Consider the following 93,115-nt stretch of genomic DNA (forward strand, 5'->3'; position numbering starts at 1 on the left):
GCTCCCCCACGGGCTTGGTGTCCCCAGGTGGCTGCGGCCTCGCATCCGCCACCGCACCAACAATGATAGCAGATGCGGCGGGATTTAACTTACAAGGTGCCCCGAAGGGGCGGAGGGGGCGTCTGGCGCTAGCTTACGCCAGCACCACGCCCTCATCGCGCATCTTTTGCTTCATCGCTTCCAGCGAGCCGCCGAGGTCGATGGCGCGGCAGGCGTCCATCAGGACGGTGGCCTTGAAGCCGAGGCGCATGGCGTCGATGGCGGAGTAGGCGACGCAGAAGTCGGTGGCGAGGCCGACCAGCGTCACATCCGAAATGCCGCGCTCGCGCAGATAGCCGGCAAGGCCGGTCGGCGTTTCGTGGTCGTTTTCAAAGAAGGTCGAATAGGAATCGATCGCGCTACGGAAGCCCTTGCGGATAACAAGCTCGGCCTTGGTCCATTCGAGGTCCGCATGGAATTCTGCGCCCTTGGTACCTTGCACGCAGTGGTCGGGCCAAAGCGTCTGTGGACCGTAAGGCATCTCGATGGTGCTGAAAGGATCGGCGCCCGGATGCGACGAGGCAAAGCTGGAGTGGCCAGTCGGGTGCCAGTCCTGCGTCAGGACCGCATGGTCGAACTCGCCGATCAGGCGATTAACCAGCGGCACGATCTCGTCGCCGCCATTTACGGCGAGCGCGCCGCCGGGGCAAAAATCGTTCTGCAGGTCGACGACGATCAGGGCGTTGGCGCTCATCAAGAATCTCCTTCACAGCTTCTGCCGGGACGCTCGACCCAAACGCAGCGCAGTGCAAGTTGCCGCAGGGTAATATCGTTTGCATACGAATGAGTTTCGGCGCATCATTTTGCCGGGAGCATATCAGATGCGCTACGCGAAACCGAAGTCAGTGGACGAGGCAATCGCGCTTCTCGGCGACGGGAGCTGGCGGCTTATTGCCGGTGGCACCGACTTTTATCCCGCTCAAGGCAACCGACCGATCCATGATGACGTGCTCGACCTCAACGGATTGCGCGACTTGCGCTTCATTATCGAGGATGACGAGTATTTTGTCTTTGGCGCGCGTGCGACCTGGAGCGATATCGCCAAGGCCGCGCATCTGCCACCAGCCTTCGACATGCTGCGCCTTGCCGCGCGCGAGGTCGGCTCGGTGCAGATCCAGAATGTCGGCACGATTGCCGGCAACCTCTGCAACGCGTCGCCCGCTGCCGACGGCGTGCCGCCGCTTCTGGCGCTGGATGCCGAGGTAGAACTGCGGTCGATCGAGGGCACGCGGTATCTGCCGCTATCCGATTTCGTTCTTGGCAATCGCCAGATCGCGCGGCGGTCAGATGAGCTGGTCACAGCCGTCCAAGTGCCAAAGCGCGCGGCCGAAGGCGTTAGCCATTTCGTCAAACTTGGCGCGCGGCGCTATCTCGTCATCTCGATTGCGATGGTGGCGGCGAGGCTGGTGCTGGATGAGAACCGTCGTATCGCGGATGCCGCGATTTCCGTTGGTTCGTGCTCGGCGGTCGCGGTGCGTTTGAGCGAACTGGAAGCTCAACTGCGAGGCGCTTCGGCAAGCCAGGTCGAGGCGGTCATCGCAGCGTCCAGCCTCGCTGAAATATCGCCGATCGATGATGTGCGTGCGACGGCAGATTATCGGCGTGAGGCCGCGCGAGAGATCGTCGTGCGGGCAGTCAGAGCCTGCCTTACCTACACAGAAGGGCAGAAAGCGGCATGAGCGAGATGCGCCTTTCCCTCGACGTGAATGGAAAGGCGCACACGCTTGATGTTGCACCGTTGGCGCGGCTTTCTGCGGTTTTACGCGACGAGTTGAAACTGATCGGAACCAAGGTTGGCTGCGACGCGGGCGATTGCGGTGCGTGTACCGTACTTGTCGATGGCGAGACGGTGTGCGCGTGCCTGACGCCCGCCGCGGGTGTTGATGGAGCCAAGGTGCGCACGGTCGAGGGCATCGCCAATGGCAGCCTCTCGGCGCTGCAGCAATCGTTCCTGCGCCACGGCGCGGCCCAATGCGGCATTTGCACGCCGGCCTTTCTGGTCGCGGGCGCTGCGCTTCTCGAAAAGAACCCGACGCCTAGCGAAGAGGAAGTGCTGGATGCGTTGGGCGGTATCCTTTGCCGCTGCACCGGCTATCGCAAGATCATCGCGGCGGTGATGGACGCGGTCAACTTGACGCCGTGGCCGACGAACGACTGGGGCGTCGGCGCGTCGATCCCAAGGCTGGATGGCGAGCCGAAGGTGCGCGGGACGGAACTGTTTGGTGCAGATGAGCGGCCGGACGATGCGCTGTCGGTCATCGCGATCCGCTCGCCCTACTGGCACGCGCGGTTTGCGTTCGGCGATCTTGATGCGTTCGTGGCGCAGCATCCCGGCATAGTTGCCGTCTATACGCGCAGGGACATCGAGGGCCGCAACGCCTTTGGCGTCATCCCGGCCTTTGCCGATCAGCCGGCACTGGCCGAAGATGTGGTGCGGTTTCGCGGTGAGGCGGTGGCGGTGATTGCCGGCGAGCGCGAGGCGGTGGAAGAACTCGACCTTTCGACCTTCCCGATCAGCTGGGAAGAGCTTCCGCACGCGCTGACGCCGGACGTCGCGAAGAACGGTTTTGTGCGTCTGCATGAGGGCCGTGAAAACAATATTTTGCTGCAAGGCGTCGTTGAGCGCGGCGATATCGAGACGGCGCTGAACGAGGCGGCAGTGATCGTCACGGGTGCGCTCGAAACCTCCTATGTCGAGCACGCCTATATCGAGCCTGAGGCGGGTTATGCCTTCATGGATGGCGATGTGCTGGTCATCAAGGCGTGCACGCAATCGCCGGTGATGGACCGGGACGACACTGCGATGGTGCTCGGCTTGCCGCGTGAAAAAGTCCGCGTGATTCCGACCGCGACCGGTGGCGGCTTTGGCTCGAAGCTTGATCTATCTGTACAGCCGCTGATCGGGCTGGTGGCGCTGAAGACCGGGCGACCCGCAGCGATGGTCTATTCGCGGCAGGAATCGATGGCCTCGACCACAAAGCGCCATCCGGCTTCCATGGTGGCGACGATCGGGGCCGACCGCGATGGGCGCATTCAGGCGATGGCGTTTGAGGGCGAGTTCAATACCGGCGCTTATGCCAGCTGGGGACCGACGGTTGCCGTGCGCGTGCCGGTGCATGCATCGGGTCCGTATTTTACGCCGAACTATCGTGCCGTCGGGCGCGGTGTGCATACGAATGGGCCGATCTCTGGGGCATTTCGCGGCTTTGGCGTGCCGCAAGCCGCGCTGATGCAAGAGACGCTCTACGACGAACTCGCCGAGCAGCTTCGCCTTGACCCGCTGGACCTGCGCCTCACAAACGCGCTGCGCGATGGGCAGTCGACGGTGAGTGGGCACGTGATCGAGAGCGGCGTTGGCATTGTCGCTTGCCTCGAAGCGCTGAAGCCGCACTGGCAGCGCGCGCGCAAAGACGCGCAAGCGTTTAATGCAACGCATGAGCATGTGAAGCGCGGTGTCGGTGTTGCTTCGTGCTGGTACGGTTGTGGCAATACTGGCATTCCGAACCCGTCGACGATGAAGATGGGCGTGACGCGCGATGGGCGCATCGTGCTGCATCAGGGCGCGGTCGATATCGGGCAGGGTTCGAACACGGTGATCGCGCAGATTGCGGCTGAGGCGCTGGGCCTGCCGCTTGACGCCTTCGACTTCGTCTATGGCGACACGGCGCTGACACCGGACGCGGGCAAAACGTCGGGCTCGCGGCAGACATACATTTCCGGCAAGGCGGCAGAACTTTCCGGCAAAGCGTTGCGCGATGCGATCTTGCGCTTTGCCAATGTGTCGGGCGCAGCGACGCTGTCGCTTGACGGTGGTGCGTTGCAAGTGCGTGAGGGAGATGCCAGCCGCACGATTGCTCTCGGCGATCTTCCCGCTGATGAGGATGGTTTCGTCTTTGCATCATGTGAAAGCTATGATCCGCCGACCGTACCTCTCGACGCCAAGGGGCAGGGCAAGCCTTACGCCGTTTATGGCTGGGGCGCGCAGATTGCTGAGCTTGAGGTTGATCTGAAGCTTGGCACAGTGAAGCTGATCAAGATCACGGCGGCGCATGATGTTGGCCGCGCGATCAACCCGCTTCTGGCGGAAGGGCAGGTTGAGGGCGGCATCGCGCAAGGCATCGGGCTCGCGCTGATGGAAGAATATGTTCCGGGCCGTACCGAAAACCTCCACGACTACCTCATTCCAACCATTGGCGACGTGCCGCCGATCGAAACCATTTTGATTGAGGTGCCGGATCCGGAAGGTCCTTATGGCGCGAAGGGACTTGGCGAACATGTGCTGATCCCGACCGCACCAGCCATCTTGAACGCGATACGCCATGCGTGCGGTGCGCGGGTGACGAAGGTGCCAGCAATGCCGGAGCGCGTGCTTGCAGCCATTCGTGCTGCGGGGGCGGTGAAATGAGTGATCTGGCGCTGGCGTGGCGATTACTTCCACCCCTAACTCCTGCCCACAGGGAGGAGGGGGATTTGAGTGTGTACTCGCGTCTGCGGGCAGCAGTTCAACACTTTGCGCTGGCGCTTGAGGATAGAGCGAAGAGAGTGGGGACGAGGTTGGCGCGACAAGTAGCCTCGACCCTTTCCCCTCCCCACGAGGGGGAGAGGGATATTGAGAGGTACCACACCGAGAGACGGAATATCGAACGGCGCATGCCTCACCGTTTCCCCTCCCCCTTGAGGGGAGGGGTGAGGGGTGGGGGTATTTCAGCCGCTGCGGTTCTAAGTGTTGGGGTCTGCAATCGCCTCGGGTGTTGCCATGGATGAACTCACCCAAACCCAACCCGCCACCTCCCCAGCTGAAAAGCTGCGCTGCGATGCGTGTCCGGTGATGTGTTACATCGCCGAAGGTCGGACCGGGGCATGCGATCGGTATGGCAATTTTGGCAATAGGATCGTGCGTTGTGATCCGGTGGCGATCCTCGAACATCGTGCGGAAACCGGCGGAGAGGCGGTTGCGGTTTCGGACAACTGGGATGGCAATCCGGTCAATTGCGAAAGGCGGTTTGTCAGCGGGATTGGCGCTGGCACGACCTATCCCGACTTCAAGCCCGCCCCGTTCATCGTCAGCCAGGAGGTCGAGGGCGTTGATCTGGTGACGGTCGTGACCGAGGCGATCTTTTCCTATTGCGGCGTCAAGGTGAAGATCGACACGGATCGCCATATCGGCGCAGAAACGGCGATCGTGCGGGCGCAAGGCGAGCCGATCGGGCATGTAACGACGGCCGAATATGGCTCGCAGATGCTGTCGATCGGCGGCGTGCGGCATCTTACCGGCGGATCAAAGTCCGAAGGGCGCGTGACCTGCGAAGCGATGCTGGCGCTGTGCAATCGCCAGCCGGTAGAACTCACCATCGATGACGGCTCGACGATTATCGTGCAGGCCGGACAGCCGCCGATCATCGATGGGCGCACCGAGCATCGCATGCGTGTTGGCTGCGGTTCGGCGACGATCGGCATGTTCGCGACACAGTGGAAGGGGCTCGTCGACGAAGTGGTCGTGGTCGATGACCACATTACCGGCGTGGTGTCAGAACATCAGGCCGGCAAGGTGATCGGCTGGCAAGATACCGGCATCAAGATCGTCGGGCGACGCTCGACGCCGGGCCGGTACTTCAGGGTGTCGGAGCCGGGTCTCGGCTGGGGCGGCACGATGCTGAACGATCCGCTCGAGATTTTGGGGGACTGGAACGCAAAGAAGGGCGCGCGGCCGGGCCTGTCGCTGATGATGGTGTCGACGACCGGCGAGCAGTTTGCCTATTTCGAACTCGACGATGATCTGAAGCCCGTCGAAAAACCATTTCCGGAACGGCTACGCAAATCCGTTGATCTGATTGAGGACAATTGTGAGCCGGCTTTGTGCACCGTGCTTTTCATGGGCGGGGCGGGGGGCTCACTGCGTGCAGGCGTGACGGAAAATCCGGTCAACCTGACGCGCTCGGTGCAACGCTTGCAGACCTATGTCACGTGCGGTGGCGCGCCCGTCTATGTCTGGCCGGGCGGCGGCATCACGCTGATGGTGGACGTGACGCGACTGCCCGACAATTCATTTGGCTATGTGCCGACACCGGCGCTGGTCGCGCCTCTCGAATTCACCATGCGCCGCGATCACTATGAGGCGCTGGGCGGCTATGCGGGCGAGATCCGCAGCGTGGACGATGTGCTGGATCGGGGCGGTGAATATTTCAATCCGCGCGCGACGCCGCAGGCACCGAGCGGCAATCCGTGGCCGCCGCTGGCGCAATTGCGGCGCGAGCGGCCGTCATGATCGGCCCGCAAGCGGCGATGTTGGCCGATGGCAAACGGCTGCATCTCAATCATGGTCCGATCGATCTGATCATCGAAGCCTTTGGCGATTATGCCGAGGTCGAGGCCGCCTATTCGCAGGCGAAGGTCCGTTTTGCGACGATCTTGACCGAGCTCGTTGAAGAACTTGCCGCGTTGCGCGCGCCTTCGACGACCATCGCGAGGCCGTTTCGAGGGCGGACGGCACAGCGCATGGAGGCTGCGGTTAGCCGCCTTGCCAGCGGAAAATTCATCACGCCGATGGCGGCGGTGGCGGGCAGTGTGGCGGATGAAATGATGGCTGCGATGCTGCGCGGGCGACGTCTGCGCCGAGCCTATGTCAACAATGGCGGTGATAACGCGCTCTTCCTCGCGCCGGGCGAGGAGATGAAGGCGGCGATTGCCGGTACCGGGCATAGTTTTGCTGATCGCGTGACGATCCGTTTTGATGATCCGGTGCGCGGGATCGCCACCAGCGGCTGGCGCGGGCGCAGCCACTCGCTCGGCATTGCCGATGCAGTGACGGTGCTGGCCGAGGATGCGGCATTAGCTGATGCGGCCGCAACGTTGATTGCCAACGCCGTGGATCTGCCGGAGCATCCGGCGATCGAGCGCACCCCGGCGAACGTGCTTGCGCCTGACAGCGATCTTGGCGCGCGGTTGGTGACGACGGGGGTGGGCGCGCTTGATGATCGCGAGATTGCGCAGGCGCTGGAGCGCGGATTGCTGGTCGCAGAAGAGTTTGTGGCGCGGGGGCTGATTGTCTCGGCAGCGCTGTTCCTGAAAGGTCAAAGCCGCCTTGCCGGCGCGCTGGCCAATGAGACGCGGAGGAGTTTGGTTCATGCCTGAATTCAAGGTGCGCAAGATCGCGGTGGTGACCGAGGAGATCATGCATGATGGCGGGCCGGTGGCTGAGACACCACGCCGGCGCGGCGCAGCAATGGCGCTGGTGTCGAACCCGTTTGCTGGCACCTACGCCGAGGAATTGCAATCGGCGATGGATGATCTGACGGCTCTCGGGCTGGCACTCACCGACAAGCTAATCGGGGCGCTGGGCGGCGATATTTCTACCATCGACGGCTACGGCAAGGGCGCGATTGTCGGCACGGCGGGTGAGATCGAGCATGGCGCGCTGTGGCATGTGCCGGGCGGCTATGCGATGCGCGAGCGGCTGGGCGCGACCAAGGCGATCGTGCCATCGGCGATGAAGGTCGGCGCGTTTGGCGCCAGCCTCGACGTGCCACTCGGCCATGCCAACGCTGCCTATGTGCGCAGCCACTTTGATGCGATCACGGTGACCGCGCCGGACGGGCCGCGGCCGGATGAAATCCTGTTCGTGCTCGCCATGTCCTGCGGTGGGCGCGTTCATTCGCGCATGGGCGGGCTTGAAGTCTGGCAGATCAAGGGCGAGGACGGGCTGCGGTGAGCAGCCCGAAGAACTACGTTCTCGACGAGCAGATAGGCTTTGTGCTGCGCAAGGCGAACCAGCGCCACATCGCGATCTTTGCCAAGCATATCGGCGAACTCACCCCGCCGCAATTTGCGGCGCTCGCCAAGCTTGATGAGGTCGGCGAGACCTCACAGAACCAGCTTGGCACCTTGGTTGCGATGGATGGCGCGACGATCAAGGGCGTGATCGACCGGTTATGCAGCCGGGGGCTCGTCGCGCTCGGCAAGCATGAGGATGATCGCCGCCGGTTGATGGTGAGCCTCACCGACACGGGGCGTGAAGCGGTGACGCGGCTCAAGCGCATGGCGGCCGACATTTCAGCAGAAACGGTCGCGCCGCTGACGCCGGACGAAACTGCAACTTTGATGCGGCTCTTGTCGAGGATCAGTTGATCCGGCTGCGACAGGAAGCCGTTGCGGCGGTGTCTATCGTGCCATCGCGGATCACGACGCCGAACAGCTCTTCGGCCTGCGCTTCCGAATAATAGCCGAGGCGCACATCGTTCAGCACCTTTTCGGGCGAACGCTCGTTCGGATTGCCATAGCCGCCACCGCCGGGTGTTCCGACGCGAACGCGATCGCCGGCCTTCAGCGGAATATCCTGTTCCTTCGATAGATGCGGCGGGACATGTTCTTCGCCGTCGCGGAAGACGGTGACGGTATTGACCCCGCCATCCTTACCGCCGAGCGCGCCTTGCGGGCCGAAACGGCCGTGATCCATGACGAAGGAGGCGCGTGCGTCGCCGCGCAGAAGTTCGATCTCGTAGTCGAGCCCCATGCCGCCGCGCTGTTTGCCGGCACCGCCAGAGCCTTCTCGCAGGCGATAGTGGTTGTAGAGGATCGGGTAGCCTTGCTCCATGATTTCGACCGGCGGCGATTTCGAGATGCCGATGGTCGAGCAGCCATTGGAGAGGCCATCATGGTCGGCATTGCCGCCATAGCCGCCGCCCGACAATTGGTAGAGCACGAAGGCGCGGTTGCGCTCGGGGTCAAAACCTCCAAGGCCGAAATTGCCGCTGGAGCCGGCGGGCGCTGCCGTCACCTGATCAGGCAGGGCTTTGACCATGGCCGAGAAGACAGCTTCGGCGATGCGTTGCGAGACTTCCGCCGCGCAGCCCGAGACGGGGCGCGGATACGCGGCGTCGAGGAAGGTGCCTTCCGGTTTGCGGATCACCAGTGGTTCGAACGCGCCGGCGCTGATCGGTACATCGGGGAAGATGTGGCGCATCGCGAGGTAGACCGACGAATGCGTCGTCGCCAGCACCGAGTTCATCGGCCCTGCACAAGGCGGGCTTGAGCCGGCAAAGTCGAAGGTCAGCGTATCGCCGGCCTTGTCGATGGCGAGACGGATTTCGAGTGGCTCATTCACCACGCCGTCGGAATCGACATAGGCGATGCCGTGATAGGTGCCATCCGGGATCGCCGCGATGCGGGCGCGCATGCGGGTGGCGGCGCGGCGACGAAGTTCCGCGATGGCGTCGATAACGGTCTCGTCGCCGTAGCGGTCAAGGATCGCGAACAGACGCTCCTGGCCGACATGGAGCGCCGCCGCTTGAGCCTTAATATCGCCGATGCGCTGCTCGGCAATGCGGATGTTCGACGTGATGATGGCGTAGATCTCGGGGTCGAGCGCGCCCTTCTTGAAGAGTTTCACCGGGGGAAGGCGAAGGCCCTCTTGCTCGACGGCGGTGGCTGAAGCCGAAAAGCCGCCGGGCACTGCGCCGCCGATGTCCGGCCAATGGCCGGTATTCGACAGCCAGCAAAAGATCTTGTCATCGCGAAAGACCGGCATGGCAAAACGCACATCCATCAGATGGGTGCCGCCAAGATAGGGGTCGTTGACGATGTAGATATCGCCCTCTTGTGGCGCGAGAACCCGGCCTCGCGCGATCATCTCGATGATCGTGCGAGTGGAATACTGCATGACCCCGACAAAGACCGGCAACCCACCGACGCCCTGCGCAATCAGCGAGCCGTCTTCTGCGGAATAGATCCCATCCGAGCGATCATTGGCCTCGGCGATGATTGGCGAAAATGCCGAGCGCGAAAAGGCCAGATCCATTTCATCGCAAACCTGCTGGAGGCCTGCTTCGATGACGGACAGCGTGACGGCGTCGATGGGGGTCATGGCCGGGCACCATGCGGTTTTCTACGATGGGCGTGGTGTGAGGCGGAGACGGTGCTACCCCCACCCCTTACCCCTCCCCACAACGGGGAGGGGGATTCTGGAAGGGTTACGCCTAGGGCTAGTGGGATCGTGAGGCGCATGGTTTCATGTTTCCCCTCCCTCTTGTGGGGAGGGGTAAGGGGTGGGGGTGCCTTGGCACCAGCATTTCCAGCCACCGCTCTCATCCGCCTACCTCAATGATCAAATTGCCATCTCTGTCGGTGGTGACGTGATCGTTGGGTTCGACGACCGTCGTGGCGTCGAATTGTTCGATGATGGCGGGGCCGGGGAAGGTGGCGTCTAAGGGGAGTTTTTCGCGGGCGTAGACGGGCGTGTCGATCCAGGCACCGTCGAACCAGACCGGACGGCGCTCGATGAGTGCGGCGTCGAGCGTTGCTTGCCGGCCAGACGGGTCGATCAGCGTGGAGAGATCAATGTCGGGGCGCTCGCCGATGACGGATGTGTTGAGGTTGACGAGGTTGGCGCGGATTTCGGGAAGCTCGACGCGGAAGCGGGCGAAATAGGCTTGTTCGAACAGTGCCTGCAATTCGGCCCGGCGGATTTCTCGGCTCGGCAACGGCACGTTGATGAGGTGCGTCTGGCCGACGAACTGCATGTCGGCAGAGTGGATGAAACGCAGCGCCTTGGGACGGATTGCTTCTTTGGCGATCAGTTTTTCGCCCTCCGCTGCTTGCGCCGCGAGAAGGTCGGTGAGTGCGGCTTCGTCGACGTCAGCGACGGGTCGGTTCACGGTGCGCACAAAATCGTGGCGAAGGTCGGCGACGACGCAGCCGAGCGCATTGGTAATGCCGGGGCGGGCAGGCACGATCACTTTTGGGATCGAAAGCTCACGCGCGATGGCGCAGGCGTGGAGCGGGCCGGCACCGCCGAAGGCGAAGAGTGCGAAATCACGCGGGTCACGACCCTTGGCGACCGAGACCATACGGACCGCGCCAGCCATTTTCAGGTTGCCGAGTTTGAGGACTGCGCCGGCTGCGGCAACGCCATCAAGGCCGATGCCATTGCCGATCTTGTCGGCGAAGATTTGCTCGACGGTCTCGAGCGCGACGGGATTGTCGACGGCGAGCAGCTTTTTGCGGTTGAGGCGGCCAAGGACGAGATTGGCGTCGGAAAGGGTTGGCTCAGTGCCGCCGCGGCCATAGCAGATGGGGCCGGGGGTTGCGCCGGCGCTTTCGGGGCCAACCTTGATGAGGCCGGCTTCGTCGAGCCGGGCAATCGAGCCACCGCCAGCGCCGACAGTGTGCACGTCGACCATCGGCACGTGGATCGGCATCGCATATTCGATCTCGATTTCGTTCGAGACCGATGGCTGGCCGTCGCGGATGAGGGCAACGTCGGTGGAAGTGCCGCCCATGTCATAGGTGACGATGTTGGCAAAGCTGGCGCGGCGCGCGGTGTAGGCGGCGGCCATGACGCCGGACGCGGGGCCTGACATGACGGTTTTTGCGGCCTCATCGGCGACGAACCGTGCGGAAATCATGCCGCCATTGCCGTTCATGACGAGGAAGTCGCGGGCATAGCCACGCGCCGACAATTCACCGGCAAGGCGCGCGACGTAGCGCTTGAGGATTGGCTGGACCGAGGCGTTGACAGCGGCGGTGACTCCGCGTTCGAACTCGCGTGCTTCGGACAAAAGTGAATGGCCGGTCGTCACATGCTCGTTAGGCCAGATGGCGCGCACGATCTCGGCGGCGCGCTGTTCGTGAGCCGGATTGGCATAGGCGTGGAGGAAGTGGATGACGACGGATACGCACCCCTTGGCGAGGAGATCGCGCGCGGCTTCAGCGACGGCTTCCTCGTCGAGCGAGATGCGGACCTTGCCGCTTGCCTCCATGCGTTCGGGCACTTCAAGGCGCAGATCGCGCGGGATGACCGGCACGAAGATCCCGGTCATGCCGTAGGCTTGCGGGCGGGTGCGCCGGCCAAGCTCGATCACATCGCGAAAGCCGGCGGTGGTGATCATGCCCGTGCGGGCAAGCCTGCGTTCAAGAACCGCATTGGTCGTCGTGGTGGTTCCGTGGACGATAAGATCTATATCAGCTAAGGAAACGCGGGTTTCGTCCAGTGCTGCGATGACCCCGAAGGCCTGATTTTCGACGGTGGTGGGAACCTTGGCCAAGCGGATCTGGCCGTTGCCGCTGCTATCGATAAGGAGAAGATCAGTGAAAGTTCCGCCGACGTCGATCCCGGTCACAACCCCTCCGGATGACATTGCGGCATTTTCATTCATGCGGGCAACCGGGAACGTTGCATCTACCCTCGACGCCTAATTTGGAATGCCAGTTTAGACCCTGATCTTGACGCAATAATCATTTGTATACTAATAATTGTCGCTGGCAAGCATCAAGCAGAAGCGGTTGGCCTCGCGCCGCGCAGCCAGATAATCAGAAGACAGGACCGACGGAATGAATACAGCTGCGCGCCAGGAAATCGGCAACGCACGTCCCGTGGAATTTCCGATTCCAGCGAACGTACACGCGGAAAAAGTTGTTTCCGTGCGCCACTATACAGACAGGTTGTTTTCTTTCCGTATCACGCGGCCTCAATCATTTCGGTTCCGCTCGGGCGAGTTTGTCATGATCGGTCTGCCGAACGCTGAAAAGCCGGTGTTCCGCGCCTATTCCGTTGCCAGCCCGGCCTGGGATGATGAGCTGGAATTCTATTCGATCAAGGTTCCAGATGGCCCGCTGACGCAGCACCTGCAGAAAATCCAGCCCGGCGACACGGTGCTGATGCGGCCAAAGCCGACCGGGACCTTGGTGCTTGACGCGCTGACGCCGGGCAAGCGCCTGTGGATGATCTCGACCGGCACCGGACTTGCGCCGTTCGCCAGCCTGATGCGCGATCCTGAGACCTATGAGAAGTTCGAGGATGTCATCCTCACGCATACGTGCCGGGATGTCGGCGAGCTGACCTATGGCGAGGAGCTGTCGAAGGCGCTGGTGGAAGATCCGCTGATCGGCGAACTGGTTGACGGACGGTTCCGTCATTACGCCACGACGACCCGCGAGACCTCAGCGAAGATGGGGCGCATCACCGACCTCATCGAGAGCGGCAAATTGTTCGAAGATCTTGGCGTGCCTGCCTTCGATCCGGCGGTTGATCGGGTGATGATCTGCGGCTCGATGGACATGATCCGCGATGTGAAGGCGCTGGTGGAAAGTTTCGATCTCACCGAAGGTGCGAACAACAAGCCGGCTGAATTTGTCGTCGAGCGCGCTTTCGTCGGCTAGCGGATTTCTCACGCCACGGCCTGATAATCTTCGTCAAGCACCACGCGATCGCGTCCGTCGTCTTTGGCGCGATAGAGTGAGGCGTCGGCGCGGTGGAGGACTTCATCGAAGCTGGCGCTGTCATTCGCGGCGAACGCAATGCCGGCGCTGACAGTCGCGGAAAGCCTTCCTGACGGGGTTTGCATAGCGCTTAGCGCACATAGCATTCGGATGCGATCCGCAACGGCAGTCGCCACTTTGGGCGACGCGTGATGGAGCACGAGAACGAATTCTTCGCCTCCGGTTCGTGCTGCGATGTCGCCCTCGCGTATGTTCTCCCGCATGATCGATCCAAAGCAGCGTAGAACCTCGTCACCAGCGGCATGACCGAAGCGGTCGTTGATGCTCTTGAAATGGTCGAGGTCGAAAACAATCACCGCGCTGCCCGCCCTTAGCGGCCGCGTCTCCATCATGGAGAACAAGGCGCGCCGGTTCAGAAGTCCCGTGAGCGGGTCGGTGCGGGCTTCCTCCCGGTGTCGGCGTGCGGCGCGCAGATTGTTGAGGCTCAGCGACAGGGCGCCTATGCCGGTGATGCCTGCGATGCAGGCGATCGCGTTGATCTGCTCGGCCCAGTTGGCTGGGGGAGCGTGAAGCACAAGCTGTCGCTGCTGAATAAGTACGACGCCGCAAGCGAAGAATGACAAGGCCGACAGGACGTAGATCGCGGACATCGCGGTGATGGCTGATGGCGCTTCCGCACGCGCCTTCCAGTAGTGAAGGCCTGTCGCCACGAGGAGCGCGGCAGCCATGAAGTTGTAGATGGCGATGCCCAGGCCGTCATATCCTGCGAGGGTCGGCACGACGACCGGGGGGATTGTGGCAAGTAAGATTACAAGGGTCTGTCGTGACGTGCGGTGCCCGGTGAATTTTCTTGCTGCACAATATATGACCATAAAGCCGGCAAGCTCGGTGCCGAAGGCGAGTGCAACCAGTCGCATATTATCGGTGGGCATTAGGTGATAGCCGAGCACACCAACGGCCAAAAGTAACATGCCGAGCGTCCAGCCGACCAGAAAGATGTCTGCCCGGCTGGAAAACCATGCGCTCAGGATCGTCAGGGCCAGCGCAGCAGCGCAAATGCCTGCGGCGATGAATAGAGATGCCTGATCCATGATGAGTGCGTCCCCCGCGCCTGATCGCCCGCAGGGTGACGCAAGGTCATATAACGCACAGTTAAACTCGGCGCTCGAAATATTCCTTATTGGCGGTTTTCCTGGATCAGCTCCAGCATTGCGGCCATCGCCGTTCGATAACCCTTCGGACCAAGACCAGCGATGACCGCCGTTGCCACCCTGGACATCAGCGAGTTGTGATAGATGGCTTCCCGCCGATGAATGTTGGAGATGTGCAGCTCGATGATCGGTCGAGGAAACATCTTCAGCGCGTCCATGATCGGAACCGACGTGAAGGTCAGACCCGCAGGATTGATGATGATGCCCGCAGCATCTGCATCGATCGCCTCGTGGATCCAGTCGATGAGTTCGTATTCGCGGTTCGACTGATGAAACTCGACCGGCGTTTTACCTGCTGCCTCGCGGCACATCGCTTCGACCTCGGCAAGCGTCGTATAGCCGTAGATTTCAGGCTCACGCTTGCCAAGGCGATTGAGGTTCGGTCCGTTGAGAACGTAAATCGGTTTGGTCATAGATAGTCTCTAGGTTCAGGCACCGTAGCCAGCCATACGCGGCAGCCACAGGACGATCTCGGGGAAGAAGGTAATCAACCCAAGGCAGACAAACATCCAGAACAGGAATGGCATGCAGTCGCGGATGATATCCTTGACCGGTGCGCCGGATATGTTCGTCATGATGAAAAGGAGAAGGCCATAGGGTGGCGTCACCAGTCCCAGCATGATGTTCACCACAACGACGACGCCGAAATGCACAAGGTCAATACCCAGCGCCTGAGCCGTCGGGACAAAGACTGGCACGATGATCAAAAGGATAGCCGTCCCCTCCAGCACGCAACCGAGCAGGAGCAGCACGACGTTGACCATGATCAGGAATTGTATCGGTGTCAGCTCCCAGTCTATCAGGAGCATTCGAAGCGTGTTGGGGATGTTCTCGATCGTAACGACATAGTTGAAGACCAGCGACCCCGCGATCAGCATGCCGATCGAGGCGCTTGTTTTCGTCGAAATCAGGAGCGCGTTGTAAGCTTCCTTCGCTGAAAGGCTACGGTAAAGCCCGACAGAGATTACCAGGGCGTAGAACGCGGCAAGGGCTGCTGCCTCGGTCGGTGTCGTAACGCCCGTATAGATGCAGCCCAGCAGGATGACGGGCATCATCAGCGCCGGGAACGCGCGCCAGGTGATCCGTGGGATTTCACGAAGCGGTACGGCTTCCTCGACTGGGAAGTTGTTGCGTCGTGCAGTCCAGGCAACCTGCCCCATCTGCAGCACCGACATCAGAAGCCCCGGCATAACACCTGCCAGGAAGAGATAGCCAATCGAGGCATCGGAGACGAGCGCGTAAAGAACAAGCGGGATCGAGGGCGGAATGATCGGGCCAACGACCGCTGTGACGGCGGTGAGCGCTGCGGCATAGCTCGGCGTGTAGCGTCCTTCGCGCGTCATCATGTTCTGCATCATGCGCCCGCTGCCGGCCGCATCGGCAATCGCGGATCCTGACATGCCGGCAAAGATGATCGATTGGACGATATTGACCTGTGCAAGGCCGCCACGGAAGCGGCCGACAAGTACGTTACAGAAGCGAAGCAGGCGCTCGGTCATCGAGCCGCTGTTCATGATCTCCGCCGCAAGAATGAAGAGCGGTACAGCGAGGATCACGTAGTTGGAATACATGCCGTTCAGGAACTGCTCGGCCACGGTGCCCATGTCGAGCCCGGCCATGAACAGATAGAGGATAGAGCCGCACAGCATGGCAAGACCGATCGGCAGACCGAGCAGAGCGAGTGCCGTGATAACGACAAGCGAGATGGAGAAGGGGCTGGCCAGGTTCATACGCCGGAGCTCGCCTTTGTAGGGTCATACGCCTCGGGAGCCTGCCCGCGAACCGCAAGCCATGCGATCCATATGTAGCGGACGATCATCGCGACAGCGAAGACGATGTAGATCGAATAGAGGTAATCGAAACGGATTTTCATGTAGGCGGACTTTTCCACCTTCATGAATGTCACGTAGTCGATGACCGCGGGCAAAGACACGCCGAAGAGAACGATTAGCGCGGCGGCGGTGATGAAACCCATCACTCTGCGGGCGCGATCAGTGGCGGGTCCGTAGATCAGGTCGAACCTGATCTCCTCGCTTTCGCGTACCACGAAAGCGCTACCAAACAGGACGAGCCAGATCCAGAGAACAACGCTCAGCTCATGCGTCCAGCCGATTGGCAGGTTGAGCAGATAGCGAAATGCGATCTGGAGCATGAAAGCAACGAACATGGCAGCGAGCATCGCGCAGGCGATATTTTCTGCTCGACTTCGTAGCCATTCGAAAATGTGACGTGCAGAGGAACTGCGCATCGTAACCTCCTGTCAGATTGCCGCCGCTGCAACCAGCGACGGCACAGATCTGAATTTCTGGAAGGAGTGCGTCAGAGCGCGTTGATCTTGTCGATCAGACCTTCAGGCCAGCTCTTTGCGAGATCCGACTCCAGATACATCTTCTGGGCGTGCGCCCGGAAAGCGTCGAGATCAGGCGTGTAGATGTCGAGGCCCTTCTCCTTGAAGGAGGCGGCGAGCTCTTCTTCCTGCTTCAGATGCTGTTCGGTGCTCCAGGCAATCGCCTCATTAGCCGCCGTCTGCACCTTTTCCTGCTGTTCAGGCGTTAGCTTGTTCCAGGTGTCCGCAGAGATCGTCAGAAGGTCGAAGCCGATGAGGTGCGAGGTCATCACGATCTGAGACATGACTTCGTAGAACTTCATGTTCTGGACATTCGGCAGCGGATTGTCCTGGCCGTCAATCGCGCCGGTCTGAAGGCCGGTATAGACCTCAGCATAGGCCATCGGCGTCGGGTTTGCGCCAAGCGCCTGACCGAGGAACTGCCAGGAATCGCCGCCCGGCATGCGCAGCTTGATGCCCGCCATGTCAGCTGGCGTGTTGATCTTCTTGTCAGACTTCAGGCCAACCTGACGGGTGCCAAAGAAGGTCGGGCCTAGAACGCGGACGCCGAGCTTGTCTTCGGCCATCTTCTTCATTTCTTCGCCCAGTTCGCTGTCGAAGAACGTCTGCAGGTGCGCGGCGTCACGGAAGAGGTAAGCGGAAGTCAGGATTGACCATTCCGGGACCTGATTTGAAATGTCCTGCGGGGCGATGTTGCCCATTTCAAGATTGCCGCGCTGGAGCGCAACGAGTTCGGTGCCCTGCTTGAACAGCATGCCACCGTAAAAACCTTCGAACTCGAACTCGTCACCGATGCCGTCGGCAAACTTCTTCATCATCTCGGCGCGAATGTCCTGTTCGGAGAACACAGCCGAGAAGCGGATCTTGGTCTTGTCTTGTGCGAGCGCTGGCGTCAGCGCGGATGCAGCCAGAAGCATTGCGCCGGCAGCAGCAAGCGCAGTCCTTCGCGTGATCGAAGCAAGCATTGGGTTCCTCCCGTTCAAGAATACCGCCCTTGGCTCCACCCCGGCGGTTGCCGTATTCATGACATTCGACAAAATCAATTTCAATAGGCATGATTATTTTCGTATGAGATTTTTGATTTTATCATTTCTGTGCGGAAGCTGTCGGGCGCTTCCGGTGCCTCTTGTGCGTTTCGTGGGCCGTGTGCAAACGTCGCCCTATCAATCTGGAGGAAGGCGTGGCAGCAGACGTGTCGCCTGAGACGGCAAGCGACAACACCTATAAGCGGATAAGGTCCGACATCATTTTCGGGCGGTTGGAGCCCGGAAAGAAGTTGCGGCTTGAGAAGCTTCGCGCCCAATACATCACAAGTGTCAGCACTCTGCGGGAGGTGCTTTTCCGTCTTGTGTCCGAAGGGCTTGTCACGGCCGAGGGGCAACGCGGATTTGGCGTCGTCGATATTTCGGTGGCGAACCTGCGCGAGGTCGCCGCGATGCGGAACCTTCTTGAAGGGCACGCGCTGCGCCAGTCATTCGCGAGTGGCGATATCGAGTGGGAAGGGCGGGTTGTCGCCGCGTATCACAAGCTGTGTCGCCTCGAGGAAATGATGCTGAATGGTGAGCAGGAGCGCACCATGCAGTGGAAGAACTATGATCGCGAATTCCACGGTGCGCTGATTTCCGCCTGCGGTTCGCGCGCGCTGTTAGAGACCCACTCGGTCATCTTTGACCAGTTCCTGCGCTATCAGATTCTGGCTGTGGTGTTCCGCGGCAAACAGGCAGCTCAAGAGCACAAGGATCTGTTGCAGTGCGCTTTGGAAAGGGATGCCGACCGCGCGCTCGAAATTCTCGATCGCCATATTTCGGCTTGCATCGAATATACCGTTTCGCTTGGCACGCTGCCTGAGCGGTAAAACACGGATCACAAGGCAGCGGGTGCTGGAACAATGAGTGCCGAACCAGTTGAGACCATAGGCGAGAGCGCATACCGCCGCATTCGCGCGGACATCATATTCGGGCGGATCGCGCCGAAGCAGAAGCTGAAGCTGGATTGGCTCAAGGACAGCTATGGCGCGAGCGTCAGCACCCTGCGCGAGATACTCAGCCGGCTGACTTCCGAGGGCCTTGTCTCTGCTGAGGGCCAACGCGGTTTCGAGGCTTCTGCCGTGTCTGTCGACAATCTGCGTGAAGTGGCAGCACTGCGGCTCCTCCTCGAGGGTTTTGCGCTCGAACAGTCATTTGCGGGCGGCGATGTTGAATGGGAAGCGCGCATTGTGGCAGCCCATCACAAGCTGGCGGCCCTGGAAGCGCGCATGCGTGACGGCGATCTGAGCCAGACCGAGATGTGGAAGCGGTACGACTGGGAATTCCATCAGGCTCTGATCTCCGCCTGCGGTTCGAAGGTGCTGATGGAAACCCACGCAGCGGTGTTCGACAAATATCTGCGCTATCAGATGATCGCGCTCTCCTTTCGCGGGGACATCGCAGCCAATGAGCACCAGATCATGCTGGATGCAGCGCTGGCCCGCGACGCTGCAACTGCCAAGAGAGTTCTGGAGGAGCACGTGAGCGGCGGCGTCGAACATGCTCTCGCCACCGGAGCCATCGGCGCCTAGCCGCGACTGACCTCTCTGGACATCGGGTTTTCCAGAAAATATATGATGTTTCAGGAAATGTCGGCTGTCGACGCATTGAATTGCGCGGCGGGCAGGCCACGCTTATGCGGAGAGGACCGGAAGATGGTGCGGCTCGGATTGATCGGCGACAATATCAAGCGCTCCAAGTCACCGCTTCTGCATCGTCTTGCAGGCAGGCTTTGCGGCCTGGAAGTCACCTATGAGTCTCTCATACCAGCAGATCTGGACCTCGATTTCGACGCGGTGTTCGAGCGATGCCGGAGCGAGGGCTTTGCCGGCATCAATATCACCTATCCGTACAAGGAGACCGTTTTCTCGCGCCTCGTGGTCGATGATCCGCGGGTGCGTGCGATCGGTGCCTGCAACACCGTTCTTTTTCGCGAAGATGGGTCTTACGGGCTGAACACCGACTATACCGGCTTTATCGCCGCCATAAGAGGCGGGCTCCAGGGCGCAGCACCCGGAACGGTTGCAATGGCCGGCGCGGGCGGTGTTGGCAAGGCGGTCGCTTTCGGTCTTGCGGATCTCGAGGCCGATGAGCTTCGCATCTTCGACATGGACCCGAACAAGGCTGAGGCACTTGCGTCTTCCTTGAGGGCGGCAAATTCGTCGATGAAAGTGGCCGTCGCGTCGACGATTGAAGAAGCCGTCGGTGGCAGTGACGGGTTGGTCAACTGCACTCCGCTCGGCATGAACGGGATTGCAGGAACGGCGATCCCGCGCCAGCTTATTCCGGGACGCCGGTGGGCCTTTGACGCGGTCTACACCCCGGTAGACACAGAGTTTCTTCTGGATGCGCGTGCCGAAGGCGTGACGACAATCAGCGGTTACGAACTGTTCTTCCACCAGGGAGTCGACGCTTTTCGAGCGTTCGTTGGACGTGATGTCGATCCTGATGCGCTGAGGGCAGCTCTTCTGTCGGAAGCTGCCGGATCATCTGACTGACAAGAATCGTGGACGAAGGCGATCGCGCCATTGGACTGTTCCCATCGACTGATTTCCCGTTAGTGTTGGGCTCATGATCTGAGCAATGCAGCGCATCAGGGCTGCACGACACATGATGGAGAAGTGGATGACACAGGCTGTGGACGTGAAACAGGAAGCTGCCGCAATCCTCGACAGGCTTGGCGTGGAGCGTGACGCCTGGACCGGGGGCGAGATGGCATCCAGCAGCCCGGTTACTGGTGAGGAAATTGCCCGCTTAAAGGTGACATCTGATACCTCGGCGGCAATCGAAGCCGCGCACGCCGCGTTCCTGGAGTGGCGCCTTGTCCCGGCCCCGCGGCGCGGCGAATTGGTGCGTCTTCTGGGCGAGGAACTGCGCGCTGCAAAGGCCGATCTTGGGCGTCTTGTGTCCCTTGAGGCTGGCAAGATTACCTCCGAAGGTCTTGGCGAAGTCCAGGAAATGATCGACATTTGCGACTTCGCGGTTGGTCTGTCTCGCCAGCTCTACGGGCTGACCATCGCGACCGAGCGACCCGGCCACCGCATGATGGAAACGTGGCATCCTCTGGGAGTCGTTGGCATCATCTCCGCCTTCAACTTCCCGGTCGCGGTGTGGTCGTGGAACGCAGCCCTAGCGCTAGTCTGCGGCAATTCGATTGTGTGGAAGCCATCGGAGAAGACACCGCTTACCGCACTGGCGAGCCAGGCGATACTTGAACGGGCGATCGCGCGGTTTGGTGAAGCACCGAAGGGCCTCAGCACACTGCTGATCGGCGACCGTGCGGTCGGCGAAGCGCTGGTGGATCATCCGAAGGTCGCGTTGGTCTCCGCTACCGGATCCACCCGCATGGGCCGAGAAGTCGGACCACGCCTCGCAAAACGGTTTGCCCGCGCCATCCTGGAACTTGGCGGAAACAATGGCGGCATCGTCTGCCCGTCCGCAGACCTCGACATGACCCTTCGCGCAGTGGCTTTTGGCGCTATGGGAACGGCAGGCCAGCGCTGCACCACCTTGCGTCGTCTCTTCGTTCACGTCGACGTTTATGATCAGCTGGTCCCGCGCCTGAAGAAGGCTTACGAAAGTGTATCGGTCGGCAACCCGCTTGAGACCTCCGCATTGGTGGGTCCTTTGATCGACAAGGCGGCCTTCGATGGAATGCAAAAAGCTCTCGAAGCGGCACGGGCGGCGGGAGGTGTCGTGACCGGTGGCGAGCGTGTGCGCGAGGCAGGCAAGGATGAGGCCTTTTACGTGCGCCCGGCTCTGGTCGAGATGCCGGAACAGGCGGGGCCTGTGCTGGAAGAAACCTTTGCCCCAATCCTCTATGTCATGCGCTATTCAGATTTTGACGAGGCGCTGCGACTGCATAATGCCGTGGCAGCTGGGCTGTCATCATCGATCTTCACGCTGAACATGCAGGAGGCCGAGCGCTTTCTGGCTGCCGACGGCTCCGACTGCGGCATTGCCAATGTGAATATAGGCACGTCCGGAGCGGAAATTGGCGGAGCATTTGGCGGTGAGAAAGAAACGGGCGGTGGCCGTGAGAGCGGATCAGACGCCTGGAAGGCCTATATGCGCCGCGCAACCAACACGGTGAACTATTCGAAAGCCTTGCCGCTCGCGCAAGGTGTCTCATTCGACATCGACTAGAGAGCCAACTATCGCTCTGTCCTCCCCGTGCTGCGGCGAAGGGGAGGACAGTTGGCCATGCCACTGGTGGGGAACGAAGCGCTGCGGGCAGCGTTGATCGGGCCAACAAGGAGTGGCCCCATGAAAGAACAGCAGCACGACAATCCGGCATCGCCGGCAGAAGTCGCCGACCGTATCTGGGAACTTGCCGAGAAAATCGATATCTGCATGCTGACCACCTGGACGGGCGAAGAGCAGCACAGCCGCCCGATGTCCGCGCGTCCGCGCAGGGACGAAAACGCTTTTTACTTTCTGGCAGACGTTTCCGGCGAGAAAAATGCCGAGATCGAGCGGTTTCCGACCGTGTCGCTAGCTTGGGCCGACAACAGCAATTACCGCTATGTTCTGGTATCCGGCAAAGCCGAACTGTCGGACGACCGCACGAAAATTGCAGAGCTGTGGTCCGAGACGGACAAGATCTGGTGGGAGGACATGGATGACCCAACCATCCGCGTCCTGAAAGTGACGCCAGAGCGCGGTGAGATCTGGGATAGCCCCAACAAAGTAATCAGTGGTGCCAAGATGCTGATGTCGTTTGTGACGGGTTCAGCACCAGATCTGGGCGACAACGCCGAAGTGCGCCTCTGACGACAAACTCTGGCGTTCAGCCATAGCGGCTGATCGCCAGATCCTTCGCATCTATCTCAGGCGTGCGGCCACTGACGAGGTCACTAATGACCCGCGCAGACCCGGTGCTCATCGTCCAGCCAAGTGTTCCGTGTCCGGTATTCAGGAAAAGCCCCTTGATGTGGGTTCCGCCGATGACCGGCGTTCCGTCGGGCGTCATCGGACGCAGGCCCGACCAGTAGATCGCCTTGCTGATGTCGCCGCCGGGGAAGAGATCCATCACCGAATGATTGAGGGTGCTGCGCCGTTTAATGCTGAGATCATTCGTGTAGCCTGATATCTCGGCCATCCCACCGACCCGGATGCGGTCTCCGAGGCGCGTGATGGCGATCTTGAACGTCTCATCCATGATCGTTGAGACTGGCGCGCGGGTCGGCTCAACCACCGGCATGGTGAGAGAATATCCCTTCACTGGATAGACCGGCAGCTGGATGCCGTGTGGCTTGAGAAGAAGCGGCGAATAGCTGCCAAGCGCAACCACGGCAGCGTCGGCCTCCAGCCGTCCATTTTTTGTGATCACGGCTCGGAGGCCGCCTGCCTCGATATCCAAACCAGTGATAGGCGTTTCGTAAAGAAAACGAACCCCCAGCGCTTCAGCCTTTGCTGCCAGGGCGTTTGCGAACTTGAAGCAGTCGCCGGTCTCGTCCTGCGGGGTAAGGAGACCGCCGACAATCTTGTCCCGGACATGCGCGAGCGCAGGTTCAGCCCGGATGCACCCGTCGCGATCCAGAACTTCATAAGGAATGCCATCAGCGGCCAGCGCCTTGACGTCCTTGGCCGATGCGTCCAGCTGCGCCTCGGTGCGAAACAACTGCAAGGTGCCCTTCATCGCCTCGTCATAGGCGATGCCGGTTTCTTCGCGCAGGGCTGCAAGAGAGATGCGGCTGTAGTCCGACAGGCGCAACATCCGGCTCTTGTTGATGGCGTACCGCTCCGCCGTGCAGTTAGACAGCATGCGAAACAGCCAGGACAACATCGCAGCGTCGAACTTTGGCCGTAAGATAAGCGGCGCGTGCTGCATGAACAGCCACTTCACCGCCTTGAGCGGAATGCCGGGAGCTGCCCATGGCGAGCAGTAGCCAAAGGAGACCTCGCCAGCATTGGCAAAGCTGGTTTCGAGAGCCGGGCCGGTCTGGCGATCGACAACGGTAACCTCATGGCCAGCCTTGGCCAGCTGATAGGCCGTGGTGACACCGATAATTCCAGCGCCAAGAACGATCACTCTCATTCTATTTGCCCCTCTTTGCTCTAGCCCGGTCAAACGTAACGTCGCCGGTATCTGCCGCCGAGACTGGTGAGAATTTCATAAGAGATGGTGCCGGCCGCATGTGCCACCTCGTCGAGGCTCTGGTTGGGGCCTATCACTTCGACGAGGCTCCCAAGGTCGAGCGCGCCCTCTGGCAGTGCGGAGATGTCGATGATGATGGAATCCATCGACACGCGCCCGACAATTGGCAAGCGAGTGCCTTCGAAATAGACCGCCCCCCGGTTGCTCAAGGTGCGGGGCAGTCCGTCAGCATAACCGGCGGCGATCGTTGCAAGCCGCATTTCGCCGGTCGCCAGGAAACTTGCGCCATAACCAATAGCGGTGCTGGCCGGGACCCGGCGTGTCTGGACGACAGCGACTTCGAGGCGGACCACCGCTTCCATCGGGTTTGGAACCCCGAAGGTCGGCGCACCGCCATAAAGCGCGATGCCGGGTCGAACGAGCCCCCCGTGATAATCCGAACCAAGAAACACCCCGCCGGAATTGGCGAAGCTGAGCTCAGTTCTTTGAGTGTCGGCGATTGCGCGCTGCATCTCCGCAAGTTGCTGGACGTTTTGCGGATGCGCAGCCTCATCGGCGCAGGCAAGGTGGCTCATGATGAAAAGGACATCGAGCGGTGCATCCTCAAGGATCGCGCGCACGGCTCCACGCTCCTCAGGCGCGATGCCAAGCCGTGACATCCCGGTGTCGAACTGAATGACGACCTTCAGTCTGCGCCCAAGCGTCGTGGCGGTTTCCCGCCAGCGCCTCAGCTGAAGCAGGGAGTTTGCGACGGGGATCGCATTGATGCTGGCGCACAACGCTTCATTCCCCGGCTGAAGACCGTTCAGGACGAAAAGGCGTGCTTCCGGCGGAAGGTGCGGGCGCAGCTGGACAGCTTCAACAAACTCCGCGACGAAAAAATCCCGGCAACCTTCAGCCAAGAGCGCTGCAGCGACCTGGCGCGCCCCAAGGCCATAGGCGTTCGCCTTTACGACACCGGCTGCGCGAGCTGGTGCAACACGGTTTGAGATCTGCGCATAATTGCGTCTCAAGGCAGCAAGATCGATCGTCAGATAGCCCGAAGGCGTGAGCTCGTTGATCAGGCTTGTTTCTACCGTCTCGTAAATCACGTCGCACTCCTTGATAAAAGAAGGGTATCGAATGATCGACGACATTTCTTGCTGTTTTTTCGCATTAAATTTGTTCAAATATTCCAAAATGGCAGACGATGAGATGGTTTCGAACAAAGTGCTATGATCGAATTTGACAGAACAGACCGAGAGATTCTGCGCTTGCTACGTCTTGACGGGAGGATGACGAACGCCAGACTGGCGGAGCAGGTTGGGCTATCGCCATCGGCGTGCCTGCGCCGGGTCAAGCTGATGGAGCAATCCGGCCTGATCCGTGGATATACGGCCCTTGTGGACCCTTCACGCACCGAGGCGTCAATTGCCGTCATCATCAACATCACACTTGAACGCCAGACAGAAGAATATCTGGACCGGTTCGAGGCGGCCGTGCGGAAGCATCCTGAAATCAAGGAGTGCTTTTTGATGACCGGGGGCGCTGACTATCTGCTGCGTGTCGAAGTCGGCAATGCGGGCGAGTTCGAGCGGATCCATAAGGAGATCCTGTCGAAAATGCCTGGTGTTCTGCGGATTCACTCCAGTTTCGCCATCCGCAATGTTCTTGCGACACGGACGAGGACGCGAAGCTGAGCGGGTGAGGACCTGCAGGTCTTGGCGGGCGTTCCCGGGCGGGGTCGTGGTCGATACCACTTCGATAAGCGTGAAGCATCCCAGATCTTCGATACATTAGAATAAGCTAAGCTTCTCCAAGAATTGGTCGCAACACATAAGTGAACGGTCGCCCTGCACCTATTATGCGTCGAGAGAGTTCGTCGTTAGCGGCCTGTTAACCTGCCATTGTCATCAACTGAGCTGGGGTGCCGCGCAGATTTGTGTGCGGTCAGGGGACTAACCGGTTTGATCCGGGTCGTGGAAAGGCGGGGGTTGTTGTGCTGATCACGAACTTGAGAATATCGCGCAAACTTGCATTGGGATTCTTTGCCGTGGTGGCAACCATCCTGGCAATGAGCGCGACGATATACTGGAATCTCGTCAGTTCTCGCGTCGCGCAGGAAGAGCGCGCGCTCGTGAATCAGGTGATGGAGCGTGTTCAGAACGCGATCACCCTGAACGCCCGTCAGGAGAACAGCTATCGCGGCTTCCTGCTGACGAACGATCCCTTTTATTTTTCGCGGCTCGAAGAGCACCGCGACAATTTCAATGAGCAGATCGAGCATTTGAGGGCGCTCACCACCGGCTTCCCTGAAATGGGTGAGCATATCGATGTCGCATCGGAGGCTTTGAACGCCTGGTGGATGAATGTTGTCGACACCGGCAAGGCCTTGTCGGCGGACCCGGCGCGACGCCCTCGCGCTATCCAGATGGTCGGACGCTCCGGCATTGCCGATACCTATATGAACAAGGTCGAATCGGCGATCCAGACCGTCAGCGAAGCCGCGAATGTGCGCATTCAGGCGGCTCGCGTGGCTGCAGATGAGGCGCTCGAATTCAACGAGCTCGCGCTCGCAATCGGTCTGGTCATCGCAATCATCATTGCAACCGCTCTCGGCTTCCTCCTGACACGCATGATTGCAGGACCGATTACCGGATTGACGGGCGTGATGGGGCGCCTCGCTGCTGGCGATCATTCAGTTGAGGTTGAAGGCCTCGATCGTCGCGATGAGATCGGCGAGATGGCGCGGGCGGTTCAGGTCTTCAAGGAGGGCGCAATCGAAAAGCTCCGTGTCGAAGGCGAGGCTGAACGCGTTCGCAACATGACCGAGAGCGAACGCCAGCTCCACGAGGCCGAAAAGGCACGCGCTGCCGAGGAAGATCAGGTTGCGATCACCGCGATCGGCCGCGGACTTGCTGCGCTGGCCGGTGGCGATCTGACGTTCCGCGTGACAGAGGCCTTCAGTGCGAAGGCGCAGCCGTTGAAGGATAATTTCAACCGTACGGCCGAACAGCTTCAGGAGACGATGGCGACGATCTTCAGGGCGATCGAGGGCATGCGCTCGGGGACCGGTGAGATCAGCCAGGCCGCTGATGATCTGTCGCGCCGCACCGAACAGCAGGCAGCAAGCCTCGAAGAGACTGCTGCGGCGCTTGACCAGATCACGGCAACCGTCAAAACGACTGCGGAGGGCGCAGTCCGTGCCTCCGACCTGACCGGCCAGGCCCGACAGGGCGCAGAGCGATCCGGCATCGTCGTTCGCGATGCGGTATCGGCAATGGCGCAGATCGAGAAGTCGTCCGACCAGATCAGCCAGATCATCGGCGTGATCGATGAGATCGCGTTCCAGACCAACCTTCTGGCTCTGAATGCAGGCGTAGAAGCTGCCCGTGCTGGCGACGCGGGCAGAGGCTTTGCCGTGGTTGCATCGGAGGTGCGTGCACTGGCTCAGCGGTCCGCCGAGGCGGCCAAGGAGATCAAGGAGCTTATCTCCACGTCGACCCAGCAGGTGGGTCAGGGAGTGGATCTCGTGGGGCAGACGGGCACCGCTCTTGAGAAGATCGTTGCGCAGGTCGCCGAGATTACAGGCCTTGTAACCGAGATCGCTGCATCCGCACGTGAGCAGTCCACGGGTCTGGCCGAGGTCAACTCGGCGGTGAACCAGATGGATCAGGTCACCCAGCAGAACGCCGCGATGGTCGAGGAATCCACTGCTGCAAGCCATAGCCTCGCTCAGGAGGCGGAGGAGCTTGGCCGCCTTGTGTCGAAGTTCAGGCTGGGCGAGGTGTCGGGAACGATCGGCGCCTCGGCAACCAGGACCAGAGAGACGAAGACCCACGCACTTGCGCCTTCCGCCAAGGCACCTGCCCTGAAATCGGTCAGTGGTGGGGCAGGTCTTGCTGCGGCGCTTCTGTCCGAGCAGGCGGACGAGGAAAACTGGGACGAGTTCTAACCCAAGGTTCATCCGGACAATCGGACAGGGGATGCAGTGAGGCTGCATCCCCTGTCGCTATGCGCTCCCGGTTCTTGCCCGCCTGAGGAACGCTGCGGCTCTAAACCGCAAATTAACGATGAGGCCCGACACTCGGTTGTGCGGGGCGTCTGCAGCATCACGGTTTGCAAGACTTTGGGGAAACCATGAACCAGGTTCTGAACACAAAGGCATCTGATCAGCGGCGTGAACTGATCGCTTTCCGGATCGGTGACCAGGAATATTGCGTGGACATCATGATGGTCCGCGAAATCCGTGGCTGGACACCGGCTACGCCACTTCCACACGCGCAGAGCTATATTCGCGGGGTCATCAACCTTCGCGGCACGGTTCTGCCAATCATTGATCTCTCCGAGCGTCTCGGCCTTGGAACGACGATCGCGGAAGCGCGCCACGTCATCATTGTCGTGCGTTGCGAAAATCGCGAAGTGGGGCTCCTGGTCGACGCTGTCTGCGACATTCTCAGCGTCACCGACGAAGAGATCCAGCCGACGCCGAGCGTTGCGAGCGACACTGTGAAGTCGTTTGTACGCGGAATTCTCGCCGTTGAAGGACGCATGATCGGGCTCATCGGGCTCGACCGGATCCTTCCGGACGAGTTTGAGGCCGAAGCTGCATGACAATCACCACGCGGCCTGGAGCATCCGGGCGCAAGAAGGCATTGGTCGAGGGCGAATTTCTTTTCACCAACGACGATTTCCTGTCGATCGCGCGTATGCTTTACGACGACGCCGGGATCGCCTTGTCCGAAAGCAAAGCTTCCCTGGTTTATTCGCGCCTCGCCAAGCGGCTGCGCGCGCTGGGGCTTGAGAGCTTTCGCGACTATTGCAGCTATGTCGCGGGCTCAGAAGGAGCCGGCGAGCGTATGAACATGCTTGCCGCGCTGACGACCAATGTGACGCGCTTCTTTCGCGAGCCGCACCATTTCGACCACCTGAGGACAAAGGTGCTGCCTTCACTGGTGCAAAAGGCGCGAGCAGGCGGTCGTGTTCGCTTTTGGTCGGCAGGATGTTCGACGGGACAAGAGCCGTTTTCGATTGCCCTGACCGTGTTGCAGTTGATGCCGGAAGCTGCGGATTATGACGTGCGCATTCTCGCCACTGATATTGATCCGAACGTCGTCGCAACAGGTCGCGCGGGCGTCTATTCCGACGAAGCCGTACAGCCAGTTCCAGCGTCGCTTCGCGACCGCTGGATGGTCCGCGTCAAGGATCACGGCCGTGACGCCTGGGGCGTCTGCGAAGAGATGCGCAGGCTCGTGGCGTTCCGTGAACTCAATCTGATGGCGCAGTGGCCGATGAAGGGCAAGTTCGACGCCATTTTCTGCCGCAACGTGGTGATCTATTTTGATGAGCCGACCCAGGCTCGTATCTGGGCAAGATTTGCGCCGTTGCTACAGCCAGGTGGCCGCCTCTATGTCGGCCATTCGGAGCGGGTGACGGATATGACGAAATTCGAGAATGACGGTCTCACGACCTACAGGCTCAAGGACGGTTTTTAGAAAATGAGCGGGGTCAAAGTGCTCGTGGTGGACGACAGTGCCACCATGCGTAGTCTTATTTCAGCTGTGCTTCGCCGTGATCCGGACATTGAGGTTGTCGGACATGCCGGTGACCCGTTTGAGGCGCGTGAAGCGATCAAGCGGCTCAATCCGGATGTCATCACCCTCGACGTCGAGATGCCCAATATGAACGGGCTGAGCTTCCTTGAAAAAATCATGCGGCTTCGGCCGATGCCGGTGGTGATGGTCTCGACGCTGACGCAGGTTGGCGCAGATGTCACGCTTGCTGCTCTTGAACTGGGTGCCGTTGATTGTGTTGGCAAGCCGGGAATGGGCGCTCCCGTCGAGGAAGCGTTCGGCGATCTGGCTGTGAGAGTGAAGTCTGCAGCGCGCGCACGTGTTCGTGCGGGCTCCGATCGAACTCCCGCGTATTCTGCCAATAGCGTCTTCAGGCCGGATGGCCGCATCGTCGCGATTGGATCGTCGACGGGTGGCGTTGAGGCGCTGATGAACGTGCTCTCGGCATTTCCAGCCAATTGCCCGCCGACTGTCATTACGCAGCATATGCCCGCCACATTCACCAAAAGCTTTGCAGAGCGGCTCAATCGCGTCTGCCCCGCACATGTGAGCGAGGCGACAGAGGGTGCACCGCTGACGCCGGGAAACATCTACATCGCCCCCGGTGGCGACTATCATCTGACCGTCGGTGGGACTGCGCAGTTGCGTTGCCGTCTTAGCACCCACGAGCCGGTGAACGGTCATCGCCCGTCCGTCGACGTCCTGTTCGAATCCGTCGCTCGTCACGCGCGCGCGAGAGCAGTTGGGGTCATCCTTACCGGAATGGGTCGTGATGGCGCGCGCGGGCTGCACCTCATGCGCTCCGTCGGCGCACATACGATCGGGCAGAACGAGGCGACGTCGGTAGTGTACGGAATGCCCAAAGTGGCCTATGAGATCGGCGCTGTCGAACGACAGTTGCCGCTCGAGCGCATTGGCGCCGAAATCATCAATCGCTGCAATGCAGTGCGGGAAGCAGTCTAGTGGTCCTCAGCCTGGTCGAACTTACTATCGGTCGCGTACCAAGCGTCATGGTGAGCCAGCAGCCATGACGATCCGACCCTCCGTCGGCGCGCATTCCCTGCCGAGACGGGATGAAGACAGGCAAAAGCGGGTTCACATCGTTCAGGGTGAGCAATATGTCAGCGACGACCCCGAGATGGTGCTGACCACGCTGCTGGGCAGCTGCGTGGCTGCGTGCATTCGCGATCCGTTTGCCGGGGTGGGCGGCATGAACCATTTCCTGCTGCCAGGCGGTTTCGAGAATGAACGCGCGTTGGAACGTCATGGCGTTCACGCGATGGAGCTGCTTCTCAATGAACTGCTTAAGCGCGGCGCGCGGCGGGAGCGGCTTGAGGCAAAGCTGTTCGGCGGCGCGAGACTGATCGACGGGCTGACAGATGTCGGCCGGCAGAACGCCAAGTTCGCCGTCGCCTTCCTGGACAATGAGGGCATCCGCCACGTCGGCGGCAGCCTGTTGGGCGAGCACGGGCGCAAGATCCAGTACTGGCCGGTTTCTGGGCGTGCGCGCCAGTCATTGCTCGAGCGCGAGACCGCGAAGGTGTTCGATAATGAAAGGAACAACCGCCCCGCAGCGAGTTCGGTCGCAAGCGGGACGGTCGAGCTTTTCTAGCTGCTCAGCCGGCGTCCGGCTCAAATTCGAGCGCAATGCCGTTGATGCAGTAACGCAATCCGGTCGGCGGAGGGCCATCCGGGAAAACATGGCCCAGATGGCTGCCACAAGTTGCGCAATGCACTTCGGTGCGGACCATTCCGTAGGAGCGATCCTCGCCCATGGCGACGGAGCCGGGGAGGGGATCATTGAAGCTCGGCCAGCCGGTGCCGCTCTCGAATTTCAGCGTCGACGCAAAAAGCGGTGTGTCGCAACCGACGCATTGGAAAGTGCCGGGTCGGGTTTCATGAAGAAGAGCGCAGCTGCCGGGCCGTTCCGTGCCGTGTTGGCGCATCACCTGATACTGCTCCGGCGTGAGGAGTGCGCGCCACTCCGCATCGGTGCGGGTGACAGGAAAACTTTGTTCAGTCATCGGGAAAAGCTCCGCTATGTCGGTGCAGCAAATGTAAGGCGTCGGCCGGCCCGGCTCAATGGCGGCGCGACAACTCGCGGGTAGCAGCCTCCAGTCCCGCCAAAGTCAGAGGATACATCCGCTGGCTGAAAACATCGCTGATCATCTTGATCGAGTGCGTGTACTGCCAGTGGTTCTCCCGCACGGGGTTCATCCATACGGCGTTCGGCCACTGGTTCAGCACCCGATAAAGCCAGACGATGCCGGCTTCCTGGTTCCAGTGTTCGACTGAGCCGCCTGGCGAGTTGATTTCATAGGGGCTCATCGAGGCGTCGCCGACGAAGACCACCTTGTAGTCCGGACCGAATTTATGCAGGACGTCATAAGTCGGTATCACCTCGGAGTGACGGCGCCTGTTGTCCTTCCAGAGGCCCTCATAGATGCAGTTGTGGAAGTAGAAATACTCCATGTGCTTGAACTCGGAGCGGGCGGCGGAGAAGAGCTCTTCGACAATCTTGATGTGGTCGTCCATCGATCCGCCAACGTCAAAGAACATCAGCAGTTTTACCGCGTTGCGCCGCTCTGGCCTGGTCTTGACGTCGAGATATCCATGTTCGGCGGTGGCAGTGATCGTACCGGGCAGGTCCAGCTCTTCTTCAGCGCCCTCACGAATCCAGCGTCGCAACCGCTTCAGCGCAACTTTGATGTTGCGGGTACCAAGCTCGACGCTGTCATCGAAATTGCGAAACTCGCGCTTGTCCCAGACCTTGACCGCCCGGCGATGACGGCTTTCGGCCTGGCCGATGCGCACGCCTTCCGGGTTATAGCCATAGGCGCCGAAGGGTGACGTGCCCGCCGTGCCAATCCACTTTGACCCGCCCTGGTGACGTTCCTTTTGCTCTTCCAGACGCTTCCTGAGCGTCTCCATCAGCTGATCGAAACCACCGAGGGTCTCGATCAACTTTTTCTCTTCCTCACTCAGGTGCTTTTCGGCGAGCCTTCGAAGCCACTCTTCGGGCAAGTTCGCCACGTCGATGCCATCGTCTCCCGCAAGGGCGTCGAGCCCCTTGAATACATGCGCGAAAACCTGGTCGAAGCGATCGATATAGCGCTCGTCTTTGACGAGGGCCGAGCGGGCCAGATAGTAGAACCCCTCGACATCATAATCGACCAGACCCGATTTCAGGCCCTCGAGCAGCGCCAGATATTCGCGCAGCGAGACAGGAATCTTCGCGGCCTTGAGCTCAAGGAAGAAGGGGAGGAACATCGAGCTCTAGCGCCTCGACATGAACGCAAGGCGTTCAAACAGGTGCACGTCCTGCTCGTTCTTGAGCAGCGCGCCATGCAGACGGGGAAGTGCACTTTTGGCGTCGCCGCGCAAATCTTCAGGTGAGATGTCGTCGGCGACAAGCAGGCGAATCCAATCCAGCGCCTCAGATGTCGACGGCTTCTTCTTCAATCCCTGGGTTTCGCGGATTTCATAGAATTGGGTCAGTGCCGCGCGCACGAGATCCTGCTTGATGCCGGGGTAATGGACATCAACGATCTTCTGCAGCGTCTCCATGTCCGGAAAGCGGATGTAATGGAAGAAGCATCGGCGAAGGAATGCGTCCGGCAGTTCCTTTTCATTGTTGGAGGTGATGATGACGATGGGGCGGTTGACCGCGCGGATGGTCTCGCCGGTTTCGTAAACGTGGAACTCCATGCGGTCGAGTTCCTGCAGCAGATCGTTCGGGAACTCGATGTCCGCCTTGTCGATCTCATCGATCAGCAGCACGACCTTGCGGTCTGTGGTGAAGGCGTCCCACAATTTGCCGCGACGGATGTAGTTGCCGATGTCGTTGAAACGCTCGTCGCCAAGCTGGCTGTCACGCAGGCGCGATACGGCATCATATTCGTAAAGGCCCTGTTGAGCACGTGTGGTCGACTTGACGTTCCACTCGATGAGCTCGACGCCGAGGGCGTCCGCGATCTGGCGGGCAAGTTCCGTCTTGCCGGTGCCAGGTTCGCCCTTCACGAGGAGCGGGCGTTCCAGAGCGATGGCGGCGTTGACGGCCACCATGAGGTCCTTGTCGGCGACATAGGACGCCGTTCCTTCAAAGCGCATCAGACTTCATTCCTCAGGTATCATTTCGGGGCGAACCTAAGGAGAGCCAGGCTTTGGTGCAAGCCTCACATTGGGGCTGGCGGTGACGCGCCGAGCACCCTATATCTGCGGGTGACGATCTGCGCTTCTCGACAGGAGCAACACTTCCCCGGGGCCTTACTGATCCTTAGGGAGCTGTCCCTGTCCGGACCCGTGGGTCCGGGCACACGGCGCCCACCTACTTTGTAGGCCACCGGGATCAACCGCGCCATCGGTCGTCGCGGATCGTCGCTTAACTCATGTCCGGTGCAAAAGAGGCTGATCAGGCTTCCTGCATCGCGTAGCCCGCGCCGCGGATCGTGCGGATCACATCGACATCGGCACCCTTGTTGACCGCCTTGCGCAGGCGACCGACATGGACGTCCACCGTCCGCTCGTCGATGTAGATGGTTTCGCCCCAGACATTGTCGAGCAGCTGGCTGCGGGAAAAGACGCGTCCCGGATGGCGCATCATGAATTCAAGCAGGCGGAACTCGGTGGGCCCAAGCTTGATTTCGGTCTCGCCGCGATGGACGCGGTGAGTTTCGCGGTCGAGAATGATATCGCCGACCTTGAGCACCGACGACAAGACTTCAGGGTTCGCCCGGCGCAGCAAGGCGCGCACTCGTGCGATGAACTCGGGCGTTGAGAAGGGTTTGACGAGGTAGTCGTCCGCGCCGGTGGCAAGGCCGCGGACGCGGTCGGTTTCTTCCCCGCGCGCCGTCAGCATGATGATGGGCAGGCGCTCGGTTTCCGGGCGCAGGCGCAGGCGACGGCATAGCTCGATGCCCGAAACTGCCGGCACCATCCAGTCCAGGACCAGCAGGTCTGGTACATGCTCACGAAGCCGGACCTCGGCCTCGTCGCCTCGAGCGATGACTTCAACCTGATAGCCTTCAGCTTCCAGATTGTATTTGAGGAGGATGCCCAGCGCTTCCTCGTCTTCGACAACCATGATCTTAGGCGCAATCATCAGCCGTCACTCCTTTATGCGGGATCCTGAACAGTCGTCTCGTCACTTTTGGGTCGATTAAGCGGCAACTGGCGACCGGTCGAAATGTAGTAGGCGTTTTCCGCGATGTTGGTCACGTGGTCGCCGATGCGCTCCAGGTTCTTGGCGCAGAAGAGAAGATGGGTACACGCCGTGATGTTGCGGGGATCTTCCATCATGTATGTCAGAAGTTCGCGGAAGATCGAGGTGTATTGGACGTCAATTTCCTGGTCATCGAGGCGCAGCGTTTCCAACCGCTTCTCATCGCGCGCCTCATACGCCGAGACCGCCTCGGAGATCTGGTTCATGACCAGCTTGGCCATCACATCGATTGAGTGTGACAGGCTTTTCGGCGTTGCGCCTTCGCTCACGGCGTTGACGCGCTTGGCAATGTTCTTTGCCAGATCGCCAATCCGCTCAAGCTCAGCAGCCATACGAATGGCACCGACAACGATGCGCAGATCCTGCGCCATGGGCTGGCGCAGCGCGATGATCGTGATGGCGCGTTCGTCCAGCTCACGCTGGCGCGCATCCATGATCGCATCTTCGGAGACGACGCGTTGCGCGAGTGCGGCATCGTTATCAAACAGGGCGCGTGTCGCGTCCGTGACCATGAGCTGGGCCAGATCGCCCATGTCATGGATGAGCTGGTTGATCTGGCCGAGATCCTCATCAAAAGAGGTGACGATGTGAGCTGCCATGAAGTGCCTCCTCAGCCGTAGCGGCCGGTGATGTAGTCTTGCGTCCGCTTTTCGCCGGGGCTCGTGAAGATGAGGTCAGTTGGACCTTCCTCAACCAGATTGCCGAGGTGGAAGAACGCCGTGCGCTGCGACACGCGCGCTGCCTGCTGCATGGAGTGAGTGACGATGACGATGGTGTAGTTCTGCTTCAACTCATCGATCAGCTCTTCGATACGTGCGGTCGCGATCGGGTCAAGCGCCGAGCACGGCTCGTCCATCAGGATGACCTCTGGTGAGACCGCAATCGCACGAGCAATGCACAGACGCTGCTGCTGGCCGCCCGAAAGGCCGGTGCCTGGCTCGTGCAGGCGATCCTTAACCTCGTTCCAGAGGCTCGCCTTCTGCAGGCTGCTCTCGACGATGGCATCCATGTCGGCCTTCGAGCGGGCAAGGCCATGGATGCGCGGGCCGTAAGCGACGTTCTCGTAGATCGACTTTGGAAAGGGATTTGGCTTCTGAAAAACCATGCCGACGCGGGCACGCAGTTCCACAACGTCGAGCGCCGGATCGTAGATGTCGCCGCCATCAAGTGAGATCTTGCCGGTGACGCGGCAGCCTTCGATAGTGTCGTTCATCCGGTTAAAGCAGCGCAGGAAAGTCGACTTTCCACAACCGGACGGGCCGATAAAAGCGGTCACTGCCTTTTCCGGAATGTCGATCGAGACATCGAACAGGGACTGCTTGGGGCCGTAGAAAACGCTCACATTGCGTGCGGTGACACGAACGGGGCGTTGCTCCGCATCTGGCGTGCGAACCGTGGAAGATTCCATTTCATAAAGGTCCGAGCGTGCGACGATTTTTTCCGTAGGCATGTGCATCTCTCTCGCCTCCAGTTGTGTGTTCTCGTTCATGCGCGCTTCTCCAGTTTCGAGCGCAGGAAGATCGCGATAGCGTTGAGCGTCAGCATCAAGCCCAGCAGGACGATGATGGCTGCAGACGTTCGCGCTTCGAAGAAATTGCGGTTCTCGTTGCCCTGCCAAAGGAAGATCTGGACGGGGAGGGCGGACGATTGGTCAAGGGGAGTTGCCGGGACCTGGGCCACGAACGCGTTCATGCCGATCAGAAGCAGCGGAGCGGTTTCGCCAAGGGCCTGTGCGACACCGATGATCGTCGCGGTGAGGATGCCGGGATAGGTCACCGGCAGAACGTGGTGGAACACGGTCTGCGTCTTCGATGCCCCAAGACCAAGTGCAGCTTGGCGCAGCGATGGGGGAACGGCGCGCAGCGCCGAGCGCGTGGCGATGATCACAGTAGGCAACGTCATCAGCGTCAAGACCAAGCCGCCGGCCAAGGGTGCGGAGAGCGGCAGGCGGAAGTAGTTGATGAACACGGCCGCGCCCAGAAGACCGAACACGATCGATGGGACAGCTGCCAGATTGTTGATGTTCACCTCGATCAGATCCGTGAAGCGGTTCTTTGGAGCGAACTCCTCAAGATAGACCGCGCTCATCACGCCAATGGGTACTGCGAGGACGATCACGACGAGGATCATGTAGAGCGAGCCGACGAAGGCACCGGCGAGACCTGCAGAAGCTGGAGCCGACCGAGAGTCGACATTGGTGAAGATGTGCCAGGCGAAAGCGTTTCTGATCTTGCCCTCGGCCATCAGCTGATCTGCGAGCGCACGAGCAGGATCACGCAATTGTTGCTGCGCATCTGGCAGTGAGCGGTCGATGTTTCCCTTCAGCCAGTTGTCAGCATTCGCCGAGGCGAGCATGCGCACCGGTACGGTTTTGCCGAGAAGCGCCGGATCGGCGACGAACATGTCACGAAGCTCGAAACGAGCGTTCGTTTCAACGATCGACAAGATCTCACGGGAATTGGCAGTGGTTTCCGGCGCGGCATTGCGGACAGCCGCCTCGATCACCTTGTTCCAGTTCACCATCGTGACCTTGCGCTCCCATGCGCTGATCTCCTTTGCGTATTCCGCAGGAGATTGCTCGCTGGACCGGACCGGCTTCTTGTCAACCTTGACGATTGCCGGGTCGAAATGGACGTCGAGCGAAAAGGTCGCTTGGGTAAAGGCTGGAAGGCCGCGCGACAAGATCATCGCGAACAGCATCGCAACGAAGCCAAGCGCCAGGACGATTGCAGCAATACCGTAGAAGCGGAAGCGTTTTTCGCGGCGATGCCGGGCGGAAAGTCCAGCGCGCACGAGAGCCAAGCGTTCGTTGGAGGTCATTCATACTGCTCCCGATAACGACGCACGATGTACAGCGCGGCGACGTTGAGGATTAGGGTCATGATAAAGAGCGTGAGGCCCAGCGCAAAGGCGACAAGCGACTGTGGTGATGCGAAATCGGTATCGCCCGTCAGCTGGTTGACGATTGTCACCGTTACGGTGGACACCGGTTCGCCCGGGTTGAGGCGAAGGAATGGGCTGTTGCCTGCGGCGAGAACCACGATCATCGTTTCGCCGATCGCACGGCTGACGGCGAGCAGGAATGCGCCGACGATGCCGGGAAGTGCCGCCGGGAGGATAACCCGCTTGATCGTCTCGGACTGGGTCGCCCCAAGGCCAAGTGAACCGTCGCGCATGGCACGCGGGACCTGGCGGATGATGTCGTCGGACAAAGACGAGATGAAAGGGATGATCATGATCCCCATGACGATACCGGCGGTCAGCGCGCTGGTCGCCCGAATGTCGATGCCCAAAGTATCGCCGACGCCAGCAAGGAAGGGGCCTACTGTGACGAGGGCGAAGAAGCCGTAAACGATAGTGGGAATACCGGCGAGGATCTCGATGACAGGTTTGACCGTGCTGCGTGTGCGCTGCGAGGCGTATTGCGTCAGGTAGATGGCGGTCATCAGACCAATCGGCAGTGCAACCAGTATCGCGATGGAAGCGACCATCAGCGTGCCCCAAAGGAGCGGGAGGAGGCCGTATTCGCCCGCTGCACCCTGGCCGGTCGTTGAAAAGCCGGGGTTCCAGACCGTTCCGAAGAAGAAGTCGATGGGGCTGACGAAGCTGAAGAAGCGGAGAGCCTCAAATAGCAGGGAAGCAACGATGCCTGCTGTCGTCAAAATCGCCACGACCGAGCAGGTGATCATGGCGGCAGAGACGACCCGCTCAACCTCGTTGCGAGCACGAAGGCGAAGGCTGATGCGTCTGTTCGCCAGCCAGAGGGCAAGCGCGCCCGTGCCAGCGGCAGCGGCGATCACCGCAGCGTAGGTCAGGGTGCTGAACTCACGCAGAGCCTGTGCCGCCTGATTTTCCCAAGGAAGCGCGTCGCCAACAACGCCAAAACCGCTTTCGATCTGACGAATGCGGCGAAGGGTGGATTCAAGCTCGGCGGAACCAAGTGCCAATACATCGGGAGGAAGCTGAGCCAGAAGATAGGCTCTGCTGGCTGTCTCCCCGAAAAGCGCCCAGAGCGCGAAGATCAGGAGCGCGGGAACCAGCGTCCAAATGGCCGCAAGCGCGCCATGATAGACAGGGCGCGAATGAAGCTTGGTTTCGCCGGCAGGTGCGAGGCGTCTGCTGCGCGACCAACCGGTCTGATAGGCAAGCCCCAGCAGAACCAGCAGCAAAGTGGCGATGATGGCGGTGTTCATGAACGGGCCTTCCCGGTCTCGCAAACGACGAACCCGGCGGGCCGCAGCTGGCGGCCCGCCGGGTCTCGATGATTACTTCACGTCGTCGACGGTGATGACCTTGCCTTCCTGGAAGTTCGCCAGAACTTCAGCAATCTCTTCGGCCGGAGCCGGGATCAGGCCAGCAGCTTCAAGCGTGCCGCCGAGGCCAGCCATCTGGTCCGACAGATAGAACTCGACGAACTCGGCAATGCCCGGAACGACGTCGATGTGCTCGCCCTTGACGTAGAAGAACAGCGGACGCGAGACCGGGTATTCTCCGGCGGCAACGGTTTCGAGCGACGGGGTGACGCCCGAGACGGTCGCAACCTTCAGGGTGTCGCGGTTCTGGTCGTAGAAGGAGAGGCCGAAGACGCCGATCGTGTCCTGGTTCGACTGAAGGCGTGCGAGGGTTTCGGTGTAGTCACCGGCGATCTCGACCACGACGTCCTGACGGAACGAGGTGGTGACCTTCTCGAGCTCTTCCTTGGACAGCTCCGGCAGGTCCGCAGCCTTTGCGCCCTCAGCAATCACGCGCTCCTGGAAAACTTCGCGAGTGCCGTGGTTGGATGCCGGGATCGCCAGGGCAATCGGCTGATCCGGGAGAGAAGCGTCGATTTCGTTCCACTTCTTGTAAGGGTTGTCGACCAGCTTGCCATCAACGGCAACCTGTGCGGCAATTGCCTTGAAAACATGGACCGGCTCGATAGCGAAGTCGGCGCGCTGGGCGCTCGATGCGAAGACGATGCCGTCATAACCGATCTGGACTTCGAGGATCTTGTTGACGCCGGCGGTGTTGCAGGCCTCGACTTCGCCAGCGCGGATACGGCGCGATGCATTGGCGATGTCGATGGTGTTTTCGCCAACGCCTGCGCAGAACTGGCGAAGACCGCCACCAGTGCCACCCGAGCCAACGATCGGGGTCTTGAATTCCGGGAACGCTTGACCGAATTCTTCGGCGACGATGCTGGAGAACGGCAGGACGGTGGAGGAACCCGCGATCTGGATGATGTCTCGTGACTGTGCCTGTGCGGCGCCGAGGGAAGCGGCGACGGCTGCAGTAGCGACGGTCGCTGCGAGGAAATACCTGGTCATAATGCCAACTCCCGAAATTCGGATGAGACGCTCCTTGCGTCGGGAGTGCAATTAACGACGGTTTGTAACAGCTAGATGACAGTTATATGTCGGTCTTATTACGCGGTCATGCGAGCGCGAATCCCGCGTCATTCTCCGCGTTGAGCCACATGGATATCTTCTGTGTCAGCGCCTTCGGGCTGATTGGCTTGGACAGATAATCATCCATTCCAGCGTCCAGGCAGCGTTCTCGATCATCCTTGAGGGCATGGGCAGTTACCCCTACGATCGGTGTGTGACGGTCCGACCCTTCCTCCAGCTGCCGGATCCGGGCGGTAGCCTCCAGTCCGTTCATCTCCGGCATCGAAACGTCCATCAGGATCATGCGAGGACGTAATTGCGAGTAGGCTTCAACCCCAAGGCGCCCATTGCCGACAATCTGGAACGAAAGCCCCGTCTCCCCAAGGATCTGTGTAAAGACAAGCTGGTTCACCTCATTGTCTTCCGCGACAAGAATGTCGACCTTGTGCTGCAATCCATCTTCAGTTGGCGGGGGAACGACCTTGAGGGTCGGCTTCGATACGGGGCGTTTTTCTGCATTTTCGCTCAAGCGTGGCGCTTCCGCCGCGGCTTGCTCCACAATTTCCTCGGGGCGCTGGCGGTGCTTCTGGATTGTCGCAACGATGGCTTCTAAAAGCGCGGATGATCTCGCCGGCTTGATGAGATGGGCATCGATATCAAGTGAGCGGTAGATCGCATTTCCGAGGCTCTGATCGACCGAGGTCAGCATGACGATTGGCGTATCAGCTATTTCGGGAATTGCGCGCACCAGACGAGCGACGTCAGCTCCGGTCAGGTCCGGCATCTGGTAATCGAGGATCATGCAGTCGACGCGAAGGCCATGCTTATGAACGGCCTTGAGAACCGCGATACCTTCCATGCCGCTTTCTGCAGCACAGGCGTCGAAGCCCCAACTCGTCATTTGCTCCATCAAGATCGCCCGGTTCACCGCGTTGTCATCGACGATGAGAATCCGCGCACCTGAAACATCGACGGGGGTTGGCCGGTTTACACGGTGATCACCGGCTCGCGGGAACCTGACGGTGAACCAGAAGGTCGAGCCCTTTCCGTGCGTGCTTTCCACCCCGACATCGCCGCCCATCAAGGCGACCAGCCGCGATGTGATGGCCAGTCCAAGGCCGGTGCCTTCATGGCGTCGAGTGGAAGACGCGTCGACCTGGCTGAACTTTTCGAAGACCTGCTCGAGCTTGTCCTGCGGGATACCGATTCCGGTATCCGTTATGGACACGCGCAACTCGACATCATCACCGACATCGTGGCCCGACACATCCACCAGAACGTGTCCGGCTTCGGTAAACTTGACCGCATTGCCGACGAGATTGGTCACGATCTGGCGGAAGCGTCCGACATCCCCCACAACGACCGTTGGCAAGCCTGGCTGAACGCGAACGATGAGTTCGAGATCCTTCTCCTTCGCCCGGGTGGACACAAGGGTGGCGACGTCCTCGATCGCTTCCGCGAGATGGAAGGGGGAGGGATCAAGAACGAGTTGGCCAGCGTCGATCTTCGAAAAATCGAGGATGTCGTTGATGATTGTGAGCAAGGCGTTGCCGGACTTCACGATGATGTCGGTGAAGGTTCGCTGACGATCATCAAGCTTCGAGCGGGCAAGCAGCTCCGCCATTCCGAGGACGCCATTCATCGGCGTGCGGATCTCGTGGCTCATATTGGCCAGGAATTCTGATTTGGCGCGGTCCGCAAGGATTGCCTTCCGCTGAGCCTCTTCAAGCTCTTCCTCGCGTTGCTTCAGCTCTGTGATGTCGATCCGAATGCCGATGAAAGAACCGTCGGCCGTCCTGGTGTCGATGGCCTGATACCAGCGACCGTTTGGATTTTGACGAATGTAGGTACGGTGAAGTTCTCTTCGACGTTCAAGATAGGCGTCCATCCACGCCTCGCAATCAAGGTCGTAAAGTTCGTCCACCTCCTGGTTGCCGCTTGCGCGGAAATGCCCCTGGGCGTGGCCCAGCCGCAAAGCGTCCCGGAAGGGGCAACCGACATGCCAGGCATCCTGGACTTCGGGCATCGTTTCCTGCAACTGCCTGTTGGCAAGGACGAAACGGTCTTCCGTGTCGTAGATGATAATCCCGGCTGGAAGGGATTCGAGAACGTTCTCCAGATAGGTGCGCGCGCCGCGACTGTCGAGCTCGCGTTGCTTCAGTTCAGTTACATCGAAGATCGAACCAACGACATAGTTCTTCCCGCTGCGGGTATGAACACGCGATTTCCGCACCATGCGAAAATGCTTTTTGCCACCCTGTTCGAACTCCTCTTCGATTTCGAAGGTCGTGCCGGCGTTGAGAACCTGTCGTTCACTTTCCTCAAACTCATCGGCTGCAGCCATAACGCCAAGATCCGTGGCGCGGCGGCCAAGCATCTGCGGCGGGGTCATGTTCCAGAGTTGTGCGTATGCCTGGTTGACCATGGCGTAGCGCAAATCGGAATCCTTGACGAAAATCGCGTCCGGAACGCTGTCGATGACCGTTTCCGCAAGCCGCGCCTTCTCGAGCGCAATGGCCACCTGCTTCTCGCGCTCCTTCATGTCGGTGATGTCATAGTAGCAAACGAGGCGTTTGCCGCCGGACAGCGCGGTCACCGAGTAGATCATGGTGCGCCCGTCGGCGCGGGAAAACTCTCTCGGCTCAACGCTGCCTTTGCGAATTTCAGCCAACCTCATCGTGACGTAGGCTTCCCACTCGGAAACGGGAATGTCGTAAACGCCGTTATTGCGGTTGAAATCAATCAGGGCGCGGAAGGAACTGCCGGCAGAAAAAACACTCTCGTCGAAGTTCCAGATCCGATAAAATGCCTTGTTGACAATCTCGAGATTGAGTTCCTCGTCGAGGATCACGACGCCCATATACATTGCGTCGAGGCTACGCCGCAGATCCTCCAGTAACTGATCTGCGTTCTGCTTTGCGGAATTCACTTCGTTTTCGCGGCGTTTCAACGCGGTTACGTCCGTGCAGACGCAGATCATGCCCCCTTCATCGGACGGCATTTCGCGGTGGATTGCGTAGCGACCATCGGAAAACGGGATCAGAACTTCGGAAGGTGCCCGATTGGCACGTCCGGCCCTGATCTGCTCGAGGAGCACGGCAATATCGAGATCGTCTTGCGACCAGATGTTGCGATCTATCGCGGCATGTACGAGGTCTTCAAACCGGGTGCCACGCCGTATCAGGTCTTCAAGCCCCGCATACATCGTGATCATGGCCTGGTTGTAGAGGACCAGCCTGCCTTGCGCGTCATAGTAACAAAAGGCGTCCTGCAATGCGTCGAGCATCGATGCCAGGCGGGTGTCGCGCTGCGGAAGCTGTGACAGGGCGCGACCGGTGATGCCGGAGATGTTACGGGCGGTTCCGCGATAGCCGCGGAACTTGCCATCCGAATCGACCACCGGAATACCGGAGAGTGATACGTCGATCGGCTTACCGTTGGCTGTGCTGAGCTGGCAGATGCAATCTCGAAACGCGCGCCCTGCGATCAGGCTGTCGAGGCAGGCAGTCGAGCTGCGCGAGCCGGCATTATCAAGCAGCTTGTCCAGCCTTGTGCGCCCAACGGCTTCGGCAGGATCAGCGCCCGTGACCTGGCTGTACCCATCCGATAGGTAGCGGATTATGTGGGCCTCGTCGGATTCCCAGACCCAGTCCGTATCATTTGCGAGCAGATGAACGGCGTCGTCAGAAAGTTGCATGATCGATTGCACGTGCCGCTCGACGGACAACCTTTCCGCCAGGCTTTCATGCGATGCCGATAATGTATCTGCTTTCTCCTGCATGACGAGCGAGCCCCCTCCCTGCCTGCATGTCTGCGCATGCAATCTGGAGAACAAGGCTTAACGATTCGCTAACCATGATCGGATTCGCGACGAAAACCGCTGAATGACGTGTCGTTGAGGGAAGTGAGAAAGACTGGTACGCCCAAGGGGAATCGAACCCCTGTTTGCGCCGTGAGAGGGCGCCGTCCTGACCGCTAGACGATGGGCGCTGACCAGATCAGCGCATATAAAGACGATTCGCAGCAATTGCAACCGGGGTGATGTAGCTTCTGCGAAAAAACTTCACCCTGTAAGCGAAGGGTACCCGCTGAAAGGCGAGGAGGTGGCCGGGAAGATCAGGGCCGACCACCAGGCCGGGAGCTACTCTTCCTTGATGTCGAAGCGCGCGAGCAGGCGGGCCTCGGTCATATCGTAGATGAAGATCGTGCGGCTGCCGTCCGCCAGTTCCAGCGACAGGCTCAATCGGTTTCCGGAAATAGCGTGGCTGATGATATTGGCACCACGCGGCAGCGAGATTTCGCCATAGGCAGCTGTACCCGACGGCACCGGCAGTTCCCGGACAGGCGCGGTAGGCGTTTCCACGCGCGTTGCGCGGTAGACAAGCGCTGCGACGACCGCCATAAGGGCCAGGAACAGAATTCCCAGATTGATGGCGATAAAGCGGACAAGCTTACGCCTGACCCGTTCAACAGCGGGATCGAGCGGCTTTTCCTCAATCTGGTCGTCTTGATCCTGAATCATCGAGAAATTCCAGTCCGGTCCAGTAGATGAGCGCCCCTGATAGCGAAGCCGAAGCTGCATTGAAAGAGTTCGTTGCCGATATGGACGCCCATGGCGTTCGGATGGACCAGTGGCTTGCGACACAGACGGGACCGGAGCTGTCGCGCAGCCGGGTGCAGGCGTTGATCCGGGACGGGCAGGTGACGCTGAACGGCAATGTCATCACCGAGCCGAAGAAGAAGCTCGTTGAAGGTGACAGGCTGGTGCTGCAGATGCCAGAGCCGGAGCCCGCGGAGCCGGAGGGCGAAGATATCCCGCTGTCGGTGCTTTACGAAGATGATGAGCTAATCGTCATCGAGAAGCCGGCCGGTCTTGTCGTGCATCCGGGGGCTGGCAACTGGACTGGTACGCTGGTCAACGCCTTGATCCACCATTGCGGCGCCTCTTTGTCGGGAATCGGCGGCGTGAGGCGCCCGGGTATCGTCCATCGGCTCGACAAGGATACCAGCGGCGTTCTGGTCGTGGCGAAGACGGATCGTGCACACCGCGCGCTTTCCAATGCGTTCGCAGATCATGGCCGCACAGGTGATCTCGAGCGGGCCTATGTCGCGCTGGTGTGGGGTACGCCGCCGCGCATGCACGGCACCATCGATGCAGCTTTGGGGCGTTCGACCAGTGACCGCACCAAGCAAGCGGTGGTTCGTGAAGACCGGGACGATGCGCGCCATGCAATCACGCACTTTTCCGTGCTCGAACGCTTCGGCGAAAAGCCGGACGCAACAGCCATGGCATCATTGGTAGAATGTCGCCTTGAGACAGGGCGCACGCACCAGATCCGTGTCCATATGGCTCATATAGGCCATCCGCTCGTCGGAGACCGAGACTACGGCCGCGCGTTCTTCACCAAAGCGAATGTGCTGGAAGAACCACTCGGCGAAATGGTCCGGACTTTCACCCGTCAGGCCCTTCATGCCCGGCTTCTCGCCTTCCGTCATCCGGTCACGGACGAACTGATGGAATTTGAAGCCTCTTTGCCGGCAGATTTTGCGGAACTCATTCAGGGCTTCCGCGGTTTGTGAGGCTGGCGGCGGCGAACCGTCCGTTCATATTTACGTGACGCAGCGTTTCGCAGCGTTACGTTACGTGTTTTTGCCGCATTCGTACCTATATATGACCTACGGCGTGGTGCGCGCTAAGCGCGACCGCGCCTGAAAGCTCGCCGATGAACGGGGGCGTTAACTAAGGGAGGGTGCTATATGGCCCAAACACTACCGAGCATCGTTTCGGGTGAAGGCGGTCTAACCCGCTACCTCGAAGAAATTCGTCGTTTTCCCATGCTGCAGCCGCAGGAAGAGTACATGTTCGCCAAGCGGTATCTGGAGCATGACGACACTGAAGCTGCTCATAAGCTCGTTACCAGCCATCTGCGTCTCGTTGCGAAAATTGCAATGGGGTACCGAGGCTACGGCCTGCCGATCGGAGAAGTGATCTCTGAGGGCAATGTCGGCCTCATGCAGGCGGTCAAGAAGTTCGAGCCGGAGCGCGGTTTCCGCCTCGCGACCTATGCCATGTGGTGGATCAAGGCTTCGATCCAGGAATACATCCTGCGTTCGTGGAGCCTTGTGAAGATGGGAACGACCGCGAACCAGAAGCGGCTGTTCTTCAACCTCCGCAAGGTCAAGGGCAAAATCCAGGCGCTGGATGAGGGTGACCTCAAGCCGGACCAGATCACTGAGATCGCGACGCGCCTTAATGTGAGCGAGGAAGAAGTCGTATCGATGAACCGTCGCCTGTCGGGCGATGCGTCGTTGAACGCACCGATTCGCGCATCAGAAGGTGAATCCGGTGAGTGGCAGGACTGGCTGGTGGACGACTCCGATAGCCAGGAGACGCTGCTCATCGAGCAGGACGAACTGGAGAACCGCCGTGCAATGCTGTCCGGGGCGCTGGCCGTCCTGAATGAGCGGGAGCGTCGCATCTTTGAAGCGCGTCGTCTCGCGGAAGATCCGATGACGCTCGAAGAGCTGTCGACCGAATTCGACATCAGCCGCGAACGCGTTCGTCAGATTGAGGTGCGCGCGTTTGAAAAGGTTCAGGACGCCGTACAGGCGGCGGCTCGCCGCCAGGCGCAAGCCCTGCGCACCATCGAGGCCGAGCCGGCGTAAGCCGAGTTGGATACCTGGAAACCAAAAAGCCGCCAGCAGATATCTGCTAGCGGCTTTTTCTTTGTTTGGCGTAAGTGACGGCGATTAGCCGGCTGTTGCCTGTTCCCACGCCTGCAGCGCTTCCTTGAAGACGCGGTCGCCGGGAAGACCCTTTTCGAGCGACAGAAGAGCACGGCGTCCCGACTGGTAGACGATCGGAATGTCGATCCAGCTTTGCTGGCGCAACAGCGTCGTGTTGGCCTGGATTTCTGCCGGGGCATCGCCGAGTGCGATCAGGAAGAAGCCATCGGCAATTTTGGCCGGGATGCCGATCAGAGGGCTTCCGGGTGCCTGTTCCGTTTCCTTGAACGACATGCGCGAGACGTTGGAGATCGTGCCGCCTTCAAAGCCTTCAGGCGTCAGGAAGATCATTTCGACAATGTGGCTCGCCGGCAGCGTCGTATCACCGTTGCGGCGGATCGTCATGCGCAGCTGGACATCCATGCCGGGAATGGCAGCTTCGGCGCGAATGGCTGGCTCCGGAGCAAGGTCCCCGCCCGGAGATTCCTGCACCAAGGACCAGACGATATTGCCAAGCTCTGCCGAGCCCTGAGCCGAGCTGGTGCGCTCCTCATAGAAGATTGCGCGCTGGCCGACTGCGACGCCGGATTGCTGTCCTGACGCGTCGCTATTGGCAGGCGCAGAGCCATTGTTTGGTGCGCCTTGTGCGGGCGGCTGGTTGCCAGCGGGTTGTTGGAGCGTCGCCACCGAGGTGCCCTCACCAATGGTGGGTTGTTCACCTGCCGGCCCGTCATCCACTTCGCTGCCATCCGGAAGGAGGCGCTGGGTAAACTTTTCCGCTTCAGCCTCCTCCGAGGTTTCTGGCGCGGGGGCCTCGGGGGCTGCCGCAACCTCTTCCTCGGCAGGTGCCGCCGGAGCATCTGCAGTTGGCTGCCCGTTTTCAGTCTCGGTCGCGAGTTGTGGCTGATCGCTGTCCTTTGTGAGCACGTAGCCAATGCCGGCTGCTGCAGCGACTGCGATCAGGGCTGCCGCAGCAACTCCCACCAGCTTGCCTTTCGAGCGCTTCTCACCGGTCGGGAATGTTGGTGAAACGCGCTCGCGCTCTTGCTGCGGTGCCGGATCGGCAAGCAGCGTATCGAGGCCTTCGCCTGCCCTGGAGGCGGGCGAAGCCTGTTCTGCGACGGGCTCGGAGACTGGTTCTTCGGATGCGGCTGGAACCGTCGCGAATGGTTCGCTTACAACCGGATCAAGCTTCTCGGGCGCAGTAGGAATTGGAGCCGGCGCCACCGTCTCGCGCGGCGCGGGCTGAGGAGCCGGCGGTGGTGTCACATCCGGCTGTTCGTGCAAACTCGCGAAGATGTCCTCGAGCTCGTCGTCCTCGACCGCGGCTTCTTTTTCCGCGTAATCGGCACGAACGACCGCAATGGCGTCTTCCAGCGCCTTGCGCTGGCGCTCCATCACTGCCGCAGGAGGCGGCGGATTGATTGCAGCGAGCTTGGTTTCGATCGTGGAGCGGGCTTTGTCGTAGACCTTCTCGCGCATCTCGGGCGTATTCTCACCGAGATTGCTGATTGCCTTCCTCAGAACCGCTACGAAATCGGCCATTCCTGTCCGCCTTTGCCTATGTCGAAAGCGGCGCTGCAATTCAGCGCCGCTTTATCGCTACCTAATGGAACCTAGTCTTGAAAAGGATCCGTCACAAGAATCGTGTCATCGCGCTCAGGGCTGGTTGAAAGCAGCGCGACCGGCGCTCCGATCAATTCCTCGATGCGACGGACATACTTTACCGCCTGTGCAGGAAGATCGGCCCAGCTGCGCGCGCCAGCGGTCGTGCCGCTCCAGCCTTCGAGCGTCTCGTAGATCGCTTCGACCCGGCTCTGTGCGCCCTGGCTGGCCGGCAGATAGTCGATCAGCTGGCCATCGAGCTTGTAGCCGGTGCAAACCTTGATTTCCTCAAGGCCGTCGAGGACGTCCAGCTTCGTGAGTGCGATGCCGTTAATGCCGTTGACGGCGACCGCCTGGCGAACCAGCACGGCGTCGAACCAGCCACAGCGGCGCTTGCGGCCTGTGACGGTGCCGAACTCATGGCCGCGGGTGCCGAGGAATTCGCCAACCTCGTTGTCCTGCTCGGTCGGGAACGGGCCTTCGCCGACGCGAGTGGTGTAGGCCTTCGTGATGCCGAGCACATAGTCGATGGAGCCAGGGCCAACGCCGGAACCTGCAGCAGCCTGGCCAGCAACAACGTTGGAAGACGTGACGAACGGGTATGTGCCGTGGTCAACGTCGAGGAGGGTGCCCTGCGCGCCTTCAAACAGGATGCGCTCACCTGCACGGCGCTTCTCGTCCAGAATCTTCCAGACGCGATCCATGTAAGGAAGGACCTGATCGGCGATGGCGGTCAGTTCTTCCATCAGCGTTTCACGCGCAACCTCCGGGAAGCCGAGGCCAACGCGCAGCGGATTGTGGTGCGAAAGCAGGCGGTCGATCTTTGCCGGGAGCGTGTCGAGATCTGCAAGGTCCATGACTTTGATGGCACGACGGCCGACCTTGTCCTCATAGGCGGGTCCGATACCGCGACGCGTCGTTCCGATCTTGGTGCCTGAGGCTGCAGCGTCTTCGCGGTAGCCGTCGAGATCGCGGTGAACCGAAAGGATAAGGGGGGTATTCTCGGCAATCTTCAGCCGATCGGGGCCGAGGTCCACGCCGAGGTCGCGCAGGCGCTGAAGTTCGGCAACGAATGCATGCGGGTCAAAAACCACGCCATTGCCGATCACCGACAATTTGCCCGGGCGGACAACGCCTGATGGCAGCAATGACAGCTTGTAGACCTTTCCATCGACCACGAGCGTGTGGCCGGCGTTGTGGCCGCCCTGGAATCGCACGACAATGTCGGCGCGTTCCGAGAGCCAATCGACGATTTTGCCTTTGCCTTCGTCGCCCCACTGCGAGCCGACGACCACCACATTGGCCATGGAAACTTCCTCTTCCTTATGCCGGGCCTCACGCCCAGAAAATGACAGGCCTCTATAACCGCAAGTCGCAAACAACGCGACCCCCCGGTTGCAACACCAGGGCAAGAACCGCATCTAGCAGCAACAGTGTGCTCATTTACAGCCAAACGGGGAGGGATTAAGGCTCGCCCAAAGGTTTTCGCACTTAGGGCCGCGAAGTTCGGCAAAAGCAAGGATTTCAATGTTTCGCCACGCCTACACGCTGCTTCTGCTGGCGTCCTTTTTCTGGGCCGGGAACGCCATAGGTGGCAAGCTGGCTCTGGGTCACGTGTCGCCAATGGTGCTGAACAGTGCACGCTGGGCGATTGCGATCATAATTATCGCGGCAATCGGCCGGTCCGAGTTCCGCAAGGATTGGCCGGTTTTGAAGAGCAGGCTGCTCTACATATTCCTGCTCGGAACCGTCGGTTTCACTCTGTTCAATGTCGTCCTTTACAACGCGGTTCGCTACACGACCGTGATCAATGTGTCGATCGAGCAGGCGGCAATGCCGATGTTCATCTTCGCGCTCAATTTCCTGCTTTTCCGCACTGGCGTCGGCGTCGGTCAGATAATCGGCTTCCTGCTCTCGGTCGTCGGCGTAGCGTTGACGGCGTCTCACGGTGATCTTTCAACCCTGGCGCAGCTGCAGATGAATTTCGGCGATGCCCTGATGATGATCGCGGTCATTGCCTATTCCGGCTATACGGTGGCGCTGCGAAACAAGCCCGATGTGCATTGGAAGAGCCTGATGCTGGCCATGTGCATTTCGGCCTTTGTCTCCTCAATCCCGTTCACGATGTGGGAGATCGCAGCTGGAAACGCCATTATGCCTACGCTGCGCGGCTATGCGATCATCGCCTATACGTCGTTATTCCCATCGATCGTCAGTCAGATCTTCTACATCCGCGGTGTGGAGCTGATTGGAGGGAACCGCGCGGGCCTGTTCGTCAACATGATCCCGATCTTCGGCACGCTCATGTCCGTCGTGCTGCTTGGCGAAGCCTTCCAACTCTACCACGCAGCATCGTTGCTTCTGGTGTTTGGCGGAATCTGGCTTGCAGAACATAGCGGTCGTCGCCGCGCCCTCCAGGCTGGCTGACTAGACAAAAAAAACCGCCGGCACGAGGGCCGGCGGTCGGTTAGCCTTGGGAGGAGGCTGGTAAACTGCGCGTTATATCGACGAGACGTCGAAGTGCAGCGGCTTTGCCGAGTTGATGCGAGCATCGGCACGCAACTCTTCCAGAACGTGATCCGGGAACGGAGCGTCGAGGTAAAGCAGAGCAATGGCGTCGCCACCCGGACGGTCACGGCCAAGGTGGAAGTTGGCGATGTTGACGCCGTGCTTGCCGCAGATCGTGCCCAGAAGGCCGATGATGCCCGGCGCATCGTCGTTGGTCGTGTAGAGCATGTGCTCACCGACTTCCGCATCGAGATTGATGCCCTTGATCTGGATGAAGCGCGGCTTGCCATCGGAGAAGACCGTACCAGCAATGGTGCGGGTCATCGTGCCGGTCTTGACGGTCAGCTTGATGTAGCCATCGAAGACGCCCGACTTGTCACGCTTGATCTCGGACAGGATGACACCACGCTCCTTTGCCATGATCGGCGCGGAAACCATGTTGACGTCGGACACCATCGGGCGGATCAGACCGGCAAGAGCTGCGCTGATCAGGGCACGCGTGTTCATCGATGCCGTTGCACCGTCGAACAGGATTTCGACTTCCTGGATCGGCTCGTCGGTTGCCTGGCCGACGAAGGTGCCGAGAACTTCAGCCAGCTTGATGAGCGGCTTCAGGCGCGGTGCTTCCTCGGCCGAGATCGACGGCATGTTGATGGCGTTGGAGACAGCGCCCTTGATCAGGTAGTCGGACATCTGCTCGGCAACCTGAAGCGCAACATTTTCCTGCGCTTCGGAAGTCGACGCGCCAAGGTGCGGCGTGCAGACGACGTTATCCATGCCGAACAGCGGGCTTTCGGTTGCAGGCTCGACCTCGAAGACGTCAATGCCAGCACCGGCAACCTTGCCGCTCTTGAGTGCTTCGACTAGATCAGCCTCGACCACCAGGCCACCACGAGCGCAGTTGATGATGCGCACGCCGTCCTTCATCTTGGCGAAGGCGTCGTTGTTGATGATGCCGCGCGTCTTGTCGGTCATCGGCGTGTGCAGGGTGATGAAGTCCGAGCGCGTGAAGATTTCTTGGAGTTCGACCTTCTCGACACCCAGCTCTTCTGCCCGGCTCTCCGATAGGAATGGATCGTAGGCGATAACCTTCATCTTGAGGCCGACGCCGCGCGTTGCGACGATCGAACCGATGTTGCCGCAGCCGATGACGCCCAGCGTCTTGCCGGTGATCTCGACACCCATGAAGCGGTTCTTTTCCCACTTGCCGGCATGCGTTGATGCATTGGCTTCCGGCAGCTGGCGGGCAACGGCGAACATCAGCGCGATCGCGTGCTCGGCAGTCGTGATCGAGTTGCCGAAGGGCGTGTTCATTACGATCATACCGCGACGCGATGCAGCCGGGATGTCAATGTTATCGACGCCGATACCTGCGCGGCCGATGACCTTGAGGTTGGTCGCCGCGGCGATCAGCTTTTCGGTGACCTTGGTCGCCGAGCGGATGGCAAGGCCATCATACTGGCCGATGACTTCAAGGAGCTTTTCCTTGTCCTTGCCAAGGTCTGGCAGGTAATCAACCTCAACGCCGCGATCCTTGAAGATCTGGACGGCAGTCGGCGAAAGTTTGTCGGATACGAGTACGCGGGGTGCCATCAAGGCCTCCTTCGTCAGGTCAGAATTTAAAAGATGGGAAGTAGCGGGTCGCTCCCAACCGCAACCCGCTGAAAGAAATCAGGCGGCAGCCTTCAGCGCAGCTTTCTGCTGGGCAAATGCCCAGTCCAGCCACGGCATCAGCTTCTCAAGGTCCGCCGTCTCAACCGTTGCACCTGCCCAGATGCGCAAGCCGGCTGGTGCGTCGCGGTAAGCGCCGATGTCGAAGGCAATGCCTTCCTTGTCGAGCAAGGTGGCAATGCCCTTGGCAAAAGCGGCCTGTGCATCGGCGTCGAGCGCGGTGATTTCCGGGTCAACGATGGTCAGGCACACCGAAGTGTTGGAGCGCGTCGCCGGATCAGCGGCGAGGTTCCCAATCCACGGCGTCCTTTCGACGAAGGCGTCAATGACGGCGAAGTTGGCGTCAGCGCGAGCAACGAGACCATCAAGGCCGCCAACGCTTTTCGACCATTCAAGCGCGTCAATATAGTCTTCAACGCAGAGCATTGACGGAGTGTTGATCGTCTCGCCCTTGAAGATGCCTTCAATGAGCTTGCCGCCCTTGGTCATGCGGAAGATCTTCGGCAGCGGCCAGGCCGGGGTGTAGCTCTCGAGACGTTCGACTGCACGCGGTGACAGGATCAGCATGCCGTGCGCTGCTTCACCGCCGAGAACCTTCTGCCAGGAGAAGGTGACGACATCGAGCTTTTCAAAGTCGAGACGCTGTGCAAATGCGGCCGAGGTGGCGTCGCATATGGTCAGGCCTTCGCGGTCAGCCGGGATGAAGTCGGCGTTCGGGACGCGGACACCGGAGGTGGTGCCGTTCCAGGTGAAGACGACGTCGCGGTTGAAGTCGATCTGGGTGAGGTCCGGCAGCTTGCCGTAGTCGGCTTCGAACTTGCGTACGTCCGGCAGCTTCAGCTGCTTGACGACGTCGGTGACCCAGCCAGAACCGAAGGATTCCCAAGCGACCATGTCGACGCCGCGCTGACCGAGCAGCGACCAGAGCGCCATCTCGACCGCGCCGGTGTCGGACGCCGGCACGAGGCCGATGCGCCAGTCAGCCGGAACCTGAAGAATTTCACGGGTGAGGTCCATTGCGTATTGCAGCTTCGTCTTGCCGATCTTGGCGCGGTGCGAACGACCGAGCGGGGCATCAGCAAGGGCTTCAAGCGACCATCCGGGACGCTTGGCGCAAGGACCAGAAGAAAAATTGGGATTGGCCGGACGCACGTCCGGCTTGGCGGTATTCATCATATCTGTTCTATCCTCTCAGATAGCTCGCCTCTCGTTGGGGAGAGGTGGCCCGCTGCGGGGATTACGCGCGTGAACCAGAAATCGCAAGCGCCAATTTCAGAAATCGATGAAATAGTTGTGGCAGATCCGCTGAAACGCAAAACGGCGGGCACGCGCCCGCCGTTGAAAATGACTGCGAAAGCAGAAGTTTACCAGAGGTCGTAGCGCAAGCCGACCTTCAGCAGATGCTGCTGTTGGCCTTCGCGGATCTCGAGCCGCTCGGTGTCGAGATAATCCATCTTCGGTGTGTGCAGGAAGGTATAGCCCGCGTCGATAGATACGTTATCGGTCACCTTGTAGCTGGCACCGGCCATAAGCGAGTAGGCGAAATTGAATTGCCTGTCGGCCAGATCGACCGTTCCAAGGAATGACGGGTCGAGGGAAATTTTGTGCCTGGAATGGGTAAAGCCAACGCCAGCGCCGATATACGGCGTGATACCCACAACGGTTGCGATATCCAGGTAGCCGTTGACCATGCCGCTCCACACTGTGTGCGAAGCCTCGTAGTCAGTTCCGAAGATTCGGCCGTTCAGATCGTCCTTCCCAAGGTAGGACGCAGTTATGTCGCCTCTGATGTGCTCGGAGAAATGGTAGCCAACGCCAATCGAGCCAGACCAGCGGTTGTTATCGACCTTGTAGGGACCGACCCAATTATAGAGCGGGCGGGCGAAGTCGTATCCAACATCGCCTCGCAGGTACCAGCCATTGCCGATTTCGACCGGCACATATTCCGGTACTTCCTCGACGTAGATCGGAGGGTCGTAGTCCGCAGCAAATGCAGGAATGGCGGTAAGTGAAAGTGCCGCGCAAGCGGCGAGAGTCTTGTAGCAGAAACGCATCATGAGTCTCCAAGCCCACGGCATCTAGATCGGGTTGCCGCCTGTGAGGCCGGATTGTTAACCATGATGGTTAAGTCACGGTTAAGCATAAGCTCGGCGGGGGCGATTGGCGCTAGCTGCTGGCGTTGCCGATAGAATCAAATCGCCCGGCTGAAGGGTCGGGCGATCAGGTCAACGATTATTTGTAGACCGGTGGTGGGGAGTATGGCTCCGGCGGGATGTAAACCAGCTGCTCGTCACCGCATCGATCTCCGGCACCGCCAAACTGGTAGCGGAGGCCTGCGCGCGCCTCATGTGTGAACAGTCCCTTGTCCCAGCCCGGGCCGGCATTGTTGGCATAGCCGAACATCCGGCCACCCTGAATGTGGGTGAAGCGGTAGCCGAGATCGGCGTGCCAGTTCTGTGTGAGACAGTAGGATGCGCCGGCCATCAGTGAGTAGGCAAATCTCCAGCCCTTGCCGCCATTGTGCCCGGTCTCGCCATTATCATCGAGGTTGCGCAACGAGTCCCACTTGACCCAGGCACCGCCGATACCTGCACCGACATATGGCGTGATCTTGTTCCATGTCCCGAGATCGACATAGGCATTCGCGAGCAGCAGCCACGCAGAATAGGCCGAGCGGTCAGTCGATGAGCAGGGAAGTTGGTCCGGCCCGCAAACGCCGGTTGTTTGACCGCGGAAGTCTGACTTGCCGAACCAGTCGAGTGTGACGTCAGTTCGCAAATGGCGGTTGATCTGATATCCGACGCCGCCGCCGATCGAGTAAGATCCCTTCAGGTCGCCGAAGTCGAAGAAGCCGGGAGGCGGAACCGGATCGTCATAGCGGATATATTCGCCGCCGCGGTATTTTGAATGTCGGTACGCGACATCACCGCGAAGATACCAGCCGCCGAACGGCTCAGCCGTGCGGGCAGCCGGAGCAGGTATTTCGTACTCAATGACCTGAGGTTCGGAATAATCCGCACCAAAAGCGGGGGCCGTCATCAGGACGCCTGCCGCGCCAGCCCCGGCGAAGCGCAAAAACGTACTTGCCATCATCCTATCCCGTTGCCCGCTGGACGAGATGCCCAGACCACATGCCCTACTGTCGCGGCAAAGATGAAGGAGAATGGTTAAGTGGCGATTAATCGCGGTCATTTGAGGCAGTTTTTATTAAATATCAATCCAATCGGAGCTGATAGAGATGTTGTTGAGTATATGGCGACAATTGGCGTTGTACTCCTTCGTAGTGTTTGTGGAGGGAGGATGGATGTTGTGCGATAGATCAGGTCTAAGGTAAAATTAGAAGGGCCAATATAACTTTTATATAAACAGTAGAAAAGATATACAAATACAATAATGGTAAAGAATAGGGTAAGTTTCGCTCAAGTTTGGATTACTAGTAAAAATTAAAGTAATATCATTGGGGGAGCGAGATGAGTCTAAATGGTATGATGCGTACCGGTATTTCCGGAATGAATGCGCAATCAGTTCGTCTTGCAACAGTTGCAGACAATATCGCAAACTCCGGTACTAACGGATATAAGAAAGCCAGCGTCGAGTTTTCATCACTCGTTGCACCGAATACAGGCAGCAGCTACGTGTCAGGTGGAACGCATCTAAGCGTTCGATATTCCATGGCACCGGGGAATCTACAATATACGACCTCGGTGAACGATCTCGCGGTTGACGGCAGCGGGTTTATGGTCGTCCAGGATCAGGCCGGCAAAATGTTGCTGACAAGGGCCGGGTCATTCATACCGGATGGAAATGGCAACCTGCTTAACGCTGCTGGCCTTTATCTGATGGGACGGAGCTTCGCTCTGGGCGAGCCGGGCACTACCACAACGTTCGGTGACTACGAACGGGTCACCATCCCCACGACCGGATTGGAGCGCGTCCCCTCAACGGCGGGATCAATCGCATCCAACCTGCCATTTACCTCGCTTCCAGTTGCCGGGCATCGACCGTCCACCTTCCCGCCCACCGATATCCAGGTGCAGAAAGGCATGGAGAATGGATCGATCTACAAGTCCGGGCTGACGGCTATTGGCAATGCGGGAGAGCCCATCAGGTTGGACGTTTATTTCACGCGCACGAGCGTGAAGGATCCCAGTGGTGTTACCGTTAATCCCAACAGCCCGCTAATTGCTGGCTACGGGCATTCACCATTGCCGCTACCTTATACGGTCGCACATCCGAACAGTTCGACAACGTCGAGCTATTGGGCAGCACCTACAAATATTGCTGGAGGGGCGAGCGAAAGCTTCAGCTTCCCAGGATTTTCTGGATTGGAGTGGGGTGCGGGAGATACGACGTCATTCACGGTCAGCATCAATGGTGCGCCGATAAGTGTCACCGGAACATTTGACGGTGGCTCATGGTCTTTCGTGCCAGACAATGCCGCAGCAATTCCAGGTGGAGTGTCCTTCAGCTACAGCACCGCGGGTGGGAACCTTGAGATCGCCGTCACCAATTCGACCGGTGCGCCTATCACCGCAGGCGTCGGTAATTTTATCTCACGCGAGTTTCACACCGAGCGTCAGAGCACCTTCCCCGATTTTGGCCGCTATCACTGGGAAGAGGGCGACACTGTCAGCTTCGATGTCGACATCAGTGGAACAGCGCACCGAGTGACTGGCGTCCGCTCTTCCGGGGCCTGGGGTTTCGCGCCTGATGATCCGGCAACATTTCCGGCTGGTATTGATCTTGTAGTCGATGCAAGCGGCGTGAACCTGGACATCACGATCAGCAACAACACCGGAGGCGCTGTAGATGGCGGGCTTAGTAATTTTACGTCAACGACCCTCGCGCTTGCCGACAAATGGGAGATGACCGTTTATCATCAGCCAGACGCATCGCACAGTGGATTTCCCTATTCGGAGCCGCCGCTCACGACGGTCGTGCTCGAGTTTGATCGCGAGACCGGAAGTCTGGCAGCTTCTTCCCCCACCTCTCTCGATCTCGATCTCACGAACTACAATGGTGGAAATGTGCATGTAGACATATCGGGAATGCGGCAGCTGGCGACGGACTACATGCCTTTAGCTGCTGAGATGAACGGATCCAGACCTTCAGCGATTGATCGGGTCGTGATCGATAATGACGGGATCGTTTCTGTCCAGTACGCCAATGGAGCGATGACAAAGCTTTACCGTCTCGATCTGGCATATGTGCAAAGCCCAGGTCATTTGACGGTGCTACCCGGCAACGTCTTCCAGGAAAGTCTCGGCTCTGGTCAGGTCAATTTTGGCAAGCCGAACGAGATTTCACTCGGGGCGATCAAGTCTGGGGCGCTTGAAGCCTCCAATGTCGATATCGCCGAAGAGCTGACGTTGATGATCGAATCGCAGCGCAACTACACGGCAAATTCAAAGGTGTTCCAGACAGGCGGCGATCTGATGGATGTGCTGGTAAATCTAAAGCGCTAAGCGCTTGGTGGCGATGCAGTGCGTCAAGCATCGCCACCGTTTGTCTAGGCTGCGCTCTTGGTGGCGGCGATGACATCGACGATCTCGTCGACAACCTGTTCGACCAGAGACTGGTCATCCGCCTCGGCCATGACGCGGATGAGCGGTTCGGTGCCAGATGGGCGGATGACGAGGCGGCCACTCTTGCCAAGCTTGGCCTGCGCATCCTGGATCGCGGATTTGACCAGCTTGTCTTCGAGCGGCGCTCCGCCAGAAAACCGCACGTTTTTCAGAAGCTGAGGCACCGGTTCGAACATGCGGCACACTTCGCTGGCGGGTTTGCCGGACCGCTTGATGCAGGCGAGGACCTGAAGCGCCGAGACGAGACCGTCGCCGGTGGTCGAAAAGTCTGTCAGGACAATGTGGCCCGACTGCTCGCCGCCGACGTTGAAGCCATGCGCGCGCATATGTTCAACGACGTAGCGGTCGCCGACTTTGGTGCGCTTGAGCGACAGGCCCTGATCTGCGAGATATCGCTCAAGGCCGAGGTTGGACATGATCGTGGCAACGACGCCCCCACCCGCCAAACGGCCGTTCTGGTGCCAGGATTCGGCAATCAGAGCCATCAACTGATCGCCGTCGATGACGGTGCCATTCTCATCGACCATCAGCACACGGTCAGCGTCGCCGTCGAGTGCGATGCCGACGTCAGCGCGGACTTCATGGACCTTCTTTGACAGGCCGAGAGGATGGGTCGAGCCGCAATCCTCGTTGATGTTGAGCCCATTGGGATCATCGTTGATGGCGATGACCTCCGCTCCGAGTTCCCAGAGGGCTGCAGGCGCGACCTTGTATCCTGCGCCGTTGGCACAGTCGATGACGATCCGAAGGCCCGACAGCGACATTGAGCGGGGCAAAGTCCGCTTTGCGAACTCGATATAGCGATCATGGACACCGTCTATGCGCTTGGCGCGGCCAAGAGCCTCGGCGTCGGCGAGCGCAATGTCGACTTCCTTGTCGAGAAGCTGCTCGATGCGGCCCTCGATCTCGTCGGAGAGCTTGTACCCGTCCGGTCCGAACAGCTTGATGCCGTTGTCGTAATAGGGGTTGTGCGAGGCAGAGATCATCACGCCGATGTCGGCGCGCAGAGAGCGCACGAGCATGGCGACACCCGGGGTAGGGATGGGGCCAAGCAGAAAGACGTCCATACCAGCCGCACAAAAACCGGCGACCATGGCGTTTTCGATCATGTAGCCCGACAGGCGTGTGTCTTTGCCGACCACCACGCGATGGCGATGGCTACCGCGCTGAAAGGACATCCCGACTGCCATGCCTACGCGCATCGCAATTTCAGGGGTCATCGGCGATCTGTTGGCCCGTCCGCGAATGCCGTCGGTGCCAAAATAGCGTTTTGTCATCTTCTGACCTGCGTTTCCGCTTCGTTCAGCCGAGATTTGCCACAGCGACCCCGGTGCTTCGCATCACATTATGTGAGTAACTGTTACGATTGTGGTTCCAGCGCTGGTTAACGGATGGAATCTAACGGTCTCATCCGCAGCGTCGAGTTGACGAATATGAGGCCCCCTAACACTTTTGGCGGCAGGAGCACAGTCGTGAGGGCTTCTCCGATAGCAATTCGCCGCGCAGAGCGCGGCGAATTTAATCCTGGGTCAATCAGGGCCGATCTATTGCGGCTGCGGCTCCATGCCAGCATCCGGCTCATCGCCCTTGCGCGGTTCCTTGCGGGCACCTGCCTTAGGCACAGTAGTTCCACGCGACGGAGGCGTGTCATCGCCAAGATCGCGAGAGGGCTTCTCACCGCGGATGATCGCTTTGATCTCGTCACCGGACAGGGTTTCGAACTCAAGCAGACCTTCGGCGATCGCAAGCCACTCGTCACGGTGATCGGTCAGGATGCGGCGAGCTTCCTTATAGGCTTCGTCAATCAGGCGGCGAACTTCAGCGTCGATTAGCTGAGCCGTCTCTTCCGATACGTTCTGCTGGCGGGCGACGGAGTGGCCTAGGAAGACCTCTTCCTGATTGTCGCCATAGGCAACATGCCCGAGCTTGTCCGAGAAGCCCCAACGCGTGACCATTGCCCGGGCAAGCTTCGTCGCTTGGTCGATGTCGGATGACGCGCCCGAGGTGATGTTTTCCTTGCCGAACTTGAGCTCTTCAGCAACGCGACCACCCATCATGATGACGAGACGCGAAGTCATGTATTTGTAGCTCATCGAATAGCGGTCGCCCTCCGGCAACTGCATGACCATGCCTAGTGCGCGGCCGCGCGGGATGATGGTCGCCTTATGCAGCGGATCAGCGGACGGTACGTGGAGGGCCGTGATGGCGTGACCAGCCTCGTGGTAGGCGGTCAGTTCCTTCTCGGCCAGCGTCATGGCGTTGGAGCGACGCTCCGCGCCCATCATGATCTTGTCCTTGGCGTCCTCGAACTCTGCCATGGTGACCAGGCGCTTGTCGCGGCGGGCAGCCATCAGCGCTGCTTCGTTGACGAGGTTGGCCAGATCCGCACCGGAGAAGCCGGGTGTGCCACGGGCGAGGACCTTCAGGTCAACATTTGGTGCCAGCGGAACGTTACGGACGTGAACCTTGAGGATCTTCTCGCGACCGATGACATCTGGGTTCGGCACAACGACCTGACGGTCGAAGCGGCCGGGACGCAGAAGCGCGGGGTCGAGCACGTCCGGACGGTTGGTCGCGGCGATCAGGATGATGCCTTCATTGGCTTCAAAGCCGTCCATTTCGACGAGAAGCTGGTTCAGCGTCTGCTCGCGCTCGTCGTTACCGCCGCCGAGGCCAGCGCCACGGTGACGACCGACGGCGTCGATCTCGTCGATGAAGATGATGCACGGCGCGTTCTTCTTGGCCTGTTCGAACATGTCGCGGACACGGCTTGCGCCCACACCGACGAACATTTCAACGAAGTCCGAACCAGAAATGGTGAAGAACGGGACGTTTGCTTCTCCAGCAACAGCGCGAGCGGTCAGCGTTTTACCGGTTCCGGGAGGGCCTACGAGCAGAACGCCGCGCGGAATCTTGCCGCCGAGACGCTGGAATTTCTGCGGGTCACGCAGGAATTCGACGATTTCCTCGAGATCCTGCTTGGCTTCATCGACGCCAGCTACGTCCGCGAAAGTGACGCGGCCATGGGCTTCGGTGAGGAGCTTTGCCTTTGACTTTCCGAACCCCATCGCACGGCCGGATCCCGACTGCATCTGGCGCATGAAGAAGATCCAGACACCAAGGATCAGGATCATCGGCAGCCACGAAATCAGATAGCCGAAGATTGAGTTGGAACCATCGGTTTCAGGACGCGCATTGATGGTCACGCCCTTGGCATTGAGGCGCTCAACCAAGGCGTTGTCGCCAGGTGAATATGTCTGGAACCCAGACGAATTATCGCCATAGGTGCCGGTAATACGGCTGCCTGCAATCGTGACGGAAGTGACGCGGCCCGAATCGACCTCGCTGAGAAATTCTGAGTAAGGAATTTCCCGCGCCATGCCACGCTGTTGCGGTGCCTGGAACAGGTTGAAGAGCGCGATCAGCAAAACGGCGATTATCGCCCAGAGCGCGAGGTTACGGTAATTCGGATTCATCGTGCTTCCCGTTGGTGTCCACCGCAGCAGAGAGCGGACACAGGTGCCATCTCGGTGGGTGCTGAGCTTAACATAGGGACGGTGCAGGGCCTTGCCAAGCAGACTCACCGCGTTCGGTTAAAGGTTGTGGCTCAATTTGTTGCTTCCATGGCAGCGGCGGAAATTTAGCTCCTCCCGTCAAGCGACCAAGCGCCAGTGCGAGCTGGAGATCGAACTCGGGCAAGAAGCGCGAGTATGGCGCTATGACGGGCTGAAGGGTTATCGCGCCGGTTGCATCGCCTTTGTGACCAGACAAGAACGGCATGGTTTTTCCGGCGGATCGGGCAATGCTGCCGGGCACGTCCCCGGAAGAAGGTGTCTCGTCGAGCATGAGGTGAGAGGGTGTAATGGTTCCGCCTGCGGCCCCACGAACACGCCAGCGCCCATCCCAGATAATCTCGTCCCGGTCCACGAGGAGGTCGCTGAGGTTCCTGTTTTCGCGGTAGATGAAAATCGCATCGCGGCGCTGGTCAATTATCGCACGCGACAATGTGGCGCGCACATTCTTCCCGGTCGCCAGCCTCTCGAAAATATTGCGTGCGGCTGGAAGCTCCGGAAAGCGAGGAGTGCCTCCGGCCGTGGCAAGGCACGCGCGTAAAGTCAGGATGGCAGCGCGCTCTTCCTGCTCAAGCAGATCAGGAAGCAAGCGGAACACGCCCGGAAAGGGCATCGAAATGAAGCGCGCGACAAGGCCTGCAGCGGTCTCCATGAGTAGCCTGCGCGCCCTTGCCTCCGCCGCAGCGCGGGAAACAAGCCCGGCGACAGCGTCTTTATCCAAAAGCCGTCGGGTGCGGACCCGCTCGTAAGCATCACTCTCGTTTGACGGGTCATCGATCCATGAAACGCCCAGCCCTTCGAGATATGCCCGCAGACGGTTGCGCCGCTCGTTCAAAAGTGGGCGGACGATCCAGAAGCGTTCCCGGTAGAGCGTCGCCGGTGCCATCCCCGACAAACCGGTGCCTTCGCCGCGGCGCAAGCGCATGGCGACAGTTTCCGCCTGATCGTCCAAGGTGTGTCCAACCAGGATGATGTTGGTTCCCGCTTCCTCAGCGGCCTGCGCAAGTAATTGGTATCGAGCCTCTCGTGCCGCTTCACTTATGCCGGAAGCGGGCTTTGCGCCCTCCCAGACCATCGTGCGATGGGTGATGCCATAACGGGCGCAAAGGGAGCCGACCATCTCGGCTTCCGCCGCAGATTCACGGCGAAGCTGGTGATCCACCGTCACCGCATGGAGCGGCAATTTCCGATCGTGGAAGATTTGTCTGGCAAGGAGAAGCAGAGAGAGCGAATCGCTGCCGCCCGATAAGGCGACAATGGCACCATGCGGCGCATCAAGCTCTGAAAAGGTGTGGCGAAGGTCGGGGCCCATCGGCCTGATCAGCAGGAAGCGGCAGTCTGTTCCTGCTTGAGACGTTCGCGCAGGGCATCGGACGCGTTCGGGTAACGCTGCACGACTTCTTTGAAGGTGGCACAGGCGAGATCGCGCTGTTTCATCGAGGCAAGGGAGACACCAAGCTTGAAAAGCATGTCGGGAGCCTTGCGGGCCTGGGGGTAGTTGCGGTTTGCGGCGAGAAAGATTTCGGCAGCTTCACGCGGCTTTTCCTGGCCAAGCAGGGATTCGCCAAGCCAGAAATGCGCGTCTGCAGCGTGCTCGCTATCGGGGAAGCGGGCAATCAAATCGCGAAAACCAGCTTCTGCCGTAGCGTAATCGCCCGATAGGACGAACTGGTACGCATTGCGGTAAATCTCATCGTCCGCATCTCCGCCGGGTGGAAGAGCGGCTACGGTTGTCTCGTCTGCCGCAGGTGCGGGAGCCGCTACGGCACCGATCGGATTGCCCTCGGCATCAAAGGTAATGGAGCCAAGATCCTGTGGCGGCGTGCCCCTGATCTCTGCACCTTCCTGAACGCGCGGCAGATTGGCGTAGAACTCGTCATCGCCGCTCGAATCCTGCGATGCGGCGTGATCGCGTGGCGCGACATCCTGAGGGGATGCCGGCCCCGCGTCCGAGCGGCGCTCTTCCAGTTCCTGGAAGCGCTGCTCGTTGTCTTCCTGCATGCGACGCAGCTGATCCTGCATCTGCAGGATCTGGAAGTTGAGTTCCTCGACCGTGCCGGTGAGCTGACGAATCTGGTCTTCCAGCTGCGCCACGCGCGGATCTACGACTTGCGCAGAAGCAGTGGCCGCCAGAGACATCGTCAGCGTCAGCGCGACGAGACCGCTGAACAAGGTTCGCAGAAACATGGATCCTTTACCTCGATTGCGTGACCTTGAGATGAAGCCCCCCTGATTTATGGCAGGCCGGCAGTTCTTATCAGCACAGCTTAGTTCGGCCAAATTGTGATTGGCTTGAGCCAGAAAAAAGGTGGCCCCCGACAGGGACCACCTTCACGTTCTGCAAATGCCGGGTCAGCTTAGCTGCCAGCGCCGCCGAGGACGGTGACGGAGCGGCGGTTCTGGGACCAGCACGAAATGTCGTCACACACGGCGACCGGACGCTCCTTGCCGTAGGAGATGGTGCGAATGCGGTTGGCTGCGACACCCTGAGAGACGAGGAAGTCGCGGGCGGCCGCCGCACGGCGTGCACCAAGGGCAAGGTTGTATTCACGCGTGCCGCGCTCGTCTGCATGGCCTTCGACCGTGATCGAATAGGAACCGTAACGGTTCAGCCACTGAGCCTGGCGTGCAAGTGTCTGCTGCGCATCGGCACGAATAAGCGTGGAGTCCGTGTCGAAGAAGATGCGGTCGCCGACATTGACGGTGAAGTCCTGGCTCGAACCAGGTGTAGCGGCGCCCGCACCACCGCCGAGACCAAGATCGGCAGCATTGTTTGGCGTGTTCTTACCGGCACAGCCCGCGATGGCGAGCATGGCAACGAGCGCGACGGCGACCGGGTTGCGGGTGATGGCTGCGATACGGCGCATTGCCGCCTCTCCTTCGCATTTGAGTGATTGGATTGAATGTCCAGTAACCACGTTGCGGTTAAATTTCATTCAAGAAACAGGGTTAACAAATTCCGAAGACATGAATCGCTGGCCTCGGATGTGGCTTAATTTCGCACTCTTTGACGCCAGATTGGGCCGAAATGCGGCATTAAACGCGGAAAACGGCCAAAAGCGAAACCACCCGCGTGAAGCGGGTGGTGGGTACGCGGTTAATCCAGCAGCGGCGACCAGGCAGGGTCCGAACCGAAGTTCGGGGTGGGGATTGCCTGTTCGTTACGACCAGTGAGGTCGACGGAGAAGAGCTTCGGGCCCGAGCCGCCACCGTCTTCACGGAAGAACATGATCACGCGTCCATTCGGGGCCCAGGTAGGGCCTTCCTGGAGACGGCCGGATGACAGGATGCGCTCGCCCGAGCCATCCGTACGCATGACACCAATCTGGAACTGCCCCGCCGTCTGCTTGGTGAAGGCGATCAGATCGCCGCGCGGAGACCAGACGGGGGTCGAGTATGTTCCATCACCGAACGAGATACGCTGCGGGTTCGAGCCGTCCGCGCCCATCGTGTAGATGTGCGGGCGTCCGCCACGATCCGAGGTGAAAACGATACGGCTTCCATCCGGAGAGTAGGATGGCGAGGTGTCGATGGAGTTGGAGCTTGTCAGGCGGGTCGTATTACGGCTGCGCAGATCCATCGTGTAGATGTTGGAATTTCCATCTTCACGCATCAGGCTCATGATCACCTTCTGACCGTCCGGCGAAAAGCGCGGGGCGAAGGTCATGCCCGGGAAGTTGCCTACGAGCTCGCGCTGTCCGGTCTCGATCTGCAGGAGATAGACCTGAGGCTGAGAGCCCTCATAGGACATGTAGGTGATTTCCTGGCGGTTAGGCGAGAAGCGCGGGGTCATGACGATCGCGCGCCCATCGGTCAGCGTACGATGGTTGGCACCGTCCTGGTCCATGATTGCAAGCCGCTTGACGCGTGCATTCTTTGGTCCGCTCTCGTCGACATAGACGATACGCGTATCGAAATAGCCCTTTTCACCGGTCAAGCGCTCATAGATCGCATCCGCGATTATGTGCGCGACGCGTCGCCAGTTTGACGGGTTTGCGAAAAACTGCTCGCCGATGAGTTGCTGCCCGGCGAACGTATCCCACAGACGAAACTCGGCGCGCAGGCGTCCGTCAGCTTCCTGGGTAACGCGGCCCGTCACCAACGCCTGGGCATTGATCACCGTCCAATCATTAAACCGTGGGGCTGCATCAGGATTCGAGATCTTCTCGATGAATGCGCCCTTTTCTATAGGCTTGAACAGGCCCGAGCGCTGCAGGTCGGCGGCGACTACAGCGGCGATCTCGGCGCCTTGCGTACCGGAAGACACGAAATCGGTGATGGCAATGGGCATGGGCTCAACCACACCCTGCGTGATGTCGATCTCCAATTGCGCCCGGGCCGGCTGCACAGCGGCCAGCGCGATGCCAGCAGCCACCAGTCCGATGGAGAAGAATGCAGTCAGTTTATGTTTCATTCTTTAGGCCTCATGGGTCCGGATGGGCTCATGGAATGGGTGATCAGAACATGTCCCGCGGGTCAAAGTGGACAATCACGTCTGCCCACGCTTCATATTTCTCGGATGGAAGATTGTAGGGTGCGCAACGGATCACGGCGCGCCGTGCCGATTCAGCCGCCGTCCGCTCAATGCCTCCCGAGCCACCACCCGCGACGATCCGTGGATCGCCGTCGAGTTCGCCCGAGGCCGACAATTTGAACTGAACCGAGACTTTCAGATTTTCAGCCTCGGCAGCACCAGCTGGGACGTTCCAGCAACGCTGAATTTGGCTGCGCAGGGCGTCCATTTCGCTTTGGCTGAGCTTGGCTCCGGTGGTCTGGCGACCTCCAAGTGCGGCCTGTTGCTCGGAGCGCTTTGCGCCCCCGCCGGAAGCCTTCTCACGATTGAGAAGCGCTGCGACCTGATCTTCAACGCTCTTGTCGTTGGAATCACTGGATGCAGTCTCGCGACGACGTTCCTCGCGCGGCTTTTCGGGCTCACGGCGTTCGGGCGTCTTCGCAGTCTGGGCTTTTGGAGGCTGAGGCTTGGCCTGAGGGACGGGAGCAACATCCGGCAGCGCCGCGACGTCGGGCGCGGGGGCTTCCGGCTGAACCGGCTCTGGGGCAGGGTCGGGCTTGACCTCCTGCTTCGGCTCAGGCGTCGGCGCAACTTCCGTTGCCGGAACCGGCTGCGGTTCAGGCGCGGGTGCCGGGGTGGGTTCTGGTTCCGGAACAGGTGCCGGGGTGGGCTCTGGCGCCGGGGGAGGGGCTTCAGCCGTCTCTACCGGGCGTGGCTTTGGCTCCGGCGTGGGCGGTGTGGCGAGATCTGTCTTGTTGTCACCCACGTTCTGCGCGTCTTCCACCGGTTCAGGTGCCGGCTTGTCCGTCGGCTTGGGCGCAGGTATTTCCGCAACCGGTGCGGTCCGCTCTCCCTGTACGCTCTGTGCGATCTCCTCGATCGGAACGATGTCAACCGGGAATGACTCTACGTTCGTCAGTTCGAGGGGCCGGGGTGAAGACAGCGAAATGAGGCCGACGCCGAGGACGACGGCATGAAGCGCCACCGATGATGTGAGGCCGGCCTTCATCTGGTCTAGCTACCCTGTTCCGGCAGGGTCACGAGACCGACATTGCGGAAACCGCCCGCATTGATGCGGCCAAGAACGCGCATGACCGAGGCATAGTCGGCAGAACCATCCGCGCGGACGAAGATGCGTTCTTCATAGCCAGCCTCCGCGATCGCCTGAAGGCGCGGAAGGATTTCTTCGAAGGCGATCTCGGTTTCCTGAAGGTAGATCTGCCCATCGCTGTTGACGGAAACCGTGATCGGCTGCGTGTCGGCATTCAGTGCCTTCGCGCTCGATTCCGGCAGGTCGATCGGAACGCCAACCGTCATGAGCGGAGCGGCGACCATGAAGATGATGAGCAGCACAAGCATCACGTCGACAAAAGGCGTGACGTTGATCTCAGACACCAACGCCTTCCTGCCGCGTCGGCCGCGCCGCGATCGTCCGCCACTTTGTCCGGTGGACATAGCCATCACTTCTTCTCCTAAGCCGCTGCCCGGACCGGCAACTTCTCATCGATTTGCCGCGACAGTATGGCGGAAAACTCGTCGGCGAAGCCTTCCATGCGCAGGCCAAGCCTTGCCGCATCGGTGGTCAGCTTGTTGTAGGCAATGGTGGCGGGGATAGCCGCCAGAAGGCCGATAGCCGTCGCCAGAAGCGCCTCGGCAATGCCCGGCGCAACGACAGCGAGATTGGTGGCACCGGACGCGGCAATTGCCTGGAACGAGGTCATGATACCAACGACCGTTCCGAAAAGACCGATAAAGGGTGCTGCAGAGCCGATGGTCGCAAGGAAGCCCATTCGGCTCTCCAGCGCTTCCATTTCACGGGTCAGCGCGAGATCCATGGCCTTGTCGATGCGGTTTTGCAGGCTGATCGGAGACTTCACGCCCTTTTCGAAGCTCTTCTTCCACTCGCGCATGGCCGCCACGAATATGGAGCCCATTCCGGACGTCTTGCGCTCGGAAAGTGAACGGTAAAGCTCCTCCAGAGACTGGCCGGACCAGAAGACTTCTTCAAAGCGGTTCAGCGCAGAGCGCATCCGGCCGAACACCAGAACCTTGTCGATGATAATGGCCCAGGTCCAGACGGAAGCAGCGAGCAAGCCCAGCATAACCAGCTTGACCACCCAGCCTGCCTGCCAGAAAAGCGCCCACAATGAATGGTCACCGCCAGGTGCGGTTAGTGCCATTTGTTCCATGAAACCTAGTCCCTAAGATCTCGGGTCGGCATTGCCGGCCAGGCGCACTCACTACTCGACGTTTCGCTCCCTCAACGGACGGAACGTGCCGCATTGCGCCGTTGCCGGCCTTTTCGGGGCCAATTTTGGTTAAAGGAAGGCGTCAACGCGTGGCGCAGCTTCCACCCGTCTTCTTGATGGAGAATTAAGGTTAATGATGCGTTATGAAGTGTCGCCGGACGCTCATGAGGGAATAAATCCCCTCGCTGCTTGAGCAAGCTGTGGCACGCCGCTGTTGTGCTGGCCCGGTTTAGCCGCCTCTTGGCATGAAGGCGGCGATCCACTCTTTTGGAAAGCGGCGCGGCCGGCCACTTTCGCTGATGATCGCGGCCTCGACCTTGGCCTCGACGAGGACATCATCACCGCGTTTCAGAACCTGCGCCATGTTGATGCGTGCTCCCGAGACGCTTTCGGTCCGGGTCTCCACCGTCAGAACATCATCAATTTTCGCGGGAGCCTTGAAGTCGATCTCCATGCGACGCACGACCCAGACGAGTTTTTCACCATGAACGCCATCAGCGAGCTCGGTGTGATGAACGCCAGCCAGCCGAAGAAAATCTGACCTGCCTCGCTCGAAGAATTCCAGATAGCGCGCGTGATAGACGACGCCCGAAAAGTCGGTGTCCGCGTAGTAGACACGGGCGACAAGACGATGCCCGAATTCGGTTAGCTCGCCCGCCAGCCCGACGGAAAGTTTGTCAGAAGTGCTCATTCGTCTTCAAACAGATTGATCTGGTTGGCGGTGATGTTTTCTGGCGCGTTGAGGCCCAGATGCTCCCATGCCGTGCGGGTAAGCACGCGCCCGCGCGGAGTCCGCTGGATGAAGCCCTGCTGGATGAGGTAGGGCTCAATAATGTCCTCGATGGCGTCACGGGGTTCGGACAGTCCGGCAGCAATGGTTTCGATGCCGACCGGCCCGCCCCCGAAATTGCGCGCGATCATCCCGAGATAGCGACGGTCAAGGCTGTCGAGACCGAGAGAATCGACCTCAAGGCGGGTGAGGGCGGCGTCGGCGACCTTGCGATCAACGATCTCCGCACCTGCAACCGTGGCAAAGTCGCGGACGCGGCGCAAAAGACGACCGGCAATCCGTGGCGTGCCCCGGGCGCGGCGGGCAACTTCCACTGCACCGTCCTTGCTCATCGGCAAGCCAAGCAGGCGCGCACCGCGACTGACGATCTGCTCGAGCTCTTCGACCGTATAAAACTCAAGCCTCGTCGGGATGCCGAAGCGATCGCGCAGCGGGTTGGTCAGAAGGCCGACACGGGTGGTCGCTGCGACCAGGGTAAACCGCGCGAGGTCGATCTTGACGGATCTTGCTGCCGGTCCCTCGCCGATGATGAGATCGAGATGAAAATCCTCCATGGCCGGGTAGAGGATTTCTTCGACCGCGGGGTTGAGACGATGAATTTCGTCGATGAAGAGAACGTCGCGGTCTTCCAGATTGGTGAGGAGCGCTGCGAGGTCGCCCGCCTTCGCAATCACCGGGCCCGAAGTCGAGCGGAAATTGACGCCAAGCTCACGCGCCATGATTTGAGCCAGGGTGGTCTTGCCAAGACCTGGAGGGCCGACGAAAAGCACATGGTCCAGCGCTTCGCCGCGGTTTTTCGCAGCCTCGATGAATATTTTGAGGTTCGCGCGGGCCGCAGCCTGACCGACAAAATCGTCAAGTGTCTGCGGCCGCAGCGAGACATCCGTGTCTTCGCCGCGCTTTTCCGGAGTGATCAGTCGGGGCGCAAGGCTCATCGCAACAATTCAATCAGAGGGATCTTGGAAGCTGCCCCTGGTCGCGTGCGACGACCTGGTAGCAGCTGACAGCTTTCATGCACCAACTTGTCGTCTGTCCCGGCTGGCAGCGTGAATTGCCACTCAGAAACAAAAACGCATCGTTGCGCATGGTCAATTCCTTTCAGCAATGCTGATCTAGGCGGAAATCACGCAGAAATCCAAACCTACCTGGCAAGCTCCTTGAGGCCGAGACGGATCAGCTTTGCCGAATCGGCATCTTCCCCGGCGCTTTTGAGCGCTGCAGCGACTGCGTTGGCCGCGATGTCGCGGGAATAGCCGAGATTGGTCAGCGCCGATACAGCATCGGCAACAGGGGCGGGCGCGACACCTTCGCCTATCTCGTGCTTGAGACCAATCGTGCCGGTCGATTCGCCCGCATACGCCGGCGCCTTGCTCTTGAGCTCAGTCACGATGCGCTCGGCGACCTTCTTGCCAACCCCGGGCGCACGGGAAACCATCGCGATGTCCCGCAGCGCAATGGCATTTGCCAGTTCGGAGGGCGCAAGAGTGGCGAGGACGGAGAGCGCCACTTTCGCACCAACCCCTTGGACCGTCTGGAGAAGGCGAAACCACTCGCGCTCCAATACCGATCCAAAGCCGTACAGGCGGATCATGTCTTCGCGCACATAGGTTTCGATGAGCAGTGTCGCGGCCTCCCCAACTCCGCCGAGAGCCCCAAGGGTGCGGGCGGAACAAAAGGCGACATAGCCCACACCATGGACATCAACCACACAATGATCCTCGGCGATCTCGTCGATGGTTCCCTTGAGCTTTCCAATCATTGCTTATGAAACCCCAATCTAGCCCCCAGCCTGAAGTGCCGCTGCGAGGCGGCCGCTGACGCTTTGGCGATGATGCGCATGACAAATGGCAATTGCCAGCGCGTCAGCCGCATCATCAGTGTCGAAGGTCGCCTTGGGCATCAGCACCTTCACCATCATGTGGATCTGCTTCTTGTCGCCATGTCCGACGCCGATGACCGTCTTCTTGACGGCGTTCGGCGCATATTCGGCGACCGGAAGGCCTGCACGGGCCGGCACCAGCATCGCTATTCCGCGCGCCTGTCCGAGCTTCAGGGTCGCTGTCGCGTCCTTGTTGACGAATGTCTGTTCAACGGCCGCCTCGTGCGGCATGTGGTGATGGATGATGGTGGCAAGCCCGTCATGCAATTGGCAAAGACGTGTGGCGAGATCCGCATCCTGCTCAGAACGGACGGTGCCCGACCCGACGAAACGGAGCGAGTTGCCGAGGGACTCGATAATGCCCCAGCCGGTGCGCCGAAGGCCCGGATCAATACCGATGATACGAATCGTTTCCTGCATGTGCTCACTCTAGGCTGATGGCCGACGAATGCCATCATAAAGTGAACAAAACAGAAACGTTGGATTTGAAGTGCCTAGTTGCGACCGAAAGCAGTCTGCAGGAGATTGATCTGCTCGCTGACAGGGTTGCTGCGGGCCATTGCCGGGAAGCTGGGGAGCGGATCGCCATAAATCTGCTCATCCATGCGACGCACAAGAGCCTGCAGGCGCAGGGAGTGATCGACGATCGCCAGGAATGCTGGCGGCAGCTCCGTCCAGCCCGGCGTGTCGATATGGGCAGACGCGGTGTCGAGGCGCACCTTCGACTTTTCGGCCGCAACCTGGTCACGGGTCATCTCGCCGGAATTGGCGGCGCGCTGCAGGAGAAGCCATGACGCGATCTGCATGAGGCGCGTGGTCAGCCGCATCGATTCTGCAGCGTAAAGGGTTGCAGCGACGCGGGTCAGCTTCTTGGCTTCTTCACGTCCCTGACCATCGAGGTATTCGGCGGCCTGCTCAACGAGACTCATGCCCTCGTCGTAAAGCGGTTTGAACGAGTTGGAGAACACGCGGCGCTCGGCCAGCTTGATCGTGTTCGTTCCTTCGTAATTATGTCCAAACATACCGCTTCCCTACGCACACTGGAAAATCGACGCTCGTGCATATCGTCCCGGGGAGGAACGATATGAAGTCGAATTTGATCCGTTACCCACTGCAACGCAAGCGCATGTTTAATGAAGGGTTAACGCCAGATGGCCGCGACGCAAGCAAGCGCGCAAAAAAAAGAGCCGCGAATCCAGCGGCTCTCAGGAGTTTTACAGGGAGGCGTCAAACGAAGTGGCCGAGCCACTCAGTAAGAATCCAGAGGTCTGGATACCCACAGATATGACATTTAATGCTTAACCGAACCTTAACGCGGTGAGGGATTGTTAATCATAATTGCCGTCCTTCGCCTCCCAACGCCCCGAATCACACCTCCTTGGCGAGGTCGCGCAGGCGGAACTTCTGGATTTTTCCGGTCGAGGTTTTGGGTATCTCGGTGAAAACGATCTTTCGCGGGCATTTGAAGCGCGCGAGAAGCGACCGGCAGTGGTCGATGATCTCTTCCTGTGTCACGGTTGAACCGGCGCGAAGTTCAACAAATGCGACCGGCGTTTCGCCCCACTTTTCGTCCGGTCGGGCCACCACGGCGCACGACACCACAGCCGGATGCTTGTAGAGGGCATCCTCCACCTCGATCGACGAGATGTTCTCGCCTCCCGAAATGATGATGTCCTTCGAGCGATCCTTGAGCTGGATATAACCATCGGGATGCATGACGCCGAGGTCGCCAGAGTGGAACCAACCGCCCGCAAAGGCCTCGTCGGTCGCAGCTTTGTTATTGAGATACCCCTTCATCACGATGTTGCCGCGGAACATCACCTCGCCGATCGTTGTCCCGTCAGCAGGAGTGGGCTCCATTGTCTCCGGGTCGCGGACCGTGAGGCTCTCAAGCGCTGCGTATCGAACGCCCTGACGCGCCTTTTTTGCCGCACGGGCATTTGCGTCCAGATCGTCCCAGCCGTCATGCCACTCATTGACAACGGCAGGACCGTAGGTTTCGGTGAGGCCATAAAGATGTGTGACCTTGAAACCTGCATCCGCCATTCCAGCCAGCACGGACTCTGGCGGAGGGGCTGCAGCGGTATTGAAGGTCACCGTCTGGAGAAACTCGCGTTTTTCCAATGCGGGAGCATTCAGAAGCGCTGACATCACGATCGGAGCGCCGCAAAGGTGAGTAACGCCGTGGTCTGCAAGCGCATCATATATCGCCCTGGGGCGTACCCAGCGCAGGCATACGTGAACGCCTGCGGTCAGGGCCAGCGTCCAGGGGAAGCACCAGCCATTGCAGTGAAACATCGGCAGCGTCCACAGATAGACGGGGTTGCGGCCCATGCCTGCATGGATCGTGTTGGTATAGGCCATCAGCGCTGCACCGCGATGATGGTAGACGACCCCCTTGGGATTTCCGGTGGTGCCTGACGTGTAATTGAGCGCAATAGCATCCCACTCGTCATCAGGCATCGACCAGGCGAAATCATCGTCGCCGGTGGCTACGAACTCCTCATAGTCGAGGTCTCCGATGCGTTCGCCCTTCGGGTAGGGAGCATCCGCGCCGTATTCCGGATCGTCGAAATCGATTACCAGTGGCTTCACTGTCGCAAGTTCCAGCGCTGCAGCGACGATGCCCGAAAATTCGCGATCAACGATCAGGATTTTCGCATCGGCGTGGTCAAGCTGAAACGCGATCACAGCCGCGTCGAGACGCGTATTGAGCGAGTGCAGGACCGCCTTGACCATCGGCACGCCAAAGTGAGCTTCAAGCATGGGCGGGGTGTTGGACAGCATTACACTGACCGTGTCACCCTTGCCGATTCCACGCTTTGCAAGGGCGGAGGCCAGTTTCAGCGCACGCTGCCAGAACTGCGCATAGTTCGTGCGCGAACTTCCATGGATTATCGCGACCTGGTCAGGGAAGGTCTTCGCCGCTCGCTCCAGAAAAGTGAGTGGTGTAAGCGGCTGATGATTTGCCGGGTTTTTGTCCAGCCCAGTCTCGTAGGGGGTGCTCATCAGGTTAATCTCCTGTCGCCGGGAATTTGGTACGGCGGCAGGTCGCCGTCATCAACCCCAGAGTTCGAAAACACCGTCCCATACCAGTTTTAATCCGACAATCATCACCATGATGTACATGAACGGGTAGAACAATTCCGGTCGGATACGGCGCACGATCCATGCACCAGCAAGTGTTGCAAGCGGGGCAAGCGGCATTAGAACCGCAGATGCCGCAAGGTTAGTTGCGTCGAACTGTCCCAAAGCGAAGTAAGGGATCAGTTTCACTGCATTGAGCGTGGCGAAAAAGATGACGCTAGTGCCGACAAAGAGCTGAGGCTGCTGCTTTAGAGGCAACGTGTAAACCTGATAGGGCGGCCCGCCAGCATGGGCCACAAAACTGGTAAAGCCGGAGATGGCGCCCCAGAACGTTCCCCTGACCCAACTGTGTGAGGCCACGCTCTCGTTCGAATTCAACTTCTGGAAAAGCCACCGCAGGAAGAATGAAACCGCGACGACGCCGACGATCAGGCGCACGGCCCCGGTGGTGACCACAGCCGCCATCATCCAGCCAAGGCCAACCCCGATCACCGCCCCAGGCAGCATCAGCTTCAGTGTGGTCTTGTCCCGAATGCCGCGCCACGTCCAGAGCGAGACGATGTCCATGACGATCAAGAGTGGCAAAAGAATTGCAGCTGCCTGCACCGGATCGATAACGAGCGCCATCAGTGGCACGCCCAGCAGCGCCATTGCGCCGCCAAGCCCGCCCTTGGACATTCCGACAAGGACCACTGCCGGGACCGCAGCAGCGTAAAAGAGGGGATCTGTAAGAAGGGGATACATAAGGGGGAGGGCACACTTTCGTTTCTTCATCCATAGACTGGACGCAGTAGCTTGGCGAGTTCGGTCCGTTGCTCTAAAGCCGAGTGAAGCGAAAGAAGAAGCTGCTCAGCTCGCGAAATTCAGGCAGCCAATTTTTATCGCAGGCAGATATCGTCAAAATCCAACCATGATCGCCTTCCATTGAGGCCGAGAAGCAGGAATTCCATGAACCCGACCGAGATACCCAATCGCTGCCGTGTCGTACTTATAGCTCCGGAAGGAGTTGCGCCGCAGCGTGTTATTGAGGCGCTGTCGGGCGGAGATGTCGCCTCGCTCATTCTTCCGCAGTGGGGAATGGATGATGATGCGTTTCAAAAGTTTGCTGAGGCAATTGTTCCAACCGCCCAGGCGAGCGGCGTCGCTGTGATGGTTGGCGGGGATGTGCGCATCGCCGCGCGTGCCAAGGCGGACGGCATTCATATCGAAACCAACCGGGCCAGTCTCGAAGAGGTCATCGAGAAGCACCAGGCAAAGCTGATGGTCGGCACCGGCGGCGTGACCACGCGGGACGATGCGCTTGAGCTCGGTGAAGCGCGGCCTGATTACATGTTCTTCGGCCGGTTCGGCTACGACACCAAGCCGGAGCCGCATCCGCGAAATCTCAAGCTTGGTGGATGGTGGTCCGAAATGGTGCAGATCCCATGCATCGTTATGGCTGGATCTGAAATGCAGTCGGTAGTGGAAGTGGCGCGGACAGGAGCGGATTTCGTGGCCGTGTCGGCAGCAGTATTTGCGGAGGGCGTAGATGCTGCAAAAACGATCGCGCAAGCCAACGAGCTATTGGATAGTGAAGCGCCTCGTTTCGGGGATGAAAACTGATTTGAAGCGACCTTCCGCACTCATCCTGATGGTGCTTGTCAGCGCGGCTGTCTTGCCAGCCAGCGCACAGGAGCCCGATGGCGGACGGGTTTTAGCGCCGTCACTTGAGACAGTCGCCCCCGAAAGGTTCGGTGAGAACCCGGCTGATGTTGCCTATTCGGCCTATCAGCGAGGCTATTATCTCACGGCGTTGCAGCTTGCGACGCCGCTGGCTGTGGCGGGCAATCCAGCATCCCAAACGCTGGTCGCCGAGATCTATTCGCGTGGACTTGGCGTCAAGCCGGATCTCGCGAAGGCCATGGAATGGTACGAGAAGGCATCCGAGCAGAATGTCCCGGACGCAACGTTCCAGCTGGCAATGATCCTCATTGACGGGGGCCCGGAGTTCCGCGATCGCGACCGAGCATTTGAACTGCTGAAGAAGGCGGCCGATGTTGGTCATCGTCAGGCGCAGTTCAACTACGCGCAAATGGCAATTGCCCGCATGCCGGGGCAGCGTGGATATAAGGAAGCGGTGGTTTATCTGGAAAGGGCTGCCGATGGTGGCCTGCCTGAAGCTCAATATGCGATGGCTCAACTGCGCATAAGAGGGCTGGACGGGAAGATAGACAACAACGAAGCGCGCGCCTGGCTGGAAAAAGCAGCGCAGCAAGGCTTCGACACGGCTCAGATCGATCTTGGGACTTGGCTGGTGGAGCACAGCGGCACCGCAGCGGGGCAAGAGCAGGGTTTTGGCTGGCTGATGCGCGCCGCCAGCGCCGGCAACCCCGCAGCTCAGAACCGTGTGGCAAAGCTCTATCGCGCTGGCGTCGGAGTTGCGGCAGATCGCGTGCAGGCAGCGAAGTGGTACCTGCGCGCACGACGCGCGGGTCTGATCGATCCTTTAATGGAAGATCAGCTGCAGGGCATGACAGAAGCCGAGTTGCGGCTGGCGACACTCGACGCTGACCGACTGGACTGAGCCGCCTACTCTTGCCTCTGAGGGCGTTTTGTGGTCTGGGGAAACCGATAAAAGCGCGACCGCATGTGGCGCGCCCTTACAATATTCCGGAACCGAGAAATGGCTAAAATTAACGGCAACGAAATCCGTCCGGGCAACGTCATCGAACATGATGGCGGCCTGTGGGTGGCGGTCAAGACCAACGCGGTGAAGCCTGGCAAGGGCGGCGCCTACAACCAGGTCGAGCTGAAGAACCTTATCAACGGCACCAAGCTGAACGAACGTTTCCGCGCTGCTGAAACGGTTGAGCGTGTTCGTCTCGAGCAGAAGGACTTCACGTTCCTCTACGAGCAGGGTGACGCGCTGGTCTTCATGGATGACGAGAGCTACGAGCAGCTCGAGCTGGAGAAGGATTTCGTTGGTGATCGCGCTGCGTTCCTCCAGGACGGCATGAAGGTTACCGTTGAGCTTCACGAAGAGCGCCCGATCGGCATCAAGCTGCCGGATCAGGTCACGCTGACCATCACCGAAGCCGATCCGGTCGTTAAGGGCCAGACCGCTGCCTCGTCCTACAAGCCGGCTGTCCTCGAGAATGGCATTCGCGTTCTCGTTCCTCCGTTCATCTCGGCTGGCGAGAAGGTCATCGTCGACACGAACGAAATCACCTATATCAGCCGCGCCTGATTGCTGTGGTGAAAAAGTCCGTACACGTCGCTGCCTGACTGCGGCGTGTGGCGGGCATCCGCTCATCAAAAGAGCGAAGACAAGGTTTCGGAGTAATTTCATGGCTCGTTCAGCGATCATCAACGTCATGGTGCAGGCTGCCATGAAGGCAGGCCGCTCGCTGGCCCGCGATTTCGGCGAAGTTCAGAATCTGCAGGTCTCGCTGAAGGGACCAGGGGATTATGTCAGCCAGGCGGATCGCAAGGCTGAAGAGATCATTCATGCAGAGCTGTCGCGTGCTCGCCCGGCTTATTCATTTCTGATGGAAGAGCGCGGCGCGGTTGCCGGTGATGACGACCAGCATCGCTGGATCGTTGATCCCCTGGATGGCACCACCAACTACCTGCACGGCATCCCGATGTTTGCGATCTCGATCGCGCTGGAGCGTCAGGGGCAGATTGTGGCCGGCGTGATCTACAACCCCGCAATGGACGAACTCTTCACCGCCGAACGCGGCGGCGGCGCGTTCATGAACGATCGCCGCCTGCGCGTGGCTGCGCGCTCGAAGCTTTCGGATGCAGTTATTACGACCGGCATTCCACATCTTGGCCGCGGCCATCACGGCCACGCGCTCATCGAACTCAAGAATGTCATGGGCGAGGCGGCTGGTATCCGTCGCTTCGGAGCAGCTTCGCTTGATCTGGCCTACGTCGCGGCGGGCCGCGTCGACGGCTATTGGGAGCGCTGGCTCTCGCCTTGGGACATGGCTGCGGGCATCTTGATGGTCAAGGAAGCAGGTGGCTTCTGCTCGGACATCACCGGCGGCCAGAACATGATTGATGACGGCACAATCGTCGCCGCAAACGAGCCGGTCCACCGGCAGTTGCTGCGAATGCTTGAGAAAAAATCCTGATTGAAGAATTGGAGCGCTGATTTCAGCGCTCCAATTCGTTGAAGATGATGTAGTGCAGCCCTACCTCTTGCAGACTTTTTGCAAAGAGAGAGGTTGCTGCCCCCCATGCTCGAGTTTCTGGGTGACCATTTTTATTGGCTGAACGATCCCACGGCGTGGGTTGCGCTGCTGACCCTCATCGTTCTTGAGGTTGTCCTTGGCATCGACAACCTGATCTTCATCTCGATCCTCACGAACAAGCTTCCAGAAGAAACCAGGGTGTTGGCCCGCCGACTTGGTATCGGTGCCGCCCTCGTCATGCGCTTGCTGCTGCTGGCAACGATTGCCTGGATAGTCCATCTGACCGAGCCCGTCTTCGAATTGTTCGGCCGAGCGTTTTCCTGGCGCGACCTGATTCTGATCGCCGGTGGCCTATTCCTGGTCTGGAAGGCGACCAAGGAGATCCATCATTCGGTCGATCCCCATGACAGCAAGGAGAACGTAATCAGCGAGACGCTGCAGCTCTCGTTGGGTGCAGCCATTTTCCAGATCCTGCTGCTTGATCTGGTCTTCTCAATTGACTCGATCATCACCGCTGTTGGCATGACGGACGAGATCGCGATCATGTACATCGCTGTCATCGTCGCGGTCATAACGATGCTGCTTGCGGTAAATCCGCTGTCGCGCTTTATCGAGCAGAATCCGACCATCGTGATGCTGGCGCTGGGCTTCCTGCTGATGATCGGCATGACGCTGATTGCTGACGGCATGGGCTTCCATGTTCCGAAGGGCTACATTTACGCCGCCATGGGCTTCTCGGCGTTGGTTGAAGGTCTCAACATGCTGTCCCGCCGCAAGAAGCGGTTGGATGCAGGAAGGCAGGATCCTCAGCCTTAACGAGCTGGTTTCCCTATATTGAGGGTGCCCGGCTCGGTTCCGGGCACCGTCCTTCCGCAGCGCTCCGCGCTTCTGGACGTATCAGCGCCTTTTCTCTATAAGCGCGGCATCCAGAAACATTGCGAAAGCTGTCGAGCAGGGGTTCCATGGCCGGCCATTCACAATTCAAGAACATTATGCATCGCAAGGGACGCCAGGATGCTGCGCGTTCGAAGATGTTCTCCAAGCTTGCGCGTGAGATCACGGTAGCAGCGAAACTCGGTACACCTGATCCGGACATGAATCCGCGTCTGCGTCTGGCAATCCAGAACGCCAAGGCGCAGTCGATGCCCAAGGACAATATTCAGCGCGCGATCAACAAGGCCGCTGGAAATGACGGCGAGAACTACGATGAGGTCCGTTATGAGGGGTATGGCCCCGGTGGCGTTGCGATCATCGTCGAAGCGCTGACTGACAATCGTAACCGTACCGCTTCCAACGTTCGCGCTGCCTTCACCAAGTCTGGCGGCGCGCTTGGTGAAACGGGTTCGGTCTCCTTCATGTGGGACCGGGTTGGCGAGATCGTCTATCCCTTGTCTGCCGGAGACGCGGATAAGGTCATGGAAGCTGCAATCGAAGCGGGCGCTGACGACGTTCAGTCCGACGATGCAAGCCACGTCATCACCTGTGCCTTCGGAGATGTTGGCGAGGTAACCTCCGCTCTCGAGGCGTCGCTAGGCGAGGCGGAGTCCGTCAAGACGATCTGGAAGCCGCAGACCTCGACGCAGGTTGATGAAGATCGGGCCCGCTCGATCCTCAAGCTGATCGCGACACTCGAAGACGACGATGACGTCCAGAACGTCTACGCGAACTTCGAAGTCGACGATGAGACAATGGCAAAGCTCAGCGCCTGAGTGTGACGCATATTTCCGTACGCGGGTGAACCATCCGCGTACGGCTCTGCTGCCAAGACCGGTGGCTATTTTTCGCCATAGTGCCCCCAGATGCCTCCGAGGGTGGCGCCAAGCGCAATGCCTATGGCGATCCCCACTCCCATATTATCGATCGCAGTGCCGATCACCGTTCCGGCCGTCACGCTGCAGGTCATGCCCACCGCCATGTCGGTGTAATTCATGTTGCGTCTCCTTTCAGCAAGAAGCCGAACCAACCTTGATCGCGGGAGTTCCAATCCCGGTTAACCGCAACAAAAAACCCGCCAAAGAGGCGGGTTTTTGTAGGTCAGAAGTAGCCTGGAGCTTAGATGCCGAGGCCTTCGTAACGCTTCTTGAACTTCGAGACACGGCCGCCACGGTCGACTAGCGTCTGGGTGCCACCGGTCCATGCCGGGTGGGTGGTCGGGTCAATGTCGAGGTTCATGGTGTCACCCTCGCTGCCCCAAGTGGAGCGGGTGAAGTACTCGGTACCATTGGTCATGACGACCTTGATGGTGTGGTAGTCGGGATGGATATCGGCTTTCATCGGTCTCGTCCTGGCTTATGGGCGTTCGGCGGCGCTACGCTGCGGCGATGCGCCCACTGTCAAAACCTGAGGTCGCAGCTATTGAGTTGCCACGGCTTCAAAATCGGTCGGCTGGCCTATACAGGAGCTAGCGGATATTCACAAGTCGGACTCGCCGGTTTTTACGAGCGACACCAAATCAGGAAGGGCATATGGCCGAAACTGGACCGGAAAACGCGAGGGGCGCAGGCACGCTAAACCCGCTCCGGCGCATAGTGCCCTACATGCTACGCTATCGCATGCTGGTTGCTGGTGCCGGCGTGTCGCTGCTGATGGCCGCCTTGACGACACTGACGCTGCCCATCGCGGTTCGACGGATGATCGATCACGGCTTCAGTGATTCGAGCTCGACCTTCATCTCCAATTATTTCTCGATGCTGATCGTGCTGGCGCTGGTCCTGGCTGCCGCATCCGCGATGCGGTACTTTTTTGTGATCACGCTTGGTGAGCGAGTGGTGTCGGACATTCGCAGCGACGTATTTGCGCATGTCACCCGTCTCTCCCCGTCGTTTTTCGATCGGACGCAGTCCGGCGAGATCGTCTCCCGGCTTACAGCCGACACCACCCAGATCAAGTCGACAGTCGGTGCAACCGCGTCGGTGGCGTTGCGCAACCTGATCATGGGCCTCGGCGCGATGGCGATGATGGTGGTCACCAGCCCCAAGCTTTCAGGCCTTGTGATTGCTGTCATTCCGGTGATCGTCCTGCCGCTGGTTGCTTTTGGCCGATCGGTGCGGCGTCGCTCTCGCTTTGCACAAGACACGCTGGCCGAAGCCACCGCCTATGCGGCAGAACAGATCGGATCTACGCGCACCCTCCAGGCTTTTACCAATGAGGTTCTTGTCACAGAGCGGTATGCGAACGCTGTTGATGCAGCATTCAACGCCGCACGGTCGTCCGTCCTGGCACGATCCTTCCTGACCTTCTTCGCAATCGTCACGGTTTTCAGCTCGGTTGTTGCCGTGCTCTGGATCGGCTCGCGCGATGTGCTTTCAGGGGCGATCTCGGCGGGTACGCTTGGCCAGTTCCTGCTCTACGCCGTGTTTGCAGCGGGGGCACTTGGCGCGCTTTCGGAAGTGTGGGGGGAGCTGTCGCAGGCCGCTGGTGCTGCGGAGCGTCTGACCGAACTTCTGGACGAGCAGCCCGCCATCCGCTCGCCTGAAAATCCCATCGCGTTGCCAAAGCCTGCGCAGGGCGCGGTCGAGTTCCGCGACGTCTCATTCATCTACCCGACCCGGCCCGGCCAGCAGACCCTGCAAGAACTGTCCTTCAAGATAGAGCCAGGCGAGACAGTTGCGATTGTTGGCCCGTCAGGGGCCGGCAAGAGCACGGTCTTCTCGATGCTGTTGCGGTTTTACGATCCCTCGAGTGGTGCTGTGCTCGTTGACGGGGTTGATGTGCGCAAGGCAGATCCGGAGGATGTTCGTAAACGCATCGCGATCGTTCCGCAGGATGTGACCATCTTTGCAGCCTCTGCCGCAGAAAATATCGGTTTTGGCCGTCCGGGGGCAGATCGTTCGGCCATTGAACGCGCAGCACGCGATGCCCACGCTGACGAATTCATCTCACGTCTCCAGGACGGCTACGATACCCAACTTGGCGAGCGGGGCGTGACCCTGTCAGGCGGTCAGCGTCAGCGGGTTGCGATCGCGCGTGCGATCTTGCGCGATGCACCGATTCTTCTCCTCGATGAAGCGACGTCGGCGCTTGACGCAGAGAGCGAGACGCTGGTGCAGACGGCGCTGGAGCGTCTCATGGAAGGCCGCACCACGCTTGTCATTGCGCATCGGCTTGCGACCGTCCTCAAGGCTGATCGTATCCTGGTGATGGATGAAGGCGGGATCATTGAAGAAGGTACGCATGCCAGCCTCATCAGGCAAGATGGTGTTTATGCACGCCTGGCGCGGCTTCAGTTCGACCACGGCGCCGATTTGTACGAAAGTGCCGCAGAATAACGCACTCAGCCCAGGATATTTCGAGCGGCGCGCATGAAGATGCGCGAGCCTATCGCGATGAGGTCATCCGGAAAATCGTAGTCGGGATTGTGAAGCGCCGGGTGATCTGTACCGGCCCCGAGAAACAGCATTGCGGACTTTGACCCGTGCCCGAAAATCCCGAAATCCTCGGAAGCGCGCATAGGAAGTTCTTTGTCGTCATGGCGGATACCTTCCGCATCCAGCGCCGCGCGCAGATGAGCCACAGCTCCCGCATCGTTGATGCTGGCGACAAAGATTTCGTGATAGTCGATCGTGAGCTTCAAACCATGCTCATCTGCGATGCCAATGGCGACTTCCTCAGCGTCCGCACATAGTTGAGCCATCGGCTCGTCGAGACGCGTTCGCAAGGTGGCCCAGACTTCGGCCCGACCCGGCGCAATCCCGAACACCGCCTCGCCCATTTGCGTGTGAGTGACGGTGACCATCGCGAATTCATCTTCAGTGAAGCTGCCACCACCCAGCTTGGCAAGTTCAGGCATCAGACGGGAGACAGCGAGCATGGGCGAGGTGCCGGTCTCCGGCATCGACGAATGCGCCGTCTTGCCTTCAAGTACGATCCGCATTCCACGCGACGCGCAGTTGACGACGCCTTCCTTCAGGCGAACATGGCCGAGCGGTGTGCCGGGAAGATTGTGAAGCGAAAAAGCAAAGTCCGGCCGGATGTTTTCGTAGCGCGGGTCTGCCACGACACCGGCGGCACCGGCACCCGTTTCTTCCGCTGGCTGGAACATGAGCACGACGCGCCCCTTGGCCGGACCATCGCGGCCCAACTGGCGAGCCATCGCGGCCAGAATTGCCGTATGACCGTCATGTCCGCACATATGGGATTTGCCAGGGACCGTCGAGCGGTGCGGTATCGAAGAAATCTCTTCGATAGGCAAAGCATCTGTTTCCGATCGAAAAAGGATCGTTGGCCCATCATGACCGCTATCATAGACCGCGGCTACACCATGTCCTCCAAGCCCGGTCAGAATCTGTGCTGGATTGGTGTCCTCGATGAATGCGAAGACCCGCTTTGCAGTCTGTTCTTCTTCGCCTGAAATTTCGGGGTGGCGGTGCAGCTCGTGCCTGAAGGAGACGAGATCTGAAATGTCCTGGTTCGTCAGTGTCACTCATCAACTCCTTGTTGCCCGCGATTTGGGCCAGTCTTGACCGGATGGATGCCGGCATCAAGGAAATGCGTTTGGCCCAGGCTCAACGACCGTAGCGGCGCTCAAGGTGACGGCGGAAGTACTCGGCGTTGAGCGGCTCTCCGGTTGCCTTTTCAATCAGCTCCGGTGTTGACCAGCGGGATCCCTGTTTCCAGATCCGGTCGCGACGCCACGAATTGACCAGCTCGAAATCGCCCCTAGCAAAGTCGTCCTCGACATTCGGATGATCGCGCTCGATTGCCGCCCATTGTTGCGCAGCGATCATTGCCCCAAGCGTATAGGACGGGAAGTAGCCGAAGGCTCCGCTCGGCCAATGAACATCCTGCATCGGGCCATCAGCAGGATTGTCGATGGTCGACAGGCCAAGATAGCACTTCATGCGGGCGTCCCACGCTTCAGGAAGATCCGACACTTCCAATTGGCCGGAGATGAGTTCCTGCTCGAGTTCGAAGCGCAGGATGACATGGAGCGGGTATGTGACTTCATCGGCATCGACCCGGATCAGGCCGCGCTCGACCCGGTGAACGTGCGGAAGGATGTCGTCGATGGTCCAGCTTTCACCGAGATGGCGTTCAACGATTGGCAAGGCCCAACGCCAGAAAGCCGGATTGCGGCCGATCTGCTTTTCGACGAACAGGCTCTGGCTCTCGTGGATCGCCATGCCGCGAGCCTTTCCGAGCGGCCAATGCGACCACTCTTGAGGCAAGCCCTGCTCGTAGAGAGCGTGCCCGGTTTCATGGAGGACGCCCATGAGCGACGAGAGAAACTCGTCAGTGCGGTAGCGCGTCGTGATCCGGACATCGGTGGGAACGCCGCCACAGAAGGGGTGATGCGACACCGACAGACTGCCACGTGTCATGTCGAACCCGACAGCGGCCATCATCGCCAGTGCGAGCTCGCGCTGTTTTTCGACCGGATAGGTGCCCGAAAGGGTGCGCAACGGCGTTTTCGCCAGGCGCTCATCCTGAACGGACAATGCCGTCGGCACGAAGTCGATCAGGAAGGATTTCAGCTCCTCCAAGATTGGTGCAATGTCCGCGACCCGATTTCCGGGATCATATTGCTCCATCAGTGCGTCGTAGGGAGAAAGCCCCAGCGCTTCAGCCCGCATCTGGGCTTCCTCGCGAACCATCGAGACCACTGATTCCAGCGCGGGCTGGAAGGACACCCAATCGTTTTTCGCCCGAGCATCACGCCACAATTGTTCGCTGCGCATGCGGGTTCTCGTCTGGCGCTCGACAAATTCCGGCGGCAGGCAGGTCAGGTTGAGGTGGAGCCTGCGAAACTCGCGCAGCGCCGCGCACTGGTCGTCGTTCAGTGTCTCGTTCGACGCATCTTCAATCCAGTCCGAGACTTCTGGGGCCGTGGCCGTACGGTGCGCCATTCCGGCTAGAGTAGCCATCGCCTCGGCGCGGGCTTCACCGCCGCCTACCGCCATGTGAGTCGCTTCATCAGCGCCAAGGATAGAAAGGGCGTGTTCAAGCGCCTGTAGACGGCGACCGAGCGTGTCGAGCTTTTCAAAAGACATGTTCATCAAATCCGATTTTGGGCTGCATATTGGCAATCGATGAGAGGGTGCGCCACGGCAAGCGCCTATGGCGTGACCATCCCGGGAGCGAGCTTCCTGTAGACGGCGAAATTGCCCTCAGCCATGCTCGCTCTTTCAGCGCTCGGTCAGCTTCAGCTCGATGCGGCGATTACGATTGCGCGCTTCCGGCGTATCGGCTTCATCAAGCGGCTGGTATTCGCCGAAACCGGCGGCGACGAGGCGATTCGCTGGAACCCCGTTGGCGATCAGGTATTTCACGACTGACGTCGCGCGCGCTGAAGACAATTCCCAATTGTCGCGATAGCGACCCGTACCGGAAAGCGGAACGTTATCGGTGTGACCGTCGACGCGAAGCACCCAATTGATCTCGGGCGGAATTTCGCGCTGCAATTCGAGGATCGCATCCGCAAGCTTCTTCATCTCGTCTTGACCGGCGGTGTTGATCACGTCCGAACCGGAAGGGAAGAGCACCTCAGACTGGAAGACGAAGCGGTCACCGACGATGCGGATGTTCTCGCGGTCCGAGAGGATTTCACGTAGGCGGCCGAAAAAGTCGGAGCGATAGCGGTTAAGCTCCTGCACCCGTTGGGCGAGGGCAACGTTGAGGCGCCGCCCAAGATCCGCGATCTTCGTGTTCGACTCCCGGTCACGCGCTTCGGAAACTTCAAGTGCGGCTTCCAGTGCGCCGATCTGGCTGCGAAGGGCGGCAATCTGCTGATTCAACAGCTCGACCTGGCTCATGGCGCGCTGGCTGAGCTGGCGCTCGGTGTCCAGCTGGCCGGCAAGCGCCTTTGCTCGTTCATCTGCTGCAGCTCCCGCGCCAGATCCGGCGGCAAGCAACTGCTCAAGGCGCGATTTTTCGCTCTCTACCACCGCGAGGGACGCCTGCATGTTCGCAAGCGCGTCCGCAAGATCCTGGGTATTGGACTGCTCCAGCGACAGAAGTTGCGTCAGTTCGTTGATTTGCGAATTCAGCCGGTTGAGCACCTCATCGCGGCTGGACACCTCCTGCGACAGAAGGAACTGGGCGATGACGAACACCGAAAGCAGAAACATGAAGGCCAGAAGCAGCGATGACAGCGCGTCGACGAAGCCCGGCCAGTAATCGACGCTGCGGTGACCGCGCCTTCCGCGCGACAACGCCATGTCAGTTTTTCTCCTGCTGCTTGCGCAGCGCTTCGGCAAGCTTGTCCAGAGTAATGCGCATCTGACGTTGTTCGTTGGCCTGCGCCTCGACCCAATCGCGCATCAGTTGCTGCTCGGAGCGCATGTTCTTGACGAGGCCGGAAATTCCATCGGCGAGGGAGGCCATGGAGCTGGCAATGCGCGGATTTGCTCCGCCCTCGTGCTCTTGAATGGCGCGCATACGTTCGGAAATCGCCCGTAGTTCCTCCGAGGTATCGTCCTTGCCGGCATGGGAGAAGCCTGAGTCGGGGTCCGTAACCGAAGAAAGCCAGTTTTCAAGTTCGGTGTAGAATCGCGTCTGCGCACGGCCGGCTTGAAGATCAAGAAAACCGAGGATGAGCGAGCCTGACAAACCGAAAAGGGAGGATGAAAATGCGGTGCCCATGCCCGCTAGGGGAGCAGACAGCCCGGCTTTGATCGTCGAGAGAATGTCATTTACATCGCCAGTGCCAGGATCAAGTGACTGGATTGTGTCACCGATCGAGCCGATCGTCTGCAGGAGCCCCCAGAACGTTCCAAGCAGACCGAGAAATACAAGCAGGCCGGTCAGATAGCGGGATGTGTCGCGCGTCTCGTCGAGACGATTGGCGATGGAATCGAGAATGGAGCGGGTCGAGGTGGTGGAGAGCACGCGCGTGGACGAGCGCGCGATCATCGCCTGCATCGGGGCCAGCAATACCGGATCTTTGGCCCGGTTGCCAAGTCGGAACGAGTTGACCCAGCGAACCTCACGAAACAGCCGGAGTACCTGGTTGAATGCAAGCACGATGCCGACGAGTAAAACGCCAATGATCAGCCCGTTGAGGCCTGGATTCGTCTGAAAGGCGCTCGAGATCTGTCGGTAGAGGATTGCTGCGGCAAAACCGGCTATCGCGAGAAAGATCAGCATCGACAGCAGGAATACCTGCGGGCTGGAGAGCTTGCGCGGGTCATACCCCTCGTCTGCGACGAGATCGTCAGTTCCCAACGACTTCAGAAATGCCATCTGCGCGCCCCGAATTCCCTATCGTCACGACGTTGAACGCGACTCTAAACGGAATTGTGACGAAATTGAAAGGACGTGACGCGCGATAAACTTATGACAGAGTCCGCAATCCGGGTGGCCGTCCCTCTATGTGCGGCCAATGATTGCAACTCATGTCGAGGGAAAGAGACATTGGGGCCGCCCCTTGAGGCCAGCCCCTTCGCTCTGGATGACGTCACTGCCAGAAAGCAGGCAACGTTTCTTCGAGGCGGGGACCGACACGCAGCGGCGCGATGCGCTCGCAAAGGCCTGTACGGTCTGAGATATCGACACCAACTCCACAAATGGTCGCCGGCCCGCTTGCGGCCTCAAAGCGGCCCTTTGGGACCTTGGAGAGGAAGCGGTTCAACGGCTCCTCTTTCTCCATCCCGAGCGAAGAATCATAATCTCCGCACATTCCGGCATCCGACATGTACCCGGTACCACCGTTCAAGATCTGGTGGTCGGCAGTCGGCTGATGCGTGTGGGTTCCAACGACGAGGCTTGCGCGGCCATCAACAAAGTGCCCCATGCACATCTTTTCGGACGTTGCTTCAGCGTGGAAGTCGATGACCACAGCGTCAGCGACTTCGCCTAACGGGCACGCTTCAAGCTCACGCTCTGCGGCCTGGAACGGATCGTCAAGCTCCGGGTGCATGAAGACGCGGCCCATGATGTTGGTGACGAACACCCGCGCGCCATTGCGGGCCTCGAACAGGCCGGTGCCACGGCCAGGCGTTCCGATCGGGAAATTGGCCGGTCGAATGAAACGATGCTCGCGGGGGGCAAAGCTCAGTGCCTCCCGCTGGTCCCAGACGTGATTGCCCGTGGTGACCACATCAGCGCCCGCCGCAATCGTCGAATGAAATATCTCTTCGGTTATTCCAAAACCGCCCGCAGCGTTCTCGCCATTGACGATAACGAAGTCGAGCCGGAAATCCGAAATCAGGCCAGGGAGTTTTTCCCAAACCGCCGTGCGGCCGGCACGTCCGACCATATCGCCAAGAAATAAGAGCCTCATGGCGCTTTCTATAAAGACAGCGGGAAGCGACGCAAGCCGCTTTCCGAAAGCAGATGGTGCAGGCGCACATCATGATCTTCAGCAGGAACGTCAGGCACCAGCTGGCAATCGAACGCGATGCCTATCAAGCGCGGGTGCAGATTGCGTGCGTGAAGCTTGCTGATCGCGCGATCATAAAAGCCCGCGCCGTAGCCAATTCGATCGCCAAGATGGTCGAAGGCTGCAAGCGGGACCAGCATCACTGCCGGATCAAGCTCCTCTGCAGATTCGTGGGGCCCGTAGGTGCCAAACCCCATGTCGATCATCTCCGCGCCGCGCCACAATTCGCGAAAAACGATCGTGGTCTTGTTGATGATGGCGGGCAGGCAGAGGCGCGCGCCGCGATCCATCAATGCATACATTAGCGGTCTGATGTCGACCTCGGAGCGGATTGGCCAGAAGCCGGAAACAATCGTGCCAGGCGTTATATCCAAGCTGTCGGCGAGAGCCGCCATGTCGAACGATCTTTCGATCCGCCATTGCGGTGACAGGGCATCTCGTCTGGCAAGCGCTTCGAGGCGCAGCTGCTTCTTGAGTTCTCTGGAATTCATTTATCGTTCCTGTGGGAGCCTTCACTTGCAGTGAAGCGGGTAGGCTGAGCATCAGCGGAATTGAGGGAGACAGCCAAAGGAGGCTCGTGATCAGACGGGCGGTCCAAATCTGCGCGCAGAAAATGTAGATGTCACGTGACGCCGAAGGCCGGATGAAACTGCACCTCTCCATGTGGCTGCGCACCGCTGAAGGTGATGTACTGCAGGTACCCTTCAGGCAAGTCGCGATAGGTGAGGGCGGAGTTGGTCTTGAAGCCCAGGCGGCGGTAATAGGCCGGGTCACCGATCAGGACACAGCCAAAAGCGCCTTGCTTTTCGATAAGGGAGAGACCTTTTCGGATCAACGCACCGCCGATCCCCATGCGCTGAAGTGCAGGCGCGACCGAAACCGGGCCAAGCGCGAACCAGCCGTCGGTTACAGATTCGATGGTCACTGGCGAAAAGGCAATGTGGCCAACCACGGCGTCCGCCTCTTCGGCCACCAGCGACATCGAAAGCGCGCCAGCTTGCCGAAGCGCGGCGATGATTCGCGCTTCGGTGTTGTTGCTGTGAGGATGACCCGCAAATGCTGCTTCGGTGATCGTCGTGATCGGGCCAATGTCAGCTTCTGTTTCTTCGCGGATGATCATGCGCTTCTCCCGTAAACCAGATGCCGCGTTGACGAATTTCCCTTGATCCCGCAAGCATGCCACAAACGGGCCATCAAGTGGCTAAAGGGCTGCGACCGTGTCGAGTTTAACGATTTACGCGATTTATGTTGGCGCGGCTCTTGCCGAAATTGCCGGCTGTTTCGCATTTTGGGCCTGGTTCAGAAGCGGGCAGTCGGCCCTGTGGCTGGTTCCCGGCCTCATCTTGCTCGCACTCTTTGCCTGGCTGCTGACGCTGGCTCCCAGCGAGCATGCCGGTCGGGCCTATGCCGCCTATGGTGGCGTCTATATCACCACATCCTTGCTGTGGCTGTGGCTGGCTGAGGGACAAAGACCGGACGGTTGGGATCTTGCAGGCGGAGCGCTCGCACTCCTGGCGGCAGGCATTATCCTCTTCGGTCCGCGCTCCGGCGCTACTTGATTGGCTGATATCTCCAGGCGGCAACGACGGCGAACACACAAAATAAAAACCCGCTGCGGGGGAGCAGCGGGTTTTGCGCGGGTGCAGCCGGGGAGGGGCGGCTGCAGGGTCAGCACTTGGGAGGAGGAAAATGCTGATGAGGCAAATCTGGTAGGCTGAAACAGCATATTCAAGCAGGAGGACCATTTGGTCGCAGCTGGCTACCAAACGCTAGTTCCGTGGCCCCCTTGCCGACAGCAGAACTGCGGCTGCCAGCGTCAGCGCGGCCAGACCAACAATCGCTGCCGAGCGCCTTGGGTTCTCCCTGATCGTGTCTTCGACCATGTGAGCGCGGCGACGGAGCATGGGAAGCGTCGCGGCCGCCTTGTCCATCAGATCGTTGCCAAAATCGTAGGTTAGTTCGCCGGTATCGCGCAAGGTCTGTGCACCGTGCTTCGACAACGTGGCGCCAAGGCGCGCCACATCGCGTCGCAGCGCAGCAATTTCGTCTTGAACATCACCAGGGATGTGACCGTGGGAGAAAAATGCCATAGGAGGCTCCGTCTTCGTGGGTACTCGCTGGCCGAGGAACGAAGCAGGCCGACCTTGGTTCCAATTCACACAAACACGGGCCGAATGAAAAAAGGTCGGGAAAATCCCCGACCTTCTAATGGACCGGTCAAATTGCCGGTCTTCAGCGCCTCGACGCCCTGCCAGTACATCCGTGGTCAGGTCGGAAGCGATGATATGGAATGTATATAGGTATGGTTAAGGATTTATGAAGGTCGCGGAATTTCTTCAACGCGCGTCACTCCGGAAACGATAAAGCCCGCCGAGGGAGGAGGTTCGGCGGGCTTAATCTGAAATGCAGCGTGGGAGGAGGTTCGCTGCATTCGTCATCAACGTTCTTGGGAGGAGGAGGAGGAACGTTGATAAGCCGTATGTAGGTCAGGACTTCTGATTGTGCAATGCAACATTAGTCATGAGAGACCTGCGTCAGGCGCATGGCTTCCTAGCGGCAATCCATGCGAACCCGTCGGCCCACGCCCACGCCCTCGACCTGATGGCAGGATACGGTGGCAGTTCTAGGCTGCACGCTCACCGCACGACGCGCCGGCGGTCTGCGAACCGAGCGTTCGGGAGCCGAGACAAGGGCGGGTGGAGGCGCCGAGGCGGGGCGCCTCGGAAAGATTTCCTGCGGATCCTGCCGATTTGGCTTCAGCGCTACGACCGGCACATGACCCACCGACTTCACCTCGGGAACGTATTTCGGCTCGATGCTGCCATCGGAGGTACGGACGCACCCGGTCAGCCCAAAGGCAAGGATCGTCGCGCAAAACGCTATTGCAGGTCGCTTCATTGGGATCTCCAGCCTTCTGTTTACCAGCGCGCACCTTTGAAGACTAGGCAATGCTCAGCTCTGCCTCGCGTTCCGGCGATCTGACCATTTCCCGGACGTCGCGCCCGCTGGGGTTCTGGAAAACGCGCAGACCAAACTCAGGCAGAATCGCCAGAAGGTGGTCGAAAATGTCCGACTGGATTCCCTCATATTGGGCCCACACCACCGTGTTGGTGAAACAATAGATTTCGAGCGGCAGGCCCTCGGGCGCAGGCGGGAGTTGTCGGACCAGAAGCGTCATGTCACTGCGCACGCCCGGATGGCTGCGCAGGTAGTTTTCGACATATGCGCGAAATGTTCCGATGTTGGTGGAGCGGCGGGTGTTCGCCGGCACTTTCGCCCGCTCGCCCAATTTGGCGTTCCACTCAGCGAGCTCCTCGCGTTTCTTTAAAAGATATGTCTCGAGATGTCCGACGGCGGCAAGACGATCCAGGTCCGTGCTGCCGAGGAAGTGGATGCTCTCCTGATCGAGATAGATCGCGCGCTTGATCCGACGCCCACCTGATTCTTGCATTGCGCGCCAGTTCTTGAAGGGCTCGGTGACCAGCTTGCGGATCGGTACGGTGGTAACCGTCTTGTCGAAGTTCTGCACCTTCACTGTGTGGAGTGCGATCTCGATGACGTCCCCGTCGGCATTTTGGCCCGGCATCTCGATCCAGTCCCCAACCCGGACCATGTCCGTGGAAGAGATCTGGATGCCGGCGACAAGAGAAAGAAGCGTGTCCTGGAACACCAGGATCAGCACCGCGGCCATGGCACCAAGACCGGACAGCAAGATCAGGGGCGATCGATCCACCAGGGTCGCGATCATGAGAAGCGCGGCGATGACATAGATCGCGATCTTCACCACCTGGACATAGCCCTTGATCGGCTTGAGCCTTGCCTCCGGCCGGCGGTGATAGATGGTGTCGATGACATTGAATGCGGCACTGATCGCCATTGCGACGGTAAGGATCATGAAGGCGGAGGCAACATTCTTCACGACCACCACGGCAAAGGCCGGCAGGTTTGGAACCAGCATGATGCCGTTCGAAACGACCAGGGCCGGCATGATATTGGCAAGGCGCTCTATGACCCCGTGCCGCCGCAGTTCGGGATCGCGTCCCCAAACGGTGTAGCCAAGCACCTTGTTGAGCACGCGCACCAGGATCGCCTTGACAACGAAATTGGCGAAGAGGGCGGCCAGAGCGAGCGCCAGGAGCGCAAGCGCCGTGACTAGAACGGGGGGGAGGTCATAATCCATCATCGTTGGTGCAGAGCCTTCGGTCTGAAAATCTGTCGCTACTATATAGAGGCAGGATCCGACTTATGCCCATGGCGCGGTTATGGGGCTGGAGTGTGGCTCGCGGGCGGAGGGGCGGGTGTGCCGAGGGATTGGGCAGCTTGTTGTTTTGCCTTTGTGGCGGGCAGAAAGCTGCTTGTCG

The 93,115-nt window shown here is 59.7% G+C and carries 85 protein-coding genes, 1 tRNA gene and 1 other RNA gene; 31 read left to right on the forward strand and 56 right to left on the reverse strand.

Translation table 11 applies throughout. The features are described 5' to 3' along the window. Positions 1–133: 133 nt before the first annotated feature. Positions 134–733 carry a bifunctional nicotinamidase/pyrazinamidase gene (pncA, locus tag IOD40_RS16595; RefSeq protein WP_198477824.1) on the reverse strand — a complete coding sequence of 200 codons (600 nt, stop codon included), beginning with the start codon at positions 731–733 and terminating at the stop codon, positions 134–136. 127 nt (positions 734–860) lie between these two features. Between pncA and IOD40_RS16600 the strand changes: the two genes are divergently transcribed. The 6 genes from IOD40_RS16600 (at position 861) to IOD40_RS16625 (ending at position 8,163) form a co-directional block, all read left to right on the forward strand. Further along, the gene (locus IOD40_RS16600) at positions 861–1,718 is read left to right on the forward strand and encodes an FAD binding domain-containing protein (RefSeq protein WP_198477825.1); all 858 of its coding nucleotides are present in this window, start codon (positions 861–863) and stop codon (positions 1,716–1,718) included. After that, entirely contained in the window at positions 1,715–4,444 is a 2,730-nt protein-coding gene (locus tag IOD40_RS16605) for a molybdopterin-dependent oxidoreductase (RefSeq protein WP_198477826.1), read from the forward strand. Before IOD40_RS16600 ends, IOD40_RS16605 begins: the two co-directional genes overlap by 4 nt. 351 nt (positions 4,445–4,795) lie before the next feature. Next, entirely contained in the window at positions 4,796–6,304 is a 1,509-nt protein-coding gene (locus IOD40_RS16610; protein WP_198477827.1) for a 6-hydroxynicotinate reductase, read from the forward strand. After that, positions 6,301–7,170, forward strand: coding sequence for a UPF0280 family protein (locus IOD40_RS16615; protein ID WP_198477828.1), 870 nt, complete (start codon positions 6,301–6,303; stop codon positions 7,168–7,170). Before IOD40_RS16610 ends, IOD40_RS16615 begins: the two co-directional genes overlap by 4 nt. Beyond that, positions 7,163–7,747 (forward strand): amino acid synthesis family protein, encoded by a 585-nt coding sequence (locus tag IOD40_RS16620; protein ID WP_198477829.1) that lies wholly within the window; start codon positions 7,163–7,165, stop codon positions 7,745–7,747. Before IOD40_RS16615 ends, IOD40_RS16620 begins: the two co-directional genes overlap by 8 nt. Next, a complete protein-coding gene (locus tag IOD40_RS16625) occupies positions 7,744–8,163 on the forward strand; it encodes a MarR family winged helix-turn-helix transcriptional regulator (RefSeq protein WP_325099762.1) in 420 nt (139 codons plus the stop codon). Before IOD40_RS16620 ends, IOD40_RS16625 begins: the two co-directional genes overlap by 4 nt. On the opposite strand, the gene IOD40_RS16630 is transcribed toward IOD40_RS16625, so the two are convergent. Then, positions 8,156–9,898, reverse strand: coding sequence for a hydantoinase B/oxoprolinase family protein (locus IOD40_RS16630; RefSeq protein WP_198477830.1), 1,743 nt, complete (start codon positions 9,896–9,898; stop codon positions 8,156–8,158). The genes IOD40_RS16625 and IOD40_RS16630 overlap by 8 nt on opposite strands. A gap of 220 nt (positions 9,899–10,118) precedes the next feature. After that, positions 10,119–12,188 carry a hydantoinase/oxoprolinase family protein gene (locus IOD40_RS16635; RefSeq protein ID WP_198477831.1) on the reverse strand — a complete coding sequence of 690 codons (2,070 nt, stop codon included), beginning with the start codon at positions 12,186–12,188 and terminating at the stop codon, positions 10,119–10,121. A 175-nt stretch (positions 12,189–12,363) separates the two neighbouring features. On the opposite strand from IOD40_RS16635, the gene IOD40_RS16640 reads away from it, so the two are divergent. Further along, positions 12,364–13,191 (forward strand): ferredoxin--NADP reductase, encoded by an 828-nt coding sequence (locus IOD40_RS16640; RefSeq protein ID WP_198477832.1) that lies wholly within the window; start codon positions 12,364–12,366, stop codon positions 13,189–13,191. 8 nt (positions 13,192–13,199) lie between these two features. Here the strand turns inward: IOD40_RS16640 and IOD40_RS16645 are convergent, their stop codons facing one another. The 5 genes from IOD40_RS16645 to IOD40_RS16665 all read right to left on the reverse strand — a co-directional run bounded on the left by IOD40_RS16645 (position 13,200) and on the right by IOD40_RS16665 (position 17,774). Next, positions 13,200–14,342 carry a GGDEF domain-containing protein gene (locus IOD40_RS16645; protein WP_198477833.1) on the reverse strand — a complete coding sequence of 381 codons (1,143 nt, stop codon included), beginning with the start codon at positions 14,340–14,342 and terminating at the stop codon, positions 13,200–13,202. Positions 14,343–14,428: 86 nt separating this feature from the next. Further along, positions 14,429–14,875 (reverse strand): type II 3-dehydroquinate dehydratase, encoded by a 447-nt coding sequence (locus IOD40_RS16650; RefSeq protein WP_198477834.1) that lies wholly within the window; start codon positions 14,873–14,875, stop codon positions 14,429–14,431. A 15-nt stretch (positions 14,876–14,890) separates the two neighbouring features. Continuing rightward, entirely contained in the window at positions 14,891–16,192 is a 1,302-nt protein-coding gene (locus IOD40_RS16655) for a TRAP transporter large permease (protein ID WP_198477835.1), read from the reverse strand. Then, positions 16,189–16,710, reverse strand: coding sequence for a TRAP transporter small permease (locus IOD40_RS16660; RefSeq protein ID WP_198477836.1), 522 nt, complete (start codon positions 16,708–16,710; stop codon positions 16,189–16,191). The genes IOD40_RS16655 and IOD40_RS16660 overlap by 4 nt, the downstream gene beginning before the upstream one ends. Positions 16,711–16,781: 71 nt before the next feature. Beyond that, on the reverse strand, positions 16,782–17,774 hold the full coding sequence (locus IOD40_RS16665) for a sialic acid TRAP transporter substrate-binding protein SiaP (protein WP_198477837.1): 993 nt from the start codon (positions 17,772–17,774) through the stop codon (positions 16,782–16,784). Positions 17,775–17,989: 215 nt separating this feature from the next. Between IOD40_RS16665 and IOD40_RS16670 the strand changes: the two genes are divergently transcribed. The 5 genes from IOD40_RS16670 to IOD40_RS16690 all read left to right on the forward strand — a co-directional run bounded on the left by IOD40_RS16670 (position 17,990) and on the right by IOD40_RS16690 (position 22,607). Further along, positions 17,990–18,664, forward strand: a complete 675-nt coding sequence (locus tag IOD40_RS16670) for a GntR family transcriptional regulator (protein WP_198477838.1) — start codon at positions 17,990–17,992, stop codon at positions 18,662–18,664. 33 nt (positions 18,665–18,697) lie between these two features. Next, complete coding sequence (locus tag IOD40_RS16675; protein WP_198477839.1) at positions 18,698–19,366, forward strand: GntR family transcriptional regulator; 669 nt, start codon at positions 18,698–18,700, stop codon at positions 19,364–19,366. 123 nt (positions 19,367–19,489) lie between these two features. Continuing rightward, a complete protein-coding gene (locus IOD40_RS16680; protein ID WP_198477840.1) occupies positions 19,490–20,332 on the forward strand; it encodes a shikimate dehydrogenase family protein in 843 nt (280 codons plus the stop codon). 127 nt (positions 20,333–20,459) lie between these two features. Continuing rightward, positions 20,460–21,980 (forward strand): L-piperidine-6-carboxylate dehydrogenase, encoded by a 1,521-nt coding sequence (gene amaB / locus IOD40_RS16685; protein ID WP_198477841.1) that lies wholly within the window; start codon positions 20,460–20,462, stop codon positions 21,978–21,980. A 120-nt stretch (positions 21,981–22,100) separates the two neighbouring features. Next, complete coding sequence (locus IOD40_RS16690) at positions 22,101–22,607, forward strand: pyridoxamine 5'-phosphate oxidase family protein (RefSeq protein ID WP_198477842.1); 507 nt, start codon at positions 22,101–22,103, stop codon at positions 22,605–22,607. A gap of 16 nt (positions 22,608–22,623) precedes the next feature. Here the strand turns inward: IOD40_RS16690 and IOD40_RS16695 are convergent, their stop codons facing one another. Continuing rightward, the gene (locus IOD40_RS16695; protein ID WP_198477843.1) at positions 22,624–23,874 is read right to left on the reverse strand and encodes a D-amino acid dehydrogenase; all 1,251 of its coding nucleotides are present in this window, start codon (positions 23,872–23,874) and stop codon (positions 22,624–22,626) included. 29 nt (positions 23,875–23,903) lie between these two features. After that, on the reverse strand, positions 23,904–25,025 hold the full coding sequence (gene alr / locus IOD40_RS16700) for an alanine racemase (protein WP_325099763.1): 1,122 nt from the start codon (positions 25,023–25,025) through the stop codon (positions 23,904–23,906). Between the two features lie 123 nt (positions 25,026–25,148). Between alr and IOD40_RS16705 the strand changes: the two genes are divergently transcribed. The 6 genes from IOD40_RS16705 to IOD40_RS16730 all read left to right on the forward strand — a co-directional run bounded on the left by IOD40_RS16705 (position 25,149) and on the right by IOD40_RS16730 (position 31,098). Continuing rightward, positions 25,149–25,613, forward strand: coding sequence for an Lrp/AsnC family transcriptional regulator (locus IOD40_RS16705; protein WP_198477845.1), 465 nt, complete (start codon positions 25,149–25,151; stop codon positions 25,611–25,613). A 374-nt stretch (positions 25,614–25,987) separates the two neighbouring features. Then, a complete protein-coding gene (locus IOD40_RS16710; protein ID WP_210336955.1) occupies positions 25,988–27,868 on the forward strand; it encodes a HAMP domain-containing methyl-accepting chemotaxis protein in 1,881 nt (626 codons plus the stop codon). A gap of 185 nt (positions 27,869–28,053) precedes the next feature. Next, positions 28,054–28,527 (forward strand): chemotaxis protein CheW, encoded by a 474-nt coding sequence (locus IOD40_RS16715; protein ID WP_198477847.1) that lies wholly within the window; start codon positions 28,054–28,056, stop codon positions 28,525–28,527. Then, the gene (locus IOD40_RS16720; RefSeq protein ID WP_198477848.1) at positions 28,524–29,408 is read left to right on the forward strand and encodes a protein-glutamate O-methyltransferase; all 885 of its coding nucleotides are present in this window, start codon (positions 28,524–28,526) and stop codon (positions 29,406–29,408) included. Before IOD40_RS16715 ends, IOD40_RS16720 begins: the two co-directional genes overlap by 4 nt. A gap of 3 nt (positions 29,409–29,411) precedes the next feature. After that, positions 29,412–30,449, forward strand: a complete 1,038-nt coding sequence (locus IOD40_RS16725; RefSeq protein WP_198477849.1) for a protein-glutamate methylesterase/protein-glutamine glutaminase — start codon at positions 29,412–29,414, stop codon at positions 30,447–30,449. Positions 30,450–30,513: 64 nt separating this feature from the next. Further along, complete coding sequence (locus IOD40_RS16730) at positions 30,514–31,098, forward strand: chemotaxis protein CheD (RefSeq protein WP_198477850.1); 585 nt, start codon at positions 30,514–30,516, stop codon at positions 31,096–31,098. A gap of 4 nt (positions 31,099–31,102) precedes the next feature. Here IOD40_RS16730 and msrB read toward each other — a convergent pair whose 3' ends face one another. The 3 genes from msrB to IOD40_RS16745 are packed head-to-tail and all read right to left on the reverse strand — an operon-like array spanning position 31,103 to position 33,596. Then, complete coding sequence (gene msrB / locus IOD40_RS16735) at positions 31,103–31,510, reverse strand: peptide-methionine (R)-S-oxide reductase MsrB (RefSeq protein WP_198477851.1); 408 nt, start codon at positions 31,508–31,510, stop codon at positions 31,103–31,105. A 55-nt stretch (positions 31,511–31,565) separates the two neighbouring features. Beyond that, the gene (locus IOD40_RS16740) at positions 31,566–32,756 is read right to left on the reverse strand and encodes a vWA domain-containing protein (RefSeq protein ID WP_198477852.1); all 1,191 of its coding nucleotides are present in this window, start codon (positions 32,754–32,756) and stop codon (positions 31,566–31,568) included. Between the two features lie 6 nt (positions 32,757–32,762). Next, positions 32,763–33,596, reverse strand: coding sequence for an AAA family ATPase (locus IOD40_RS16745; RefSeq protein ID WP_198477853.1), 834 nt, complete (start codon positions 33,594–33,596; stop codon positions 32,763–32,765). A 113-nt stretch (positions 33,597–33,709) separates the two neighbouring features. On the opposite strand from IOD40_RS16745, the gene ssrS reads away from it, so the two are divergent. Next, positions 33,710–33,866, forward strand: a non-coding RNA gene (gene ssrS / locus IOD40_RS16750) — 6S RNA. A 31-nt stretch (positions 33,867–33,897) separates the two neighbouring features. Here the strand turns inward: ssrS and phoB are convergent. The 9 genes from phoB to IOD40_RS16795 all read right to left on the reverse strand — a co-directional run bounded on the left by phoB (position 33,898) and on the right by IOD40_RS16795 (position 44,595). Then, entirely contained in the window at positions 33,898–34,587 is a 690-nt protein-coding gene (gene phoB, locus IOD40_RS16755; RefSeq protein ID WP_198477854.1) for a phosphate regulon transcriptional regulator PhoB, read from the reverse strand. Between the two features lie 14 nt (positions 34,588–34,601). Continuing rightward, positions 34,602–35,306 (reverse strand): phosphate signaling complex protein PhoU, encoded by a 705-nt coding sequence (gene phoU / locus IOD40_RS16760; protein ID WP_198477855.1) that lies wholly within the window; start codon positions 35,304–35,306, stop codon positions 34,602–34,604. An 11-nt stretch (positions 35,307–35,317) separates the two neighbouring features. Next, complete coding sequence (pstB, locus tag IOD40_RS16765) at positions 35,318–36,115, reverse strand: phosphate ABC transporter ATP-binding protein PstB (protein ID WP_198477903.1); 798 nt, start codon at positions 36,113–36,115, stop codon at positions 35,318–35,320. Positions 36,116–36,192: 77 nt separating this feature from the next. Further along, on the reverse strand, positions 36,193–37,527 hold the full coding sequence (pstA, locus tag IOD40_RS16770) for a phosphate ABC transporter permease PstA (RefSeq protein WP_198477856.1): 1,335 nt from the start codon (positions 37,525–37,527) through the stop codon (positions 36,193–36,195). Next, entirely contained in the window at positions 37,524–38,900 is a 1,377-nt protein-coding gene (gene pstC, locus IOD40_RS16775; protein ID WP_198477857.1) for a phosphate ABC transporter permease subunit PstC, read from the reverse strand. The genes pstA and pstC overlap by 4 nt, the downstream gene beginning before the upstream one ends. Before the next feature lie 72 nt (positions 38,901–38,972). Further along, complete coding sequence (locus IOD40_RS16780) at positions 38,973–40,013, reverse strand: substrate-binding domain-containing protein (RefSeq protein ID WP_198477858.1); 1,041 nt, start codon at positions 40,011–40,013, stop codon at positions 38,973–38,975. Between the two features lie 106 nt (positions 40,014–40,119). Further along, positions 40,120–43,770, reverse strand: a complete 3,651-nt coding sequence (locus IOD40_RS16785) for a PAS-domain containing protein (protein ID WP_198477859.1) — start codon at positions 43,768–43,770, stop codon at positions 40,120–40,122. A 218-nt stretch (positions 43,771–43,988) separates the two neighbouring features. Beyond that, positions 43,989–44,063: transfer RNA gene (locus tag IOD40_RS16790), tRNA-Glu, on the reverse strand. Positions 44,064–44,214: 151 nt separating this feature from the next. Beyond that, positions 44,215–44,595: a fimbrial protein gene (locus tag IOD40_RS16795; protein ID WP_198477860.1), complete on the reverse strand. Its 381-nt coding sequence runs from the start codon at positions 44,593–44,595 to the stop codon at positions 44,215–44,217. A 26-nt stretch (positions 44,596–44,621) separates the two neighbouring features. Here IOD40_RS16795 and IOD40_RS16800 point away from each other — a divergent pair, with 26 nt between their 5' ends. Continuing rightward, positions 44,622–45,653 carry an RluA family pseudouridine synthase gene (locus tag IOD40_RS16800; RefSeq protein ID WP_198477861.1) on the forward strand — a complete coding sequence of 344 codons (1,032 nt, stop codon included), beginning with the start codon at positions 44,622–44,624 and terminating at the stop codon, positions 45,651–45,653. A gap of 177 nt (positions 45,654–45,830) precedes the next feature. Continuing rightward, the gene (gene rpoH / locus IOD40_RS16805) at positions 45,831–46,739 is read left to right on the forward strand and encodes an RNA polymerase sigma factor RpoH (RefSeq protein WP_198477862.1); all 909 of its coding nucleotides are present in this window, start codon (positions 45,831–45,833) and stop codon (positions 46,737–46,739) included. 84 nt (positions 46,740–46,823) lie between these two features. On the opposite strand, the gene IOD40_RS16810 is transcribed toward rpoH, so the two are convergent. Together IOD40_RS16810 and IOD40_RS16815 are read right to left on the reverse strand one after the other, a co-directional pair. Continuing rightward, entirely contained in the window at positions 46,824–48,344 is a 1,521-nt protein-coding gene (locus IOD40_RS16810; protein ID WP_198477863.1) for a hypothetical protein, read from the reverse strand. 71 nt (positions 48,345–48,415) lie between these two features. Further along, positions 48,416–49,711, reverse strand: a complete 1,296-nt coding sequence (locus IOD40_RS16815) for an adenylosuccinate synthase (RefSeq protein ID WP_198477864.1) — start codon at positions 49,709–49,711, stop codon at positions 48,416–48,418. A 220-nt stretch (positions 49,712–49,931) separates the two neighbouring features. Between IOD40_RS16815 and IOD40_RS16820 the strand changes: the two genes are divergently transcribed. Next, positions 49,932–50,831, forward strand: coding sequence for a DMT family transporter (locus IOD40_RS16820; RefSeq protein WP_198477865.1), 900 nt, complete (start codon positions 49,932–49,934; stop codon positions 50,829–50,831). 72 nt (positions 50,832–50,903) lie between these two features. Here the strand turns inward: IOD40_RS16820 and serA are convergent, their stop codons facing one another. From serA to IOD40_RS16840, 4 genes are all read right to left on the reverse strand, one after another. After that, a complete protein-coding gene (gene serA, locus IOD40_RS16825) occupies positions 50,904–52,505 on the reverse strand; it encodes a phosphoglycerate dehydrogenase (RefSeq protein WP_198477866.1) in 1,602 nt (533 codons plus the stop codon). A gap of 78 nt (positions 52,506–52,583) precedes the next feature. After that, positions 52,584–53,759, reverse strand: a complete 1,176-nt coding sequence (locus IOD40_RS16830) for a phosphoserine transaminase (RefSeq protein WP_198477867.1) — start codon at positions 53,757–53,759, stop codon at positions 52,584–52,586. Between the two features lie 188 nt (positions 53,760–53,947). Then, the gene (locus tag IOD40_RS16835; RefSeq protein ID WP_198477904.1) at positions 53,948–54,637 is read right to left on the reverse strand and encodes an outer membrane protein; all 690 of its coding nucleotides are present in this window, start codon (positions 54,635–54,637) and stop codon (positions 53,948–53,950) included. A 178-nt stretch (positions 54,638–54,815) separates the two neighbouring features. Then, positions 54,816–55,673 (reverse strand): outer membrane protein, encoded by an 858-nt coding sequence (locus IOD40_RS16840; protein WP_233714036.1) that lies wholly within the window; start codon positions 55,671–55,673, stop codon positions 54,816–54,818. Between the two features lie 380 nt (positions 55,674–56,053). Here IOD40_RS16840 and IOD40_RS16845 point away from each other — a divergent pair, with 380 nt between their 5' ends. Further along, positions 56,054–58,048, forward strand: a complete 1,995-nt coding sequence (locus IOD40_RS16845; protein WP_198477868.1) for a flagellar hook-basal body complex protein — start codon at positions 56,054–56,056, stop codon at positions 58,046–58,048. Positions 58,049–58,092: 44 nt separating this feature from the next. Here the strand turns inward: IOD40_RS16845 and glmM are convergent, their stop codons facing one another. The 16 genes from glmM to IOD40_RS16925 all read right to left on the reverse strand — a co-directional run bounded on the left by glmM (position 58,093) and on the right by IOD40_RS16925 (position 75,002). Continuing rightward, positions 58,093–59,445 (reverse strand): phosphoglucosamine mutase, encoded by a 1,353-nt coding sequence (glmM, locus tag IOD40_RS16850; RefSeq protein ID WP_198477869.1) that lies wholly within the window; start codon positions 59,443–59,445, stop codon positions 58,093–58,095. Between the two features lie 267 nt (positions 59,446–59,712). Further along, positions 59,713–61,644, reverse strand: coding sequence for an ATP-dependent zinc metalloprotease FtsH (gene ftsH / locus IOD40_RS16855; protein ID WP_198477870.1), 1,932 nt, complete (start codon positions 61,642–61,644; stop codon positions 59,713–59,715). Positions 61,645–61,711: 67 nt separating this feature from the next. Further along, on the reverse strand, positions 61,712–63,052 hold the full coding sequence (gene tilS / locus IOD40_RS16860; protein WP_198477871.1) for a tRNA lysidine(34) synthetase TilS: 1,341 nt from the start codon (positions 63,050–63,052) through the stop codon (positions 61,712–61,714). A gap of 8 nt (positions 63,053–63,060) precedes the next feature. Continuing rightward, positions 63,061–63,927 (reverse strand): tol-pal system protein YbgF, encoded by an 867-nt coding sequence (gene ybgF, locus IOD40_RS16865; RefSeq protein WP_198477872.1) that lies wholly within the window; start codon positions 63,925–63,927, stop codon positions 63,061–63,063. A gap of 170 nt (positions 63,928–64,097) precedes the next feature. Then, on the reverse strand, positions 64,098–64,607 hold the full coding sequence (gene pal / locus IOD40_RS16870) for a peptidoglycan-associated lipoprotein Pal (RefSeq protein ID WP_198477873.1): 510 nt from the start codon (positions 64,605–64,607) through the stop codon (positions 64,098–64,100). A 230-nt stretch (positions 64,608–64,837) separates the two neighbouring features. Beyond that, entirely contained in the window at positions 64,838–66,154 is a 1,317-nt protein-coding gene (gene tolB, locus IOD40_RS16875; RefSeq protein ID WP_198477874.1) for a Tol-Pal system beta propeller repeat protein TolB, read from the reverse strand. Between the two features lie 43 nt (positions 66,155–66,197). Beyond that, on the reverse strand, positions 66,198–67,262 hold the full coding sequence (locus IOD40_RS16880) for a hypothetical protein (RefSeq protein WP_198477875.1): 1,065 nt from the start codon (positions 67,260–67,262) through the stop codon (positions 66,198–66,200). A 5-nt stretch (positions 67,263–67,267) separates the two neighbouring features. Further along, complete coding sequence (tolR, locus tag IOD40_RS16885) at positions 67,268–67,714, reverse strand: protein TolR (RefSeq protein ID WP_198477876.1); 447 nt, start codon at positions 67,712–67,714, stop codon at positions 67,268–67,270. An 11-nt stretch (positions 67,715–67,725) separates the two neighbouring features. Next, positions 67,726–68,442 (reverse strand): protein TolQ, encoded by a 717-nt coding sequence (gene tolQ / locus IOD40_RS16890; RefSeq protein ID WP_198477877.1) that lies wholly within the window; start codon positions 68,440–68,442, stop codon positions 67,726–67,728. Positions 68,443–68,731: 289 nt separating this feature from the next. Beyond that, positions 68,732–69,193 (reverse strand): tol-pal system-associated acyl-CoA thioesterase, encoded by a 462-nt coding sequence (gene ybgC / locus IOD40_RS16895; protein ID WP_198477878.1) that lies wholly within the window; start codon positions 69,191–69,193, stop codon positions 68,732–68,734. Further along, the gene (gene ruvB, locus IOD40_RS16900) at positions 69,190–70,227 is read right to left on the reverse strand and encodes a Holliday junction branch migration DNA helicase RuvB (protein WP_198477879.1); all 1,038 of its coding nucleotides are present in this window, start codon (positions 70,225–70,227) and stop codon (positions 69,190–69,192) included. Before ruvB ends, ybgC begins: the two co-directional genes overlap by 4 nt. 206 nt (positions 70,228–70,433) lie before the next feature. Next, positions 70,434–71,051 (reverse strand): Holliday junction branch migration protein RuvA, encoded by a 618-nt coding sequence (gene ruvA, locus IOD40_RS16905; RefSeq protein WP_198477880.1) that lies wholly within the window; start codon positions 71,049–71,051, stop codon positions 70,434–70,436. A gap of 18 nt (positions 71,052–71,069) precedes the next feature. Further along, positions 71,070–71,591, reverse strand: a complete 522-nt coding sequence (ruvC, locus tag IOD40_RS16910) for a crossover junction endodeoxyribonuclease RuvC (RefSeq protein ID WP_198477881.1) — start codon at positions 71,589–71,591, stop codon at positions 71,070–71,072. A 74-nt stretch (positions 71,592–71,665) separates the two neighbouring features. Next, positions 71,666–72,193 carry a protease adaptor protein RcdA gene (gene rcdA, locus IOD40_RS16915; RefSeq protein ID WP_198477882.1) on the reverse strand — a complete coding sequence of 176 codons (528 nt, stop codon included), beginning with the start codon at positions 72,191–72,193 and terminating at the stop codon, positions 71,666–71,668. A gap of 346 nt (positions 72,194–72,539) precedes the next feature. After that, entirely contained in the window at positions 72,540–74,180 is a 1,641-nt protein-coding gene (locus tag IOD40_RS16920) for an acyl-CoA synthetase (RefSeq protein ID WP_198477883.1), read from the reverse strand. Between the two features lie 51 nt (positions 74,181–74,231). Next, a complete protein-coding gene (locus IOD40_RS16925; RefSeq protein WP_198477884.1) occupies positions 74,232–75,002 on the reverse strand; it encodes a sulfite exporter TauE/SafE family protein in 771 nt (256 codons plus the stop codon). 204 nt (positions 75,003–75,206) lie between these two features. Between IOD40_RS16925 and IOD40_RS16930 the strand changes: the two genes are divergently transcribed. The 6 genes from IOD40_RS16930 to IOD40_RS16955 all read left to right on the forward strand — a co-directional run bounded on the left by IOD40_RS16930 (position 75,207) and on the right by IOD40_RS16955 (position 80,145). Next, complete coding sequence (locus tag IOD40_RS16930; protein WP_198477885.1) at positions 75,207–75,860, forward strand: thiamine phosphate synthase; 654 nt, start codon at positions 75,207–75,209, stop codon at positions 75,858–75,860. Further along, positions 75,850–76,821 carry a tetratricopeptide repeat protein gene (locus IOD40_RS16935; RefSeq protein WP_198477906.1) on the forward strand — a complete coding sequence of 324 codons (972 nt, stop codon included), beginning with the start codon at positions 75,850–75,852 and terminating at the stop codon, positions 76,819–76,821. The genes IOD40_RS16930 and IOD40_RS16935 overlap by 11 nt, the downstream gene beginning before the upstream one ends. Before the next feature lie 99 nt (positions 76,822–76,920). Then, positions 76,921–77,484, forward strand: coding sequence for an elongation factor P (efp, locus tag IOD40_RS16940; RefSeq protein ID WP_198477886.1), 564 nt, complete (start codon positions 76,921–76,923; stop codon positions 77,482–77,484). Positions 77,485–77,584: 100 nt separating this feature from the next. Continuing rightward, entirely contained in the window at positions 77,585–78,376 is a 792-nt protein-coding gene (locus IOD40_RS16945) for an inositol monophosphatase family protein (protein WP_198477887.1), read from the forward strand. 105 nt (positions 78,377–78,481) lie between these two features. Continuing rightward, the gene (locus IOD40_RS16950; RefSeq protein WP_198477888.1) at positions 78,482–79,252 is read left to right on the forward strand and encodes a TerC family protein; all 771 of its coding nucleotides are present in this window, start codon (positions 78,482–78,484) and stop codon (positions 79,250–79,252) included. A 146-nt stretch (positions 79,253–79,398) separates the two neighbouring features. Next, complete coding sequence (locus tag IOD40_RS16955; protein ID WP_198477889.1) at positions 79,399–80,145, forward strand: YebC/PmpR family DNA-binding transcriptional regulator; 747 nt, start codon at positions 79,399–79,401, stop codon at positions 80,143–80,145. 65 nt (positions 80,146–80,210) lie between these two features. Here IOD40_RS16955 and IOD40_RS16960 read toward each other — a convergent pair whose 3' ends face one another. Further along, complete coding sequence (locus IOD40_RS16960) at positions 80,211–80,366, reverse strand: hypothetical protein (protein ID WP_198477908.1); 156 nt, start codon at positions 80,364–80,366, stop codon at positions 80,211–80,213. Positions 80,367–80,488: 122 nt separating this feature from the next. After that, on the reverse strand, positions 80,489–80,710 hold the full coding sequence (gene rpmE / locus IOD40_RS16965) for a 50S ribosomal protein L31 (protein ID WP_198477890.1): 222 nt from the start codon (positions 80,708–80,710) through the stop codon (positions 80,489–80,491). Positions 80,711–80,901: 191 nt separating this feature from the next. Between rpmE and IOD40_RS16970 the strand changes: the two genes are divergently transcribed. Next, complete coding sequence (locus tag IOD40_RS16970) at positions 80,902–82,704, forward strand: ABC transporter transmembrane domain-containing protein (RefSeq protein ID WP_198477891.1); 1,803 nt, start codon at positions 80,902–80,904, stop codon at positions 82,702–82,704. A gap of 5 nt (positions 82,705–82,709) precedes the next feature. Here IOD40_RS16970 and IOD40_RS16975 read toward each other — a convergent pair whose 3' ends face one another. The 7 genes from IOD40_RS16975 to IOD40_RS17005 form a co-directional block, all read right to left on the reverse strand. Next, the gene (locus tag IOD40_RS16975; protein WP_198477892.1) at positions 82,710–83,858 is read right to left on the reverse strand and encodes an amidohydrolase; all 1,149 of its coding nucleotides are present in this window, start codon (positions 83,856–83,858) and stop codon (positions 82,710–82,712) included. Between the two features lie 82 nt (positions 83,859–83,940). Next, the gene (locus IOD40_RS16980) at positions 83,941–85,425 is read right to left on the reverse strand and encodes a carboxypeptidase M32 (RefSeq protein ID WP_198477907.1); all 1,485 of its coding nucleotides are present in this window, start codon (positions 85,423–85,425) and stop codon (positions 83,941–83,943) included. A 135-nt stretch (positions 85,426–85,560) separates the two neighbouring features. After that, entirely contained in the window at positions 85,561–86,592 is a 1,032-nt protein-coding gene (locus IOD40_RS16985; RefSeq protein ID WP_198477893.1) for a peptidoglycan -binding protein, read from the reverse strand. A 1-nt stretch (position 86,593) separates the two neighbouring features. Beyond that, positions 86,594–87,616 (reverse strand): MotA/TolQ/ExbB proton channel family protein, encoded by a 1,023-nt coding sequence (locus IOD40_RS16990; RefSeq protein ID WP_198477894.1) that lies wholly within the window; start codon positions 87,614–87,616, stop codon positions 86,594–86,596. 214 nt (positions 87,617–87,830) lie between these two features. Continuing rightward, positions 87,831–88,655: a TIGR00282 family metallophosphoesterase gene (locus IOD40_RS16995; protein WP_198477895.1), complete on the reverse strand. Its 825-nt coding sequence runs from the start codon at positions 88,653–88,655 to the stop codon at positions 87,831–87,833. An 8-nt stretch (positions 88,656–88,663) separates the two neighbouring features. Further along, complete coding sequence (locus tag IOD40_RS17000; RefSeq protein ID WP_198477896.1) at positions 88,664–89,245, reverse strand: 5-formyltetrahydrofolate cyclo-ligase; 582 nt, start codon at positions 89,243–89,245, stop codon at positions 88,664–88,666. Positions 89,246–89,376: 131 nt separating this feature from the next. Next, the gene (locus IOD40_RS17005) at positions 89,377–89,874 is read right to left on the reverse strand and encodes a GNAT family N-acetyltransferase (RefSeq protein ID WP_198477897.1); all 498 of its coding nucleotides are present in this window, start codon (positions 89,872–89,874) and stop codon (positions 89,377–89,379) included. Positions 89,875–89,971: 97 nt separating this feature from the next. On the opposite strand from IOD40_RS17005, the gene IOD40_RS17010 reads away from it, so the two are divergent. Further along, complete coding sequence (locus IOD40_RS17010) at positions 89,972–90,313, forward strand: YnfA family protein (protein ID WP_198477898.1); 342 nt, start codon at positions 89,972–89,974, stop codon at positions 90,311–90,313. Positions 90,314–90,523: 210 nt separating this feature from the next. Here the strand turns inward: IOD40_RS17010 and IOD40_RS17015 are convergent, their stop codons facing one another. The 3 genes from IOD40_RS17015 to IOD40_RS17025 all read right to left on the reverse strand — a co-directional run bounded on the left by IOD40_RS17015 (position 90,524) and on the right by IOD40_RS17025 (position 92,937). Then, positions 90,524–90,844 (reverse strand): hypothetical protein, encoded by a 321-nt coding sequence (locus tag IOD40_RS17015; RefSeq protein ID WP_198477899.1) that lies wholly within the window; start codon positions 90,842–90,844, stop codon positions 90,524–90,526. A gap of 460 nt (positions 90,845–91,304) precedes the next feature. After that, positions 91,305–91,652: a hypothetical protein gene (locus tag IOD40_RS17020; protein WP_198477900.1), complete on the reverse strand. Its 348-nt coding sequence runs from the start codon at positions 91,650–91,652 to the stop codon at positions 91,305–91,307. A 43-nt stretch (positions 91,653–91,695) separates the two neighbouring features. Continuing rightward, positions 91,696–92,937: a mechanosensitive ion channel family protein gene (locus tag IOD40_RS17025; RefSeq protein ID WP_198477901.1), complete on the reverse strand. Its 1,242-nt coding sequence runs from the start codon at positions 92,935–92,937 to the stop codon at positions 91,696–91,698. Positions 92,938–93,115 lie beyond the last annotated feature (178 nt).

Source organism: Aquamicrobium zhengzhouense, assembly GCF_016124105.1.
GTDB classification, from domain to species: Bacteria; Pseudomonadota; Alphaproteobacteria; order Rhizobiales; family Rhizobiaceae; genus Aerobium; species Aerobium zhengzhouense.

What these genes read in the sequence shown, in the direction of transcription:
- IOD40_RS16610 (WP_198477827.1), top strand. Translation starts at nt 4,796, where the DNA reads ATGGATGAACTCACCCAAACCCAACCCGCCACCTCCCCAGCTGAAAAG.
- IOD40_RS16690 (WP_198477842.1), top strand. Translation starts at nt 22,101, where the DNA reads ATGAAAGAACAGCAGCACGACAATCCGGCATCGCCGGCAGAAGTCGCC.
- pncA (WP_198477824.1), bottom strand. Translation starts at nt 733, where the DNA reads ATGAGCGCCAACGCCCTGATCGTCGTCGACCTGCAGAACGATTTTTGC.
- ruvA (WP_198477880.1), bottom strand. Translation starts at nt 71,051, where the DNA reads ATGATTGGAAAGCTCAAGGGAACCATCGACGAGATCGCCGAGGATCAT.
- phoU (WP_198477855.1), bottom strand. Translation starts at nt 35,306, where the DNA reads ATGGCAGCTCACATCGTCACCTCTTTTGATGAGGATCTCGGCCAGATC.
- tolR (WP_198477876.1), bottom strand. Translation starts at nt 67,714, where the DNA reads ATGGCTATGTCCACCGGACAAAGTGGCGGACGATCGCGGCGCGGCCGA.
- IOD40_RS16830 (WP_198477867.1), bottom strand. Translation starts at nt 53,759, where the DNA reads ATGATGAATACCGCCAAGCCGGACGTGCGTCCGGCCAATCCCAATTTT.
- IOD40_RS16845 (WP_198477868.1), top strand. Translation starts at nt 56,054, where the DNA reads ATGAGTCTAAATGGTATGATGCGTACCGGTATTTCCGGAATGAATGCG.
- IOD40_RS16955 (WP_198477889.1), top strand. Translation starts at nt 79,399, where the DNA reads ATGGCCGGCCATTCACAATTCAAGAACATTATGCATCGCAAGGGACGC.
- rcdA (WP_198477882.1), bottom strand. Translation starts at nt 72,193, where the DNA reads ATGTTTGGACATAATTACGAAGGAACGAACACGATCAAGCTGGCCGAG.
- IOD40_RS16720 (WP_198477848.1), top strand. Translation starts at nt 28,524, where the DNA reads ATGACAATCACCACGCGGCCTGGAGCATCCGGGCGCAAGAAGGCATTG.
- IOD40_RS16960 (WP_198477908.1), bottom strand. Translation starts at nt 80,366, where the DNA reads ATGAATTACACCGACATGGCGGTGGGCATGACCTGCAGCGTGACGGCC.
- IOD40_RS16645 (WP_198477833.1), bottom strand. Translation starts at nt 14,342, where the DNA reads ATGGATCAGGCATCTCTATTCATCGCCGCAGGCATTTGCGCTGCTGCG.
- IOD40_RS16655 (WP_198477835.1), bottom strand. Translation starts at nt 16,192, where the DNA reads ATGAACCTGGCCAGCCCCTTCTCCATCTCGCTTGTCGTTATCACGGCA.
- IOD40_RS16605 (WP_198477826.1), top strand. Translation starts at nt 1,715, where the DNA reads ATGAGCGAGATGCGCCTTTCCCTCGACGTGAATGGAAAGGCGCACACG.
- IOD40_RS16630 (WP_198477830.1), bottom strand. Translation starts at nt 9,898, where the DNA reads ATGACCCCCATCGACGCCGTCACGCTGTCCGTCATCGAAGCAGGCCTC.
- IOD40_RS16970 (WP_198477891.1), top strand. Translation starts at nt 80,902, where the DNA reads ATGGCCGAAACTGGACCGGAAAACGCGAGGGGCGCAGGCACGCTAAAC.
- IOD40_RS16985 (WP_198477893.1), bottom strand. Translation starts at nt 86,592, where the DNA reads ATGGCGTTGTCGCGCGGAAGGCGCGGTCACCGCAGCGTCGATTACTGG.
- pstB (WP_198477903.1), bottom strand. Translation starts at nt 36,115, where the DNA reads ATGGAATCTTCCACGGTTCGCACGCCAGATGCGGAGCAACGCCCCGTT.
- IOD40_RS16785 (WP_198477859.1), bottom strand. Translation starts at nt 43,770, where the DNA reads ATGCAACTTTCTGACGACGCCGTTCATCTGCTCGCAAATGATACGGAC.
- IOD40_RS16745 (WP_198477853.1), bottom strand. Translation starts at nt 33,596, where the DNA reads ATGCGCTTTGAAGGAACGGCGTCCTATGTCGCCGACAAGGACCTCATG.
- pstC (WP_198477857.1), bottom strand. Translation starts at nt 38,900, where the DNA reads ATGAACACCGCCATCATCGCCACTTTGCTGCTGGTTCTGCTGGGGCTT.
- IOD40_RS16935 (WP_198477906.1), top strand. Translation starts at nt 75,850, where the DNA reads ATGAAAACTGATTTGAAGCGACCTTCCGCACTCATCCTGATGGTGCTT.
- IOD40_RS16840 (WP_233714036.1), bottom strand. Translation starts at nt 55,673, where the DNA reads ATGGCAAGTACGTTTTTGCGCTTCGCCGGGGCTGGCGCGGCAGGCGTC.
- IOD40_RS16730 (WP_198477850.1), top strand. Translation starts at nt 30,514, where the DNA reads ATGACGATCCGACCCTCCGTCGGCGCGCATTCCCTGCCGAGACGGGAT.
- IOD40_RS16930 (WP_198477885.1), top strand. Translation starts at nt 75,207, where the DNA reads ATGAACCCGACCGAGATACCCAATCGCTGCCGTGTCGTACTTATAGCT.
- ybgF (WP_198477872.1), bottom strand. Translation starts at nt 63,927, where the DNA reads ATGTTTCTGCGAACCTTGTTCAGCGGTCTCGTCGCGCTGACGCTGACG.
- IOD40_RS16950 (WP_198477888.1), top strand. Translation starts at nt 78,482, where the DNA reads ATGCTCGAGTTTCTGGGTGACCATTTTTATTGGCTGAACGATCCCACG.
- glmM (WP_198477869.1), bottom strand. Translation starts at nt 59,445, where the DNA reads ATGACAAAACGCTATTTTGGCACCGACGGCATTCGCGGACGGGCCAAC.
- IOD40_RS16815 (WP_198477864.1), bottom strand. Translation starts at nt 49,711, where the DNA reads ATGGCCAATGTGGTGGTCGTCGGCTCGCAGTGGGGCGACGAAGGCAAA.
- phoB (WP_198477854.1), bottom strand. Translation starts at nt 34,587, where the DNA reads ATGATTGCGCCTAAGATCATGGTTGTCGAAGACGAGGAAGCGCTGGGC.
- efp (WP_198477886.1), top strand. Translation starts at nt 76,921, where the DNA reads ATGGCTAAAATTAACGGCAACGAAATCCGTCCGGGCAACGTCATCGAA.
- IOD40_RS16640 (WP_198477832.1), top strand. Translation starts at nt 12,364, where the DNA reads ATGAATACAGCTGCGCGCCAGGAAATCGGCAACGCACGTCCCGTGGAA.
- IOD40_RS17015 (WP_198477899.1), bottom strand. Translation starts at nt 90,844, where the DNA reads ATGGCATTTTTCTCCCACGGTCACATCCCTGGTGATGTTCAAGACGAA.
- IOD40_RS16800 (WP_198477861.1), top strand. Translation starts at nt 44,622, where the DNA reads ATGAGCGCCCCTGATAGCGAAGCCGAAGCTGCATTGAAAGAGTTCGTT.
- IOD40_RS16675 (WP_198477839.1), top strand. Translation starts at nt 18,698, where the DNA reads ATGAGTGCCGAACCAGTTGAGACCATAGGCGAGAGCGCATACCGCCGC.
- IOD40_RS16665 (WP_198477837.1), bottom strand. Translation starts at nt 17,774, where the DNA reads ATGCTTGCTTCGATCACGCGAAGGACTGCGCTTGCTGCTGCCGGCGCA.
- IOD40_RS17000 (WP_198477896.1), bottom strand. Translation starts at nt 89,245, where the DNA reads ATGAATTCCAGAGAACTCAAGAAGCAGCTGCGCCTCGAAGCGCTTGCC.
- IOD40_RS16835 (WP_198477904.1), bottom strand. Translation starts at nt 54,637, where the DNA reads ATGCGTTTCTGCTACAAGACTCTCGCCGCTTGCGCGGCACTTTCACTT.
- tolQ (WP_198477877.1), bottom strand. Translation starts at nt 68,442, where the DNA reads ATGGAACAAATGGCACTAACCGCACCTGGCGGTGACCATTCATTGTGG.
- IOD40_RS16780 (WP_198477858.1), bottom strand. Translation starts at nt 40,013, where the DNA reads ATGACCAGGTATTTCCTCGCAGCGACCGTCGCTACTGCAGCCGTCGCC.
- msrB (WP_198477851.1), bottom strand. Translation starts at nt 31,510, where the DNA reads ATGACTGAACAAAGTTTTCCTGTCACCCGCACCGATGCGGAGTGGCGC.
- IOD40_RS16600 (WP_198477825.1), top strand. Translation starts at nt 861, where the DNA reads ATGCGCTACGCGAAACCGAAGTCAGTGGACGAGGCAATCGCGCTTCTC.
- pal (WP_198477873.1), bottom strand. Translation starts at nt 64,607, where the DNA reads ATGCGCCGTATCGCAGCCATCACCCGCAACCCGGTCGCCGTCGCGCTC.
- ftsH (WP_198477870.1), bottom strand. Translation starts at nt 61,644, where the DNA reads ATGAATCCGAATTACCGTAACCTCGCGCTCTGGGCGATAATCGCCGTT.
- IOD40_RS16820 (WP_198477865.1), top strand. Translation starts at nt 49,932, where the DNA reads ATGTTTCGCCACGCCTACACGCTGCTTCTGCTGGCGTCCTTTTTCTGG.
- ybgC (WP_198477878.1), bottom strand. Translation starts at nt 69,193, where the DNA reads ATGAGCACTTCTGACAAACTTTCCGTCGGGCTGGCGGGCGAGCTAACC.
- rpmE (WP_198477890.1), bottom strand. Translation starts at nt 80,710, where the DNA reads ATGAAAGCCGATATCCATCCCGACTACCACACCATCAAGGTCGTCATG.
- IOD40_RS16810 (WP_198477863.1), bottom strand. Translation starts at nt 48,344, where the DNA reads ATGGCCGATTTCGTAGCGGTTCTGAGGAAGGCAATCAGCAATCTCGGT.
- IOD40_RS16795 (WP_198477860.1), bottom strand. Translation starts at nt 44,595, where the DNA reads ATGATTCAGGATCAAGACGACCAGATTGAGGAAAAGCCGCTCGATCCC.
- IOD40_RS16695 (WP_198477843.1), bottom strand. Translation starts at nt 23,874, where the DNA reads ATGAGAGTGATCGTTCTTGGCGCTGGAATTATCGGTGTCACCACGGCC.
- IOD40_RS17025 (WP_198477901.1), bottom strand. Translation starts at nt 92,937, where the DNA reads ATGATGGATTATGACCTCCCCCCCGTTCTAGTCACGGCGCTTGCGCTC.
- IOD40_RS16925 (WP_198477884.1), bottom strand. Translation starts at nt 75,002, where the DNA reads ATGTATCCCCTTCTTACAGATCCCCTCTTTTACGCTGCTGCGGTCCCG.
- tilS (WP_198477871.1), bottom strand. Translation starts at nt 63,052, where the DNA reads ATGGGCCCCGACCTTCGCCACACCTTTTCAGAGCTTGATGCGCCGCAT.
- IOD40_RS16635 (WP_198477831.1), bottom strand. Translation starts at nt 12,188, where the DNA reads ATGAATGAAAATGCCGCAATGTCATCCGGAGGGGTTGTGACCGGGATC.
- IOD40_RS16980 (WP_198477907.1), bottom strand. Translation starts at nt 85,425, where the DNA reads ATGTCTTTTGAAAAGCTCGACACGCTCGGTCGCCGTCTACAGGCGCTT.
- IOD40_RS16650 (WP_198477834.1), bottom strand. Translation starts at nt 14,875, where the DNA reads ATGACCAAACCGATTTACGTTCTCAACGGACCGAACCTCAATCGCCTT.
- amaB (WP_198477841.1), top strand. Translation starts at nt 20,460, where the DNA reads ATGACACAGGCTGTGGACGTGAAACAGGAAGCTGCCGCAATCCTCGAC.
- IOD40_RS16705 (WP_198477845.1), top strand. Translation starts at nt 25,149, where the DNA reads ATGATCGAATTTGACAGAACAGACCGAGAGATTCTGCGCTTGCTACGT.
- IOD40_RS16660 (WP_198477836.1), bottom strand. Translation starts at nt 16,710, where the DNA reads ATGCGCAGTTCCTCTGCACGTCACATTTTCGAATGGCTACGAAGTCGA.
- IOD40_RS16990 (WP_198477894.1), bottom strand. Translation starts at nt 87,616, where the DNA reads ATGGCATTTCTGAAGTCGTTGGGAACTGACGATCTCGTCGCAGACGAG.
- IOD40_RS16945 (WP_198477887.1), top strand. Translation starts at nt 77,585, where the DNA reads ATGGCTCGTTCAGCGATCATCAACGTCATGGTGCAGGCTGCCATGAAG.
- IOD40_RS16725 (WP_198477849.1), top strand. Translation starts at nt 29,412, where the DNA reads ATGAGCGGGGTCAAAGTGCTCGTGGTGGACGACAGTGCCACCATGCGT.
- IOD40_RS16620 (WP_198477829.1), top strand. Translation starts at nt 7,163, where the DNA reads ATGCCTGAATTCAAGGTGCGCAAGATCGCGGTGGTGACCGAGGAGATC.
- tolB (WP_198477874.1), bottom strand. Translation starts at nt 66,154, where the DNA reads ATGAAACATAAACTGACTGCATTCTTCTCCATCGGACTGGTGGCTGCT.
- IOD40_RS16880 (WP_198477875.1), bottom strand. Translation starts at nt 67,262, where the DNA reads ATGAAGGCCGGCCTCACATCATCGGTGGCGCTTCATGCCGTCGTCCTC.
- ruvB (WP_198477879.1), bottom strand. Translation starts at nt 70,227, where the DNA reads ATGAGCCTTGCGCCCCGACTGATCACTCCGGAAAAGCGCGGCGAAGAC.
- IOD40_RS16710 (WP_210336955.1), top strand. Translation starts at nt 25,988, where the DNA reads ATGAGCGCGACGATATACTGGAATCTCGTCAGTTCTCGCGTCGCGCAG.
- IOD40_RS16920 (WP_198477883.1), bottom strand. Translation starts at nt 74,180, where the DNA reads ATGAGCACCCCCTACGAGACTGGGCTGGACAAAAACCCGGCAAATCAT.
- IOD40_RS16715 (WP_198477847.1), top strand. Translation starts at nt 28,054, where the DNA reads ATGAACCAGGTTCTGAACACAAAGGCATCTGATCAGCGGCGTGAACTG.
- IOD40_RS16615 (WP_198477828.1), top strand. Translation starts at nt 6,301, where the DNA reads ATGATCGGCCCGCAAGCGGCGATGTTGGCCGATGGCAAACGGCTGCAT.
- IOD40_RS16680 (WP_198477840.1), top strand. Translation starts at nt 19,490, where the DNA reads ATGGTGCGGCTCGGATTGATCGGCGACAATATCAAGCGCTCCAAGTCA.
- ruvC (WP_198477881.1), bottom strand. Translation starts at nt 71,591, where the DNA reads ATGCAGGAAACGATTCGTATCATCGGTATTGATCCGGGCCTTCGGCGC.
- pstA (WP_198477856.1), bottom strand. Translation starts at nt 37,527, where the DNA reads ATGACCTCCAACGAACGCTTGGCTCTCGTGCGCGCTGGACTTTCCGCC.
- IOD40_RS16740 (WP_198477852.1), bottom strand. Translation starts at nt 32,756, where the DNA reads ATGTTCCTCCCCTTCTTCCTTGAGCTCAAGGCCGCGAAGATTCCTGTC.
- IOD40_RS16995 (WP_198477895.1), bottom strand. Translation starts at nt 88,655, where the DNA reads ATGAGGCTCTTATTTCTTGGCGATATGGTCGGACGTGCCGGCCGCACG.
- serA (WP_198477866.1), bottom strand. Translation starts at nt 52,505, where the DNA reads ATGGCACCCCGCGTACTCGTATCCGACAAACTTTCGCCGACTGCCGTC.
- IOD40_RS17020 (WP_198477900.1), bottom strand. Translation starts at nt 91,652, where the DNA reads ATGAAGCGACCTGCAATAGCGTTTTGCGCGACGATCCTTGCCTTTGGG.
- IOD40_RS17005 (WP_198477897.1), bottom strand. Translation starts at nt 89,874, where the DNA reads ATGATCATCCGCGAAGAAACAGAAGCTGACATTGGCCCGATCACGACG.
- rpoH (WP_198477862.1), top strand. Translation starts at nt 45,831, where the DNA reads ATGGCCCAAACACTACCGAGCATCGTTTCGGGTGAAGGCGGTCTAACC.